The following is a 113,806-nucleotide window of genomic DNA, read 5'->3' on the forward strand; positions in this document are numbered from 1 at the left end:
ACATTGCAAAGCATCCGCAAAGCCGGGGTCAAAGCAGGCCTAGCCCTGAACCCGGGCACAGGCCTTGATGGGCTGGAATGGCTACTTGATGACATCGACCTGATCTGCGTGATGAGCGTGAACCCCGGCTTTGGCGGCCAAAGCTTTATCCCCTCTGCCCTGCCCAAAATCGCGGCCATTCGCAATCTAATCGCAGATCGCCCGATCCATATCGAAGTCGACGGCGGCGTAGTTCCCCAAAACGCTGGCGCGATTGTGGCCGCAGGGGCCGACGTGCTGGTTGCGGGGTCTGCGGTGTTCAAGGGCGGCTCGTTGGCCGCCCCCGATGTTTACGGGCGCAATATCGCCGCGCTGCGCGCCGGGGCAGCGGCGGGTTAAACCAGCCTCTTGATCGGTTTATTGCGCCAGACGAACCAGTAATACAGCGCATTCAGCACCATCATCATGCTGAAGTTTGCCGCATAGGCCCACCAGATCCCCTGAATCCCGATCGCACGCGAGAGGAAGATCGCCAGCGGCACCTCGAGCAGGACGATACAGCCTATCCCGATGATCATCGGCGGCAGAACAGTGCCCGATGCGCGCATGATGCCGCCCAGCACGGCACCCGCGCCGAACAGCAGGCTGGACCACGTGACAATGTTCAGCAACATCTGGCTGAGGGCGACGACCGCGGCATCCGTCACGAACAACCCGACAATCCAATGCGAGGCCAGATAGACGATAAGCACCAGCGAGCCGGTCAGCGCGATATTCATTTGCAGCGCGGTCAGCGCCACTTTGTGCAACCGATCCACCTGCCCCGCGCCAATCGCCTGCGCGCCGAAAATCGACGCGGCGATGGAAATCGAGATCGCCGGAAACTGCACATAGCTGAGAACTTGGTTCACCGCACCGAACGCCGCCGTCGCGTTCGAGCCGAAGGCGTTGACCAGCCCGATAATCACAATGCCCGCAACCGCGCCGGTGATCATCTGCACGCCGGTAGGAATACCCAGCTTCAACGTCAGAAGCAGGATCTTCATGTCAGGCTTCATGTTGCGCAGCAGCGCGGCATCGGGGGCCATCGGGTGACGTTTCCAGCGCAGATAGAACCCCAACGCGATGGTCGAGATGGTGAAGGCGATCAGCGAAGCATAGGCCGCCGCCTCGACCCCCAGCTGCGGCAGGCCGAGCCAACCCTGAATCAGCGCGGGCGTGATGAACGCGCCGATAATCGTCGACAAAACCAAGGAATAAAGCGGCGTCACCGTATCGCCCACCCCGCGCAGCATAGCGGACGAGACGAAGAACAGGAACATCACCGGCATCGACAGGAAGCTGACTCGCGCAAAGCGTACCGCGTCATCCAGGATGTTCGCGGGCGTGCCTAGCAGCATCATCAGGTTGCGTGAGTAGATGCCGGTCGAAATACCGATCACCACGCCGCCGATCAGAACGACAGTCAAAATGGTGCCAGTAATCGCTTTGACCTTGGCATGGTCGCGCGCGCCAAAGGCCTGTCCGATCAACACCGAGCCGCCCGCCGACATGCCGATCAGGAAGGCGATGAACAGGAACATAATCGGAAAGAACACCGACGCGGCGGCCAAAGCATCGGTGCCCAGCAAGCGCCCGATAAAGATGTTGTTAATCGTGCCTTGCAACGATTGCAGCATGTTCGCCGCCATCATCGGCAATACGAACAGCAGGAAAGTCTGCCAGAACGGCTTTTCAGCTTTTGTCATCTCGGTGGTGTCCCGCAAAAGGTGGGGCTCTGCCGATCAGAATACCTAACCCACAGCAAGGGCAGCAGCCACCAACGGGCGGGTCCGATAACACAGAGGTGCCATCCGAATATACGTCATTCCCCGATGACGCCAGTGTGAATGTAACCGTTCACACCCCGTCGCTGGGACGCCAATCGCCAAAGCCGAAGGCCATGTAATCACGCGCGTAGGCCTCGCGCGCCTGCGCCTCAAGGCTGGGCGAGTAGATCCGCACCAGACGTGCTGCGTGGGGGTCGGTGGGAAAGGGTAACTCGGGCAAATCATCGCGGCCAACTTGCGCAGCAAGCAAGGCAAGCCCCTCGGGCAGCTCATCCTCGCGCAGGACAGCGTCTGGCGTCGCGAATTGGGCGAAACCCTGCAGCGTGGCGACCTGCGATGCCCAGCAACCGTCAACCCGCAGCGCCGTCTGACTGGACAGGTTCGCCTTAACGAAGGTCAGAAAGGACGAAAAGGCCGCGGCATGCAGGATATCGTCGGTATGGGGGCCTTCGCCGCCCTCGGGCATCGGCATGGCGAAGTGGCGCGCCAAGTGGTTGCGGATTTGGCGGAACCCCTTGCCGTCGGCGCACAAGATATTGTCGCAAAAGGCCGCATGCGCGCGCGCCAGCGGGTGGCGCAACACGGTGAAGCTGCGGTGACCGGGCCGATCGGCTTTCCACTGGCGCAACGTGCCCAAGTTGAATTTCTGCTCCGGCGCCGCACCATCCAGCGCGGCCAGCCAGTCTGTCACCGCCTGCACGGGGCCTGACGCAACTGGCAGAAACAAAAGGTTGCTGCGCGCCGCCGCGACAAACCCCGGCACGCCAGGGCCTCGGCGCGGTTCGAAATTCGGCGTGCGCGACAGGTTGAACCGGTCCAGACGCGCCAAGGCCTCTTCCATTTCGGGGAAGTTTTCAACCTTGTCGGCCACCGCCTCGGGGTTTTGCTTTTTCACCTTCTGGTCCAACGCCTCTAGGCGCCCTTCGACCCCCAAGAACACGGCCAGACCATTCAGCACAGCCAGATCGTGCAGGTCGTCGTAATCGATATAGAACGCGGTCTGCCCCGTGGTCTGCAGGCCGTGCATCAGCGTCACTTGAAAGGCCTGATGGGCTTGCAGATGCTCCTCAAACTCGGCGGCGTCGAAGCCGATCACCTCGCGCTTGGCGTTGGTGATATTGGTGACCTTCCACTGCCCCGTCGCCGATGCGATCTTGCGGCTGATATAGCTGTCGATCGGGTTGCGGGTCAGGATAACCTTGGCCACTTTGGGATCGGGCAGGATTTTATCCAGCACGCGCGCGTCGTGGTTGCTGAAAAAGCGAAAGCCCTGCAACACCCCCCCCCGCGCGTTGCGGATCTTTTTCAGCAGCGCCATCGGGTCGGCCACGCGGTCGGCATAGGTCACGCCCAGCAAATCCTCGCGCGCGGGGTAGCCGATGAACTGCGGGTTAAACGCCTCGCCCAAGCACGCAACGCCGGGAATGGTGTTCAGGTTCGTTTCAAGGAAATTCGAGCCCGTGCGCATTTCGGCAAAGACGACGAAGCTGTCAAATTTTGTCATGGATTACCTAGGCACATAAGGCTTGGGGGAGCCTTGGTTTTTCTTGCGGTTGGTGGGCAGCAGGTCACCCATCAAATAGGGGTGCATCCCCGAATTCTTCAGCTCTTGCAGGAATTCGGCAAGGCCCGCCAGGTCAACAAGCGGCGGCAACGATGTCAGCGCGGCATGACCTGCCCCGATATTGATCATCGCTTCCTGCATCGCCCCGCGATAATCGCTGAGGAATTCGGCCAACGTCCACACCCTCACGCGAGTTTTAGACCAGTCCGACCGCAGCGCCTCAATATGTTCGGCCTCGATCTTTTGCAGCTCGGCGGCTTGGGTGCGCACACGCTCGGCGTTGGCACCTGCGCGGAACATCGGAATGATCCACGCCCCCGAAACGACACAGATGCTGGCGTTGCGGTCTTTCGCGATGGGCCATGTGATGGCCTGATTATCGGCAGGGCCGAACTGAAAGATCTGACGCTCGCCCCGTGTATTCCAGATCAGGTTGGTCAGGAACATAGAAGGGTTGTAGTCGCGTAGGCTGGCGCTATCGGATAGGCTGCCTGCAAAGATCTTCTCGTGCCCCGCGAATTCGGCGCGGTTCGGGCCAAAGATATGGCCATGGACACGGCCCCCGACCGTGTCTTGCAGCCAGCTTTCAAACCCGTCAATCACATCGGCGAACCCCTCGAACACCGCATAGGGTGCGGCGGTCAGAATGTCGCGGCGCGACGAGACGGGGAACCGGCTTTGCATATAAAGCCCGACCCGCCCCCGCCCACGCCGGTCGGATGCGTTGGCGAATAACCGGTCGATCTTGCCGGGGTCAGGCAGGCCGCGTTCAAGGTCGGCGGGGCGTGGGGCCAGAAATGTCTTGTATAGCAGATCCGCGCGCGGCCATGCCTTGCGCGCGATAAAGCAGTTCGACCGCCGCAGCAGTTGCAGGTGGTCGTCGTAGAAGATCGCGGGTCGCCCCTGCCGGTCGAACTTCGCCAGCGTCAGCGACGCGCTGTGAATCTGCTTGGCATGGCGGCGGGCCAAGGTCTGGAAGTAGCTTTCATCGGGAATCCAGACCAAGCGGAAATACTGGTCGAATTCCTTGCGGCGCGGGTCGGTCAGGATCGCATCTAAGGTGGCGCGCGTCAGGCACCACCATTGCGCGCCCAAATGCGGCACGACGCCGGACGGCACCTTGCGCTGCATCCGCAGCAAACGCTGCGCCCCCACGGCGATGTCGAACAGCCGCCGCTGGTTGCGCCACGAAAACGGGAACGCCAGCGAGAAACGCTCCTCGGACAACCCGCCGACGATCCACGGCACCTCGGCGGTTGTAGCGCTTTCGATGAAATCGACGCCGGGCCGCTCGTCCAGAAACGCCTGCAACTCGGCCACAGGCCTTAGCGGCAGACACGAGCCCGAGCTCAGCAGCACGCGTTCGACCTCGGGGAAACTGTCGAGCATTAGTTCCGAGGCCACCAGCGTCGCATCGACGATGCCCCACTGGCCCCATTCACACTTGCGGCGCGATGCAAAACGGACACGGCCTTTCAGGTCGGAAAGCGCGCTGACGAAGGCTTCGTATTCATGCAGCGGCACCCGTTTGTCGACATGCACCACTACGGGGCAGCCGCCACGCACCCAGAACCGCACCAATGCGGCGGCCCTGTCGAAATCGCGGTGGGTCAGCATCACAACGCCGAGGCTCATGCCCAGTTTCCTTTGGACATCAGGCCCAGCACTTCCAGCTGGCGCCAATTCAAATACCTTACGCTTTTATCGCACCACAGGGTAGTGTCGTCGCCCAAGCCCTCGGCATAAACCTGATATTCGGCGGCGCCGCCGTAGTGTTCGGCTCGGCCTGCCTCCTCGGCGGCGCGGGGCAGCAGCGCCCCGATGAATTTCGTATGGATCAGCACGCCCGAGGCCTTCTCCCCGCCCCAGCTATCGTAAACCAGATTCAAGCCGCGCGGCAGCAGCATATGGGTCGAGCTGACATACACCATATTGGCCGACCACTTCACCAGCGGGATCTTGTTCAACGCAGGCGCCGAGACTGGTTTTTTGTCAAAGAACGCCCGCGCCCGCACACCGCCCTGAATCCACAGGTTTTTCAGACGCGGGTTGCGAGTGATCATGTAATTGCCACTGTCGAACCAGGGCGCAACCTCCAACGGGTCTTGCCCCTCGCGGTAGATCGCCTCCGCGATGCGACCCTCGGGGTAGGTGTCCAGCAGCATCGCGGAAAACGACCGCAGCTCCAACGAATCCAGCCAGTCGGTCAGCGCGCGAAGGGGGCGCGTGTCGCAATGGGGGTAAACCAGCAATTCGTCGGCATCGACCGTCATCACCCAATGGCCGGTGCCATAGCGGCGCGACAGGTCATTCATCCAATCGATGCCGTAGTGCGCGCGCGCATAACTGGCCTTGGTTTCCCACAGCGACAGGTCGGGCTGTTCTTTCAGATATTCGACCGTCCCGTCCTGCGAGCCGTTGTCGATCACCAGAAAATGCCCGACCCCCATCTTACGGTAATAGTCCAGAAAATAAGGCATCCGGATGCGTTCGTTGCGCAGCGTGGTGACCAGCAAAATCATCCCCGGCAAAATATCCGAGGTGCGGTCAAGGCTCGCTTTCAGGTCCCGCCCGCGGACACGTGCCCGCAGCAGGCCCAAAAGCCGCTGGTTTCGCAAGCGCCACTTATCAAGGACAGGCAAGGTTACACGTTCCGGAGGTCATGACATTCTTAATTTATCTGCTACTATTGTGGCTTGGTTTTACCTTAAAGGCGAGGCCTCAAATCCAGCCACCGCGCGATAAAAGACCCAGTGCCTCTAGCTGACGCCATCCTTGCAGACGGACGGACGCCTCGCACCATAATGTGGGATTTTGCGCCAAGGCCGTATGATAATCACGGTATTGTGTGGGACGCGCGAAATGTTGCCCACGGGCCAGCTCTTCTTGCGATTTTGCGACGATCGTATCGAGGAATTTGGTGTGCATCAGCAGCCCCGAAGGCATCTCGCCGCCATCAGGCGCGTAAAAATGGTTCAGCCGTGCGGGCAGCGCGGAGTGGGTGGAATTGACGTAAACATAATCGCGCCGCCAGCGGATCAGCGGAACCTTGGTCAGGGTCGGGCCCTTGCGCGGATCGTCGGCAAAAAACACGCGGCTGCGTACGCCGCCCTGAATCCACAGGTTTTTCATACGATCTTGGATGGTGATCGTGTAATTTCCGGCGTCGAACCACTGCAAATGTGCGAGCGGGTCGCCCCCTGCAGGCGCTGCGCCGACGGGGCCACGGGGGTAAAGATCCAGCATCATTGCCGGCAGCCTGTCCAGTCCCTGTCCATCCAACCACTGGGTCAGCGCATACAAATCGCGCGTTTCGTGATAGGGGTAAATCAGCAGTTCATCGACATCGAGGGTCAAGCACCATCGGTCATGCCCAAACCGCGCCAGCAAGCACGTCGCCCAATCCAACCCGAAGCGCGCCGCGCGATAGGCCGCCTGCGTCGTCCATACTGACACATCCGGCTGCGCCGCCAGATACGCGGCAGAGCCGTCATCAGACCCGTTATCGACACATAGAAAATGGGTGACGCCCAAACTGCGGTAGTGCTGCAGGAAATAAGGCAGCCGCGCCATCTCGTTGCGCAGCACCACCACCGCCAGTATCGCATCGGCGCCGATATCTGCCGTGCGGTCGACAACCGGCGTCAGCGCGCCTTTAGATGCAAAAGATCTGCGCAGCAGTCGCCTGCGGCGCAGATCCAAACGCACCTTTTGGTCGGCTGCGGCGTAGCGCGCGCGCAGCCGCTGCCATGGGCCCGCCTTAGCGCGTGCCACCCAATTCATCCGCCACGACATGGCGCAGATAGTCGCCCAACTCGTCACGCAGCTCGGGGTGAGACAGGCCGAAGTGGACGGTCGCCTGCAGGAAGCCCGCCTTCGAGCCGCAGTCGAAACGCTGCCCGTCAAAGCGGTAACCGAAGACCTTGCCGCCTTTTTCGAATTCAGCTGCGATGGCGTCGGTCAACTGCAACTCGCCACCCGCGCCGGGTTTGATGTCGGCGATGTTGCGCATCACGCGCGGCGACAGGATGTAGCGGCCGATCACAGCCAGGTTCGACGGCTGCGTGCCAAGCTTGGGCTTTTCAACCATACCCTGTGCTTCAACCAGACGCCCTTCGCCGGCCTTCACATCAAGCACCCCGTACGAGGAAATCATCGTGTCCGGCACTTCCATCGTCGCAACCATCGAGCCTTCGTTGCCAACTTCGGCATAGGCCTCGACCATCTGGGCAAGGCACGAGGGCTGTGCGGCAATCACATCATCGGGCAGGATAACGGCGAACGGCTCGTCCCCGATCAGCTTGGACGCGCAAGACACCGCATGACCCAAGCCCAATGCCTTGTGCTGGCGCACATAGGCAATCGCGCCGCTGTCCATGTTGCTGGGGGCCAGCGCGTCAAGCAGCTTGGTTTTGCCTGCATCACGCAGGGTCTGTTCCAGCTCGGGATTGTGGTCGAAGTAATTTTCGAGCGCGGATTTGCCGCGTGCGGTCACGAAGATGAAGTCGGTAATCCCAGCCTCGCGCGCCTCGTCGATCGCGTATTGGATCAGCGGGCGGTCAACCAGCGTCAGAACCTCTTTCGGGACAGCCTTGGTGGCAGGCAGAAAACGCGTACCCAAACCCGCAACAGGGAAAACCGCCTTACGTACTTTCCGCATAGGAAAATCTCTCTCTCATTCGCAATCTTTGACGCCTGCATCAGGTGTCGGGGTTAAAAGATCAGCTGTTCGGTGCGGGCCGCACCGCGGAACAAGCGGGGTTTAGTTAACACCCATCTGAAACAGCATTGTTTCAATCCGCGGCACGTCCTCGGGGTTGTTCAACTCCCAAAACGCGCGCCCGCGGGCCTCTACCTCGACGCAGAGCACAGGGGCCCCGATGTCGAGAAAACGCAGTTGCTCCAGCCCCTCCAACTCCTCGAGGATCGAGGGCTGAGCCGCGACATAGCGTGCGAGCGCGGCCGGACGGTAAGCATAGACACCGACATGGTGGAAAACCGGTGTTTCGTCATCGTCGCCGTAGGTTTTGCCCCGATAGGGGATAACCTCTTTCGAGAAATAGAGCGCGCGCTTGTCGGCGGCGAAAACGGCAGTAGTGCCGCCCACACGGCCCGCGCGGCGATCTTCCAGAAAGCCGTTCAGCGCTGCGCCATGCGTCCGCAGAACGGGGGTTGCTACATCGAATTGCGGCGCGGCGCGCAGGCCCGCAACCAACTCCTCGACAAACCATGCGGGCGTCAGCGGTGCGTCGCCCTGCAGGTTCACGACGATATCGTAATTGTCCCCCAGCGCGGCCAAAGCCTCGGCGCAGCGCTCGGTCCCATTCCGGCAGTCTGAGGAAGTCATTACCACTTCGGCCCCGAAGCCCTGTGCAACATCACGGATGCGTGTATCATCGGTGGCCACGACGACGCGGTCAACACCGCCAGCCGCCTTTGCCGCCAACCAAGACCGCTCAATCAGCGTCTTTTGGCTGCCGTCGGCGCCTTTCAGCGCAACAAGCGGCTTTCCGGGGTAGCGGGTGGATGCAAAGCGGGCGGGAATAACCACCAAAACAGACATGTAAAATCAGGCTTTCAAATCGACGCTGGGTGCGGTCGCAATAAAGAAGGGGTTTTCGAAGCCCGCTTTGCCGTAGCGCAGCGGTTGGTGATCATCAAAACGCACCGTCACACCGCCGGCCCCGCGCAGTACGGCATCGCCCGCCGCGGTATCCCATTCCATCGTCCGTCCCAGACGCGGGTAGAGGTCGGCCTCGCCGGTGGCGACCAGACAGAACTTCAGCGACGATCCGGCGCTTGTCATGTCACGCACGGCGTATTTCGAAATGTAGTCGTCGGTTGCCTGATCGCGATGCGATTTCGAGGCAACGACCATCAGTCCCGCATTATCGGCAGACGACACCTGCAACACCTGCGTCGGGCCCGCGGCCTCGCCGAAGGGGCCGATTTCCTCGACCGACACGCCGTCGGCGCGGGTGTAGAACAAACGGCCCTTGGCGGGGGCGTAGACAACACCGCGCACCGGTTCGCCATCGACGACATAGGCTATGTTCACCGTGAAATCGCCACGGCGCTGGATAAATTCCTTCGTGCCGTCCAGCGGGTCGACGATCAGGAACGTGTTGACGGCCTGCGCGTGGCTATCGGCCTGCTCCTCGGTCACCAGAGCAACATCGGGGAATGCGGCCCGCAGACCCGCCGAAATCAGCTTGTCCGCAGCCTCGTCGGCCAGTGTTACGGGGCTTTCATCTGCTTTTTGGGTGACACCCAGATCGTCGCCCTCGTAAATGCGTAAAATCTCGGCACCAGCCTCAAGGGCAAGGCTGCGCATCGTTTGCGTCAGCAGATCAAAGTTCACGTCGTGCCCCCAGTGTTGCCTGAATGTATTTGAACAATTATGCTGGTTTATACATCGCTCGGCAAGGAATAGACACGTATCCGCACTAAATTGCGGCAAAACACGCCGATGCGCCATCCCCCCAAGGAGGAGGATACAACAGATGCAAAACAGAGCAGGTCGCGGCGCGACGACACACACGGTCTGGAGCATGCTGCTGCTGACCTATCACCAGACGGTGAACAACGTCCGCAAAACCCACCGCAACCCCGTCATCGCCCTGCTGCTGAACATCGCCCAAACGCTGATGATGCTGGCGGGATTCTACGTGATGATGTCGGTCCTGAACATGAAAAGCGGCTGGCTGCCGGGCGATTTTATTCTGTATCTGCTGTCGGGAATTTTCATCTTCTTTACACATGTCAAGGCGATGGGAGCCGTCAGTGGAGCAATGGGACCGACATCTCCAATGGCGCTCCACCGCCCACTGAACACGCTGATCGTCATAGCGGCGGCCGCTATTTCGGCGCTGTATCTGCAAGTGCTCTCACTGGCTGTGGTATTGTTCATGTATCACGCCATCGTCACACCGGTGACCATCGACAACCCCGTCGGGGCCGTAGCAATGCTGCTGCTGGCTTGGTTCACGGGCGTTGGGGTCGGCATGGTGTTTTATGCGCTGAAAGTATGGTTTCCCAATTTCAGCACCATGGCGACGAATGCCTATTCGCGCGTGAACATGATCGCCAGCGGCAAGATGTTCCTTGGCAACTCGCTGCCGGCTTTTGCGCTGCCGCTGTTTTTGTGGAACCCGCTTTTCCACATCATCGACCAGTGTCGCGGGTTCGTCTTCGTGAACTACGTGCCGCGCAATTCAAACTGGGAATACCCGCTGTGGGTTGGGGTTGCTCTGCTGATGATCGGTTTCATGGGCGAGTCCTACGCCCGCCGAAATGCCTCCCTCAGCTGGGGGGCAACGCGCTAACAAAAAGCCCGGACACCGTTGGTGCCCGGGCTTTTGATTTTACCGCGCTGCGCGGTTGAACTTAATAGAGGCCCAGAGCGCCGTGCCGATAAACGCCGCGCCCAAAAGGCCCGTGACCACCTCGGGCACCTCGACGTGCAGGGTCTGCACGAACATGATGACCGCCAACGTCAGGATCGAATAGAACGCCCCGTGTTCAAGGTAGCGGAACTGGGTCAGCGTCTGACGCTCGACCAGCATGATCGTCATCGAACGCACGTACATGGCACCGATCCCCAGACCGATGGCGATCAGGAACAGGTTTTGCGTCAGCGCAAAGGCCCCGATAACACCATCGAAGCTGAAGCTGGCGTCTAGCACTTCAAGGTACAGAAACGCGCCGAAGCCGCCCTTGGCAGCAGTGCTCATGGCGGCCTGCTTTTCGTCCAGCCCATGGCCGATCAGCTCGACCACAAGGAAGGTCACCAGACCCGACACGGCGGCGGTCAGGAAGGTCTCTTTCTCGGTTGCCGGAACGAAGTTGCTGAACACCAAGATCAACACCAGCACGACAGCCACTTCGATACCGCGCACGCCCGCCATGCGGTGCAGCCAAGCCTCGAAACCTGGCACCCAATGCACGTCTTTTTCTTCGTTCAGAAAGAACTTCAGCGCGACCATCATCAAGAAAGCGCCACCAAAAGCGGCAATCGACACATGCGCGTCGTTGATGATGGCGGCATAGCGCGCCTCGTCGGTGGCGGCCAAGCGGATCGCCTCGATCGGGCCGATGCGCGCCGCGATCACTACGATCAGCAGCGGGAACACCACGCGCATCCCAAAGACGGCGATCAGAATGCCCCACGTCAGGAAGCGGCGCTGCCATTCAGGCGTCATGTCCTTCAGCTTGTTCGCGTTCACGATCGCATTGTCGAACGACAGCGAAATCTCGAGGATGGCCAGCACGAACCCGACGAACAGGAAGCTCATCGCATGGGGAAAACCGCCCGCGCCCGAATTCCACCCCAACCAGAACGACAGGGCGAGGCCCAATGCCGTAACGATGAAGGGCCATTTAAAATACCGTAAGGCGACGTCCATTTCACTCATATCCACGCTGACACTTTGGTCGCGAGATAGGTTCTGGGCAGCGGTGCCACAAGGCGAGCGATCAGCTTTTCGTGATAATTAACCCAATCTTCACGATTTCTGATGAAAACTTAAGACATGACGGGATTTCAGGACTCGCTCTTCCGCTTTGCCCCTGCAGCCGCAGCCGACACATCACCGGCTGAGGACGAGGCCACGCCGCCGCCAGATACCGGCAAAGCCCCCAGCTATATCCGCGACCACCGCGCGCGCCTGCGCGACCGCTTTATGGGTGGCGGGGCCGACGCACTTCCCGACTATGAACTGCTGGAACTGGTCTTGTTCCGCGCCATTCCCCGCCAAGATGTGAAACCGCTGGCCCGCCGCCTGCTGGACCAGTTCGGCGATTTCAACGCCGTCCTTTCCGCCCCTGCCCCGCGTCTGGCGCAGGTCGAAGGCGTCGGCCCCGCCGTCGTTACCGAACTGAAGGTGGTCGAGGCGGCCGCCCACCGGCTGGCGCGCGCCCGCGTTTTACAGCGGCCCGTGCTGTCGGGCTGGGATGCGCTGCTGGATTACTGCCACACCGTCATGGCGCACCGCGAGGTCGAGCAGTTCCGCATTCTCTTCCTCGACCGCAAAAACATCCTCATCGCCGACGAGGCGCAAGCGCGCGGCACGGTCGACCATGTGCCCGTCTACCCGCGCGAGGTCGTCAAGCGCGCGCTGGAATTGAACGCCTCGGCGCTGATTTTGGTGCACAACCACCCCTCGGGCGACCCGACACCATCGCCGCAAGATATTGCGGTGACGCGGCAGATCGACGAGGGGTTGAAAGTGTTGGGGTTGGTCCTGCACGACCACCTGATCATCGGGCGCCAGCGCGAGATCAGCTTCAGATCCGAAGGTCTGCTTTAGTCGCCAAGTATCAGCGTCGCCAGCAATGGGCCGGGCACCGGACACGCGGGCAGCGCAAGGTCCAGCGGCAGGACGCGGCTGTGCAGTGCACTATCAACGCTGATCACCGTGGCCGTCAGGGTCTTGCCGCAATCGGCGGGGTCAAGCTGCACGGTCAGCGTGCGCTGGCCCGCCCAGAACATGGCATCAGGCCCCAGCTGCGTCGCATCATCCACCTTCACCATCGCAGGCGTCATGGTGTCACCGATCAAGATCGTGCGGGCAGGCCCCGCTGCGACAGGCGCGACAGCGGCGGCGCTGGTGCCATCGGCCAGGCTGGCCATCAGCAAGGCCTCGGGCGATAGGGCGGGTAGCAGGGCGGTTAAGTGCCCTACGTCGTCCAGCTTCGCCTGAAAGGTCAGCGCATCGTGAAAAAGGGTGACCGTGGTTCCGGCTGCGCAAGGTGCATCCAGCACCGCGCGCACCAGACCCGCATCGGCGTCTTCGGCGGTGAAGGAAACGGCGCAGCTATCCGCCGCCGTTTGCGCGGCGGCGAAGGGTGCGGGCAACGCCACAAGCGCTGCAAGGGCGATGCCCGCTGGGCGCATTAATGCGCCCCGTGGCAGTTTTTGAACCGCTTGCCCGACCCGCAAGGGCACGGGTCGTTGCGCGAGGGGTTGCCCCACGTGCTGCGGTCATTCTCGTCAAACCCCGGACGCGGGCCAGTGGGTTCGGCGGGCGGTGCAGCGGGGGCTGCGGGTGCGGCAACGGGGGTCGACCCACCCGGCAAGCCGACAGGCCGCACCGATACTTGCGGTGCCGCGGGCGACGGCGACGGGGTGGGCGCTTGCGGGGCGCGTGCGGCAGCTTCGGCGGCCATACGCTGGCGCTGTTGCTCCAGCATCTGGTTCATCAACGCTTCTTGCTGCTCGCGCGAGATCGGGCGGATTTGCGCCAGCTTGGTCGATACCTCGGCCCGCAGCGATTCCAGCAGTTCTTCGAACAGTTGGAAGCTTTCGTTCTTGTATTCGTTCAGCGGGTCGCGTTGCGCATAGCCACGGAAGCCGACGACCGAACGCAGGTGCTCCAGCCGCAGCAGGTGCTCGCGCCACTTCGCGTCGATGACCTGCAGCAGCATCTGCTTTTCGACCGACCGCCACGTATCGGCGCCGAAGGCCTCGACCTGCGCGGCAGCGCGCTTGGCCGCCGATTCGATCAGACGGTCGCGGACAATCTCGGGGTCGATGTTTTCCTCGGCCAGCCATGCATCCAGCGGCTCTTCCAAAACCAACTGCTCGGCGACGGCGGCTTTCAGCCCCTCGACGTCCCACTGGTCAGAATAGGTGCCGTAGGGCATGTACTGCCCGACCAGATCCTCGATCGCCTGTTCGCGCATATCGCCGACAATCGCCGACAGATCCTGCGCTTCCATGATCTCGCGGCGCTGGCTGAAGATCACCTTACGCTGATCGTTCATCACGTCGTCAAACTTCAGCAGCTGCTTGCGCACGTCGAAGTTGCGGCCCTCGACCTTGGCTTGCGCGCGCTCCAGCGACTTGTTCACCCACGGGTGAACGATAGCCTCGCCTTCCTTCATGCCCAGCTTGGACAGAACGGAATCCAGACGCTCGGACCCGAAAATCCGCATCAGGTCGTCTTCCAGCGACAGGAAGAAGCTGGACCGGCCCGGGTCGCCCTGACGGCCCGAACGGCCGCGCAACTGGTTGTCGATCCGGCGCGATTCATGGCGTTCTGTGGCCAGAACGAACAGGCCGCCCGCCTCTTTCACCTTCTGCTTTTCTTCGGCGTGCTCGGCCTCGATCTGGGCACGCAGCGCGTCGGGGTCGGCGTTCGGATCGGCCGCAACCGCCTCGAGCACCTTCATATCGACGTTGCCGCCCAGCTGAATGTCGGTCCCGCGACCGGCCATGTTGGTGGCGATGGTGACCGCGCCCAGTCGGCCCGCGTCGGCGATGATATGGGCTTCTTGCTCGTGTTGGCGGGCGTTCAGCACATTATGCGCGATACCGGCCTTGTTCAGCAGGTTCGACAGCATCTCGGACTTTTCGATCGAGGTCGTGCCGACCAGAATCGGCTGGCCCTTGGCATGGGCGGCCTCGATCTCTTTGACAACACCTTCGAATTTCTCGCGCGTGGTGCGGTAGACTTGGTCGTGTTCATCCTTGCGTGCGATCGGCCGGTTCGTGGGAACCTCGACAACGCCAAGGCCGTAAATCTCGGCGAATTCTTCAGCCTCGGTCAACGCTGTACCAGTCATACCGGCCAGCTTTTTGTAAAGGCGGAAGTAGTTCTGGAACGTTACCTGCGCCAGCGTCACGTTCTCGGGCTGGATTTTGACGCCTTCTTTGGCTTCGATAGCTTGGTGCAGCCCTTCGGACAGGCGGCGGCCAACCATCATACGGCCGGTGAATTCGTCGATCAGCACGATTTCGTCGTTGCGGACGATATAATCCTTGTCGCGCTGATACAGAATGTGCGCGCGCAGGGCTTGGTTCACGTGGTGGACGATTGTCGTGCTGGCCGGGTCGTACAGCGACTGCTCGGCCGGCAGAATTTCCAGCGCGTGCAGGCGCTGTTCAAGGTATTCGTTCCCCTCGTCGGTCAGCGTGACGTTGCGCGCCTTTTCATCGACGGTGTAATGCTCGGGGACAAGCTCGGGGATGACCTTGTCGATGGCGATATACAGCTCGGACCGGTCTTGCGCGGGCCCCGAGATGATCAGCGGCGTGCGCGCTTCATCGATCAGGATCGAGTCCACTTCGTCGACAATCGCGTAGAAATGCGGGCGCTGGTTCATCTGTGCCAGATCGCCCTTCATGTTGTCGCGCAGGTAATCGAAGCCCAGCTCGTTATTGGTGGCGTAGGTGATGTCGGCTGCGTAGGCGGCTTTCTTCTCGTCCTCGGGCTGCTGGGGGTAGACGACCGATGTGGTCATCCCTAGTGCGCTGTAGACGCGCGCCATGATGCCCGCGTCGCGCTTGGCCAGATAGTCGTTCACCGTCACAACGTGGACGCCCTTGGCGGGGATCGCGTTCAGATACGCGGGGAAAGTCGCCATCAGCGTCTTGCCCTCGCCCGTTTTCATTTCGGCGATGTTGCCCTGGTGCAAGAACACACCAGCCATCAGTTGCACGTCAAAGGCGCGCAGGCCCAACGTGCGGCGCGCAGCCTCGCGGCAGTTCGCGAAGGCCTCGGGCAACAAATCGTCCAAGGTCTCGCCACCGGCGTAGCGCGTGCGGAATTCTTCCGTTTTTGCCTTCAGTCCAGCATCGTCAAGCGATTGGAACTGCGGCTCGAGTGCGTTGATCTTGGCGATCAGGCTACGGGTAGCCTTGACCTTCCTGTCATTTGCCGACCCGAAAATCTTTCGTGTCAGCGTTTCAAATCCCAGCATATTCCGTCGTCCCCGACTGCTTGTCCGCGCCTACGTGTTCATCCGACTGTGAGGGCCGCGATGCTTGTCGTGTCCGCGCCCAAGGCGTAATAAGGCGCCGGAAGGCCTGAAATAGGCGGTCCAACGGCCACCAAAGCCCGCTGGGGATGTAAGGGGCTGGTGTCTTAGTGTCAACGTCGCCGCAGATTGGCGACCGAACAAGGAAGATTTTAATGGCCAGACGTAACCTGCTTGCCGCTAGCCGCGGCGTAGCCTTGGGGCTCTCGCTCTCTTTGCTCGCCCTTGCGCCCGCGTTGGCACAAGATGCCCCGACGCGCGACACGGTTATCGCCAGCGTGAACGGCAGTGACATCACTTTGGGCGAACTGCTGCTGGCCTATTCGGGCCTGCCCCAGCAATATCGCCAACTGCCCGCCGACGTACTGCTTCCCAGCCTGATCGACCAGATGGTGCAGCAACAACTGCTGGCCGAACAAGTGACCGACGTGCCCGCCCGCGTTGAAATGGCCCTGTCCAACGAACGCCGCGAGATGCTGTCGTACGAGGCCGTCCAAGGCCTGCTGGCCGATGCTGTCACCGACGAATCCCTGCAAGCCGCCTATGACAAGGCCTTCGAGGGCGTCACTCCCGGCAACGAATACAGCGCCGCCCACATCTTGGTCGCCACCAAGGACGAGGCCGACGCCGTCATCGCCCGTCTGAACGCCGGCGAAGCGTTTGCCGATGTCGCCAAGGAAGTGTCACTGGACACCGGTTCGGGCGCCAATGGCGGCGAGCTGGGCTGGTTCGCCCCCGACATGATGGTCGAGCCCTTTGCCAACGGCGTGGTCGCGCTGGGTGAAGAAGGCAAGTTCGACGTCGTATCCGAGCCTGTCGAATCGCAATTCGGCTTCCACGTGATCGAAGTGCACGAACAGCGCCCGCAATCGCTGCCGAAAATCGACGAAATCCGCGCCGATCTGGAAAATACCGTTCGCCAAGATAAGCTGATGGAAATATTGACGGATCTTGAAGCCAAAGGCACGGTCACCCGCACCGACCTGTCGACTTACGACCCGACTGCACTTTTGAACCTTGATCTGCTGAATCAGGAATAACACCGATGGCCGTCTCGCCCCTCGCCCCTGCCGCCTTCCCCAGCCTTCCCGCGATTGCGGGGGTGCGTTTTGCCACGGCCGAGGCCGGCGTGCGCTACAAGGGGCGCACCGATGTCATGCTGGCCGTGCTGGACGCGGGCAGTGTGGTTGCGGGCGTCTTCACCCGCTCGGCGACGCGTTCGGCGGCGGTGTTGGATTGTCAGGCCAAAAACGGCCTGCCTGCAACGGGCGCGGCGGCCATCCTTGTAAACTCGGGCAACTCGAACGCCTTTACCGGCAAAATCGGGGCCACATCGGTTGCCGCCATCTCGGCGGCAACCGCCGAAATTCTGGGGATCGCCCCCGAGCGCGTCTTTACGTCATCAACCGGCGTGATTGGCGAGCCGCTGCCGCACGAGCGGATCTTGGCCGCGCTGGCCGATCTGAAAGACGGGCTGCGCGCCGATGCAATTGATACCGCCGCCCGCGCCATCATGACGACCGACACCTTCCCCAAAGGCGCCAGCGCCACGGTGAATGTCGGCGGCAAAACCGTGACCATCGCAGGCATCGCCAAGGGGTCGGGCATGATCGCCCCCGATATGGCGACCATGCTGGTCTATATCTTTACCGACGCCCTGATCGACCACGCCAGCCTGCAGGCCATGGTTTCAGGCTCGGCCGATGGCACGTTCAACTGCATCACAGTTGATAGCGACACATCGACATCCGACACCGTTTTGGTTGCAGCGACTGGTGCCAGCGGCGTGCAGGTGGCCGGAAACGACGCCTTTGCCACCGCCCTGACCGACGTGATGCGCGATCTGGCACTGCAAGTGGTGCGCGACGGCGAAGGCGCGACGAAATTTATCGAAGTGCAGGTCAGCGGGGCTGCCGATGCCGCCGATGCGCGGAAAGTCGCCATGTCGATTGCTAACTCGCCCCTCGTGAAAACCGCCGTCGCGGGCGAGGATGCGAACTGGGGCCGCGTTGTGATGGCTGTCGGCAAATCGGGCGCTGCGGCCGACCGCGACCGGCTTGCAATCCGCTTTGGCGACATCTGGGTCGCCCGCGAAGGATACCGCGACCCCGCCTATTCCGAGGACGAAACCTCGGCTTACATGAAAAACCCCGAGCTGGTGATCGGCGTCGATCTGGGCCTTGGCGAGGGCACCGCAACGGTGTGGACCTGCGATCTGACGCACGGCTATATCGACATCAACGCGGACTACCGCTCGTGAAGCTTGTTCTGGTGGCCGCCGTCGCGCTTATCCGCGACCAGCGTGTTCTACTCGCGCAGCGCCCCGCCGGCAAATCGCTGGCAGGCCTGTGGGAATTCCCCGGTGGCAAGCTGGAGGCTGGCGAGTCGCCCGAACAAGCGCTGATTCGCGAGATGGAGGAGGAGCTGGGCATCCGCGCCACCCCCGATGCCCTGACACCGCTGGCCTTCGCCAGCCATTCTTATCCCGACTTCCACCTACTGATGCCCCTTTACGCTTGCCGCAAATGGGATGGCACCCCGCAGGGCCGCGAGGGGCAGGCGATAGAATGGGCCGGCATCAATGACTTGGACAATTACCCGATGCCGCCTGCCGATCTGCCGCTTATAACTCCCTTGCGTCAAGAGTTGTCGGGAAATTTTATTTCCTAATTGTTTACTTTTTGATTGCAAAATAACCCTTCAACCCGCAAAGTGCTTAAACGCACGGCATTTGGGAGGGTGTCATGTTTCGTACGATAAAAGTGACCGCTAGCTTGTTTGTTCAAGGACAGCTGGTTCGGGCGTTGGAGGATGGACGCCTTGTGATTCGTGTTGGTGACAGATTGGTGTCCGGCAGCGCCGTTTAAGACGCGCCACACCAATTCACCTGACGGCTCTGTTGGAAGACTTGGAACCTGCTGCGCATCACGCAGCAGGTTTTTTTCATGCCGGTCTGGCGCGTTGTCAGGGGTGTGCGGAATAGGGCAACCAATCGGTATAGCCGCGCACATCCCCGCCATACAGCGTAGCGCGATCACTGGGTGTCAGCGGCCAACCGTGGCGGAAGCGCTCGACCAGATCGGGGTTCGACGTCAGCGGCACGCCAAACGCGGCGATGTCGATCAGGCCCGCCTGCAAAAGCGCGTCGGCTTTTCGCAAATCAAGTCCACCCGCAAGGATCAAGGCCCCCGTCCAGCCTGCACGCACCTGCGCCAAGAACCCTTCGGGCATGACGCGCGCACCGCCGACTAGCTGGTCCATCAGGTGCAGATAGGCCAGTTTACGGGCCTCTAGCGCCTCGACCAACGCCAAGTACGTTTCTGCTTCACCGTCAAACGGCGTCAGCGCATTCACCCGCCCGAACGGCGACAGCCGAATGGCGACCTTGTCGGCCCCCACCCGCGCAACGCAGGCATCCACAACCGCAATCGCGAAACGCAGGCGGTTTTCAATGGTCTGCGCGCCGTAATCGTCAGTCCGGTCGTTGACGTTGGCGTTCAGGAACTGCTCGATCAAGTACCCGTTGGCACCGTGAATCTCGACACCGTCGAACCCGGCCTTGATCGCGTTTTCAGCCGCATCGGCATAGGCCTCAACCACAACGGGAATTTCGTCGGTCGTCAACGCTTGCGGCTGCGACATCGGCACGAAACCCTGCGTCCCGTCGGGGTTCTGCACGAAGGTGCGCGCCCCTTCGGCTGTCTGGCTGGTCGCGCTTTGGGGCGGCTTGCCGCCGGGTTGCAGCGATGTGTGACTGGCGCGGCCGACGTGCCAGATCTGGGCGAAGATCGCGGCACCTTGGTCGTGCACCGCCTGCACAACCGGGGCCCACGCCGTGACTTGCGCGTCCGACCAGATGCCGGGGCTATCGAACCAGCCGCAGCCTTCAGGGCTGATGATGGTGCCTTCGGTAACAATCAGGCCGACGCCTGCGCGCTGCGCGTAGTAGCGCACCATTTCAGGGGTGGGCACAGCGCCGGTCGCGCGCGACCGCGTCATAGGGGCCATCGCCGCGCGGTTCTTAAGCGTCAGCTTGCCCAGTTGGTACGATGAAAAAAGATCTGTCATTTTGTGACTTTCCGACATGCGATGCCGCAAGTGTGAGGCCGCAAAATGACAGTGTAAAGACGCCAGCCCGCATTAACGCAGGCTGGCCCCCATCACATAATCGGGCAGCGCTGTCGCAATCGCGGGGAAGATCGACAAAATCACCACCCCAACCACCATCGCCAACCAGAACGGCACGATGCCGCGATAGATCTCGATCTGCGGCACTTTGGGCACGATGGAATGCACAATGAACACGTTCATCCCTACCGGCGGCGACAGCAAGCCCATCTCTAGCACGACCATCACGATGACGCCGAACCAGATCGGATCGAACCCCAGCGCGGTGATGACCGGGAAGAAGATCGGCAGCGTCAGCACCAGCATGGCAAAGCCGTCCATGAACATGCCCAGCACGACATAGCACAGCAAAATCAGGCCCATCACAAGCCACGGCGACAACCCCGACCCCGTCAGGAACCCGCCAATCGCCTGCGGAATATGGCTGAGGGCCATGAACGGGTTGAACAGGTGTGCGCCGATCAAAATCAGCATGACAGTTGCGGATGTCAGGGCCGAATCCATGCCTGCATCCCACAAATCGCGCAGCTTGATCTCGCGCCGCGCCAGCCCGATGACCGCCATCAGGCCCGCACCCACCGCCGCCGATTCAACCGGCGAGAAAAGCCCCGTATATAGCCCGCCGATCGTCACTGCGATAATCGCAACGCCCGGCAGCGCGGCCAGCATCGCACGCAGCGTGGCATCGCAGGGCACCGCCTCGCCCGCTGGGCCAGCCTCGGGGCGCAGCCAGCAAATGATGGCAACCGTCGCCATGAACAGCGCCAGCAGCAACAAGCCAGGCAAGAAGCCGGCCAAGAAAAGCCGCCCGATGGATTGCTCGGTCAGGATCGCGTAAATCACGAAACCAGTCGATGGCGGGATTAGGATGCCCAGCGTGCCGCCCGCCGCAACCGTCGCGGTCGACAGGCGCGGCGAATAGCGGTAGCGCTCCATCTCGCCCAAGGCGACTTTGCCCATCGTCAGCGCCGACGCGATGGACGACCCGCTGAGGGCCGAAAACGCGCCGCAGCCGATCAGCGTGGCATGCGCCAGCCCCCCGCGCAGCCGCCCCACAGCGGCATAGGCCGCCGCATAAAGGCTGCGGCTGATGCTGGTGCGCGTCGCCAAATTCCCCATCAGAATGAACAGCGGAATCACCACAAGTTCAAACTTGCTAGCCAAGGTAAAGCTTTCAGATGCCAGCAACCCCATCGCGACGGGTAGGCCCGAAAGCAGCGTGATGCCGACAAAACCCACGACAAACATGGCAATCGCCACGGGGATGCGCAGCATAATCAGCGCCAGCAGGATGATAACGCCCGCCAGTCCCGCAAGTGTATCAATCATTTGCGGATGCCCCTGTCACAGGTTTCTTCGCTACAAGGCGCAGCAGCGCGCCCACAGCGCCGATGGCCGCAAAGGCAGCCAGCGCGTATTGGAAGGGCGCTTTGGGCACCCCCAGAATGTTCGATTTCAGCCCGAACATCTGCGAAAGCTGCGCCGCTTGAATCGTCGCCCATGCCAAAGTCGCCCACAGGGCCAAGGCCAGAAAAGCAGCCAATCGGTCGGCCAACGCCGCCACCGCAGGTGACATGGCACCCGCGAACAGGTCGACGCGGATCTGCCCGCCACGATGGTCCAGCAACGCGACCGAGCCGAAGATCACGACGACCATGACCATCTCGGTCACCTCTTGCGCGCCAAACAGCGGACGCCCGATGGCGCGCCCGACAACATCGACCAGCAAAAGGGCTGCGATTAGCAGCAGGCCCGCGCCTGCAATGCGGGCGCAAAGGGTTGCCAAAAGGCCGAAAGCGCGCGTCATTGCGCCCCCTGCATGGCGGCCAGCGCATCTGCGGCGCCTTCAGCCTCAACCGCGGCGGCGGTCAAAGGCAGCAAGATGCCGTCGAATGCGGCGATTTCATCGGGTGTCAGGTCGATCACAGTGCCATTGCCCCGCGCACGCAGCGCATCGACGGCGGCTTCGCCCTTGGCGTTCCAGAGTTGTTCGGCGTGGTTCGACAACACGCGCCCCGACACCGATTCCAGCGCGGCGCGTTGGTCGGCGGGCAAGCGCGCCAGACGCGCCGCATTGGCCACAACAAAGAACGATTGGTTGCCCAGCGGAATACCCGTGGTCACATGACCCAGCACTTCGTCATACCGGAAATCGCTGATGCCGCTGGAGCCAATAACGACGCCATCGACCAGGCCGGTCTGCAACGCATTATAGACATCGCCCGCGGGCATCTGCACCGGAATCGCCCCAAGGGCCTGTACGATTTGTCCCGACACCGCGCTAGAGACGCGAATTTTCAGGCCCGCCAGATCTGCGGGTGTGTGCACGGGCTTGCTACGTGTGACCAGAACGGCGGGCTCGGCCGTCCACAGCGCCAGCGGAACGGTGGCGGGGTATTCGCCCTGCAAAACGCCCGCGTCCCAGCCGTTCCACAAAAAGTCGGCGCCCGACATGCCATCGGGCAGCGCGCCCGGCCATTCGGTCAGCATCGACAGCGGAAACTGCGACGAGGTGTAGCCCGGCAAACCCCAAACAATATCGGCCACGCCCTGAACCGCGCGGATATACTGCTCGGCGGGGCCGGCGCCCAGTTCACCGGCAGGATAAGTGCGGATTTCCAGCCCCGTCGGGGCAACGCCCTCGGTCAGCGGGGTGACGATCGCCTCGGTCAGGGTGTGGGTCGGGGCGACGAAATGGGCAAAGCGCAGGCTGTCGGCCATGGCCGAGCTGGCAAAAACCGGGGCAGCAACAATCAGCGCGGCGGCGTAAGCCAGCCGGGAAAACCTGGTCATGGTCATATCCTTTGGGGTGGGGTTGGGGTGGCGCCCCCAATTGCGGGGGCGCCGAGGGGCTTAGTTTTCGCCCCAGATGGCTTCGGCGGTGTTAACCACCAGCTCCAGCTTGCGCTTTTGGTCGTCTTCGGTGATCGCGTTGCCATGCTCGGTCGAGGCAAAGCCGCATTGCGGGGCGATACCCATTTGATCAAGATCGACATATTTCGACGCTTCGTCGAACTTGCGCTTCAGCCAATCGGGATCTTCCAGCGTGCCGGTTTTGGTGGTGATGAACCCAGCCATGACGCGCTTGTCGCCCTTGGGCAGCAGCTTCAGCGGCTCGAGGCCACCGGCGCGTTCAGTATCGTACTCCATGAAATACGCATCGACCGAGGTGTGGTTGAAGATCGCATCGGCTGCCGCGTCATAGCCGCCTTCGGCGACGTGCGACGAGCGGAAGTTACCGCGGCACATGTGCATGCCGATGACCATGTCGGCGGGACGGTCCTTGATCGACTCCTCCAGCATCCACGCATAGCTTTCGATCAGCTTGTCGGGGTCTTGGCCCATGGCGCGACGCTCCTCGCGCTGCTTGGCATCGCCAAGGTAGGCAAAGAAAATGTCGTCCAGCTGCAGGTAACGGCAACCCGCATCGTAGAACGCCTGAACCGCCTTTTTGTAGGTCGCGGCGATATCGTGGAACAGCTTATCCTGATCCAGATAGGGGGCGTATTCGATGTTTTCGGTCGGCGTGCGGAAGTGCAGTGCCGACGGGCCGGGGATCGAGATCTTGGCAACACCCTCGCCCGGGCCCACCAAATCACGCACGAAGGTGAAATGCTGGATCATCGGGTGATCAGCCGGGAAATCCAGCTCCGCCGTCAGGTGCGGCTCGATCGGGGGGGTCTTGTGTTCGGTCTTGAACGGCAGGCTGCGCGAGGACTGCTTCATGTCGAGGCCGGTCAGCATACCCATGAAGTCATAGTGCCAGAACGCACGGCGAGCCTCACCATCGGTGAAGACCTTGAGGCCAGCGGCTTTTTGCAGGTCGACCAGACCGCGAATGCCTTCGTCCTCGATCGCGTGCAGATCTGCAGCCGAGGTGCCGTCATGGCGTGCGGCCTGCACCTTGGCCGGGCGCAGCAGCGACCCGACGTGGTCGGCGCGGTGCGGCGCGCGGCGGCTGATTTTGGTGTCTGTCTGTGTCATCGCGACTTATCCTTTTACGGCACCACACTGGGCGCCGCCCTAAATACATCTACCACGGGCCGTCGCCCGCAGATCATTGGCCCACCTGCCCGAATTTGGCCGGCCACGGGCAGGTAACCGAACTTGGTGGAAAATCAACTCTGCCGCCCCTCAAGTCAATAAGAAGCGGGGCTCATAATATTCATCAATATGATGAATGAATCCGCAAGTTGAACGAAAAGGGCGGCCACTGGGGCCGCCCTTTGTCACATCTTGGTGCCGAAATCCTTACAGGCTGCGTTCAACGATATCGCGTTCAAAGATCTCGATAACGTCGCCAACGCGGATGTCATCGTAATTCTCGAACGCCATGCCGCATTCCTGGCCCGAGGGCACTTCGGACACTTCGTCCTTGTAACGCTTCAGCGTCTTCAACGTGCCTTCGTGGACAACCACGTTGTCGCGCAGCAGACGCACGCCTGCCGAGCGGCGTGCAACGCCTTCGGTGATCAGGCAGCCAGCAACCTTGCCAACGCCCGAAACCTTGAAGACTTCGCGGATCGACGCGTAACCGATAAAGCGCTCGCGCACTTCAGCTTTCAGCAGACCCGAAGCAGCGGCCTTAATGTCGTCGACCAGATCGTAGATGATCGAGTAATAGCGGATCTCGACACCCTTCTGGTTGGCCACCGCGCGCGCAGCCGCATTGGCCCGCACGTTGAAGCCGATGACCGGCGCGCCCGATGCTTCGGCAAGGCCGATGTCGCTTTCGGTCACAGCACCCACGCCCGAATGCAGAACGCGCACGCGGACTTCGTCGTTGCCGATCTTTTCCAGCGCCTGAACAATCGCCTCGGCCGAACCCTGCACGTCCGCCTTCACAACGACAGCCAATTCGGCCACGTTCTTGTCGGCTTTGGCGCGGGCCATCAGCTGTTCCAGCGTTGCGGAACCGGCTGCGACGCGCTTGTCCTTGGCCACTTGGGCACGGTAGTCGGCGATTTCGCGCGCTTGCTGCTCGGTCTCGACCACGTTCAGCACGTCGCCTGCGGCGGGGGTGCTGTTCAGGCCCAGAACCTCGACCGGAACCGAAGGTCCGGCTTCGCTGACACGCTCGCCCTGGTCGTTGACCAGCGCACGCACCTTGCCCCACGTCTGACCGACGACAAAGATGTCGCCCTGACGCAGCGTACCGTTTTGAACCAGAACCGTCGCAACAGGGCCGCGACCCACATCCAGCTTCGCCTCGATCACGGCGCCAAGGGCGGCGCGGTTCGGGTTGGCTTTCAGTTCCAGAATCTCGGCCTGCAGGGCAATCGCCTCCAGCAGGTTGTCGATCCCGAGGCCGGTTTTGGCCGACAGTTCAACCGTCTGCACATCACCGCCCATCTCTTCGACGACGATTTCGTGCTGCAGCAGATCGGTGCGGACCTTTTGCGGGTTCGCCTCGTATTTGTCGATCTTGTTGATCGCCACGATCATCGGCACACCGGCCGCTTTCGCATGGCTGATCGCCTCGACCGTCTGGGGCATGACGGCATCATCTGCCGCGACCACCAGAACAACGATGTCAGTCACTTGGGCACCGCGGGCACGCATGGACGTAAACGCCGCGTGGCCGGGGGTATCAAGGAACGTCAGCACAGCGCCGGTTTCGGTCGTGACCTGATAGGCCCCGATATGCTGCGTAATACCGCCCGCTTCGGCCGACACAACGTTCGCCTTGCGGATCGCATCCAGCAGCGAGGTCTTGCCGTGGTCAACGTGGCCCATAATGGTCACAATCGGCGGACGCGGCTGCAGATCATCAGCCTTGTCGACGACGGTATCGATCACTTGTTCAACGTCAGCATCCGACACGCGCACAACGCGGTGGCCGAATTCTTCGACAACAAGCTGCGCCGTATCGGCATCGATCGACTGGTTCTGCGTTGCCATAATGCCGTTGCGCATCAGGAACTTGACCACGTCGGCCACACGTTCGGCCATACGGTTGGCCAGCTCGCCAACAGCGATGGCTTCGGGCAGTTGCACGTCGCGAATGATCTTCTCGCGCTCTTGCGCGCCGCCCATGGCTTTTTGACGCGCACGCTCTTGCTTGCGCTTCATGGCCGCCATCGAGCGTTGACGCCCTTCGCTGTCCATGGCTTGGCTGACGGTCAGCTTGCCGGCGCGACGACCTTCGTCCTCGCGGCCCGGTTTGGCCTTGGTCACCTTCTCGCCGCGGTTGTCTGCGCGCACGTCCGTGCGGTCGCGGTCGACCTTGCGGTTGACGGCGGTTGTCGCGGGGATCTCGTCCGGCGATGTCACGGTCGCAGCAGTGGCCGGGGCCGCAGCGTTGCGGGCCGGGCGACGCTCGGGCGCAGCTTTCTTTTCAGCAGCTTTCTCGGCGGCTTCGGCAGCCTTGCGGGCGGCCTCTTCCTCTTCGCGCTTGCGCTTTTCTTCTGCAGCGGCAGCCATTTCGCGCTCTTCACGCTCTTTGGCTTCCAGCTCGGCGCGGCGGCGGCCACGCTCTTCGGCGCGGGCCTGTTCCTCGGCTTCGCGGCGTGCGGCATCATCTGCCTCACGCGCACGGGCCAGGGCCAGCGCCTTCATGCGGCGTTCCAGCTCGGCGTCGGTGATCCCGGCCGGGCGGCGGGTGGGGTCGCCACCTGCAACAGCACCAGCAGTCCCAGCGGCGGCACCGGGCTTCGGCACCACAACGCGCTTGCGTTTGGTTTCAACGACCACGTTCTTCGTGCGGCCGTGGCTGAAGCTCTGTTTTACATTGCCGGGCGCCGAACCGGGCCCGCGCAGCCCCAGGGGCTTCTTGCCGTCGTTATCACTCATCTGGCTTCAATATCCTTCCCGGCAGTCCCCTGACTGCCGTCATCCTCGCGCATGCCACGCAGCTTCGAGGCTTCCTCTACAACATGGTCACTCAATGCACCAGCCGAGAGCGCGCCATGTATTACACTTTGTCGGCCAAAAGCGAACCCCAATTCTTCGCTGGACAGGCAGCTGAAGTAGCGCGCGCCCGTCGGGGTCCAAAGTTTCGCCTTGCCGCGCTCGGACCCGTCGTCGGCTTGCAACAGCACGCGCACCGCGCGGCTGTCGAACTGCGCCTTGTCCAACTGCGCCTTCACCTTCTCGAACCCGCAGATCGCAAGGCCCGCTTTACGCGCCAATGCAATCAGGTCGATCACGCGGCGAACCAGCATACGCTCAACCTCGTCCGCAAGATCGGCGGGTACGGTGACCTGCGCCTTTGCGGCACGGGCGAATTCCTTGCGCCCGGCTGCATCAATAGCCGCCCGCGTGGCCGAGACATACATGCCCCGGCCCGGCAGGCGTTCCAAGATATCGGGCACGACCGTGTTGTCCGGCCCGACGACAAAGCGCACAAGCCCCGCCTTGGGCTGCACTTCGCCCGTAACGATGCAACGGCGTTCGGCCGTCTCGCGCTCTTTAATACGTCCGCCTCTGGTCATGCCTTTTGTCCTTTCCGAGGGCCGATCAGTCCTCGGCCTCCTCTTCTTCCTCGTCCGCCACGTCCAGTTCTGCCGCATCGACCCAACCCAAGGCGACGCGCGCGGTCATGATCATGGCCTGCGCTTCTTCTAGGCTCAGATCGAAAGGCTCCAGCACGCCGTCGTCTTTGACGCGCTTGCCCTCGACCGTAGTCCAGCCACCGGCCAGTTCCCAGTCGGCGCAGGTCGCGAAATCTTCCAGCGTTTTCACGCCGTCCTTGGCCAGCGCCTCGACCATCTGCGGGGTCAGCCCCGGGAAGCTGATCAGGCTGTCTTCGGCGCCCAGTGCACGGGCATCTTCCAAAGCCTTGCGGTTCTGGCTTTCGATATGGTCACGCGCGCGGGCTTGCAGCTCGCCTGCCGTGGCTTCATCGACGCCTTCGATCGCGGTCAGCTCGTCCAGATCGACGTAGGCAACTTCCTCGAGGTTGGTGAACCCTTCGGATACCAGCAACTGGGCAAAGAATTCGTCCAGATCCAGCGTTTCCATGAACAGCTTGGTGCGGGCTTCGAATTCGGCCTGACGGCGCTTCGATTCTTCCGACTCGGTCATGATGTCGATGTCGAGGCTGGTCAGCTGGCTGGCCAGACGCACGTTTTGGCCACGGCGGCCGATCGCCAACGACAATTGGTCATCGGGAACGACAACTTCAATACGCTCGGCATCTTCGTCCAGCACAACTTTGGTGACTTCGGCCGGTTGCAGCGCGTTCACCAAGAAGGTCGGGACGTCTTCGTTCCACGGAATGATGTCGATCTTTTCGCCCTGCAACTCGCCCACAACGGCTTGCACACGGCTACCGCGCATACCAACGCAGGCCCCGACGGGGTCGATGGCGCTGTCATGGCTAAGCACGGCGATCTTTGCGCGCGAACCCGGGTCACGGGCAACGGCCTTGATCTCGATGACGCCCTCGTAAATCTCGGGCACTTCCATCTTGAACAGCTCGCGCATGAATTCGGGCGCGGTGCGTGACAGGAAGATCTGCGGGCCACGCACTTCGCGGCGCACATCCTTGACATAGCAGCGGATGCGGTCGTTCGGGCGATAGCTTTCGCGGCCAATCTTTTCGTTGCGGCGCAAAATAGCTTCACCAGCGCCGACATCGACGATGAGGTTGCCGTATTCTTCGCGCTTGACGGTACCGTTGATGATCGTGCCCATACGGTGCTTGAATTCTTCGTACTGGCGGTCACGCTCGGCTTCGCGGATCTTTTGCAAGATCACCTGCTTGGCGCTTTGCGCGGCAATACGGCCCAAATCGACCGGCGGGATTTCTTCTTCGAAGATATCGCCAACTTCGGGGTTCGACAGGTACTGCTTGGCCTGCTCGACCGTCATTTCGGCGTGGTAATTCTCGACCGCATCATCCTCGACGACGGTACGCACGCGGCTGAAATGCGCGCGGCCGGTCTTGCGGTCGATATTGACACGGATGTCCATATCGGCGCCGTAACGGCTTTTGGCCGCACGGGCGAGCGACTCTTCCATCGCCTCAACCACAAGGCTGGGGTCGATCAGCTTTTCGCGTGCAACAGCTTCGGCGGTTTGCAGCAGTTCCAGCTGGTTGGCAGAGGTGATTGCCATCAGTGTTTCTCCTCAGGGGCGACGGGTGTCGCATCATCACTGTCTTCGTCGGCGTCGATGATGGTTTCCACCTCATCGAATTGCTCTTGGTTGATCAGGCCTGCGTCCTTGCGGCCGCGCAGAACATCACGGATCAGCTCGTCCGTCAGCACCAGCTTGGCGTCGGACAGCCATTCGAATTTCAGACCAATGGTGATCGGCTCGGCGGTATCGTCCAGCTCGATCAGCACTTCGTCGCCGTCGGTGCCACGCAGCTCGCCTTTAAAACGGCGGCGGCCGTCGATCAGCTCTTCGGTCTCGATCTTGGCGGTGTAGCCATCCCACAGATCAAAGTCCTTCAGACGCGTCAGCGGGCGGTCGATCCCCGGCGAGGATACTTCCAGCGTGTAGTTTTCAACGATGGGATCCTCGACATCGAGGATGGCCGAAACGGCGGTCGAAATCGCGGCGCAATCATCCACCTCGATGGTGCCATCAGGCTTTTGCGCCATAATCTGCATGGTGGTTTCCTTGCCACCCATCACACGGATGCGGACAAGTTCAAAGCCCATATCCTCGATGACGGGCTGGACGATCTCGGCGATACGACGGTCGATGGCCGCGCGGGCGATCAGGTCTGACATTTCTTGACCTCATAAAACGAAAAAACGGGCGCGCGGCCCGTTGAAAATCATCGGTGGAGCCATGACCCTTTCGGGTCACAGCGCCGCTGTTGAAAGGGTATCTAGCGTCATTGCGCCCAAAGGTCAAGCCTCAGGCAAAAGACCAGCGCTCGGCAATGCGGGCGCTATCCAGCGGGGCAAGCGTGCCCAGCGCATCGGGGTGCGACAGGCGGCGCGTGTGCGCATCGATGCTGGGCAGCGCCACAGGCCACAGCGCAGCCCCGCGCGTTTCAGCCAAAGCCTGCAATTGCGCCGTCATATCGGCCCGCGCGGCCGAGCCGCCTTCGGCTCGCAGCGCGGCCAACAGCGCGTTGAACTGCGCGTCTTGGCCCAACCCTTGCAGGGGCGCACCGGCCTGCGCGGCGGCGGAAAACGCCCAATCCTCGGTCAGGCCGCCAGCGAACCGTTGCTGCGGCAGGGCCGACAGATCAAAACCATGGCGCGCAAGGAAAGTGGCGGCATCTGGGTCGTAGGCCAAGGTTGCAGGCAGCGGCACCTGCGCTGGCCCCAGCGGGTGATCGCCCGACACCAACCCCAGCGCGCCGGCAAGCCCCGTGCGGTCAATGGCCCGCGCAGCCAGCCCCCGCAGCGCCGCATCTTGGGCCAAAGCGGGCGGCAAGGGCACGACCATCTTCTGCCCACCGCGTGTCACCGCCAGATCAAGGCGGTGGTCGGCGGCCAAATCTGTGGCAACCCGTTCGGGCACATCGCCCAGCGCATCCAGTTGCCCCGCCCGCAGCGCGGCGACATCGGCGTGTGCCGTCAGTTCCACCGCGTCGAACCAGCCTGCCTGACCATCTTTGTAGTGCCCCTGCACCCGCGCCAACAGCGCGCTGCGCCCTGGGGTGAAATGTTCAACCCGGTACAGCCCCGTGCCAATAGCCACCACAAAGTCGCCTGCAGGCGCGATGGTCAGTTGCGGCGCGGCCAGAAGGAACGGAAAGTCCAGATTGGGCGCATGCAGCGTGATATCGACCACATGGGCCGAAGCCGCCTGCAGATCGGCGATTTGGCCGACCACAAACGCCGCAAGCGACCCCTTCCCATGAATCGCCAGCGAGGCGACCACATCCGCGGCTGTCAGCGGCTGCCCATCATGAAACGCAACATCGCGGCGCAACTGGAAACGCCAGCGGGTGCCGCTGCGGTCACTCTCCCAGCTTTCAGCCAGTTCGCCGCGCAACTCGCCGCTGGCCGCAACCTCGGTTAGGCAATCATAAACAGCGCCTTGGGCCGCAACCTGCATGAACAGTCCACTGTGGCCGCGCGGATCCCAGCTATCTGTGGGCGACCCGTCCGGCAGCCCCAGCCGCAAGACCCCGCCGGTGCTGGCCGCCACCGGTTTGCCCGCAGCCGCGAAAAGCCCCGCAAACATCCCCGAGGCAATCAAACCACGGCGGCTGATGCGTTGAATGGGGCGCAGACCGGATTCTACCATGGCTCCATCTCCGACAGGAAGGTCATGGTGTGCAGCAGGGCGGCGGTGATCCCGCCTTCGGACAGGGCGTGGCCTGCGCGGGTCACCATCCGCAGGCGGCTGGCGGGCCAAGCCTGATGCAGCTTCCACGCAGACACCGGCGGGCAAATCATATCGTAGCGCCCCTGCACGATGACGGCAGGGATGTCAGCGATCCGATCCATCCGCGCCAAAATCTGGGTACTGTCGTCCAGAAAGCCGTCATGGGCGAAGTAATGACATTCCAGCCGCGCAAAGGCGTGGGCGTAATCGGCGGGCGGATCGATAAAGGTGCCATCGCTATCCAGCGAGGCCAGCGCGTTTTCCCACCCCGCCCAGAGGCGCGCGAACTTCACCTCGGTCGCGTAGTCGCCGCAGAACAGCCGCTTGTGGTAAGCCGCGATCAGGTCGCCCCGTTCGTCTTGCGGGATCGCGTGGCTGAACCGTTCCCATTGCGCCGGCCAGAACAGCCCAGCGCCGCCGCCGTAGAACCAGTCCAGCTCGGGGCGGGTCATCAAAAAGACGCCGCGTAGCGCCAGCGCCCTGACGGGTTCGGGGTGACTTTGCGCATAGATCAGCGCCAGCGTCGCCCCCCAGCTGCCGCCGAACACAATCCAGCTCTCAATGCCCAGCGCGGCGCGGATCGCCTCGATATCGGCGACCAGATGCCATGTCGTATTGTTTTCAACGCTGGCATGGGGGCGCGAACGGCCACAGCCGCGCTGGTCGAACAGGACGATGCGGTAAACCTGCGGGTCGAAATAACGGCGCATCGCGGGGCTGCACCCGCCCCCCGGCCCGCCGTGCAATACCACCACAGGAATGCCGTAAGGGTTTCCAGCTTGCTCGACATAGAGCGCATGCCCATCGCCCACGTCCAGCATCCGCTGATCGTAGGGGGCCAGCGGCGGGTGCAGCTGGGGGGGCGATTGCAAAGCCAGTTCCTTGTCCATGGCATCCTTGGGCCAAGCGCATTACATTGCGGTAAAGATGCCTTCTTAGCGCCCCACTTGCCAGAGCGGAAATTCAAATGTCCGAGACCAATTCCACCATCGACCCCGCAGAAGTCGCCAAATTCGAGGCGATGGCCGCCGAATGGTGGGATCCGAGCGGTAAATTCAAACCGCTGCACATGCTGAACCCCTGCCGGCTGGATTACATCACGCGCCAGATCGCCGCCCATTTCGGGCGCGACCTGACCACTGACCGCCCGTTTGATGGGCTGCGCCTGCTGGATATCGGCTGCGGCGGGGGCTTGCTATCCGAACCGATGGCCCGCTTGGGCGCGACTGTGGTGGGGGTTGATGCCGCCCCGCGCAACATTCCCGTGGCGCGTGTGCACGCCGAGCAAATGGGGCTGCAGATCGACTATCGCCTTGGCACCGCCGAGGCGCTGGCCGCTGCGGGTGAGGCCTTCGATGTCGTGCTGAACATGGAGGTGATCGAGCATGTCGCCGACCCGCAAGCCTTCCTGATCGCCTGCCACGATCTGCTGGTGCCGGGTGGGCTGCACATATGCTCGACGCTAAACCGCAACCCCAAAAGCTTCGCCATGGCGATTGTCGGGGCCGAACATATCATGCGCTGGCTGCCCAAGGGCACGCACGACTGGTCGCGTTTCATCACCCCGAACGAGCTTTACGACCTGCTGGCCGGTGCCCGCCTGCGGGCGATCGACCGCACCGGCATGGTCTTCAACCCAATCACATGGGGGTGGAGCCTGTCTGCCCGCGACCTATCGGTGAACTACGTCACCGCCTCAGTGCGCCCTCAGGCCTGATCGGCCGTATCGGCCTGCGCCAGCTTTTGGCGCAGCGCGCGCAGCACCGGCAGCGTGGCGCGCACCTGCGCCCCCCCGACCGAGGCTGCCGCATCGGCCACCAGCGGGCCCAGCGCCGCTACCGCAGCATCGCGGGCGGCGCGCCCTGCGGGACTGATCGCCACCAGCTTGCGCCGCGCATCGTCCCAATCGGGGCGGATGTGTACCCAGCCTGCCCATTCCAATTTGCGCAGTGTGTTCGTCATCGCGCCTTTGGTCAGGTGAAAAATCCGCGCCAGTTGGGCGGGCGTTTTCTCGCCCCCTGTGTTGGCCAAATGGTTCAGGACGGAAAAATGCGACAATTCCATCCCGCGCGGCAGGGCCCTGCCCAGCGCGGTCGAGACCAGCTGCTCCAACATCAAGATCTCGGAAAACAGCACGATGCCGAGGTCGTCGCTTTCGCCGCTCATCCCTGCAGCAGCGGGTCGAGCTTGCCTGCGCTATCCAGCGCGTATAGATCGTCGCAACCGCCAACATGTTGACCACCGATAAAAATCTGCGGCACTGTGCGGCTGCCGCCTGCCCGCTGCACCATAGCGGCGCGCAGATCGGGGTTCCCGGAAACGTCGACCTCGGCATAGCTGACGCCTTTGCGTTGCAACAGGCTTTTGGCCGCTGCGCAGTAGCCGCAGGTGGGGGTGGTGTAGATTTCGACCGGTTTCATGCTGGCCTCCACAATAGATATTGCCGCTAGTTTACCCCAATTTTGCAACGCGGGCCAGAGCCAGCACCGACACCCGCGCGGCACCCGCCAGCAGGGCGGCCTGCGTTGCGGCCGCAAAGGTTGCGCCGCTGGTCATCACGTCATCGACCAACACAACGTGGCGCCCCTGCATCACCCCACCGCGGCGCGGATGAGGGCAGATCGCCCCCTCCATCGCGGCAAAGCGCTGCGCGCGGCTGTGCCCTTCCAGCGGGCGGGTGCGGTGCGGGCGGATCAACGCATCCACCGCGACATCGGCCCCAGTTTCACGTGCAACGCCCTGCGCCAGCAAAGCGGCCTGATTGTAGCGCCGCCGGATCAGGCGCGTCCAATGCAGCGGCACGGGCACAAGTAACGCCCCCTGCACCAGCGGGCCCGCCTTGCGTGCCATCCAAATCGCCATCCCGCGCGCCAGATCGGTGCGGTCGGCATGCTTCATTTGCAGCACCAACTGCTTGGCCAGATCGCGATACCCCAGCAGCGCTACACCCTGCCCCCATGGCGGCGGCGCGTGCAAACAATCATCGCATAGCAAGCGCTGATCGCCCGCGCCCTGCCCCGGCAAGGCCAGACCACAGCAATCGCAGGCCGCCCCTGTGATAAAATGTGCGCGCGCCCAGCATGGGCCGCACAACGCAAAATCGGCCTGCACGCGCGCACCGCAGCCCAAGCACGTCGGCGGATAAACAACCGCGCGCAACTGCATCATCGCCTTTTGCATCGCCTGCCCCCTTTGGCTAAGCTGCCCCCATGGAACGATTGACCGACCAAGCCGCCTTGCACCTGCACCACGCCCGCGCCCGCCGCCGCCCCGCGCTATTCCTGCGCGAGGTGATCCGCGACGAGGTGCAGGAGAGGCTATTGATGGTTAACAGAACCTTTACGGCGCCGCTGGTCGTGACCGCATTTCCAGACCTGTGGCCCGACATGCCCCACGCCGCCCCCAGCGATACGCTTGCCCTGCCCGAACATGGCTACGACCTGATCGTCCTTGATATGGTGCTGCACTGGGCGAACGATCCGGTCGGGATGCTGGTGCAGGCCCAGCGTGCCCTGCGCCCCGACGGGCTGCTGCTGGCGCCGCTGTTCGGCGGCCAAACTCTGGCCGAACTGCGCGCCGCGCTGGCCGAGGCCGAGGTGGCCATATCGGGCGGGTTGTCGCCGCGCGTCCTGCCGATGGGCGAGATCCGCGATTTAGGCGCACTGCTGCAGCGCGCGGGCTTTGCCCTGCCCGTTGCCGACAGCATTCCTTTTACCGTGTCGCACCCGCATCTTTTCGCACTGGCTGCCGATCTGCGCGGCATGGGGGAACAAAACGCCCTTGCCGCCCGCTTGCGCCGCCCCACCCCGCGCGCCATGTTCTTGCAGGCTGCGGCTATTATGGACGATCGCTTCAGCGTGGATGGAAAGATCCAATCGACCTTTGATGTCGTATTCCTGACCGGTTGGGCACCAGCGCCCAGCCAACCCAAACCGCTGCGCCCGGGCAGCGCCACCCATCACCTTTCCGCGGTTCTGCCCACGCCGCCCCAGCCCGAGGTTGACGTTGCCCCCAAAATGGCTGACTGAACCCCCATTGCAAGAGACATGAGATGAGATGCAGACCATGACCGAAGGCGATAGCAAAATCGGCGTGTTGATCGCCAATCTTGGAACACCCGACGCGACCGATTACTGGTCGGTACGCCGCTATCTGAACGAATTCCTGTCGGACAAGCGCGTCATCGACTATCCGGCATGGCTGTGGCAGCCGCTTTTGCAGCTGATCATCCTGTCGCGCCGCCCCTATGCCACGGGCGCCAACTACAAGTTGATCTGGGACAAGGAACGCGACGAAAGCCCGCTGCGCACCATCACGCGCGACCAGACCGACGCCATCCGCGCGTTGATTCAGGAACAGTTCGGCGACCGTGTTCTGGTTGATTTCTGCATGCGCTATGGCAACCCGTCGACCCCCGACAAGCTGAAGGAAATGGTCGACGCCGGCTGCGACCGCATCGTGTTCTTCCCGCTGTATCCGCAGTTTTCAACCGCGACGACCGCGACCGCCAACGACAAGCTGTTCGAAGCGGCGCAAAAGATGTTCAAGCAGCCCGCCATCCGCACGGTCGAGCCCTATTTCCACCAGCCCGACTATATCGCCAGCTTGGCCAATTCCATCCGCGAAGGCATAGCAGCATCGGGGACCGAACCTGACCTGCTGGTCTGCACCTATCACGGTATGCCCGAACGCTACATCCGCATGGGCGACCCCTACCGCAGCCAATGCATGGAAACATCGCGCCTGCTGCTGGCCGAACTGGGCTGGGAAGAAGACCGCCTGATCACCACGTTCCAGTCGCGGTTCGGCCCCGAGGAATGGCTGAAGCCCTATACCGTGGAACATGTCGCCGAGCTGGCGAAAGCGGGCAAGAAGAACATCGCCATATGCTCGCCCGCGTTTTCGGCCGACTGCATCGAGACGCTGGAAGAAATCAACGGCGAGATCTGCGAGGCGTTCGAACATGCCGGCGGCGAGGTTTTCACCTACATCCCCTGCCTGAACGCGCGGCCCGACCATGTCGCTGTGCTGACGCGGATGATCAAGAACAGCTTGGAAGGCTGGGCCTAACCCCACCCACATGTAAAAAAACGCCGGCCTTCGGGGCCGGCGTTTTCGTTTTTAAAGCACGTAAACCTGTGTGCCGTTCTTGGCGTAGTTATACAGCTCGATGATGTGTTCATTATAAAGACCAACGCATCCGTTCGACGACGGGCGGCCGATCTTGCGCGTGTCATGCGTGCCGTGGATGCGGTAATACTGCCACGACAGGTAAAGCGCACGAATCCCCAAGGGGTTCATCGGGTCACCACCGGGCACGACTTCGGGCCATTCGGGGTTGCGCTGGCGCATCGAGGGGGTCGGACGCCATGTCGGGTTTTCACGTTTTTCAATAACTTGCGTTCGGCCACGGCGGGTCAGTTCTTCATCCAGCGGCACGGACGACGGATAGAGGCGATAGATGCTCTCGTCCTCGGACCAGAAATGCACGGCGCGCGAGTCGAGATCGCACAGGATGGCGCCGTTGCGCAGGTCGGTGAAATACGGGCGCCAGTCACGCATGTGGAACGCCGAGATATTGCGCTGCACCGATTGCGAAATCTGCGATTCCATTTGGGTGGTGCCCACCATCTGCGCCAGCGCGGGCGATGCCAGACCAGCCCCCACCAGTGTTGCACCCGCAGCGATAAAGCCGCGACGGTTCAGCCTGCTCGTGTCTTCCGACATCGTTATGCCCCCTTCAAGGATGACGCGTTTGCCTTGCAAATAAAGCCCAGATCGCTTTCCCGCAATTCACACAAATGTCAAATCTAGCGATCGCGTTTGAAGCGCAACACCGAAACAGCTATGAGGGGGGCAACACATCCAAGGGGATAGACAATGCTGCGCCGCGCCGTTCTTTCTGCGATCCTACTTTCGACCGTGGCTGCCTGTGCGACAGGTAACACGCGCGCGCGGATCGGGCCCGACGGCCTGCCCCTGCCGACCGTCTATCGAATCAACAGCCAAGACGCTGCTGCCATCCCGTTCCGCATGTTGGATGGTGTGAATACCCTGCGCGCCGCGCGCGGTGTGCCCGCCGTGCAACTGGATGCGCAGCTGAACGCCGCCGCCGCGACCCATTCGCGCGACATGGCGATCCAGAACCGCCCGTGGCACTTCGGCTCGGACGGCTCGTCGCCGCTCGACCGGTTGCGTCGCGTGGGCTACAGCGGCCAGCTGATCGGCGAAGCTATTTCGGAATCCTACGAGAACGAAATGCAGACCCTGTCCGTGTGGATGGAAGACCCCGACATCCGCGACGTGATCTTGGACCCCAGCGCGACCCGCATGGGCGTGGCATGGCTGCAAGAGGATGCCGGCAAGATCTGGTGGACGATGGTGATTGCCCGCTAATCGCGGGCAATTCCTTTTATTTTAAGCGAAAATATGGATCCGCGCCCCCATGGGGACAAGGCGGTAGATCTCTTCGATCTCGGCGTTTGATACGGCGAAGCAACCGACGGTCCAGTCGCCTTTGCCGACGAATTCCTGCGGCGTGCCGTGGATAAAGATGTCGCCGCCGGGGCTGCGGCCATGTTCGGCGGCATACAGGCGGTCATTCGGGTTGGGGTAAGAAATGCCGACCGACAGGTGGTAGGCGCTACGCGGATTGCGGCGGTCCATCACATAGGTGCCTTCTGGCGTTTTACCGTCGCCTTCAAATTGCTTGTGGCCGACCGGCTGGAATCCCAATCCGACATTATAGCTGCGCACGACCGTATCGTTGCGCATCAAATACAAGCTACGGCTACTCTTATAAGCCAGCAAGTGCGTTACCGGCGTATTGGGGTCGGGGGCAACAACGGTTGCCTGCGGCCGACCACAGCCCGCCACAGCAGCTGCCATCGATAGAGCTGCGCCGCCTAGCAGCGCACGTCGGGTAAAATCTGTCACTGTCCTGCTCGTCACTGCCAGGTGGCGTTTGCCACGTTTTTTCTCTCAATAGCGCAGGGCAAAGCAGCTGCAAAGTGGGACGATTTCACCGGCGTGCATTTCACGCCCTTGTGAAACGGGTCACCAGCTCGACATGGGCAGACCAGCGGAATTGATCGACCACCCAGATGGGTGCCATGACATAGCCTGCATCCAGCAAAATACGCGCATCACGGGCAAAGGTAACGGGGTTGCACGATACCATCGCGATTACCGGAATGTCCGACTGTGCTAGCTGGCGAATCTGCGCCTCGGCCCCCGCGCGGGGCGGGTCGATAATGGCAGCATCGAACCCTTTCAAATCAATCGGCAACAAGGGGTTACGAAATAGATCGCGAACTTCGCCCGTCACTTTGCGCAGGCCGCCCGCGGCACGCCAGCCGCGCATCAGCGCCTCGATCATCGGGGCGACACCCTCAACCGCGTGAACCTCGGTCGTGGCGGACAGGGGCAGGGTAAAGGTGCCCGATCCTGCGAACAGGTCGACCACGCGGCGGGCATCCCCCACGGCGGCGCGCACCTGCGCCAGCAGGTCAGCCTCGCCCTGCGGGGTTGCCTGCAAAAAGGCACCGGGCGGCGGCACGACGGGGGCAGGGCCCATCATCTGAATGGGCGGCGCACGCAGCACGGCGGTTTCGTCCCCCCAAGTGATTCGCGCAAAACCCGCGCGTTCTGCAATCTGTGCCAGCTCGCCCACCAACTGCGGGGTCAGATCGCGCTCGCTCTCGACCTGCAGATCCGCACCGGCTTGCGATGTAGTGACCAGCAAGCCCGCCTCGGCCTTGCGCGAGGCGGCAAGGTTCGCAACATCGGCCAGCGCAGGGATCAGCGCCGCCAGTTCGGGCGCGATCAACTGGCAGTCGGGCACCTCGACCAGAATGTCCGACCCGCGCGCCTTGAAGCCGACCTGCCCACCGGATTTGCCGCGACGCCCCGTGAACTTGGCGCGGCGTCGGCTGCGGGCGGGCGAGGTCAGGATGCCTGCGATTTCGCCAGTCAGACCTTGGCCGGAAAGGGCGCGGGCCACGATATCCATCTTCCACGCGGCAACGAAATTATCATCGGCGTGCTGCATGGCGCAGCCACCGCAGGTTTTGAAATGGCGACACACCGGCGCGACGCGGCGGGGCGAGGGAGTGATGATCCGCGCCGAGCCGTCGGCCGTCACCTCGACCTCCTCACCCGGCAGAACGCGCGGCACCAGCGTGCCGTCATCCAAGCGCCCCATCGCGTGATGTGTCAGTGCCTCGACTACAGCCATGATCAGCCCTTCAATGCGTCTTTTGTCAGTGTAAAGCCGGAAGCGATCCAGCGGCGTTCGGCGGCTTTTAGCGCCGCGCCCAAGTCTGGGCCTGATAGCGGCAAATCCGCTGCGCGCAACGGGAAAACCTGTGTGCTGGCCCATGCCGCACGCGCGGACAGCCCATCGGGCGGCGTTTGCGACAAGGTGGCATAGGCCAAAGCCGCCGCATCCAGCGCCAAATCGGCCCCGTGCCGATAGGCGGCCTCGTCCAGTGACAGGCCGTCGGTCAGGTGTGCAAGGCGACGCTGTTCGGCTTTGGACAGGCGCAGTTGGGTGACGGCATCTTCGCCGCCCAAAGCGGCAAGGCGGCGCATCGGGTCGGGGCCAAGGCCCATCAACCCCTCGACATGCACCAGCGCGGTCAGCACACCCAAACCCGCGCCCGGCAAGATGCGCCACAGCACGCCCGCCTGCGCCATCGCCGCCACGGCGGGGGCGGGGTCGGGGGCAGACAACAGCTTGCGCATCTCCGCCCCGATCCGCTCGCGCGAGAGGCCCTCGATCCCGTCGGCCAGTTCAGCGCAGGCCGATAGGCCATCCAGATCAATCGCGCCCGCCTCGCCATACCACGCGTGAAACCGGAAGAAGCGCAGGATACGCAGGTAATCTTCGCGGATGCGGGCAGGGGCGTCGCCAATAAAGCGCACATGGTGCACCTGCGCATCGGCCACGCCGCCCACCAGATCGGTCACGGTGCCATCCAAGTCAGCGTAAAGGGCATTCATGGTAAAATCACGCCGCGCGGCATCATCTGCCAGCGATGTGCCAAAGGCGACCACTGCGTGGCGGCCATCGGTTTCCACATCGCGGCGCAGGGTCGTGACCTCGATCGGGCCGGCATCCGTCAGCACGGTAATGGTGCCGTGGTCGATGCCGGTGTCGATGGTGCGAAAAGCCGACAGCGCGGCCTTGGCCGCCAGCGGCGAGGCATCTGTGGCCATGTCGACATCGGTCGGGCCGCCGCCAATCAGCGCATTTCGCACGCAGCCGCCCACAAACCATGCCCGAAAGCCAGCATCGGCCAGCGCCTGCATCAGCGCGGCAAGGGCAGGGTGACCCAGCCAGTCAGCCTCGATCCGCATCTATCAAACCTATGGAAAAGCCCCGCGCGATAGGTTTCGCGCGGGGCTAGGGTTTCAGAAACCTGGCGGTTTGTCACCTTTGAACCCGACCGTTTCGGGGTCGAGGACATAGTGCGCACCACAGAACTGGCAGTCCGCCGTGACCGTGCCTTCGGGCGTGATCATATGGGCGATGTCTTTCTGCGAATAGATCGACAGCGACTGACGCACCTTGTCTTCCGAGCACGAGCAGCCGAACACCACGTTTTGGGTGTCGAAGATGCGCGGCTCTTCCTCGTGGAACAAACGCGCCAGCAGGCTGGTCGAGGTCACGTTCGGCCCGATCAGCTCCATATCCTCGACGGTATCGAGCAAGATGTTCGCCCGCGCCCAGTTCTCGCCATCTTCCAGCACGTCGACGTTGATCGGCGTGACCTTGAACTCGCCCTCGGCGGGTTTGCGCAGGGGCGATGCCTTGGGCATGTGCTGCAGCATGATGCCACCCGCACGCCACCGCTCGCCGCGGCCCGGCTCGTTCGAGCGACCATAGGACAGCGCGAAACGTGTCGGCAGCTGTTCGGACTGCGCAAAATACGCCTCGGCACAGGCCGCCAGCGACCCACCGGTCAGGCTGGTGATGCCCGAATACGGTTGCGTGCCCTCGCCCTGATCGATCAGGATCGCGAAATAACCCTTTTCGCCGATCTGGGTGAAGGGGTCGGCCTCCATGTCCAGACGGTCAGGGTCGAAGCTGGCGTAGCCGCGAATACGCGCGGGTTGGCCGTCTTCGGTCGGGCCGTAATAATCGGTCGCGATGATCCGCGCAGGGCCATCGCCCCGCACTTGGATCGACAGCTTCCAACGCAGGTCAATGGTTTGACCGATCAGCGCCGTCAGAACGACAGCCTCGGCCACCAGCGCCTCGATCGGGGCGGGGTAATTGTGCTGGCGCAGCACATCTTGCAGGACGCCGTCAAGCCGAGCCACCCGACCACGCACATCGGCAAGGTCAAGCTGGAACGGCAAAACCGTATCGTCCCAGGCGGTTTGGGTGCCTTGGGTCATTTCAAATCCTCAACTGGACGGATTGCATTGCTGCGATCATATAGGACGTGAAAGCAGGTTCTTAAAGAGGTATGCGATGATCCCCCGTTATGGCGAAACCCCGCGCCCCGATATTCGCTACCGTTTGCGCCCCGGGGCCTATGCCGTGATTTTGCAGGGCGACAGCATCCTGACCACGTTCCAAGCCGACCCCGAGCCTGAATTTCAACTGCCCGGCGGCGGGATCGAGGCGGGCGAAAGCCCGACGCAGGGCCTGCTGCGCGAAGTGCGCGAGGAAACGGGGTGGCTGGTCACCGGCGCGCGGCGGCTGGGGGCTTATCGGCGCTTTTGCTACATGCCCGAATATGACCTGTGGGCCGAAAAGCTGTGCACGCTTTACCTGGCGCGCCCCGTCCGCCAAGTGGCCCCGCCCAGCGAGCCGGGCCATTCCGCCGTCTGGATGCATCTGTCGAACGCCGTCGAGATGCTGGACAACAGCGGCGAGCGCGCCTTGCTGCGCCGCCTGCTGTAATCAGTCGCGGGGCAGCTCGCGCCCCTCGATCATGACGCCATAAAGGGTGGTGGGCAGGCACAGGCCCAGCATCATCATGAACCATGCTGTGCACAGGCTGATGACCAGGCTGAAAATGGCGAAGCCTGCAAACAGCGACAGCACCAGTTCCAGCGCAATGTTGATCGCCATGAACATGGCCGAGATCACCAAGACCTGCTCGGCCAGCGGCTTGGTGATGCGCCAGCTTTCCAGCATGCTCATCTTTTGGCCGACCGCTGCGGCGGGCAACACAAGGCCGATGCGCAGCCAAACCCACGTAAAGATCAGCCCCAGAACAAACCCGCCCAGGCTGCCGACCAAAAGTCCCGGCAGGAATGTCGCCAAACCCGCCATGATCAACCCGACAAACAGGTTGGCGACAAAGATCACCAGAACTAGCACCAGCGACATCACCATCGTGCGCAGCACATAGCTGCCGAGCAGCTTGCCCTGCACGCTGGGTAGCAGGCCGGGGTATTCCTCGCGCAGGATAAAGCGGTGCCACGCCACCGCGATCCATGCCGATATGGCGACAACCACCGCCAAAGCTGCCAGCAGTGCCAGCGACGCCAGCGCCGGAACAGCGGCCGCATCCGCATTGCCGCGCGACAGCTGCGCCAAGGTCCCAATATCCAGCCCCGACGCGTACATCAGCGCGAAAACGGCCACGACACCGATCACAATGGGCCCGACCGAAACGGCCAAGGCCTGTTTCCAGTTGCGGGTCATCAGACCGATGCTCTGTTTCATAATCTGGCGGCTAAAGCCCGCATCCATCGCCATGGTGTCCCTCTACAGCAGGAAGCTGGTCAGCATTTCGTTTTCGGTTATGTCCTGATAGCCAAAGCCGCCTTCGGTCATCCGCTTGAGCAAGATATCGAAATTCTCGCGCTTGGTGGTTTCCAGGCCCAGCAGGATCGTCCCGAAGTTGCGGGCATTCTTTTTCAGGTATTCGAACCGCGACACATCATCGTCAGGGCCCAGCATCATCAGGAAGTCGCGCAATGCGCCCGGGCGTTGGGGTAGCCGCAGGATGAAGTATTTCTTCAACCCGCGATAGCGCTGCGCCCGTTCCTTGACCTCGGGCAGACGTTCGAAATCGAAGTTTCCGCCCGAAATAACGCAGACGACGGTCTTGCCGCGAATCTGGTCGGCCACATCCTGCAAGGCGTCGATCGACAGGGCACCCGCAGGTTCCAGCACGATACCTTCGATGTTCAGCACCTCGACCATGGTCGCGCAAAGGCGGTCTTCGGGGACGCGCAAGACGGAACCCGCGCTGACCCAATCAAGCGCATCAAAATTGTGCCGCCCGATACGCGCCACCGCCGCGCCGTCGACAAAGCCGTCCACCTTGTTCAGCGTGACGGGCCCATGTTCGGCAACGGCTGCGGTGAGACTGGCAGCGCCGGTCGGCTCGACAAAGCGGAAGCTGGTGTCGGCTTTCATCGCACGCATATAGCTGGTGGTTCCAGCCGCCAAACCGCCGCCACCAACGGGCACCAACATGACATCAGGCGCGCGGCCCAGTTGATCCACCACCTCGGCCGCGACGGTTGATTGGCCCAAGATCACGTCAATATCGTCATAAGGGGCCAGAAAATAGGCATCCTCATCGGCACAGAACTTTTGGGCAGCAGCAAGCGACTGGTCGAAATAATCGCCGATCAGCCGGATTTGAACATTATCGCCCCCAAAGGCACGGGTCTTTTCAATTTTTTGCTGCGGCGTGGTCACTGGCATGAAAATCGTGCCTTTGACGCCAAAATGCTTGCACGCAAAGGCTAGCCCCTGCGCGTGGTTGCCCGCGCTGGCGCAGACGAAATGCGATTGCTCGGGCGTGCGGGCCAGCACCATGCGCATGGCGGTGAAAGCGCCACGAATCTTGTAGCTGCGCACCGGCGTCAGGTCTTCGCGCTTCAGCCAAATATCGGCATCGTAACGCTGGGACAGAAAATCATTCCGCTGCAGCGGCGTCTCGGGGAAGAGATCGCGCAGGGCAGCCGTGGCGGCGCGGGCGTTTTCAACAAAGGTGCTCATGCGTCACCCAATATCCGGCCCGTAGGCCCCAGTCCATAGGACTGCCCTTGTGGCCTTGCAAAAAACGCCCTAGACCCGTCAGCAAAACGTAAATCCGACGGAGCCCGCAATGTCCGCACCCAAGCCCGCACCCAAGAAGGTCGTGCTCGCCTATTCCGGCGGCCTCGATACTTCGATCATCCTCAAGTGGCTGCAAACCGAATATGGTTGTGAGGTTGTCACCTTCACCGCCGACCTCGGCCAAGGCGAAGAGCTGGAGCCCGCACGCCAAAAGGCGCTGCTGTTGGGCATCAAGGAAGAAAACATCCACATCGTCGATCTGCGCGAAGAATTCGTGCGCGACTTCGTGTTCCCGATGTTCCGCGCCAATGCGGTTTACGAAGGGTTGTACCTACTGGGCACGTCGATCGCGCGTCCGCTGATCTCGCAAAAGCTGGTTGAAATCGCCCAAGCCACCGGCGCCGATGCCGTGGCCCACGGCGCGACCGGCAAGGGTAACGACCAAGTTCGTTTCGAACTGGGTGTTGCCGCCCTTGACCCGTCGATCCGCGTGATCGCGCCGTGGCGCGAGTGGGACCTGCTGTCGCGTACGCAACTGCTGGCCTTTGCCGAGGAAAACCAAATCCCGATCGCCAAGGACAAGCGCGGCGAAGCGCCGTTCTCGGTTGATGCGAACCTGCTGCACACGTCGTCCGAAGGCAAAATCCTCGAGAACCCCGCCGAGGAAGCACCCGATTACGTCGCACAGCGCATTGTCGCCGTGGAAGATGCCCCCAACACGCCCGAATTCATCGAAGTGACCTTCGAAAAGGGCGATGCCGTAGCGATCAATGGCGAAGCCATGTCGCCCGCGACCATCCTGACCAAGCTCAACGAATACGGCGCCAAGCATGGCATCGGCCTGCTGGACTTCGTTGAAAACCGCTTCGTCGGTATGAAGTCGCGCGGCGTTTACGAAACCCCCGGCGGCACCATCTTGCTGGAAGCCCACCGCGGTATTGAACAGATCACGCTGGATTCGGGTGCAGGCCACCTGAAAGACAGCATCATGCCCCGCTACGCCGAGCTGATCTACAACGGTTTCTGGTTCAGCCCCGAGCGTGAGGCCCTGCAGGCGCTGATCGACCACACCCAAGAATATGTGTCGGGCACTGTCCGCCTGAAACTATATAAGGGTTCGGCCCGTACGATTGCCCGCTGGTCGGATTATTCGCTGTATAGCGAAAAGCACGTCACCTTCGAAGAAGACGCCGGTGCTTACGACCAAAAAGACGCGGCAGGTTTCATTCACCTGAACGCCCTGCGCCTGAAGCTGGTTGCGAACCGCAACGCGCGCGTCAAGAAGTAAAAACACAGAAGGCCGGGGCTTCCCCCGGCCTTTATTCTTACGGGCTGCACCATCGCAGCCAGCGCTTATGCAGCTTTAGGCCGCGCGCGAAAAATAGCCGTACATTTGAGCCAATGCTTTTTCAGCCGCATCGCAGTCATCCTTGGCCGATTGGGCCTTGGGGGCGGTGTTTGCGGGTTGTTTGGCGTCAGGTTTCATCGATTTGGGGGCGTCCGTCATGGTGCATCTCCTTCGTCCGTCCGTAGTCCCCGTATACGGTATGCATTTGCACACAACGACAGACAGTTTTGCATAAGAGGCATGCCCCAGCTGCAAGGCCTAAGGTTTCAAGCGCAGTGCCGCTAACCGCTGGTAATAGGGCAGGGCGCGATCGGCCAAGGCCTGATAGCCGTCCGATAGGGCAGGCAGCGGCCCCTCGGGCGCCTCGAATCCGGTCGAGCGGTGCACAGCCCCGTACCAATGCGGCGCCCATACCCCGTCGGACGCATGCCCGCCCGCGGGCCAGCGTAGCATATTGGGGGTAAAGGGAATATCGATCGCCGCGCATAGCGCCCGCAGCATCCCTTCGGGATTGGCGCGGATGTCGTCGCTGTCGATCACAACGGGCAAGGTGCCCATCCAACCCGAGACTTCATCAAACAATTGTTCTTGCTGCACAAAACCGATGTCGTCCAGCGTCGGCCCTTCGCGCTTTTTGGCATAGCTGGCGACGACGCGGGCAGGGTGGCGGATCAGGAAGACATTGGTGCAATCGCGCATAAAGCTGCGGTCGAACCCGTCGATCATATGCAGCGTCATGTGTTTTTGGTAGAAAATAGGCTGCCCATCTGGGGTCGCCCCGCGACATGCCACGGCGACACTACCCGGGTCGGCATCATGTGCGGCGATGATTTCATCGCGCATCGGATGGTCGATGCCGGTCGCTTTCAGATAGGCGGCATAGAACGGTTCGTCCCAGACAGCGCAGTCACCGCGCGCACCAAAGGAATACATCATCGCGGTCGACAGGTTGCGCGGCCCCGACCACATGGCAATGCGTTTGGTCATGCGCGGGCCACCAGTTCTTTGTAGAGCGCGCGGATACGCAGTGTGACGGGGCCCATCTCGCCCGCGCCGATTTGGCGGCCGTCGATGGTGCCGATGGGTGTCTGTGCGCCAAAGGTTCCGGTCAAAAACGCCTCGTCCGCGACATAGGTGTCGACCAGCGAGAAATTGCGTTCGTGCACGGGGATGCCGGCCGCGCGGCACACGTCGATCACCTTGCGGCGCGTGATGCCGTTCATGCAGTAATCGCCTGTGCTGGTCCAAACCTCGCCTTTTTTGACGATGAAGAAATTGCAGGAATTCGTCGTATTTACAAAGCCATGGATGTCCAGCATCAGCGCTTCGTCCGCGCCCGCCTTGTCGGCTGCGATGCAGGCCAAAATGCAGTTCAGCTTGGAATGCGAATTCAGCTTGGGGTCTTGCGTCATCGGCAGGCCGCGCAAATGGGGCACTGTCGCCAGACGGATCGGGCGCGGGATCGAGGGCTTCGAATGCTCCATAATGATCGCGACGGTCGGGCCTTGTTGCGACAGGCGCGGGTTTTGGAAGGGGCGGGTTTTCACCCCGCGCGTGACCATCAGGCGGCAATGCACATCGGTCGTCATGTCATTGGCGGCTTGCGTGTCGAATACAGCCTGCTTGACCTGATCGCGCGTCATGCCGATGTCCATATCGATGGCTTTTGCGGCCTCGAACAGACGCTCCATATGCTCGTCGATAAAGGCCCATTTACCGTCGTAAAGGCGCATCCCCTCCCATACGCCGTCGCCCAGCATGAAGCCGGAATCATAAATGGATACAACGGCTTCGCTGCGTGGCACGATACGGCCGTTCACATAATACAGCAGCGTTTCGTTTCGGGGGTCTTCCTCGGCCTTATGGGTCGAAACGTATGGCTTTTTCTCGGGTAGATCGGGCATAGGCTCACCTGTTGTTTTCCTCATCAGGCGCCGATTTTACCCGATCTGCAAGGGATCAGGGCTGAAATGCCTGAACTTCGCCCAGTTGCGGGATGACATCTGCCGTGCCGTGGCGCGTCACCATCAACGCGCCCGCCTTCATGGCAAGGGTGATCGCCTCGGGCATCGAGAGGCCATTATCCAAGCCTGCCAGAATATACCCTGTCACTGTATCGCCCGCGCCGGTGGTGTCGACGGGGGTCACTTTAACCGCCGGGAAGACGTGCTTTTGGGCGTTCGCGCCGTCATACCACGCGGCACCATCGCCCCCCAAGGTCACCACAACATCGCGCACGCCCAGCTGGTCGGGCGCTTTGCCGGTCGCGTCCTGCAGTTGCGCAGCCTCGATCTCGTTCAAGATCAGGAAGTCGATGTAAGGCAAAACGGCGGCGACGCTTTCGGCGCTGAAGGGCGCGGCGGCATAGGCGACCCACAGGCCGGCCTCGTGCGCAAGGCGGGCGGTTTCGGCTTGCAGGTTGGTTTCGTTCTGCATCACCAACTTATCGCCCGGGCGCGCCTCGCCCAAGGCGGCCTTCACCGCCTCGATCGGGACGACAACATTAGCGCCGGGGTAGACGATAATGGCGTTTTCGCCCGCGCGGTCGACTGTGATGATCGCATGTCCCGTGGCCACATCGCTGGATGCAATAAAGCCGGTATCAACGCCATATTCAGCCAACCGCGCGACGGGCCAGTCCAAATCACGCCCCACGGCGCCAATATGGGCGACTTTTGCCCCAGCGCGCACCATGGCGACCGACATGTTCGCGCCTTTGCCACCAAGGCCCGTCAGCAGCTCGGTCGCGGCCAGCGTTTCGCCCGGGGCAACGATGTGGTGCATGGCATAGGTGTTGTCGATGTTGATCGACCCCAGATTCCAGATCGTCATTGTGCTAAACCCCTCCGGTGCGTTGCGTCCTCTCTAGTGCGAAGGGGGGGCGTTGGGCAAGGTGGCGCGATACGTCTGGCAGCCCGCCCCAAAATCCCGCATAACTGCGCCCTGACTGGCAGCGGAGCATGAAATGAGCGAGAACGCGGCACCCGATGGCGCAACCCCGATGATGGCCCAATACCTGACCATCAAGGCGGAAAACCCCGAAGCGCTGCTGTTCTACCGCATGGGCGACTTTTACGAGATGTTCTTTGACGACGCTTTGGCCGCCGCCAGCGCGTTGGACATCGCGCTGACCAAACGCGGCAAGCACGCGGGCGAAGACATCCCGATGTGCGGCGTGCCGGTTCACGCGGCCGAAGGTTACCTGCTGACGCTGATCCGCAAGGGGTTCCGCGTTGCCGTGGCCGAACAGATGGAAGACCCCGCCGAGGCGAAAAAGCGCGGGTCGAAATCGGTCGTGCACCGCGCCGTCGTGCGCCTTGTCACCCCCGGCACCCTGACAGAGGACAGCTTATTAGAGGCGCGCCGTCACAACTATCTGGCTGCCTACAGCGAAGTGCGCGGCGAGGGGGCCTTGGCCTGGGTCGATATCTCGACCGGTGCCCTTAGCGTGATGGAATGCCCGCCTGTGCGTTTGGGGCCGGAACTGGCCCGCCTTTCCCCCCGCGAAGTGCTACTGCCCGAGGGGCAGGATGACGGTGTCGTGCAGGCCTCGGGTGTCACTGTGACCACACTGGGGCGCGCATCGTTTGATAGCACGAATGCCGCCAAGCGTCTGTGCGATCTATATAATGTTGCGGCGCTGGACGCGTTCGGCGCATTCAGCCGTGTTGAAATATCGGCCATGGGCGCGATCGCCGACTACATCGCCATCACGCAAAAGGGCAAGCTGCCGCTGATCCGCCCGCCCGTGCGCGAGGGGTTGAACACCCTGATGCAGATCGACGCAACCACGCGCAAATCGTTAGAGCTGACCCAAGCCAGCGGCGGTGGGCGGGCAGGGTCCTTGCTGGATGCGATTGACCGCACACAAACGGCCGCCGGCGCGCGTCTGCTGGAACGGCGCTTGTCCGCCCCTTCGCGCCATTTGCCGACCATTCAGGGGCGACTCGACACAATTGGCTATCTGCTAGCCAACCGCGCCTTGGCTGACACGCTGCGCCGCCACCTGTCCAGCGTGCACGACATGGACCGCGCGCTGTCGCGTCTTGCGCTGGAACGGGGCGGACCGCGCGATATGACCGCCATTCGCAACACGATTGCCACCGCGGCAACGCTGGCTGAGCTTGCCCCCGATGACCTGCCGTCCAGCCTTGCGGCGGCATTTTCGGGGCTGCAGGGGCTGGACGATCTTTTGGCGCTGCTGGATGCAGGTTTGGTGGCCGAGCCGCCCCTGTTGGCCCGCGACGGTGGCTTTGTCGCCCAAGGCTATGACAGTGAATTGGACGAGACGCGCCGCCTGCGCGACGAGGGGCGCGGCGTCGTGGCCACCTTGCAGGCCCGATACGTGGACATGACCGGCGTCAGCAGCCTGCGCATCAAGCATAATAACGTGTTGGGATATTTCATCGAGACCACCTCGACCCACGCCGAAAAGATGCTGGCGCCGCCGCTGTCGGAAAGCTTCATCCACCGCCAGACCACCGCCAACCAGATCCGCTTCACCACGCTAGAGCTATCCGAGCTGGAAACCCGCATCTTGAACGCAGGCGGCCACGCACTGGCGCTGGAAAAGCGCTTTTTCGACAGCTTCCGCGCCGCAATTCTGGCGGAATCCGGCCCCATCGGCGCAATGGCTGCCGCGCTGGCCGAAATTGACCTTGCCTGTGCCTTGGCCGATCTGGCGCTGGCCCACGACTGGACTGCCCCGCAAGTGGACGACACCCGCGCCTTTACAATCGCGGGCGGGCGGCATCCCGTTGTCGAACAAGCGCTGCGTAAGGCAGGGCAGCCGTTCATCGCAAACGACTGCGACCTAAGCCAAGATTCCATCTGGCTGCTGACCGGCCCCAACATGGCGGGTAAATCAACCTTCCTGCGCCAAAACGCGCTGATTGCCATATTGGCCCAGATGGGCAGCTATGTTCCCGCACAATCGGCGCATATCGGCGTGGTCAGCCAGATCTTCAGTCGCGTCGGCGCATCCGATGATTTGGCGCGTGGGCGATCGACATTTATGGTGGAAATGGTTGAAACTGCTGCCATTTTGAACCAAGCTGACGACCGCGCGCTGGTGGTGCTGGATGAAATCGGGCGCGGAACGGCAACCTACGACGGCCTGTCGATTGCGTGGGCCACACTGGAACACCTGCACCAAGCCAACCGCTGCCGCGCGATTTTTGCCACCCATTACCACGAAATGGCCCAGCTGGCGCAGCGGCTGGATGGCGTCGCAAACGCTACCGTCGCCGTCCGCGAGTGGGAAGGCGATGTGATTTTCCTGCACGAGGTGCGCATGGGCACCGCCGACCGCAGCTATGGCGTGCAAGTGGCGCGATTGGCCGGCCTTCCGGCGTCGGTCGTCGCGCGCGCCCGTGCGGTGCTGGAAACGCTAGAGGCGGGCGAGAGGGAATCGGGGAAACCCAAGGCGCTGATCGACGACCTACCACTCTTCGCTGCTGCGCCGCCTACACCGGTTGCCAAAGCCGCACCATCGCAGATCGAGGAGCGGTTAAAGACAATCAGCGCGGATGAGCTGACACCCCGCGCGGCGCTGGATATAATCTATGAACTGCAGGCAATGCTGCGCTAAACGAGCAGCGGGCGTTCCACGTGAAACACGGGGGGCGTCCGCATAAACGATAAGTATATGATATAAATCAACTAATATCGCATACAGCCGCCGCGTCGCGACTGTTGTTGCAGATCAACCCCGACAGGTCTAGCGTCCGCCATCATCCGCAGCATGCCACTTAGGCGCGCGGAAACTGACAAGCTAGGACCCCATGGCCGACCCCAAAAAATCCGCAATCATTCTGGTTGATGTCGCCCGCGACTTCATCGAACCCGGCGGCACCATCGCCGATAGCGGCGGCCCCGAATACATCGCCCGCGCCAAGGCGATCGTGCCCCACCTGAAAGCCCTGATCGAGGGCGCCCGCGCCAAAGGCGCGACTGTGCTCTATTCCTCGGATGAGCACACCGACGACGATCTGGAGCTGCGCAAATGGCCGCCCCACGCGATGAAGGGCACCAAATGGGCCGAGATCGTCGATGATCTTGCCGTGCAGCCGGGGGATTTGAACTTCCCGAAGACAACCTACAGCGGGTTCCAGTGCACGAATATGGAAAGCGTTCTGCGCGCGCGGGGGATTGATACACTGTATATCACGGGGCTGCACACCGATTGCTGCTGCCGCCACACATCGGGCGACGCGTTTCAACGCGGGTTCAATCTGGTCTGGGTGACCGATTGCCTTGATGCGCTGACGCCTGCCGCACACCAAGCCGGTCTGGACTACTTCCGCGCCTATTACGCGACCGAAGGCGACACGCAGTTCCAAACTGCGCAAGACGTGCTGGATAGCTGGTCCTGAAGCAAAAAGGCCCGCCAGTGCGGCGGGCCTTTCGTATTTACGCCGGGGTCGAGGACACCCCAACCTTCGCCGCGCGCAGCAAACGGTCGTGCAGCATGAAGCCGACCTGCATCACCTGAATGATGTCGCCTGCCTTGGTGCCGGGGACAGGGGCTTCGAACATCGCCTCGTGCTGCTGCGGGTCGAACTTGTCACCGGCTTGCGGGGCAATCTGCTGAATGCCATGACGCGCAAAAACGGCGACCAGTTCGCGCATCGTCAGATCAATCCCTTCGATCAACGCGGCATGGGCCTCGCGTTGTTCCTCGGTGATCGCTTCCAGCGCGCGGGTCAGGTTGTCGTAGACGGGCAACATGTCGCGGGCCAGCTTCGATCCACCGTAGTTTTCGGCCTCGCGGCGGTCGCGGTCGGCGCGCTTGCGCATGTTTTCACTGTCGGCGAACGCGCGCAGCAAGCGATCCTTCAGCTCGTCCCGCTCGGCGCGGGTGGCTTCCAAGACGGTGGCCAGATCCTCGGCGTCCTGTTCGGCCGCTTCGGCTTCTTCCAGCATTTCGTCCAGTGACTGGAGGTCCTTGTTGTCGTCCTGCATTTTCAATCCTCAGCTACGCTCGGCAATCAGCTTGCCAATTAGTTGCGCGGTATAGTCGACGATCGGAATGATCCGACCATAGTTTAAACGGGTAGGGCCGATGACGCCGATGGCGCCAACAATCTTACGGTCAGCGTTCATATAGGGAGACAGCACCAAAGAGGAACCCGTCAAAGAGAAAAGCTTGTTCTCGGAGCCAATGAAAATGCGCACACCTTCGCCAGTTCGCGCCAAATCGAGGAATTCCGCGATGTCACTTTTACGCTCGAGGTCGTCGAACAGGGTGCGGATCCGTTCCAGATCGACCGCAGCATCGGAATCAGCCAGCAGGTTTCCGGCGCCGCGCACAATCAGGCGGCCGGTTTTCTCGCCCGGCTCCTGCACCCAAGCCGCCAGCCCCGCCTGCACCAGCGTGCTGGCCAGGGTATCAATCTCGCGTCGGCGCGCGTCGATTTCGGTTGCAACGCCGGCGGCCAGATCGGCCAACGTTTTCCCCCCGACGGTGGCGTTTAGCATATTGGCCGCCTCGCGCATGGCCGAAGGCGTCAGCCCCGCGGGCGGGGTGAACAGGCGGTTTTCGACATGCCCATCGGTAAACACCAGCACCACCAGCGCGCGTTCGGGCGACAGCGAGACGAAGTCAATCTGGCGGATCGCGGCCGTTTCGGTCTTGGGCGTCAAGACCACGCTGGCCCCGCGTGTCACCCCCGATAGCGCCGCCGAGACCCGATCAAGCGCCGAGGTTACATCGCCGTCGCCAGTCAAGGTGGCGTCCAGCTTTTGCCGGTCATCGCCCGTCAGGTCCGAGACTTCCATCAACCCGTCGACGAACAGCCGCAGCCCAGCCTGCGTCGGCACGCGCCCCGCGCTGATATGGGGCGAACCGAGCAGGCCCATATATTCCAGATCCTGCATGACATTGCGCACAGTCGCGGCGCTGACCTTCTCGGACATGGCGCGGGTCAGGGTGCGCGAGCCCACCGGCGCGCCCGTATCCAGATAGGATTCGACGACAAGGCGGAACACCTCGCGCGAGCGGGTGTTCATTTCTTCCAGCGGCAGCGGTTTATCGTTCATTTCGGGCCTCTGACCGCAATATGGGAAAGCGCGGGAGAAAACTCAATCGCGCTTTGCGCTGTTCGTACTTGGCGTCAGGGCATCGCGGGGGTATGTCCCCCCTTAATAACCAGCGAAATGAGGTTCCCCATGCGTCCCAGCGGCCGCAAGCCCGATGAAATGCGTAAAGTCATTATCGAAACCGGCGTCAGCCGCCACGCCGAAGGGTCTTGCCTGATCAAGATCGGCGATACGCATGTGCTGTGCACCGCATCGCTGGATGAACGCGTGCCGCCGTTTTTGAAAAATTCGGGGCTGGGCTGGGTGACGGCCGAATACGGCATGCTGCCGCGCGCAACCCATTCGCGCATGAAGCGCGAGGCCAAAAACGGCCAATCGGGCCGCACGCAGGAAATTCAGCGTCTGGTGGGGCGTGCGCTGCGCGCGGGTGTCGACCGCGTCGCCTTGGGCGAGCGTCAGATCACCATCGACTGCGACGTGATCCAAGCCGATGGCGGCACCCGCTGCGCGGCTATCACCGGCGGTTGGGTCGCGCTGCGGCTGGCCGTCAACAACCTGATGAAGGCGGGGCAGATCATTACCGACCCGCTGTCGGCCCCCGTGTCGGCAATCAGCTGCGGCATCTATGCCGGCCAACCCGTGCTGGACTTGGACTACCCCGAAGACAGCGAAGCAGGCGTTGACGGCAACTTCATCATGACCGGTGACCGCTTGGTCGAGATCCAAATGTCGGCCGAGGGTTCCACCTTCTCGCGCGATCAGATGAACGTGCTGCTGGATTTGGCGACCCAAGGCAACGCCGCATTGGCCGCCGCGCAGCTAGAGGCGCTGAAATGACCCGCAAGCTCGCGCGCGCCAAACTGCTGATTGCCACGCATAACCGTGGCAAACTGGACGAAATCCGCGCTTTGCTGGATGTGTTCGGGATGGATGTCGTCTCGAACGCGGATTTTGGCCTGCCCGAGCCTGCGGAAACTGAAACGACCTTCGTCGGCAATGCGCGCATCAAGGCGCTTGCCGGCGTCAAAGCCACGGGTCTGCCGACGCTGGCTGACGACTCTGGCCTCGCGGTCGAGGCACTGGGCGGCGCGCCCGGCGTCTACACCGCCGATTGGGCCGAAACGCCAAACGGGCGCGATTTTGCCATGGCGATGGCCCGCGTGTATGAGGAATTGCTGGCCAGCGGTGCCCCGCAGCCGTGGCGCGCTAAATTCTGCTGCACGCTTGTTTTGGCATGGGACGACGGCCACGAGGAAGTATTCGAGGGCGAAGTGCACGGCCAGATCGTTTGGCCGCCGCGCGGCCCCAACGGGCACGGTTACGACCCGATCTTCCAAGCCGACGGTATGACCGAAACTTTTGGCGAGATGGACCCGATCGAAAAGAACTTCGTCAGCCATCGCGCCAATGCGTTTGAAAAGCTGGTAAAGGGCTGTTTTGTCTGAACATTCCCAATACGATGATTGGCGCGACGGGGGGTTTGGCCTGTATATTCATTGGCCATTCTGCATGGCCAAATGCCCCTATTGCGACTTCAATAGCCACGTCGCGCAGCACATAGACCAAAACCGCTGGGCTGCGGCATACGAGGTCGAGATCGACCGCATCGCAGCCGAAACCGACGGACGTGTTTTGAATTCAGTCTTTTTTGGCGGCGGCACCCCCAGCTTGATGCAGCCCGAAATCGTTGATCGCATTTTGAACCGCGTCCGCGCGCGTTGGTCGCTGGCGAATGATGTCGAAATCACGCTGGAGGCGAACCCCACCTCGGTCGAGGCAGGGCGCTTTCGCGGCTATCGCGATGCAGGCGTGAACCGCGTGTCGATGGGCGTTCAGGCGATGAACGATACCGATTTGCGAGCCTTGGGCCGGATGCATTCGGTCGCCGAGGCGCGACAGGCTTTTGATACCGCCCGCGCCGTATTTGACCGCGTCAGTTTTGATCTGATCTATGCGCGACAGAACCAAACTGCCGCAAACTGGCGCGACGAACTGCACGAAGCGCTGTCGATGGCTGTCGATCACCTGTCGCTATATCAACTGACCATTGAGCCAAATACCGCCTTTGGCGCGCGCTATGATCGCGGCCTGCTGCGCGGCCTTCCCGATGAAGATCACGCCGACGAGATGTGGGACATCACACAAGAGGTCACGGATAAGCTGGGCTTCCCCGCCTACGAGATTTCAAACCACGCGCGGGCGGGCGCCGAAAGCCGGCATAACTCGCTTTATTGGCGGTATGGCGATTATGCAGGCATCGGCCCTGGCGCGCACGGTCGGCTGACGTTTAACGGGCAGCGGTTTGCGACCGAAACGCCCTTGGCGCCTGGAAAGTGGCTGGAAGATGTTGAAAAGACGGGTAAATCGGAAACCGTCCGCGACTCGCTAAGCGCCACGGATCAGTTGGAAGAATATGTGATGATGGGCCTGCGCCTATCCGAGGGGCTGGATTTACAGCGTCTTCAGCGGTTAAGCGCGGGGCGACTGGACAACAATATCGCCCGCATGATCGACATTGGCATGCTGCAACGCACAGCGACCCATCTGCGCACCACCGCCGAAGGTCGCCCCGTGCTGAACGCAATTCTGCGTGAAGTTCTGGCGGATTAGCCGCCGGACAGAACGCGCAGCAGATCGTCCAACTGCTCCAAATCGTTGTATTTCAGGGTTATCGCGCCGCTTTCCTGACCGGGAAGGTGGTCAATCGACACCTCCATCCGCAGCGTGGCGGAAAGTTCTTTTTCCAGTGCAATGGTATCAGCATCCTTGGCGAGCGAAGATTTCGTCGCACGCGGGCGCGGCTTCGACGCGGGCGATTTAGGATCACGGGTCAGCCGTTCCGCTTCGCGCACCGAAAGATTGCGCGTCACAATGTGCTGCGCAAGCTCCTCGGCTTTGGGATGGCCGATCAGTGTCCGCGCATGGCCAGCCGAGAGCGTTCCCGTAATGACCTTTTCCTGAACATTTTCAGGCAGTTGCAAAAGACGTATCAGGTTCGCGATATGGCTGCGGCTTTTCCCCAGCGCCGTCGCCATCTGTTCCTGCGTATGACCAAACCGATCCATCAACTGGCGATATCCGGCTGCCTCATCAATTGCATTCAGGTCTGAACGCTGGATATTTTCTATAATCGCTATTTCTAGCACTTCGGTATCGGAATAGCTGCGCTGGACGACCGGGACCTCGTGCAAACGGGCACGCTGCGCAGCGCGCCAGCGCCGTTCACCGGCGACGATCTGGTATTCACCCGGATGGTTGGGGTCCAACCGGACAATCAGGGGCTGAATGATACCCTTTTCGCGGATCGAGGCGGTCAGCTCCTCCAGCGCTTGTTCGTCAAAATGACGGCGTGGCTGGTCGGGGTTGGGGTGTACGTTTTCGATAGGCACACGCAAATCAGGACGACGCGGGCGGTCTTCGTTCGAATCCGCATTCACATCCGACATCAAAGCCGACAAGCCGCGGCCAAGGGCACGGGGTCGAACGGGTTTCTCGGCCATGTCAGCTCCTTCAATGTTCGTGCGCAATCAACTCATCGGCAAGGCGGCGGTAGGCTTCCGCCCCTGTCGATGCCGGATCATATGATAAAACCGGCATCGCGTAAGAGGGCGCCTCTGACAAGCGGACATTACGCGGAATGACGGTACGGAACACCAATTCGCCCAAATTCTCGCGCGCGTCCGCCTCGACTTGCAGCGAAAGGTTATTGCGGCGGTCGTACATCGTCAACGCCACGCCCTCGATGCGCAGGTCGGGGTTAGCCACGGCGCGCACCTCGCGCACGGTCAGCATCAGCTGTGACAGACCTTCAAGAGCGAAAAATTCGCTCTGCAGTGGCACCAAAACCGAATGCGCGGCGACCATTGCATTGATTGTCAAAATGTTCAGCGACGGCGGGCAATCGATCAATACGTAATCAAAGCCCTGCAAATTGCCGCGCAGCCGGTCGCGCAGCAGGAAGGAACGCCGCGGGTTTTCAACGACAGCGATGTCGGCGGAAGACAAATCCGTCGTCGCGGGCACCAGCCAGATGTTCGCGAAGGCGGTGTTACATGTGGCGGCCGCCAAACTTGCGTCGCCGATCAGTAGATCGTAGGTCGTCGTGTCGCGATCCTCGGGCTGGATTCCCAACCCGGTCGAGGCATTGCCTTGCGGGTCAAGGTCGACCAACAAAACCCGTTTTCCCAATGCGGCCAGCGCGGCCGCCAGATTGATCGCCGTGGTCGTCTTGCCGACCCCGCCCTTTTGGTTGGCGATGGCGATAATCTTAGCCATGGGTCAGCCCCTCCAACCGCAGAATGGTTCCATCCCCAGACTGGCTTGGAATCTCGTGCAGGTCAAAGGTCCAAGACGCGCGGGCAGCGACTATTTCCTCGGGCGCGCGGCGGCCCTTGGGGAAAAGGCAGATGCCGCCATCGGCCAAGTGCGGCGCAGCAAAGGCACACAGCATATCCAACGCTGCCAATGCGCGCGCAGAAATAACATCAGCATTCAGCGGGGCCAGATCCTCGATCCGGCGCGATTCAACGCGTACGTTGGTTAACCCCAACGTACGGATGGCTGTCCGAAGGAAGGTAGATTTGCGCTGATCGCTTTCGACCAAAATAATATTTTTATCGGTTTCGGAGGCTAAAATCGCAATGACAATGCCCGGAAAACCACCGCCGCTGCCGAAATCGGCCCATGTATTCCAGCTAAAGCCAGCCGGAATCGCGGCATAAACTTGTGCCGAATCCAAAATATGGCGTTGCCAAATTTCTTCTTCCGAGGCGGAAGAGATCAGGTTGATTTTCTGCGTCCACTTTAGGACAAGCGCAGAAAAATCACGAAGTTGACCTAGCGTTTCACGTGAAACTGATACGCCTTCCAGCAAGGGGGTTTGGTCGCTCATGCCGACTGCCTCGACGTGTTATGACGGCGCGCAGCTATTGAAATCAACAACATAGCCGAGGGTGTCATCCCTTCGATTTTAGCGACTTGCGCCATGTTTGACGGCTTCGCGCGGCCCAATTTCAGCGTCAGCTCGTTCGACAAGCCTGCCAGATTGGCGAAATCCATGTCGGCCGGAATGGTCAGGTTTTCATCGCGCTGCAGTGCGGCGATGTCGCGGCTTTGCCGATCCATATAGCTGGAGTAAAGCGCGTCGCATTTAACCTGAATACGTACATCCGCCGGCACGTCCGCGAACGAAGGGTCTAACGCCAACACGGTGTCAAAATCGGTGTCCGACAGCGCTAGAACACCCAAGCCATCGCGGCTTTCTTTATCGGGGTTAATGTTTACCCCCTGCGCAGCCAAAGCGCGGGCGGTGAACGTCACACCCGACAGCCGCGCACGAACGGCATCCAAGCCATCGCGTTTGGCAGAAAACTGCGCCCAACGTTCGTCGCCGATCACGCCATTATCACGCCCCCAAGCGGTGAGGCGTTGGTCGGCATTGTCAGCGCGCAGCGACAAGCGGAACTCGGCGCGCGACGTGAACATGCGATAGGGTTCGGTCACACCGCGTGTAATCAGATCGTCGATCATGACGCCGATGTAGGAATTGGCGCGGCTGAAAACCATCGCGGCCTGATCCAGCGCTTTGGCCGCCGCATTCAGACCAGCGGCCAGCCCCTGCGCGGCAGCTTCCTCATATCCAGTTGTGCCGTTGATCTGCCCCGCAAGGAACAGACCGGGCAGGGCCTTCACCTCTAGTGTGGGGTGCAACGCGCGCGGGTCGACGTAGTCATACTCGATCGCATAGCCGGGCTGGGTAATGACCGCGTTTTCTAACCCTTTGATAGAATGGACATAATCAGCCTGCACATCCTGGGGCAGGGACGTCGATATACCATTGGGATAGACGGTGTGATCGTCCAGCCCCTCGGGTTCCAGAAAAATCTGGTGTGATTCTTTGTCGGCAAAGCGCACGATTTTATCTTCAATCGACGGGCAATAGCGCGGGCCGATCCCCTCAATATGACCACCGTACATGGCCGAGCGCGACAGGTTTTCGCGGATGATATCGTGGGTTTTTGCGTTGGTATGCGTGATCCCGCACGAGATTTGCCGCGCCGAAGGCGTCTTGTTCAGGAACGAGAACATGACCGGCACGTCATCGCCCGGCTGCATTTCTAGTCCCGACCAGTCAATCGTACGCCCGTCTAACCGCGGGGGGGTGCCGGTTTTCAGCCGCCCCAAAGGCAGGCCAAGCCCGCGAATACGGTCAGCCAAACGGACCGAGGGCTGCTCGCCCATGCGGCCACCGGCGTGCGACTTGTCGCCAATATGAATAACGCCGCGCAGGAAGGTTCCGGTCGTCATCACGACAGCGCGCGTTGAAATTTGGCTGCCATCAGCCAGCTGCGCACCAACAACTTCATCGTTTTTAATAATTAGATCAACAACTTCGCCCTGAACAATCGTCAGGTTAGGCGTCGCCGCCATTTCTTGCTGCATGCGGCTGCGGTAGCGCGCGCGGTCGGCCTGCGCACGCGGGCCTTGGACGGCGGGGCCTTTTTTAAGGTTAAGCATGCGGAACTGGATACCGGCGTAATCTGCAATGCGGCCCATCACACCATCCAGCGCGTCAACCTCGCGCACAAGGTGACCTTTTCCCAATCCGCCAATAGCGGGGTTGCAGGACATCGTCCCGATTCCCGCCTGCGACAGCGTGACTAGGGCGGTCTTTGCGCCTTTGCGGGCTGCGGCTGCGGCTGCCTCGGCACCCGCGTGGCCACCGCCAACGACGATCACATCGAAGTCCAGATGTTCCACGTGAAACACTCCTTATTTGCCGATGCAGAAACTGGCAAAAATCTCGCCCAATATATCTTCGACATCGATCCGCCCGACAAGGGAATCGATTGCGCGGATGGCAAGTCGCAGATCTTCGGCAACCAAGTCGGCCTTTTCTACCGCCTCTGGTAAAAGGTCAATGACTTCGGCCATCATCGTGATGGCCTGCACCATAGCCAAACGGTGCCGCTCGCGCATAGCAACGCCGACCGAGGCAACCCGCGCTGCCAAAACTTGGCCGATATGGGCTGTCAGCCTGTCGACGCCATACCCCGTCAGGCCCGAAATTCCCATCGGGTCGCGCGTTTCGTCCCCACGCGGGTGCAACACTATATCGCCGCGCTGGACAGCAACTTCCGGCGCTTCGCCCGGTGCCACGATATGCACGCGAATGTCAGCCTTCTCCGCGCGGGCGCGGGCGCGGGCAATCCCGATGCGCTCAACCTCGTCTGCTGTGTCGCGCAAACCAGCGGTGTCCAGCAGCGTGACGGGCAGTCCTGCGATGTCCATTCGCACTTCGATAACGTCGCGCGTCGTGCCGGCCACATGGGATGTAATCGCAGCCTCTCGACCAGCCAAGTAGTTCAAAAGGGTGGATTTTCCGACGTTTGGCCGCCCGACGATGGCAACCTCGAACCCGTCTCGCAGGCGCTCGGCCACAGCCACACCGGCAACTTCAGCCTCTAGATCGGTCAGTACGTTTATCAACAAATCCGCAACCTCGGGGCGCACATCGACGGGGACTTCCTCGTCCGCGAAGTCGATCGTCGCCTCGACAAGGGCAGCCGCGCGCAGCAGCTGCGCCCGCCATTTGGTAGCCTTCGCCCCCATAGCCCCTTGGAAAATACGCATCGCTTGGCGACGCTGCATCTCCGTCTCGGCGTCGATCAGATCGGCGAGGCCTTCGACCTGTGCCAGATCAAGCTGCCCGTTTTCCAATGCGCGGCGCGTGAACTCACCTGCCTCGGCCAAACGCAGGGCACTGTCGTCACCCAGCAGCCGCAAGATGGTCTGCACAATCGCTGGGCTGCCATGCAGTTGCAGTTCGACGGTCGGCTCGCCCGTAAAGCTACGCCCCGCAGCGAAGGTCAGGACGAGGGCCTCGTCCACAACATCACCCGCGCCGTCGACCAGGCGGCGCAAAGTCCGCCCGTGCGTAGGCAAAGGGCCCGCCAGCTTTTCGGCGGCGGGCAGGGCCGCGGGGCCCGAAATTCGAACGACGGCAACCCCCGCACGGCCGCGGGCTGTGGCCAGTGCGAAGATCGTATCCATCGTTCTGGCCTTACGAATTCATCGATTCGAAGAAATCGGCGTTGCTCTTGGTCTGCTTCAGCTTCGAGATCAGGAAGTCCATCGCGTCCGTCGTGCCCATCGGGTTCAGGATGCGGCGCAGGACATAGGTCTTCTGCAGATCTTTGGCATCGACCAGCAGGTCTTCCTTACGGGTGCCCGACTTCAGAATATCTACGGCAGGGAAGACGCGCTTGTCGGCAACCTTGCGGTCTAGCACGATCTCGCTGTTGCCGGTGCCCTTGAATTCTTCAAAGATCACCTCGTCCATCCGGCTGCCGGTATCAATCAGCGCGGTGGCGATAATGGTCAGGCTGCCGCCTTCTTCGATGTTGCGCGCAGCACCAAAGAACCGCTTGGGGCGCTGCAGGGCGTTCGCATCGACACCGCCCGTCAGCACCTTGCCCGAGGACGGTACGACCGTGTTATACGCACGACCCAGACGTGTGATCGAATCCAGCAAAATCACTACGTCGCGCTTGTGTTCGACCAGGCGCTTGGCCTTTTCAATCACCATCTCGGCCACGGCGACGTGGCGCGTCGCGGGTTCGTCGAAGGTGGACGAGACGACCTCGCCTTTGACCGAGCGCTGCATGTCGGTCACTTCTTCGGGCCGCTCATCGATCAGCAGCACGATCAAATAGCACTCGGGGTGGTTTACTTCGATCGAATGGGCGATGTTTTGCAGCAGCACCGTCTTACCGGTGCGCGGCGGTGCCACGATCAGCGCGCGCTGGCCTTTGCCGATGGGCGCGACCAGATCGATGATACGGGCCGAACGATCTTTGATCGTCGGATCCTCGATTTCCATTTTCAGGCGTTGATCGGGGTAAAGCGGGGTCAGGTTGTCGAAGGCCACCTTGTGACGGGCGCGCTCGGGCTCTTCAAAGTTGATCTTCTCGACCGTGATCAGGGCGAAATAGCGTTCGGTCTCGGACGGCTCTTGCATGACGCCCGAAACGGTGTCGCCGGTACGCAGGCTGTACTGCCGGATCATGTCGGGACTTACATAGATATCGTCGGGGCCAGGCAGGTAGTTTGCCTCGGGGCTGCGCAAGAAACCAAAGCCGTCTTGCAGCACTTCCAGAACGCCGTCGCCGCCGATCGTCCAATCTTCCTCGGCCCGCTCTTTCAAAATGGCGAACATCATGTCGCCTTTGCGCATGGTCGAGGCGTTCTCGATTTCCAGCTCTTCAGCCAGCGCCAGCAGGTCCTTGGGGCTACGCGCCTTCAGGTCGGAAAGATTCAAACGGAATTCTTCGCTCATGGAAATAGCCTGTATCGGGCGGTGACCGGCAATAGCGTGTCAATGCAATGTATAAGGGGGACCTTCACCCGAACGGGGAAGCTTGATTGACCTCTATCGCTTTCGGGCCCTGTCGTCAAGCAACCGCGCCTTTCAGAAAGGCGATCGGGCATACCTTCAAACTAAATAAAATAAAGAAAAGAAGAAGGATTTGGATAGATTTAGGGCGGTGGATAACTGCCCTTTCATTAGTTATACACAGAGTTCTTCGATGTGTGCAGTTTTGTTGATAACTTGAATGACAGTTTAAAATCAGTAACTTGACTGTGTTTAATTACCCATAATTGGCTTATACACAGCCCCGTACTTATCCTTTTCCAGCGTGGAGGAATCATCTGCGAATCGCGGGGCGACTCATCGTCTTGTCCACGCCCTGTCGAGGTATCAATTTTTGTGATAGTTCTCGACAGAGTCCCGCGCAGGGTTATCCAAGGAATTATACACAGATGGTCATGGCTACAGATATCGTTTTAGCGTCCGGTTCCGCGATCCGCGCACAACTGTTGCAACAATCGCGCGTGCCGTTTCGCGTGGTCAGCGCCCGCATAGACGAGGAAACGATCACCGAGTCGCTGATCGGCGAGGGGGCGAAGCCACGCGATATTGCCGATGCATTGGCCGAGATGAAGGCTATTCGCGGCGCTGCGCGCGCGCCCGGTGCGCTGGTGATCGGTTGTGACCAGGTGTTGGACCTAGGCGGCTCGCTGCTGAGCAAGCCTATGTCGCCCGAAGAAGCCCTGTCGCAACTGCAATCCATGCGGGGAAAGGTGCACAAGTTGCTGTCGGCCGCCGTGATCTACCACGACAACGCACCGCAGTGGCGCCACGTAGGCGAGGTGCGGTTGGCGATGCGCGACGTATCAGACGCGTATTTACAGGATTATGTCGCCCGAAACTGGCCCGCTATCGGCGATTGCGTCGGTGCCTATCAGTTAGAGGGCGAGGGCGTGCGGCTATTCACCCGCATCGATGGCGACTACTTCAATGTCTTGGGTATGCCGCTGCTCGAGATACTTTCCTATTTGGCGCTGCGTGGTATCATTGCGTCATGACTGACCACCGCATTCCTCTTGCTGGCGTAATTGGCAATCCCGTCGCGCATTCGCGTTCGCCGGATGTGCATGGCCATTGGCTGAAACGCTATGATCTGCCGGGGCATTATATCCCGCTGCACGTCGAAGATATTGATCTGGAACAGGTGCTGCGCAGCCTGCCGCAAATGGGGTTTGCGGGTGTGAACGTGACAATCCCGCACAAGGTCCGCGCGATGGAGCTGGCGGACTTTATCAGTGACCGCGTGACGTTGATCGGCGCGGCCAACACGTTGACATTTCGCGACGGTAAAATTTACGCAGATAATACAGATGCTTATGGGTTTCTTGCTAGCTTGCGGCAGGGGGCGCCAGATTGGAATGCCGCGGCAGGGCCGGCTTTGGTTCTGGGGGCAGGTGGGGCATCGCGGGCGATTGTCTCGGCGCTACTGGAGGCTGGAGCCCCCGAAGTGGTGGTCGCGAACCGCACCAGATCCAAGGCCGAAGGGCTGCGAGCCGATTTCGGGGCGCGCTTGCGTGTCGTCGAATGGGTTACATCTGGCGACCAAATTGCCGATATGGCGACTGTCGTAAATACAACATCGCTGGGGATGCAGGGGCAGCCGGCCCTGAAGCTGGACCTGAGTGGATTTAAGCGCGGGCAGGTTGTAACGGACATCGTTTACACCCCCTTGATGACCCCCTTCTTGTCCGAGGCGAAATCGCGCGGGGCAACCGTTGTTGATGGTCTGGGGATGCTGTTGCATCAGGCTGTGCCGGGGTTCGAACGCTGGTTCGGGCAGCGCCCCGAGGTTGACGATGATCTGCGCCGGGCCATCCTCGGATGAGCTTTCTGCTGGGGCTGACAGGCTCGATCGGGATGGGAAAGTCGACGACAGCGGGGCTGTTCGCGGCGCAATCGGTACCGGTGTGGGACGCGGACGCGGCTGTGCACCACCTGTATGGGGCAGGCGGCGCGGCTGTGAAACCCGTCGCCGCTGCTTTTCCCGATGCGTTGGTCGATGGGGCAATCGATAGGGCGCGTTTGCGCGCGGCATTGGCCTGCGCCCCTGAACGGCTTGGCGAACTCGAGGCGATAGTTCACCCGCTGACGGCCGAGGATAGGGCGCAATTCATCGCGCACCACAAGGCCGCGCCGGTCTTGCTATTCGACATTCCGTTGCTGTTTGAGACAGGCGCACAAGACTGGCTGGATGCCGTCGTCGTGGTTACGGCCCCCGCTGATGTGCAAAAGGCTCGTGTTTTACAACGCCCCGGTATGGACGACGCGACCCTCGCACGGATTTTACAGCGTCAAATGCCCGACAGCCAAAAACGCCAGCTGGCGGATTACATCATTGAAACGACCAGCCTGCCGCAAGCGGCGGCCCACGTTCAGCAGGTTCTGAACGCGCTACCAAAAGGAAAGCCCGATGCGTGAAATCGTGATGGATACCGAAACCACCGGTTTCGAACCCGAAACGGGCGACCGCATTGTCGAAATCGGCTGTGTCGAGCTGCTGAACCACCTGCCGACGGGGCGCACCTACCACCAATACATCAACCCGCAACGCGACATGCCGGAAGATGCGTTCAAGGTACACGGCCTCAGCGCCGAATTCTTGTCCGACAAACCACTGTTTGCCCATATCGCGCAGGATTTTCTGGACTTTATCGGTGATGCCAAGCTGGTCATTCACAACGCGGCCTTCGATGTGAAGTTCCTCAACGCCGAGCTGTCGTGGGTGAAAATGCCGCAAATCGCCCCAAGCCGCGCGATCGATACGCTGCTGATTGCGCGGCGGCGTTTTCCGGGGGCGCAGAACTCGCTTGATGCGCTGTGCCGCAGGTTCGGCATCGACAACGCCAAGCGAACCCTGCACGGCGCGCTACTGGATAGTGAAATTCTGGCCGAGGTGTATCTGGAGTTGATCGGCGGCAGGCAGCCCGATTTTGGCTTGTCTGCAGCAGCGACGCAGACCGCATCGGGCCCAGCGACGCGCAACACATGGCGCCCACAACCGCGCCCCCACGCATTGCCATCGCGGCTAACCCCCGAGGAGGCCGAGGCCCACGCCGCCTTTGTCGAAGCCCTCGGCCCCGAAGCGGCGTGGAAAACCCAGTAATTACTGGATGACGGGTTGGGGCGCTGCGGCGCCTTCGCCGTTTTCTTTGGCAGCCTGAACGCGGCGGGCCAGTTCGTTCCGGTAAAGACCGAAGAAGTCGATCATATCGATATTCACCGACGGGAAGCCGCCATCACGTGCGACATCGGACACGATGCGGCGCACGAACGGGAAGGTGATGCGCGGGCATTCGACCAGCAGGTAGGGGTGCAGCTGGTCGGCCGGAATACCTTCGATATGGAAGATGCCGGCATATTCCAGTTCGATCACGAACAGCACATCATTGGTGCCAGCCGACTTCGATGTCAGGTTCAGCTTGGTTATGACTTCATACTGCGTCTCGGACCGCTTGCGCGCGTCCAGCGAGACCTGAACCTGCATTTCCGGCTGCGGGTTGCCGGTCACACCCTTGCGAGCAACGACGTTTTCAAACGACAGGTCGCGGACGTATTGGGTCAGAATCCGCGTATTGACGCGCATGGGTTCTGCAGCGGCGCCAGCTTGCGGGTTTACTTCGGGACTATCGGACATTGTCTCTCTCGGGGATGATAAACTGTCGCACCAGTCCTAACGGCTAGGGGGGGCAGCTTCAATGCTATTTGTCCCTAGGGTCTTCGGGCTGGTGCCAGACCGAATTTGCGTTGGCTGCGCCGCCGATGCGGGTGGCATCGGGGTCAACCTCGGTAAAATCGCCATCGATCACATCGTTCGGCGAGTAGGTGGCGGTGCGAATGTTCACCTTGTTCGCAACACGCGACCACAGGAAGTTTTGCACCTGCGGGATCAGCAGAACCAGACCCAACGCAGATGTGACCAGCCCGGGCACAATCAGCAACCCGCTGGCCAGCGCCTTCAGCGTGCCCGCACCAATCTGCTGCGCGGGTGCGCCCATGCGGCCACCGGCAGCATAGCCGAGGCCGCCTTGCAGCGCGCCCAGTGCCTGTTGACCCAACCGGCGTAGGGTGAAAACGCCCAGTGCGGTCGACCCCAGCACCAACAACAGTGTCAGCCCAACCCCGATTTCCCCGCCAATCACGATGAAGGCGACAATCTCGATCAGAACAAGGGCAGGAAAGACCCAATAAAGCGGCATTTAACTCTCCGATGCGGGGCTAAATTCCCGCGTGGCAAAAGGTGGACTTGCGTCATTACCATGCATAGATAGGGGCGAAGGTTATGTTTTACCACATGAGGCCCGTGTTTGGGCCCACAAGCGGGAAGGGATCAAAATGAATTCTCCGATCATCCAGATACTGGTCCTGGCTGCGATCGCCATTTTTCTGATCCTGCGTTTGCGTTCGGTTTTGGGCACGCGCGATGGTTTTGAAAAGCCCATCGCCCAAGTCCCGCCCGAGGAAGCGAAAAAGCGCCCCGATCTGGAAGTGATCGAAGGCGGCCCCGATCGCGATATTACCGACCACGTTGCCGAAGGCAGCGCGACGGCGCTGATTTTGGGTGAGATCAAAAAAGCCGAGCCCAGCTTTAACCTGCGCGAATTCCTGACCGGCGCGCGTGGCGCCTATGAGATGATCCTGATGGCGTTCGAGCGGGGCGACATCGAATCTGTGCGCGCCTTCATCGCGCCCCAAGTGTATGACGCCTTCCACGCCGTGATCGAGGAACGCAAGGCCAAGGGCCTGAAGATCGAAGCGAACTTCATCGGTATCCGCGATATCGGCCTGCAGGACGCGGCGTTCGACAGCCAAACCCGCGAGGCAGAGCTGGACGTGCGTTTCGTGGCCGAGTTGACCTCGGTGGTGCGTGATGCCGGCGGCAAGGTGATCGAGGGGGCCGATGGGGCCGCCAAGCGCCAGAAAGACGTTTGGACCTTTGCCCGCAAGGTGGGTTCGGACGATCCGAACTGGGTGCTGGTCGCCACTGGCGGCTAATCGCTATGGCACGCCGGGGTCGCAAACTCAGCGCCGAGGAGCGCAGCCTTTGGGATCTCGTCATCCGGCGTGATACGCCTATGAAACGGTCGAAATCGGGTTTTGTACCGCTGGCTACACCCACCCCGCCACCGGCGCTGGTCGAACGACCCGCGCCGGTTTTGCCTACCGCGCCCCTGGCCCCGTTCAAGCTGGGGCAGAAGGCGGGCACCACCCGCAAGGCGCACGATCTGGCCCCGCCAGTGCATGAGGCGGTGAAGCAAGCGCCCCTTAAAATGGATTCCAAAACCCACGGCCGGATGGTGCGCGGCAAGCTGAAGCCCGAGGGCCGCATTGACCTACACGGAATGACGTTGGACGAGGCGCACCCCGCGCTTTTGTCGTTCATCGCCCATTCGCATATGATGGGGCGGCGGCTGGTGCTGGTGATTACCGGCAAGGGCAAGCTGCGTGATGACATGGCCCCCATGCCCGCGCGTGTCGGCATATTACGCCACGCGGTGCCGCAGTGGCTGAACATGATGCCGCTGCGTGCGATGATTTTGGATATTCGCCCGGCCCATATCAGCCATGGCGGAATAGGGGCGTATTACGTCTACCTCAGCCGTCGTCGGTGACGCGACGCGGTGATCCGGTTTTCGTTACACCCTGATCCCGCATTGCGGGTTTTTTGTTGCGCGCCCCCGTGCTCACATGGGGGCTGTCCAATCGCCAACCCGTTGATAACGCGGCGCATCGGCGGTTTGCACAGATCACAATAAAAAACCATACCAACGGAGGTCATCATGGACCGCAGAAGTTTCGGAGCCACAATGCTGGGCCTAGGCGCGGCAGGCGCAAGTCTGTTGCACGCCACATCCGCATCGGCGTCTGGCGAATTGCCCCCCTTGCTCGAGGGCTGCATTACCGATGTTCCCGGCATCAAGCTGGGCCACCACGTGATGGAAGGGCGCCCGACCGGTTGTTCCGTCATCTTGTGCGAGGAAGGTGCCCGTGCTGGCGTCGACGTGCGCGGGTCTGCGCCCGGCACGCGCGAAACCGATTTGCTGAACCCCATCAACATGGTGAACACGGTCAACGCCATCTTGCTGTCCGGCGGGTCGGCCTATGGGCTTGATGCGGCGGGTGGTGTCATGCGCTGGCTAGAGGAGCGCGGCATGGGCCACGATGTCGGGCGCGGCGTTGTGCCGATCGTGCCCGCTGCGATCCTGTTCGATCTGGGCGTCGGCGATTTCTCGATCCGGCCCGATGCGGCGGCGGGGTATGCGGCCTGCGATGCCGCCACCGATCAGCCGTCGGCACTGGGGAATGTGGGCGCAGGTGCTGGCGCGACCATCGGCAAGATGTTCCGCGGATCGTCCATGAAGGGGGGCCTTGGCACAGCCAGCTACACCGTGCCCGGCACCAATATCGTCGTGGCCGCGATTGTTGCGGTGAATGCTGTGGGCGACGTGATCGACCCCCGCACGGGCCAGATTGTTGCGGGCGCGCTGAACGAAGACCGCACGGCCTTCCGCGACACCCAAGCCCAGATCATGAACGGCCATACAGTCATCAGATCCGCCGCGCAGAACACAACGATTGGTGCGGTTGTCACCAACGCCCCCTTCACCAAGACCGAGATGAACAAGGTCGCCCAAATGGCGCATGACGGCTACGCGCGCGCGATCAGCCCCGTGCATACCATGTCGGACGGCGACACGATTTTCGCCCTCTCGACCGGAAAGTCCGACGGGGTGACGGCCAGCGTGAATGCGATTGGTACGATTGGTGCGGTTGTGATGGCCCATGCCATCGTGCGGGCCGTCATGGCGGCGGAAAGCCTCAGCGACCCCGATATTCCGGCCTACAAAGACATCGCCTTCAGCACCGCGCTGTAAGGGTGTGGCGGCGCCCCCGCATGGGGGCGCCGCTGTCGTTTAGCCAAGCGTCGCCTTGGCGCATTTCAGCGCTTCCTCGTAGACCGACAGGTCCGATGTCGGCAGCAATGCGTCGCCCGATGGGCGCAGCACTTGGCCGCCGCGCGCGAAGATACCGCCGTCCAGCATCAGGTTATCGGCAAAGCCGTGCGCTTCGACCGATTGGCCATCGGTATTGGCGCGCAGTTTGCCCGCCTCGTCTTGCGACACATCACCCTTGTACCATTCAGCCGCCGTGCGCGGCCCGAAGTCGCGCGGGTCGTTCGTATAGGCGAAAACGGGCTTCTCCAGCGCGCAGAAAAAGCCGATCTCGAAGGCGGTGCCGACGTCGGTGCTGATCCCGCGAAACGGGGTCATATTGGCGATCATCACATCGGCGCGCTGCATCACTTCCTCGTTGATGCGCGCGATGGCAATGCCCGCGGCGTGTTTGTCGTCGGGCAAGGTACCAAATCCGAGGCCCGGGCCAATCACGTCAAAGCCGTAATCGGCGGCCATCTCGCGCTTGCGCGCCAGCACGGTTTTGGCATCGGGGTAGAAGACTTCGGGGCCGGCGATATAAAGCGTTTTGGTCATAGGGGCCTGTCGTTAAAGCACATAGCGGCTCAGGTCGCTTTGGCGGGCCAACTGGCCCAGATGCCGTTCGACGTAAGCCGCGTCGATCTGAACCGCTTGCCCCGATTGTTCGGGCGCGTCAAACGACAGATCCTCGAACACGCGCTCGATCACGGTGTAAAGGCGGCGGGCGCCGATGTTTTCAACGGTTTTGTTCACTTCGGCCGCAATGCGCGCAATGGCGGCAATCCCGTCGGGGGTAAAGGTCACATCAACCCCCTCGGTCGCCATCAGGGCGGTGTACTGGCGGGTCAGCGCGTTGTCGGTGTCGGTCAGGATGCGGATGAAGTCATCCTCGCTCAGCGCCGACAGTTCGACGCGGATGGGAAGGCGGCCTTGCAATTCGGGCAGCAGGTCCGACGGCTTCGCCACATGGAACGCACCCGAGGCGATGAACAGGATGTGGTCGGTTTTGACAGGGCCGTGCTTGGTCGAAACGGTCGTCCCCTCGATCAGGGGCAGCAGGTCGCGCTGCACGCCTTCGCGGCTGACATCGGCACCGCGCGCTTCGGCGCGGGCGGCGACTTTGTCGATCTCGTCAATAAAGACGATGCCGGATTCCTGCACGGCTTTCAGGGCGGCGGCTTTCACCACCTCGTCGTCCAGCAGCTTGTCGGCTTCGTCATTCACCAGCAGATCGTGGCTGGCGGCGACGGTCATCCGCTTTTTCACGCGGCGCTGGCCAAAGGCTTTGCCGAACAAATCGCCGATATTCATCATGCCGCCGCCCATACCAGGCTGACCGGGGATTTCAAACTGCGGGGCGGCGCTGGTGTCGGGCACTTCGATCTCGATCTCGGTGGCATCCAATTCGCCCGCCCGCAGCTTTTGGCGAAACATTTCGCGGGTTTGCTCGCGCGCATTTTCACCCGCAACCGCGCTGAGGACGCGATCCTCGGCAGCAGCAATCGCGCGTTGGCGCACGTCGGCGCGCATGTATTCGCGGGTCTCAATAATGGCGGCATCGACCAGATCGCGGATGATCTGCTCGACATCGCGGCCCACATAGCCGACCTCGGTGAATTTGGTGGCCTCGACCTTGATGAAGGGCGCACGGGCCAGCTTGGCCAAACGGCGCGAAATCTCGGTCTTGCCGACGCCGGTCGGGCCGATCATCAGAATGTTTTTGGGGTAAACTTCGGCGCGCATCGCATCGTCCAGATGGTTGCGGCGCCAGCGGTTGCGCAGCGCGACGGCGACGGCGCGTTTGGCGTCGTGTTGGCCCACAATGTGGCGATCAAGCGCGGTGACGATGTCGCGGGGGGTCAGATCGGTCATCTTCGGGGCCTTTATGCAGTCAGCAGATCGGTGTTTTTCGGGGCGGACAACTGGTCCAGCGTGATATTGCCGTTGGTGTAGACGCAGATGTCGGCAGCAATCGCCATGGCACGGCGGGCGATGTCCTCGGCGTCCAGATCGGTCGGGATCAGCGCACGGGCTGCGGCCAAGGCGTAGTTGCCACCCGACCCGATGGCGGCGACATCGTGTTCAGGCTCCAGCACGTCACCGGCACCGGTGACAACCAGCAGCGCATCGCCATCGGTCACAATCAGCATCGCTTCCAGCTTTTGCAGGTATTTATCAGTCCGCCAGTCTTTCGCCAGTTCGACACAGGCGCGGGCCAATTGGCCGGGGGCGGCTTCCAGCTTGCGCTCTAGCCGCTCAAGCAGGGTAAAAGCATCGGCGGTCGATCCGGCAAAGCCGACCAGCACGGGCTTGCCGCCCGGGTTCAGGCGGCGCACCTTGCGGGCGGTACCCTTGATGACGGTCTGGCCAAGGCTGACCTGCCCGTCGCCCGCGACAACAACCTTGCCGCCTTTGCGCACGCCGATAATGGTCGTGCCATGCCAGCCTGGAAAATCACTCTGGGACATCGGGCTCTCCTTCTAAACGCGTGGGTCACATATGCGCATGAATGACCGAAAGAAAAGGGGCCGCCCCCTTGCAGTTGGCGCTGTAGTGGGTGGAAATGGCGCAAAGTTGTAACAGGATTGACCATGGCCCAAGATCGTCACGCAATTATCATTGATACCGACCCGTCCCCCGATGATGCCGTCACTTTCTTGATGGCGCTGGGGTCGCCCGATGAAATCGACCTGCTGGCGATTACCACCGTTGGGGGGAATGTGCCGCTGCATTACACCACCCGTAACGCATTGATGGCGTTGGAATTGGTCAACCGCACCGATGTGCCCGTCTACAAGGGCGCCGCAGGCCCGCTGATGGTGCCGCTGGAAACGGCCGAGCATGTCCACGGTCGCACCGGCTTTGACGGCTACGACCTGCCCGAGCCGAAGGCGACGGCTGCCGTAGGCTTTGCCCCCGAAAAGATTGTCGAACTTGTGATGGCCCGCCCCGCCGGGACTGTCACGCTGGCCTGCCTTGCGCCGCTGACCAACATCGCGCTGGCCATGCTGCTGGAACCGAAGCTGGCGGCCCACCTGAAGGGTATCGTCATGATGGGCGGGGCGCGCACTGAAGGCGGCAACATCACGCCCGCTGCCGAATACAACATCTACGCCGACCCCGAGGCCGCATGGCGCGTGCTGCATAGCGGCACGCCCATCGCGATGATCCCGCTGGATTGCACCCACAAGGCGCTGACGACCAAAGCCCGCATGGATGCCCTGCGCGCCTATCCGCAGCCGCATATCGAGCCGTTCTACCACCTGCTGATCGCGAACAAGGCCTATAATTCCAAGCAAGACGGGACCGATGGCGGCCCGCTGCACGACCCGACCGTTGTGGCCTACATCTTGCGCCCCGAGATTTTCGCGGGTCGTCATGTGAATGTAGAAATTGCGCTGCAGGCCCCGACGCGCGGTATGACCGTTGTCGACTGGCGCAGCGTGACCGGCAAACCCGCAAACGTCACATACCTGCCCGATATTGATGCTGACGCCTATTACGCGCTGGTCTGGGAACGTTTGGCCACAGCCTATCGTCCTGCCTAAAGCAAAGGGCCGCCCCATCGGGCGGCCCTTTTGGTCTTAGACCGACTGGTCGATCCACGCTTTCAGCGCGGCCTTGGGGGCTGCGCCGGCGCGGTTCGATACAACCTTGCCGTCTTTGAAGATGAACAGCGCAGGGATGCCCCGCACCCCAAGGGCCGCAGCGACGGCTTGGTTTTCATCAACGTTGATTTTGGCGACTTTGACGTTGCCGCCGTATTCGGCCGCCAGTTCTTCCAGCGATGGGCCGATCATGCGGCAGGGGCCACACCATTCCGCCCAAAAGTCGACGACGACGGGCACGTCCGAATTGACGACGTCTTGTTCAAAGCTGGCGTCGGTGACGGCTAGGGTATTTTGCGACATGTTTTTCCCTCCTTGGGATGGGGAATGAATTCTGGGTTAGAGGTAGGGACCCACCCCCGCAGCGTCAAGGGCGCGGCCAAGGGCGGCTTGGGCCACATCGGGGGGAACATCCATCAGTTCGCCCGTCGCTGTCCAGAGGATCATGACCCTTATCACGCGTTCGGGATAGATCGTCCGCAGCATCGCATAATAGGCGCCCATTTGGCGCAAGACGCCTTCGGGGGTGGCGCTGGCGGCCGTGGGGGCAACGCGGTTCGTTTTGAAATCGATTGCTGTGATGGTGTCACCCGTCACAATCAACCTGTCGATGATCCCGTGAAAGCGGCGTCCCGCAATATCGGCGGTCAGGGCGACTTCTGGCAGGCCATCGGGTTGGAATAGGGCGGCGTTCGCGGGGTTATCCAAAATGGCGATGGCATCGCGCACCAGCGCCTCGGGCGGGCCGGCAAGGGCGTAATCCTCGACCAGACCCACCAGTTGTGCACCGCGTGCATGGCGCATTGCGGGCGCGATTTGCGGCAGATGTTCCAATAGCAGGTGCACAATCGTGCCGCGCAGCAAGGCGATGTCATGCAGATCGGCGTCCACCTCGCCCGCCATCACCTTGGCACCGCCCAAGTCGGATGGGCTGAGCACCTGCGCGCTGCTGATGGGTGGCATCGCGGGGGCCAGGCCCGCTGCGATGTCGGGGCTGATCGGGTGCATAAGGGTTATGGCGGTGGCCACATCGGGGGCGGGGTGCAGGTCCATCCAGTCCAAATGCGCCAGCCGCAGACCTTCGCCGCCGGGCATCAGGGCGGGCAGCGCACCTGTGGCCTGCAGGCCGGTTTCGACCAAACTATACCAGCTATCATCCGCCGCGCCGGTGTCGCCCGCCGCGCACACGATCAGCCAACATTCGGCGCGGGTCAGGGCGACATACAACAGGCGCAGGCGTTCGTCGTTGCGGGCTTGCCGCGCAGCGTCGCGCAGGGCGCCGACAGCATCAGGCGCGGGGCTGCTGGGCCAAAGTGCGGTGCCATCGGGGTGGATCGCAAAGGCATCGTCGCGCGCGGGACGGCGCTTTTCGGTTTCCGGCATGATGACGATCGGCGATTCCAACCCCTTCGAGCCATGCACAGTCATCACGCGGATCTGGTTGGCCCCGCTGCCCTGCTGGCGCTTGATCTCTAGCGCGTCGGCTTCCATCCACTCGATAAAACCCGTCAGGCTGGGGATGTTGCCTTCCTCGTACGCCAGCGCCTGCGAGAGGAGCGCGTCGATCCCGTCCTCGGCCTCTTGGCCCAGACGGGCCAGCAAGCGCAGGCGGCCGTTGTGGCGCAGCAGCAGGCGGTTGATCAGGTCGTAGGGGCGCAGAAAGTCGGCATGGTCGCGCAGATCGTTCAAGATCGCCAAAACCTCGGGGGCGTCGGCGGCCCGCAGCGCCTGCCACAGCGGCGCGCCTTTAGGGCGAGCGTGGGCCAGCGTGAACAGATCTTGTTCGGTAAAGCCTAGCAAGGGCGATTTAAGTGCGGCGGCCAGCGACAAATCATCCTCGGCAAGGCTGAGGAACTTCAGCAGTGCCATCACATCGCGCACGGCCAGCTCCGCACCAATGCGCAGGCGGTCGGCCCCCGCAACGCGCAGCCCGCGGGCCTTCAGCGCCGCAATAATATGGCCAAAGATGGCAGATCGGCGCTGCACCAAAATCAGAATGTCGCCTTCGCTGACACGGCGACGCGTGGTGCCATCGCCGCTGGGCAGCCAGTGGTGCGCGACCATATCGGCACAGGCATCGGCCACGCGTTCGGCCAGTATACGGCTGGGGTGCATCGGGCTTTGCAGATCGACAGGGTCGAACCACTCGCCCAGATCGGGCGCGTCGCCGGATGCGACCACGGGCGGCCACAGGTCTACACGGCCTGGCAGGTTTTCCTTGAATGCGATATGGGTGGATTTGTCGCCCAACCCCGCTTGATGGTTCGTGAATACCGCGTCGACCAGCCGCAGGATTGCCCAAGACGACCGGAAGGAATGCTCTAGCGCCAGCGTATTCAGCCCGTCGCCCGCATCGCGCAGGCGTGCGGCAAAATCGTCGCGCATCCGCTGGAATTCGGTCGGATCGGCCCCTTGGAACGAATAGATCGACTGCTTCATATCGCCGACCACGAATATGGTGCGCGGCCGGTCGGTGCGCTGCCCGTCGCCTGCGGCAAATTCCTGCGCCAGCGCCGCGATCACCTGCCACTGGCGGGGGGATGTGTCTTGTGCCTCGTCCACCAGAATATGGTCGATGCCGCCGTCCAGCCGGAACAGCACCCACTGCGCCACAGCCGAATCTTGCAGCAAGGCGCGGGTTTTTTCGATCAGATCGTCAAAGTCCAACTGCCCACGCAGCAGCTTCTGCGTCTCGTAGGCGGGCACGAAGGCGCGGGCGAAACGATCCAGCGCGATAGATTTTTCCAGCGTGTCCAAGGCCTTTAGCCGATCAAGGGCCGCGCCGGTTCGCTCCATCCATTCGAAAACCTCGTCTGCGATAGGGGCCATCGCGGCAATGGCGGCTTTGTGGTTTGATTGGGGAAAGCGGCCGACTTTGGGTTGTCCCGCAAATTCGCCTGATTTGGTGATGAACAGATCGGCGAGGGTCGCCAGATCATCCGCGGTGGGCGCATCGAATGACAGGCCCTGCAGCTGTGCCGCAAAGCTTTCATAGTTTTTGCTGAGGCCTTTGAAGACGCTGGCGACATCTTGCGCCAGTTTGCGGTCGGCGGCGGTGACGGCGATGGCATAGGCGTCGGCGCGCGTTGTGCCGGTGGGCAGGTCCAGCGCGTCGTACAGCGCATCGGTACTGGCCGATTCTGTGAAAGCTGGCCCCATAAAATGCGCGCGCTTTGCGGTGATCGTCGCCAGAAAATCGTCAAAACTGCCGCCGCCCAGATGGCGCATCACGTCGTCGATCAGGCCGCGATCAGCGCCCAAGGCCATGTCCTCGGCCACCTCTTGGCGCAACAGCTCGGCGGCGCGGTCTTCCATTTCGGTGAAGGCGGGGGTGATGCCTGCCTCCAGCGGGAAGCGCCGCAAGACCGAGGCGCAAAAGGCGTGGATGGTCTGGATTTTCAACCCGCCCGGAACCTCCATCGCTTGGGCGAACAGGCGGCGGGCGGTGGCCAATTGGTCGGCATCAACCGCGTTGTCGGCGCCCAGACGCAGCAGCTGCGCTTGCAGCGCGTCGTCATCCATCATCGCCCACAGCCCGAGGCTGCGGAACAGGCGGTTCTGCATCTCGGCGGCGGCGGCTTTGGTGTAGGTCAGGCACAGAATATTCTGCGGATCGACTCCGTCCAGCAGCAACCGTGCCACGCGGTCTGTCAGAACGCGCGTTTTGCCCGACCCCGCGTTGGCCGAAAGCCAAGTCGAGGCGCGCGGGCGTGCCGCCTGCACCTGCCGTTGGGTTGCAAGATCGGTCATGCCAAATCCTCGGGCTGGGGGGTGTCGCTGTCGCCCCATTCGCCAAAGCGGGACAGGTGGTCGTAATCGCTGGCGTGCTTCACCGCGAAAGGCGCGATGCGGGCGGTGTACCCGCGATCATATTGCATCCAGGCATCGATCAACTGCTGCAACTGATGCCAGATGACGGGCGGCGGCAGTTTTTCCAGCGGGGCGGGAACTTGTTTCGGGTTCGATCCCAGCCCGATGAATGTCGCATTTACGACATTGCAAGCGCCGATCTTTTCGAATGCGCCGCGGCTGACCATAGCGGCCTCGATCAGCAACTGCTTGTCGAAGAATTCCTGTGCCTTCACCGAGGGCGGATCGCCGGTTTTGTAGTCGTAAATCAGGGCCTCGCCCGCGTCGTTCAGGTCGATCCGGTCGGCTTTTCCGGACAAAGTGAACTCGTGCACGCCAAGGGGAACCTCGCCGCGGCTTTCCATCAGTGTCGGGGTGCCGATGTTTTGGCGCTCGACCTCGGTCGTCAGAAAATAGGGGGCGGTGCGACGGATCTGCGCCAGCCATTGCCGCGCGGTGATGGGCCAAGGGCAGGTGTCGTCGATGACTTGCGCTGCGATGGTGTCCAGTACCGCAGCGGCATCGGGCGCATCGGGCGCGGTGCCGGTATTGATGAACCCTTCGAACACGCTGTGGATGACAGTGCCGCGCAACCGCGCATCCGCGCTTTGGTTCAGCGGCCCCAGTGCGTTCAACCGCAAGATGGTACGGGCATAGATCGCGTATGGGTCGCGCAGCAGTGTTTCGATTGCGGTGACCGACAGCTTCTGCGGCCGCGCCGAAATTGGCGGGCGAGGGGAGGGGCGCTGTGCGGCGGGGGTGGGTGCCTTGGGTATCGATAGGTCGTTTGCGGCGGCAAGCCATGCAGCGCCGCGCGCGCGCATATCCGCCAGTGCGGCAGGGCCGCTTTGCGCGGGCAGCCCATCCAGCAAATTGGTCAGGCGATTGACCCAGCGCGCGGCGACCGTTTCGGCATCAGCCGAGCGGACGGCGCGTGAAATCCAGACCTCGGGCGCTGCGGCGGCTTGTTGATAGTCGTGTGCCGCCAGCCCGATGCGCCGTTCGGGCAGCAAAAGGCCCGCCCGCGCACGCAGAGCGCGGTTCAGCCACGGGTCGGCGCTGCTGGTGCCCGGCCAGACGCCTTCGTTCAACCCCGCCAAAATGACCAAATCAGCCCCTTGCACGCGCGCCTCTAGTGTGCCCCAAACCAGAATTTGTGGGTGTCCGGCATCGGGGTTGCGCACCTCGGCCCCGCGCAGGACCCCATCCAGAATGGCGGTAAAATCGCGCGGCGGTATCGTGCCGGCGTGGGGCGCGTGCAGCTGTAAATCGGTGATGACCGCCAGCGCTTTGCGGCCCGCGGCTTCCTCCCAAAGGGCGGGGCCGCGGGTGATATTGGCTGCGCGATCCAGCAGCAGATCCAAATGGTTCGTCAGGGGCTGCGCGCCGACGCTAGCCAGCCCGCTGGTAAAGCTGATGATCCATTCAACCCACGCGCGCCGGTGGGCGGGGGCGCTTTTATGGCCAGCCCATTCCAACAGAGCGGTGGCATCGGGAAACGGCATGCCTTCGCCGCGGATGAACAGTTCCAACGCGTGGCTGTTCAGCAAGTGTTGGCCGCGTTCGGCATCGGCGTGGGCCAGCGGGTGCTTTAGCAGCGCCAGCAGGCTTTCGGCATCCAGCTTTTGGCCGAACAGCCGTGCGACTTGCCGCAGAAGGCGACCGGGGGGCGATAGGGGCAGCGGCTGCCCCGCGCTGTCATCGGGCAGCACCGACCAGCGGTCCAGCGCGGCGGCGACTTGTCGTGTCAGCATCCGGTCGGGGGTAATCAGCGCGGCGGTGCGCCCTTCGTCCAACGCGGCGCGCAGGCGCAGGGCGATGGTTTCCGCCTCTAGTCGCGGGGATGGCGCCTCTAGCAGCGTCATATGCTGCGTTGCGGTCAGCAGATCGCCCAGATCTTTACCCTCGTGCCGCCACTGGTCGGTGACGGGCGCGGGGCGAAGCGACAGCGAAATCAGACGGTTGCGCGCGGCGTCGGGCGGGTTGTCGTTGGCCCACCGCTGGATGTCGGCAGGGGCCATGCCAAGTCCGTCAGCTATCTTTCGAAAGCGGAACTGGGGGTGGTCTTCGGCGGCCATGGCATCGCCGATCGCATCCCACGCGGCGGGGGGCATGTCGAAATCAAACCCCGGCAGAACGATGGCACCCTGCGGCAGGCGGGCAACGGCGCGCATCAGCATTTGCGTCGCCCCGCGCGACCCAGTCGAGCCTGCGATGATGATTGGGTCTTGCGGCGGATGGTCCTGCCAATGGGCGGCCAGCCGTTCGATGACCATCCGCTGACGGGCTTCGCGGTCGGGCGGGGCCGATGCGTCAAAATAGGCGCTGATGATTTTCAGAAATTCCAGCGTGCGCTGCCAATGCCCCGATTGGTCGGTCACATCCAGCGCGGCGATGACATCGGGGCTGACGCCTTCGCCCTGCATTTCGTCCATCAGACCGGCAAGGCTTTCAGCCAGATCGTACAGCGCCGAACGCGGGGCAAGGTCGGGCGCGGCATCCAGCAACTGCGCGATCAGCCGCGTCAGTTCCAGCCGGCGCTGCAGTGCGGGAACGGGCAGCGGCAAATCAGCGGCCACCGGGTCCAGTGCCAGATCGGTCACCAGCCGGATGCGCGGCAGTATTTGCGCGCCGCCCGCGTCGAACAGGCTGCGCAGGCGCCGCTGCATGCGCGATGTGTTGACGTAAACCGTGACGCGGGCCCAATCCTCGGGGGGGCGGCAAGCCATGCGGGTGCGTAGGCCCGCGATCAGGGCAGCGGGGAAATCAACCCCCGGCGGCAGGCCGAATAGGCGCGGTGCGGGCATGTCATCAAACAGCAAGGCGGGCCTCCCATGTTGCATCGCCGCTGATTGCCACGCGGTGGGTGCCATCGGGCAGCGCAGCAAAAGACAGCGTCAGGGCGTGGGCGGGGGTCAGGCTGCCCAAACGGTCGGGCCATTCGATCAGGCAGATCGCGTCGGCGAAAGCATCCGTCAAGCCCAGCTCGATCACCTCGTCTGGGTGGGTCAGGCGGTAGAGGTCGCTGTGCCAGATTTGCACATCCGCATCATAGGTTTGCACCAGCGTGAAGGTGGGCGAGGGCACATCCTCGTGCGGATTTTGCAGACGCGCGCGGATCAGGGCGCGGGCGAAAAATGACTTTCCGGCCCCAATCTGTCCCTCCAGCAGCAGAACGTCGCCGGCGTGCAAAAGCGCGGCAAAATGGGCGGCTAAGGCGGCGGTATCGGTTTCGGTGCGCAGCGCGATGTTCTGTTCCATGGCCCTAGATGTGGCAGGCCCGATGCCGCCCCGCAAGCGCGAAGCAGCCTTACGCGATGTGGCGTACGGTCATTTCCGGTTCCAACAACCGCCGTGCCTCGAGCGAGCGGAAGCCGATCATGATCCGCCCCCCGCCGATGCTGCTGAGCCGTAGCTCGGTGCTAGGATCTAGCCTGCTCCACACGTGGGGCGTGCGGTCATTTTCGGGCTGGCGCAGCCCAGCGGTGGCCGCGCCAAGCGCGCTGGCCGAGAATTGCTTGTGCCACCTGTCGAACTCCGTCTCGAGCGAGAGCGGCGCCACACCGTCGGGCGGCAGCGACCACATCTGGTAATAGGCCGCGTTTGCAACGACCAGATTGCCCGAATGCGCAAAGACGGCAATGGCTTCCTCCAGCGCGCCGATCACGCCGTGCAGGGTGTCGATTTCGGCGCGGAATGCGCGGGTCACGCGAATTTCCGGGGATATATCCTCGAACAGCACGGCCATGGCATTGTCGGGGTAGGGTTGGGCAGTGACGCGAAACGTGCGGCCGTCGCCCAGGTGCCATGTCTCGGACAGGCTGCTGTGCAGCACGCCGTCGGCTTCCAAGGATGTCAGTTTTGCGCGCCAATCCAGATAGTTGCGCGGCTCGGGCAGCACGTGCGAGGCACGCAACCTGTCAAAGAAACCGGCAAGGCTGGGGCGTTGCAGTAAGAAGCTTGTCGATAGGTCGGTCAGGTCGGTTAGCGCGGGGTTAAACTGCATCAGGCGGCGCTGGCGGTCGAAAAGGGCGATCCCCATCGGCAGCCCGGCATAGATCTGCGCGATGCCGTTCAAAAACTGCTTGCGGGCAGCCTCGGCTGCCGTTTGCGCGGTCACGTCCAATGCGAAACACATGGTTTGCGCCCCGCGGCTGATCTGCGAGATATGGTAGTCGCGGGGTTTGCCCTCGTGGGTCGCGAGGCTGGCCGTGTTGGCTTTGGCGGGAAACAGGCTGGGCAGCGGCCAGCCGAGATTGACCTGCGGCGGCAGCAAATCCAAATAGCTTTGGTTTGCCCAAACGACGCAGCCCTGATCATCCTCGACCCAGATGACCTGCGGGCTAGCGGCGGCCAGTGCCCCCAGAATTCCGTCGTCGCGGGTGGGCAGGGCGCCCTCGCCGGGCAGGCCCACCAGATCGACGCGGGTTAACCCGCCGCGCCGCAGCACCGTTAGCCTTTGCTGCGCATCCGGTGCGTCCAATGACAGCACGCCGTAATGCCCCAGCGCGGCCAGCTTGCGCGGCAGGTCGGCGAAGCGCAGCGACAGATGTGCGACTGCCTGCGCCTTGTTGGGGGGCAGCGCCCCTGCGACTACAGCGTCGACGTCACCCTTGGAATCGATCAGAACGCCATCTTCAAAAATCAGGGTCGCGATGCTGTGCGGCGCATTGGCTTTACGCTGAGCGCTGCGTTTGCGGCCCCAAACCCACAGCATTCCTGCCGTGGCGCTAGCTGCTATGGTCGCCGAAATGGTTGTCGCCAGCCACGGGGGTAGCGAAAGAAAGCCAGACAGTTCGATTGTGCCAAATGGCGATTCCATACAACAGCCCCGGCGCTTTACTGCCGGAAGCCTCGGGTTCAATGCCTTAATAATTGGTTAATTCGTGATGGTGAATCTTTACCAAAATGCACTCATAGGTTGTGTTGTGGCGCCAAGGCAACGCTTTTGGCTGAAAACAAGGCGCGCCGTGTTTTCAGGCGCCAGTCCAGAAAGGACGGTTTTCACCAAAGCCGTCGATTGCGTCCAGCGGGGGGGCCTCTAGCAGGGCGCGGGGCCAGCTGACGGTCACAACCGCACCGTGATCGGGGTCATCCACATCCGGAACCGCATTCGAGAAGCTGGGTCGCCCGCCCGAGCGTTCCAGAAGGGTTTTGGCGATGAACAGGCCCAGCCCCATCCCTTCGTAACCGGGGCGGCGCGCGGCGTTTTCGGTCGGGCGGCGGCGATGGACAAAGGGGTCGCCGATACGGCCGATCACCGACGGGGGGAAGCCCTCGCCGTCATCGCAAATCCGCACGCGCAGGGTCGTCGGGTCCCAGTAATATTCAACCCGCACGGTGGTTTGTGCAAAATCGACCGCATTCTGGATCAGGTTGCGCAGGCCATGGATGACTTCGGGGCGGCGCAGGACGGTGGGTTGAGGGCCTGCGCTGGCTTCGACATCGTCGGCAACCAGAAAGACAACTTCTTTCCCGCGGGCCAGATGTGGCTCGGCGGCTTCGTGCAGCAGCGCCTCTAGCGGGGCGCGCAGCAGCAGGCGGTCTTCTTTGCCGGCACGGCCCATCGAATGCAGGATGTCGCGGCAGCGGTTGGCCTGATCCAGCAGCAGCGCCGCATCGTCGCGCAGATCGGGCTGGCCATCCAGATCACGCACCAGTTCCGCTGCGACTAGTTTGATCGTCGCAAGCGGGGTGCCCAGTTCATGCGCAGCCGCCGCCACGACCCCGCCCAGGTCGGTCAGCTTCTGCTCGCGCGCTAGGGCCATTTGCGTCGCCAGCAGCGCTTCGTTGATCTTTTGCAGTTCCAACGTGATCTGGCGGGCATAGACCGACAGGAAAATCACCCCGACGATCAGCGCCAGCCAGAACCCGAACAGGAAGATGTCCGGCATCTCGAGGGTCGAGCCATCGGCCAGCACCATCGGCACGTAAAACACCCGCAGCAGCGAGATGACGACAATCGCCAGACCCGCCAGCAGCAAGGTGCCGCGGCGCGTCAAGACCGCCGCGCCGATTGTGACCGGCGCCATGATCAGCAGCGCAAAGGGGTTGTTCAGCCCCCCGACCAGATACAGCAGCATGCCCAGCTGCACGATATCCAGCATCAGGAACGACATCGCCTGGCGCGCCGACAGCCGCGTGCTTTGCGGGAACAAGACGGTCGACAGCACGTTCACCGCCAGCGACAGGCCAATCGCGATGGCCACCGGCCCCACTGCAATGCGCAGGTGGAACAGCCCGACCGCAACGCAAACTGCCCCAGCCTGACCTATGATGGCCATCCAGCGCACCAAGACCAGCGTGCGCAGCCGCACCAGATTGGAATCCCGTGTCGTGGTGAAAAGCTGGCTTTCGCTGCCAACATCGGGGAACAGGTCGGCTATGCCGGGCGCATCGGCGAGGATCGGTTTGGCAGCCATGGCATGTCCTTGCGTCGTCATGAAAGTTCGCCGCCATTGTCTGCCGTGGCGCGCAAATGTTCAATCGCGCGCTTCTATTTGGTTAAACCCGCTCGCCCGCTGCGACAGCCGCGCAAAATGTCGCATTTGATGCGACCGATTGACGCTTAAACACATGCGCATTAGGGTATCTGGCGCATTGAGCGAGCATGATTGCCCGTGACATGCCCAGAATGGCGCGACAGAAGGTATCGTCCGATGGATCACGAGGATTTGGATCTTGGCCCCGACAGAAGTTTGCTTCTGGTTGATGACGATGACGCGTTTCTGAAGCGTCTGGGTAAAGCCATGGAAAAACGGGGCTTTGCCGTGCAGTTGGCCGAAGGCGTTGCCGAGGGCAAGGCCGAGGTGGCCCAAAACCCACCCGCCTATGCCGTGGTCGATTTACGGCTGGAAGACGGCAACGGGCTGGATGTGGTCGAGGCCCTGCGCGAGAGTCGCCCCGATTGCCGCATTGTCGTGCTGACCGGTTATGGGGCCATCGCGACGGCGGTTGCTGCGGTGAAAATTGGTGCAATTGACTATCTGTCGAAGCCCGCCGATGCGACCGATGTGACGAATGCGCTGTTGGCCCGCCGGTCTGACCACCCCGCGCCGCCCGAAAACCCCATGAGCGCCGACCGCGTGCGCTGGGAACACATCCAGCGTGTCTACGAATTGTGCGACCGCAACGTATCCGAAACAGCGCGCCGCCTGAATATGCACCGCCGCACGTTGCAACGCATCTTGGCCAAGCGCAGCCCCAAATAGATTAGCCAGACGTTAGCTGGCGGAAGCGCGCAATAAAATCTGCGCGCACCGCTGGGGCAGGGCGCAGGGTGATTGCCAGTCCCGCGCGCAGGCCAGCGGGGCAGCGACCGATCAGCTTGTCGGCCTCGGGCGGGGTGAAGCCTGCGATTTCGACGGCCTCCAGCCATGCCGATATTTTATCGGCAGCCTTGATCTTGCGCTTGATCGCTGCGGGTATCTGCGCGGGCAGCCCAAAACGCGTGTGGATCGCGGCGGTTAGGCGCGCATCCAGCGTGGCATAGCCCGCCCCGACAGCGGCCTTTACCGGCGATATCATGTCGCCAATCACATATTCAGGGGCGTCATGCAGCAAGGCGGCTAATCGCCATTGTGGCAGGTCGGGGTTGTCGCGGGTGAAGATTTGTTCAACCAGCAGCGAATGTTCCGCGACAGAATAGGCGTGATCGCCGCGCGTCTGCCCATTCCAGCGCGCTACGAACGACAGGCCGTGGGCAATATCCTCGATCTCGATATCCAGCGGCGATGGGTCCAGCAGGTCCAGCCGCCGCCCCGATAGCATGCGTTGCCAGGCGCGTTGTGCTTTTGCGGCAGTCACTTTGGTTGTTCCTTTACATATCCGGTGCTAAACCAGCCCCAACTCACCAGATCAGATCAAGGAGCCGCCGCAATGGCGCAGGATTACGTCGTCAAAGATATTGCACTGGCAGATTTCGGCCGCAAGGAGCTGGACATCGCCGAGACCGAAATGCCCGGCCTGATGGCCCTGCGCGACGAATTCGGCGCATCCAAGCCGCTGGCGGGTGCGCGCATCGCGGGCAGCCTGCACATGACGATCCAAACCGCGGTTCTGATCGAAACGCTGAAGGCGCTGGGCGCGGATGTGCGCTGGGCCAGCTGCAACATCTTCTCGACCCAAGATCACGCGGCCGCCGCCATTGCGGCCACTGGCACGCCGGTATTCGCGATCAAGGGTGAAAGCCTCGAGGAATACTGGACCTACACCGACAAGATCTTCCAGTTCGCCGAAGGCACCTGCAACATGATCCTGGACGATGGCGGTGATGCGACGCTGTACATCCTGCTGGGCGCGCGGGTCGAGGCGGGCGAGACCGATCTGATCGAGGTGCCCACCAGCGAGGAAGAAGTCTGCCTGTTCAACCAGATCAAAAAGCGTCTGGCTGAAACCCCCGGCTGGTTCACCAAACAGCGCGACGCCATCAAGGGCGTGTCGGAAGAAACCACGACGGGCGTGCACCGCCTGTACGACCTGCACAAAAAGGGCCTGCTGCCGTTCCCCGCGATCAACGTGAACGACAGCGTGACAAAGTCGAAGTTCGACAACAAATACGGCTGCAAGGAATCGCTGGTGGACGGCATTCGCCGCGCGACCGACGTGATGATGGCGGGCAAAGTGGCTGTGGTCTGCGGCTATGGCGATGTGGGCAAGGGATCGGCTGCCTCGCTGGCTGGGGCTGGCGCCCGTGTGATCGTGACCGAAATCGACCCGATCTGTGCCCTGCAGGCGGCGATGGATGGCTTCCAAGTCACCACGCTGGAAGACGTGGTCGAAACCGCCGATATCTTCATCACCACGACCGGCAACCGCGACATCATCCGCATCGAACACATGCGCCGCATGAAGGACATGGCGATCGTCGGCAATATCGGCCACTTCGACAATGAAATTCAGGTCGCCGCGCTGAAGAACCACAAGTGGACGAACATCAAAGAACAGGTTGATATGATCGCCATGCCCTCGGGCAACCGCATCATCCTGCTGTCCGAGGGGCGCTTGTTGAACCTTGGTAACGCCACCGGCCACCCCAGCTTTGTGATGTCTGCCAGCTTTACCAACCAAGTTCTGGCGCAGATCGAACTGTGGACCAAGGGCAGCGAATACGCCCCCGGCGTCTACATCTTGCCGAAGCATCTGGATGAGAAAGTCGCCCGTCTGCATTTGGCCAAGATCGGCGTGAAATTGACCGAGCTGTCGCCCGCGCAAGCCGACTATATCGGCGTCACCGTTGCAGGCCCGTTCAAGCCCGAGCACTACCGCTACTAACACGAATTCCGCCCCGCGCAGCCAGCCTGCGCGGGGCGATGACCCGCGCGGCCAAGGGCCTTGTAACGCGGATATGATGGCGCTTGTGCATCACACATTAGACTTTACAATTTAATTGTTGATCTTTTTTGTCGGGTCTGGCAACGCGAATTTCAGGTCGCTAGCCAGAGCTTTCGGACATCCCATTTGCGGAAACGATAAGCTTCAGCGCGCTATGTCTGGGCGGGCTTTCCGCTTTGCATACCTTCCATTCATATTTGCCTGCCGCGGCGCAGGTTTTTGCATAGGGAAGTTCGCGATGAACAACCGCATTCGTTTGATCAATTCGACCGCCGTGGCGCTGGGCATCGCGCTGATGGCCGCCCCGGCCGTCGCCCAAGACGCAGGCCTTGTCCTTGGCCGCATCGTGATCGGCTACACCGCGGACGGCACCCCCGTTTACGCAGGCGAAAACACCTCGATCCTGGAAGGTAGCGCCGTGACCGCACAAGGTGGCACCGCCCGTATCGACGACGTGCTGCGCCAAGCGCCCGGCGTTCTGACCACCAACAACGAAGCCGGTCAGCCGGGTATCGCCGTTTCCGTACGCGGCCTGTCGGGCAGCGGCCGTGTCGCCATGGAAGTCGAGGGCGTGCCCCAGAACTACCGCTTCAATCCTGCAAGCGGCGACAGCGAAAGCTATGCCTATGTTGAATCGGCCTTCGTCTACGGGATCGACGTGACCCGCGGCGCGGCTGTGACGGCGGGCGGTTCGGGTCTGGCAGGTGCGGTGAACTTCCGCCTGCTGCGCGCCGAAGACGTGGTCTCGGGCGAGGGCTTCGGGGGTATTGCACGTCTCAGCTACGGCACCGAAGATTCCGACTTCCAGCGCACCGTTGCCGCTGGCTACATCAACGGCCCGTATTCGATGATGGCCGGTGTGACCAAGCGCACAGCTGATGAGTCCAAAGACGGCGAAGGCACCACGATCAGCAATTCGGATCGCGACACTTCGGGTTATATGGCCCGTGCGGGTTATGATATTGCTGCGAACCAAAGCCTCGACTTCTTGGTTACACACACGGAAGCTGAATTCGGCGCAAACTCGTACCGTCAGGAAATGAAATCGGATCTGGCCAAGCTGTCGTATGGCTTCCAGTCGGGCAACATGGTCAACCTGACCGCCGACATCTATTATAGCTTCACCGGCACCGAAAACCTTGCGGGTCTGACCGGCACTGGTTCCTTTGTCGGCCGCGAATACAACGTCACGACGACCGGCCTGAACATCCAGAACATCAGCGAGCTGTCGTTCGGCGCGTTTGACCTGACCTCGACCAACGGCCTGACCTACAACCACGACGAAGTCGGCGGCAACAACGGTGGCCTGACCCCGGTTGACGGCACGGGCGCGCGCCTGTCGCTGTTCACCGAAAACGTCTTCACCAACGGGCCGTGGGAATTCACCGGCGCGCTGCGCCTTTCGCAATACAAACTTGACGGCACCTATGTCGGCGGTGCCAATTCGCCCGTCGCCACCGGCGATGTCGCCTTGGACGACTTCGTTGCCGATCCCAAGCTGACACTGGCGTATCGCAGCAACGACTGGCTGCAAAGCTACGTCTCGCTCTATCAGACTTCGCGCGCGCCGACCGTGCAAGAAACCCTAATGGACACCGTGCGTGACTACAGCATGTACGGTCTGGGCGTGTACTACTGGATCGCCAACCCCGATCTGAAGACCGAACGTTCGACCGGGGGCGAGCTGGGCTTTAACATCGACAAGTCTGACGTATTCACCGCTGGCGACAGCCTGACCGCACGTATCGACTACTTCGTGATGGATATCGAAGATTACATCGCCATCACCACCGATCCGGCCGGCCACATCTACAGCTACGAAAACATCGCGGGCACCACGCGCAGCGAAGGTCTGGAAATCGAGGCGACCTACGAGAACGAATTCGTCTCGGCCGTCCTGTCGTACACGAATTCCAAATCGGAAATTGCAGACGGTTCGAACTATGACCTGCAACCCAGCAGCACCTATTCGGCGACGGTCGCCGGTCACTTCCTGGACGGTAACTTGACGGCTGGCGCGACCTACAGCTACACGGCTGGCGGCACGTCGTACACCACCAAGGACACGACGGAATCCTACGGCCTGTGGGACGTCTTCGCCAGCTACATGGTCACCGACAACCTTGCCGTTACGGCCAAGGTTTCGAATGCCGGCGACGAGGTCTATGTGCCGTGGGGTATTGATAACGGCAGCAACGGTGCAGGTCGCAACGTTTATGTCGGCGCACAAGTGCGCTTCTAGGATCCTCGGTTAGTTGCATTCCCGAGGGCGAAGGGCCGGGTGGTATCCACCCGGCCCTTCCTTTTGCATTCATGCTTGCCTTGCTGTCCATCTGGGGTGAACATGCACCATCTATTTGAAGGAGTAGACCATGGGCAAACGAGACGATCTTATCGCGAAGTATGCAGCAGATCTCAGTGACAAATGCGGTGTTCAGCCGGATCTGGCGCTGCTGACCAAGGTGACGATCGGGGTGGGGCCGGCGATCTATAACGCCGATTCCGAAACCGTGGCTGCCAGCGACCCGACCGAGCTTGAAACCGTCAAAAAGAACTTTCTGATGAAAAAGCTGGGTCTGCCCGACAGCCCCGAGCTGGATGCCGCCATCGCGACCGTCATCGAGACCTACGGCAAATCCGAGCGCAACAAGTATCGTGCCGTTGTTTACTACCTTCTGACCAAGCATTTCGGCAAAGAATCCGTCTACGCTTGACGCTGGGGGCTGTCGCCGCGGCCACAGGTGTCGCGGCGCGCCCTAATCGGGCTTTTCATTCCGTGCCGGTTCGGGCACAGGGGCGTTAGGTTCCCAATCCAAAAGCCGCTCAAATGTCCCCGCTTCATGGCATCGCGCTGAAGGTCTTGTCCGTCCTTCTTTTTCTGGTCATGCAATCCATGATCAAATACGTCTCTGACGATATCCCACCGGGGCAAGCGGTATTCTTCCGATCCGTCTTCGCGACGCCGGTCATCTTCGCATGGCTGCTGGCGCGGGGCGAGCTGCGGACAGGCCTGCGCACGTCGAACCCACTGGGCCACCTGATGCGGGGCGTTATCGGCACCAGCAGCATGCTCTTTGGGTTTGCTGCCGTCGCCTACCTGACCCTGCCCGAGGCAACGGCCATCGGCTACACATCCCCGCTGCTGGTCGTAATCTTTGCCGCCGTCCTGCTGCACGAGAAGGTGCGTGCCTTTCGCATGACCAGCGTAGCGTTGGGGCTGGTCGGGGTGTTGATCGTGCTGTGGCCCAATCTGGTGGGCGGGCAGGGCACCAGCAGTGCGCTGGGTGTGGTGATGGCGTTGGCAGCGGCGTTTTTTGCCGCACTGGTGCAAATCATCGTTCGCAGGTTGGTCGATTCCGAAAGTACGGCCTCGATCGTTTTCTGGTTTTCGGTATCGGCTTCGCTGATGTCGCTGCTGACAATCCCGTTTGGCTGGGTGGTGCCGACACCGCTGCAGGCCGTGCTGCTGATCTCGGCAGGGTTACTGGGCGGGCTGGCGCAGATATTTATGACATCGGCCTACCGCTATGCCGACGCATCGCTGGTCGCGCCATTCGACTATATGTCGATGTTGTTTGCGTTGGTGATTGGCTATGTGGTGTTTGGCGATGTGCCGACGGTGAACATGTTGGTCGGCGGGGCCATCATCATTGCGGCGGGCATCGTGATTATCCTGCGTGAGCAATACCTGGGCAAGCAGCGCGCGCGCCAGCGCAAGGTAACTCCACCTGCGTGAAAAAGGGCGGCCCGACAGGCCGCCCTTTTCAATTCTGCCCAGCGGCTTAGCTGCGGACGTACTTTTCGTAGGTCTCGGCGATGTCCAGCGTCAGGGCACCGATTTCGTAGTTATAAGTGTCGGCGATCGAGGACACCGGCGTCACTTCAGCGGCAGTGCCGGTCAGCCAGCACTGCTCGAACGTTTCCAGCTCTGATGGCTCGATGTGGCGTTCGTGGACGGTGATGCCCTTCTCGCGCAGCAGTTGGATGACGGTCTGACGGGTGATGCCGTTCAGGAATGCATCGGCCAGCGGGGTGTGTACTTCGCCGTCTTTCACGAAGAAGATGTTCGCACCGGTCGCCTCGGCCACATAGCCGCGGTAATCCATGAACAGCGCATCGGAATAACCCTGCGCATGCGCGGCGTGCTTGGACATGGTACAGATCATGTAAAGGCCGGCAGCCTTGGCGGCCACGGGGATGGTTTCGGGCGAGGGGCGCTTCCACTTCGAGATGCCGATACGGGCCCCCTTGGTTTTCGCGTCGCCGTAATAGGCACCCCATTCCCAGCCAGCAATCGCCAGACGCACGGGGTTACCTTCGGAGGAGACACCCATTTCGGGGCCAGCGCCGCGGAACGCGATGGCGCGGACGTAGGCGTCGGTCCAGCCGTTGGCTTTCAGCATCTCGTATTTGGCGGCTTCGATTTCTTCGACCGAATAGGGGATTTCCATATCCAACAAGTTTGCCGACGCGCGCAGGCGCTTCGAGTGCTCGACACCCTTGAAGATTTTGCCATTGTAGCACCGCTCTCCCTCGAACACCGAGGAGGCGTAGTGCAACGCGTGGGTCAGAATGTGGACGTTGGCGTCGCGCCATTCGACCAGCTTGCCATCCATCCAGATTTTGCCGTCACGATCATCATAGTTCCCGGCCATCGCCGTATCCTCCAAATTCCACTTGTTTCGCGTAAACAGGTAATTATGGATATAATGTTGCGCGAAATTGTGGCTTTCGTAATGCTTCGAACTTGGAATGTCAACGACGCTGACATATTGTGCGTCAAAAGAATGAGAGGATGACGTCATGTCCGATAGCGCCGGATTTCAGGGGGGGCAGGCCCTGCTGTTCCTGACGGATGAACAGCTGCGCAAGGGAATCGTGGCGATGTATTTCGCCTATCGCGGCTTCACCAGCGAGCCTGACCGGATCCTGGTCGACTATGGTTATGGCCGCGCGCATCACCGTGTGCTGCACTTTGTTAACCGCCGCCCGGGTATGACGGTGAACGGGCTGCTGACCATTTTGGGCATTACCAAGCAAAGCCTGAACCGCGTTTTGCGTGTATTGATCGAAGACCAAATGATCGATTCCCGTGTCGGCCCCGAGGATAAGCGCGAGCGGCACCTCTATCTGACCGAGAACGGCGCAAAGCTGGAACAGGCGCTGGCCGACGTGCAGACTGACCGCATGCGGCGCGCCTATCGCGCCGCTGGCCCCGAAGCAGTGGCTGGTTTTCGCACCGTGCTTGAGGCAATGATGGATTTGGACGAGCGGCGCATCTATGAAAGCCTGACGATGAAATCCTGACCGGCCCCGTAACCGGCGGGCGCTAGTCAAAGACCAAGGGAGAGCCACCATGGATCAGCCGCATCTGTTGATCGTCGATGACGATGCGCGCATTCGGGCGCTGCTGCAGAAATTCTTGCAGCGCAACGGCTTTCTGGTGACGGCTGCGCGCGATGCGGCCCATGCGCGGCGTTTGCTGGCGGGGCTGGAATTCGATCTGGTGGTGCTGGATGTGATGATGCCGGGTGAAAACGGCATTACGTTCTGCCGCGACATCCGCAGCACCCTCGGGGTGCCGGTGTTGCTGCTGACCGCGCGGGGCGAGACATCGGACCGGATCTCGGGGCTGGAGGCTGGGGCCGACGACTACCTGTCGAAACCGTTCGAGCCGAAGGAGCTGCTGCTGCGCATCAATGCCGTGCTGCGCCGCACGCCGACCACGGAATTGCGGGCGAACCAACCCAAGGTGCTACAGATGGGCGCGGCCCGCTATGATGCCGAACGCGGCGAGTTGTGGCTGCACGGCACCTTGCAGCGCCTAACCGCGACCGAGGCGCAGTTGATGCGCGTGCTGGCCGCGCGCGCGGGCGCCGTGGTCACCCGCACAGAGTTGGTCGAGGAAATGAGCCGTGGCCCCGAGCCGCTGCAGGAACGCGCGGTCGATGTGCAAATTACGCGGCTGCGCCGCAAGCTGGAACCTGACAGCCGCCAGCCGCGCTACCTGCAAACGGTGCGGGGGTCGGGCTATATGCTGGCGGTTGACGGCGTCGGGCCGTGAACTTTTCCAACGGCTATGACCCCGACAAAGCGCCGCCCTATCGCATTGTCATGCGCGAGCCTGCGGTCAAGCGCTTTGCCCTGCGCCACGGTTTAGCCTTGCCCGAGGCTGCGGCGCTGCTGCTTGCCCACATGGCCGATCGGGCAGGCGCGGCCAACGACCTGCACCGCGGCGTTCTGCGCCGCCGCCCGCTGCCGCCAGATGATCTGGATGCGCTGGCGGCCGAGGTTTTTACCCCATCAACGTAGGCAGGCCGTTCAGGCTAGGGCTGATACCCGCCGCCTCGCGCATCATGGCGCGGCGCAAGGGCGGCAGCGCGTTGATCGCCCCGAGGCCGATGTCGCGTGCCGCCCGCAGCATGCTGTTGTCGTTCGAAAACAGTTTCGTCGTGCCGTCGGTCACCAGCGCCAGCGCCAGAATTTCGGGGCGGCGCCATGTTTGGTAACGGGCCAGCACATCAATCGCGCCAATATCCTCGCCGCGTTGGCGCGCGGCGGTGATTACATCGGTCAGCGCGGCGACGTCACGCAGGCCCGCATTCAGCCCTTGGCCAGCCACAGGGTGCAGCCCATGCGCAGCATCCCCCACCAAAGCGACGCGCGGCGCGACAAAGCGTTCCGCCAGCGACAGGCTAAGGGGAAAGGCGCTGCGGGGCGTTGCCAGTGTGATCTCGCCCAGAAAGCTGCCGAAGGCGGGGCGTAGCGCGGCCAGAAAGCCTGCGTCATCCATCGCCATCAGCGCGCGGGCACGGGTTTCGTCCTCGCTCCAAACGATCGAGCTGCGGTTGTCGGGCAGGGGCAGAATGGCCAGCGGGCCGCCGGGCATAAAGAATTGGTGGGCGATGCCGTGATGCGGCAGAGTGTGGGCAATAGCGCAGGTTACAGCCATTTGCCCATAGGGGCGGGGGCTGCGGTCGATGCCAGCGCGGCTGGCCGTACCGCTGGATTTGCCATCGGCACCGATCAATAGTTTCCCGTGCAACACCCGCCCGTCGTGCAGTGTGACACGCGCGCCGCTGGTGGTGACGGCCTGCGCGATGACCTTGGCCGGGGCGATGTGGTCGATCCGCGGCTGCGCGGCCAGCGCCGACAGCAGCGCGCGGCGCAGGTAGCGGTCTTCGATCATCTGGCCCATGGGGCCGTCGTCACCCTCGGCCGCGTTGAAATGCAGCATGAAGGGGGCAGGGCCTTCGCCCGCACGGCCATCGGTCACCTTGATCTGGCGGATCGGGGTGGCGTGATCTGCGGGCCATGCGCCAAGGCGGCCCAGCATGCGCACCGTTCCGGCCGAAAGGGCATAGCTGCGCCCATCGAACTGGTCGGCGCTGCGCGTTTCGACCGGCATCGCGTCAATGACAGCGCAGCGCAGCCCCCCGCGCGCCAGCGCCAGCGCTTGCGCAGGCCCGTTCAGCCCGCCCCCGATGATCAGAACGTCGTATTCCATGGCCAAAGTGCTAGGGCGCGCGCGGGCGATTGTCCATGCGCGATTGCGTGCTAGGGTAGCAGCAACAAGCAGGGGGTGGATCATGGAAAACTGGCTGTTTGCCACAGCGGCAGATCTGGGGCGTGCGATCGGGACAGGGCGGATCGACCCTGTCGCGCTGGCCGAGTGTTATCTGGACGCCATCGCCGCGCACCCCAAGGCCGCGCATATCTACGCCCGCACCCATCCAGCCCGCACCAAAGCCGAGGCCGAAGCCGCCCGTACCCGTGCGCGGGCAGGCAACCGCCGCAGCCTGCTGGATGGCGTACCCGTCAGCTGGAAGGATCTGATCGACAGCAAAGATATCGCGACCGAGGCGGGAACCGCCCTGATGGAGGGGCGCATCCCCACCGAAGACGCGGCCATTCTGCGCGACGGCACAAAGGCGGGCCTTGTGTTTTTGGGCAAAACCCACCTCAGCGAGATCGCGTTTTCCGGCCTTGGCTATAATCCGGTGACGGCAACCGCCCCGAATGTGCATGGCGATGATCTTGCGCCGGGGGGGTCGTCGTCAGGGGCGGCAGCGTCGCTGGCGTTTGGCCTTGCGGCGGGGGCCATCGGGTCGGACACGGGCGGCTCGATCCGATTGCCGTCGGCTTGGCAGGGACTGGTTGGCTTCAAGCCCGCGCACGGCGCGCATTCGCTGGACGGTGTGGTGCCGCTGTGCCGCCGTTTCGATACGATCGGCCCGCTGGCCCGCTCGGTCGAGGATGCGATGTTGCTGGATGCCGCTTTGGGCGGGGCGCAGGTCGATCTGGCGGATGCCAGCCTGCAGGGGGTGCGCTTGGCGGTGCTCGATACCGTGGTGGGCGATGATCTGGACCCCGCCGTTGCCGATGCAACCGACCGCGCCATTGCGCGGCTGGGGCAGGCGGGGGCCAGCATCACGCGGCTGTCACTGCCTGCTGTGGCATCGGCCTACCCCCTAGCCGCCCTGCTGTACGCCCCCGAGGCGTGGGCCTTTTGGCGCGACTACATTACCCCCGCGCCCGAAAAGATGTTCGCCCAAATTTACGAACGCGTCGCAGCGGGGCAGCAGGTTCCCGCGCCCGATTACATCGCCGCGTGGGATGATCTGCACGCGCTGCGCCGCACCTATGCGGCTGAAACCGCTGGGTTCGATGCAATATTGTGCCCGGCCGCGCCCATCGTGGCGCCCAGTGTCAGCCGCCTGATTGCGGATGATGACTATTATAAAAAGGTTAATCTGATGGCGCTGCGTAACACGCGGCTGGCCAATTTGTTCGGCCTCGCCTCGGTCAATTTGCCGTTGGACACGCCGATGACGGGCCTGCTGTTGAACGCGCTGCCGCAAGATCAGGGCAAGGTGCTGCGGATCGCCGCCGCAGCCGAGCGGGCTTTGGCCTGAAAAAGGGGGGCGAATCTGCCACATTTTCGCGGCAGCCCCCTTTGACTGCCGCGTTTTTCTGGACATGCCGCCGGTCTTTCCGATAGTTTTCAATGAAAAGGGGCACCAAACGACCCCGACCTGAGGCAGCCATGAACGAACCCGAGCGGTTTTCCGGCCTTCCGGAATACGCATTCCCGCGCCTGCGCACGTTGATCGACCACCTGCCTGCAGGTGGCGCGCCCATTTCTATGACCATTGGCGAGCCTCGCCATGCCTTTCCGGCCTTCGTGCCCGAGGTTCTGGCCGCGCATGTCGGCGAATTCAGCAAATACCCCCCGAACGACGGCACGCCCGAGCTGTTGGGCGCCATTTCGGGGTGGCTGCAGCGCCGCTACGGCATTGCGGTGCCGCCCGCGCAGATCGTCACGCTGAACGGCACGCGCGAGGGGCTGTATAACGCCGCCATGGCGCTGTCGCCCGAAACCAAAAACGGCCAGCGTCCCGTGGTGCTGATGCCGAACCCGTTTTATCAGGTCTATGCCATCGCCAGCATTTCTGTCGGGGCCGAGGCTGTCTATGTGCCCGCCACCGCGGACACGGGGCATCTGCCCGATTTCGCGTCGCTGCCCGCCGATGTTCTGGACCGCACGACGATCGCCTATATCTGCTCGCCTGCGAATCCGCAGGGCGCGGTGGCCAGTACGGAATACTGGCAGCAGCTGATCGCGCTGGCCGAGAAACACGATTTCCGGATTTTTGCGGACGAATGCTATTCCGAGATCTGGCGCGACGCCCCCCCCACTGGCGCGCTGCAAGTCGCCCATGCGATGGGGGCCGACCCCGAACGCGTGGTGATCTTCCATTCGCTGTCCAAACGGTCGAACCTGCCGGGGCTGCGGTCGGGCTTTGCCGCTGGCGGGCCGCGCTCGGTCGCGCTGATGCGGCAGTTGCGGGCCTATAACGGGGCGCCCATTCCGCTGCCGCTGCAGCGCGTGTCCGAGCGCGCTTGGGCGGACGAGGCGCATGTCGATGAAAGTCGCGCCCTTTATCAGCAGAAATACGCAATTGCCGACCGTATTTTCGGGAACGTGCCGGGCTATATGCCCCCGCAGGGCGGCTTTTTCCTGTGGCTGCCCGTCCCCGATGGCGAGGAAGCGGCCATCAAGCTTTGGACGCAAACCGGCGTGCGGGTTCTGCCCGGCGCCTATCTGTCGCGCGAGATTGACGGCTTCAACCCCGGCAAGGGGTATATCCGTGTCGCGCTGGTGGAAGATCTGGAAACGACCGAGCGCGGCTTGCATCTGATCCGCAGCTGTCTTTACGGCAACGAAGGGGGTTAAGCGATGGCCTATCCAACACGCGACCGCGACCCATTGCTGGGCGGTGACCTACAGGCGCTGATCGAGCGTCGCGGCAAAGAGGTGATCGGCGGCATCGTCGCCTTTGCCGGTTTGCTGGCATGGGTCATGCTGGCCACACATTCCCCCGAAGATCCCAACTGGCTGAACGCCACCGATGCGCCGGTTCGCAACTGGCTGGGGCCGTTGGGCGCATCCTTGTCGCACCCGATGTTCATGGTGGTGGGCAAGGCTGCTTGGATCGTGCCGCTGGGTATGGTCGCGTGGGGCCTGCGTTTCGTGTTCCACCGTGGTGACGACCGCGCCATGGCGCGCGCCACGTTCATCCCCGTTGCGATTGTCGTCACATCGCTGTTTCTGGCGACATTGGCCCCCGAAGGCCAAGGCAGCTATAATTACCGTGCGGGCGGCATGCTGGGCTATACAGTGCTGTCCATGCTGCTGACGGTTGCGCCGATCGGCAATTCCTTTGCCACGGGCCTGCTGTCGGGGCTGTTGTTCGTCGGCGGGGCTGGCATGACCCTCTATGCCTTGGGCGTAACCCTGCGTGAGGTGCGCACTTTGGGCGCTGCAGTCTTTGGCGGGTCGCTGGCGGGCGCTTTGGCCGGGGCCAGTTTCCTCAAGGGCGCGGCGGATCGGGGTGCGGCGCTGTCGCGCAGCGCCTCGGCGTTGTCGCGGGGGGCATCGGCGGGCATGGCGCAGCATTTGGCGGGCCGTTTGGAAAGCCGCCAAGCCGCGCGCAGCCAGACCTATAACGATGACCAAGGCTTTGACGATTTCGTGGTCGAGGATGACGATCTGGGCTATGATGTCCCCGTTTACGATACACCCGCCTACGACCCGGCCGAGGCACAGCGCCCGCGTGGCAACATGTTCGCCCGCGACGCGGCGCGTGATGGCGCTCGCGCGGCTGTGAATGCCCCGCCGCTAGATGACTTCACCCCAGAAGTTGCACATCGCAAAGCGGCAGTCATTCGCCCCGCAGCCGGAGCGTCGATCCCGCCAGCGCCGCCTGCATTGGATGCCGTGCAGGATGCCCCCATGCCGCCCCGTGCGCGTCTGGATGAAGACGACATGCCGCGCCCATTTGGTGATGGCCCCGCGCCCTATCCGCCGGCGTGGGATGAAGTGGCCTCGCATATCCACCGCTTTGACGATGTGACCGAACCGCCTGCGCGCGAGCCTGCCGGTTTCCTCTCGCGCGCTTCGGGGATCTTCCGACGCGCCGCCGGGATCGAGCCTGCCCGTGAATTCCCGCGCAACGACCTGCCGACACCCGAATTGGTTGCGCGTCAGCCGCGCACCGATGCGGTGGGCATGCCCGACGGCGACCGCATTCGCAGCAAGATTTCCGAGGCGATTGCCGCGCGCAAAGACGACGAAGGGGTGATCAACCCGCTTGTCGCCCCCCAACCCGTGCCGCGCCCGCGCCGCGCCGCGCTGCCCGATACCGGCCTGCGGGTCGAGCCGCCCTTGACCGCAACCATGGCGCCGCTGGTGGCCCAAATGGCCGCGCCGCTGGTGCCCCCAGTTGCATCCTATGCTGCGCCCGCCGCCGTGCACCACGACATGGGGCATGATGGCGAAGGCTGGGCTGTGCTGCCCCCAAAACCCGCACGTCCGGCGCATTTCCACACGCCCACTGCGCCGCAGGTTCACGCCGCGCCTGTGCAGGCCGATGGGGTTACCGGCCACCATGTTCTGCCGCCGATGCCGCATCGTCCGGTCGCCCCTGCGGCCGTGCGGGCTGAGCAGGCTGGCCGCGTGCTGCCGCCCGTTCCGCCGCGCCCGACGATGCCGTCTGCGCCTGCCGGTATGGTGCCGCACATGCCCGCGCCGTCTGTGCGCGCCCCTGCGGTTGACGCACCTGCGACCAGCCATACCCACATCGAAGAGGCGCGCTTTGATGCGCCCCGTTTTGATGCACCCCGTTTTGAAACACCGCGCCCCCCCTCCCCTACTGCGGGGCAGGGCATCGATTTCACGCAAAACAGCCCCTTGGTTGCCGCAAACACCGCCGAGGAGCCGCCGCTGAACATCTTTGACCCCGACATGGCTGACTTGGGCGAAGATCTGTTGTTGGATGCGGGCCAAAGCTGGGAAAGCACGGGCACTGCCCAAATCCACCCGCAGGCCCGCGTCACGCGCGCCGTCGGCATGGGCGCGCTAGAGCGTTCGGGCCAAGCAGCGGGCCGCGCGCAGATCGAGAAAAGCCGCTTTGCCGATTACGAACTGCCGCCCATCGCCCTGCTGAGCGACCCGTCCGAGATCGAGCGGCACGACCTGTCCGACGACCAGTTGGAGGAAAACGCGCGTCTCCTCGAGACTGTGCTGGAGGATTACGGCATCAAGGGCGAGATCGTCTCGGTTCGCCCGGGCCCCGTCGTGACGATGTACGAGCTGGAGCCAGCGCCCGGCCTGAAAGCCAGCCGCGTCATCGGCTTGGCCGACGACATCGCCCGTTCGATGTCGGCGCTGTCGGCGCGCGTTTCGACCGTTCCGGGGCGCACCGTCATCGGGATCGAGCTGCCCAACGCCCGCCGCGAAAAAGTGGTTCTGCGCGAGATTCTGGAAGCCAGTGAATACGGCAACGAACAGATGCGCCTGCCGCTGGCTTTGGGCAAAGACATCGGCGGCGAGGCGATCGTCGCCAATCTGGCCAAGATGCCCCACTTGCTGATCGCGGGTACGACGGGTTCGGGGAAGTCGGTGGCGATCAACACGATGATCCTGTCGCTGCTGTACAAGCTGTCGCCGGACGAATGCCGCCTCATCATGATCGACCCAAAAATGCTGGAACTGTCGGTTTACGACGGCATCCCGCATCTGCTGTCGCCCGTGGTGACCGACCCCAAAAAGGCCGTCGTCGCCCTGAAGTGGGTCGTGGCGGAAATGGAAGAGCGCTACCGCAAGATGTCGCGCATGGGTGTGCGCAACATCGAGGGCTACAATGGCCGCGTGCGCGACGCCTTGTCGCGCGGCGAGATGTTCAGCCGCACCGTCCAGACCGGTTTTGACGAAGAAACCGGCGATCCCATCTTCGAGACCGAGGAAACACAACCGCAGCTGCTGCCCTTCATCGTGGTGATCGTCGACGAGATGGCCGACCTGATGATGGTCGCTGGCAAGGAAATCGAGGCCTGCATTCAGCGGCTGGCGCAGATGGCCCGCGCATCGGGGATCCACCTGATTATGGCAACGCAGCGGCCTTCGGTCGATGTGATCACCGGCACGATCAAGGCGAACTTCCCCACACGGATCAGCTTCCAAGTGACGTCGAAAATCGACAGCCGCACCATTTTGGGCGAGCAGGGTGCCGAGCAGCTGCTGGGCATGGGCGATATGCTTTATATGGCTGGCGGCGGTCGCGTCACGCGCGTGCACGGCCCGTTCGTGTCGGACGAGGAAGTCGAAGAAATCGTCAACTACCTAAAAACCTATGGCCCGCCGGATTACCAGTCGGGTGTGGTCGAGGGGCCCGATGACGACACCGAAAGCGACATCGACGCTGTGCTGGGCCTGAACACCGGCGGCAACAGCACGGGCGATGACGCGCTGTACGATCAGGCCGTTGCTATCGTTGCGCGGGATCGCAAGTGTTCGACCAGCTACATCCAGCGCAAGCTGGGCATCGGCTATAACAAGGCCGCGCGTCTGGTTGAGCAGATGGAAGAGCAGGGCGTCGTTACCCCCGCAAACCACGTGGGCAAGCGCGACATTCTGCTGCCCGAGCCGTAGGGCAGGGCGAAATCCCGCCGGTTTGGGGCTGCCGCACGCCTCTGTTATCGGCTGACTGCAGGGCCGTCATTGACGGCCCTGCTTTGCGCCCCGACATTAAGGGAAACAAGCCCTTGGGGAAAAACATGATCCTGAACAGACGTAACATGATTGCCGGTCTGGCCGCAGCCGCCCCCGTCTTGGCGGCAAGCAGCCTGCCCGCGCTGGCGCAACAGCAAGTATCGCTGGATCAGATTTCGGCTTATTTGAACGGGCTGCAAACGGTCGAAGGGCAGTTCACACAAGCCAATTCAGACGGCAGCCGGTCCAGCGGGACCATCTATATCAAACGGCCGGGCCGCCTGCGGTTCGAATATGCGGGGGATGATACGCTGATGCTGGCCTCGGGCGGGCAGCTGGCGATCTTTGATCCGCGATCCAACCTGCCGCCCGACCGATACCCGCTGAACCAGACACCGCTGAACATCATCTTGGAACGCAATGTCGACCTGTCGCGGCGCAATATGGTGCGCGGTCTGCAAGTGCAGGGCGATCGGGCCACCGTAACCGCGCAAGACCCCGACCACCCCGAATACGGATCGATCGAGCTGGTATTCGCCACCAACCCGATGACGCTGTGGCAGTGGACGGTGATTGACCAAGCGGGCGGGCGCACGACGGTCAGTCTCTCGCAGATCAGGCTGGGCGGGCAGCTATCGGATTCGATCTTCAACATCGAATCCGAAATGCGCCGCTGGGAACGCCGCTAACAAAAAGCCCCGCCAGTTACGCTGGCGGGGCTTTTACATTCAGATCCGCCTAAACTCAGATGCGTCCGCACGCCCGCAGCTGTGCGTCATACATGATCGCACGGCCTTCCAATTCGGATGCGATGCGCATCAGCCATGCTTTGGAATTGTGGCTGCCACGGCGGTAGCCGTTCCGGCCCTCGTGATACGCCAGATACTGGTTGCGCGTATCGTTCATGGGGATGTTCAGCTCGTTGCGGGTGCCGCTCATATACCAGCCCATAAAGTCGGTGGCATCGCGGATTTCGTGGCGCTGCGCGCTGCGGCGGCCGGTGATCTGGACATATTCGTCCCACGTGCCATCCAGCGCCTGGCTGTAACCATAGGCCGAGGATTGCCGCCCGATTGGCAAAACACCCAGCGTATACTGGTGCGGGGGGCGGGCGTTGCCGATGAATTTGCTTTCTTGGTAGATGATCGCCATCTGCACAGAGACGGGCACGCCCCATTTGTGTTCTGTCGCCGTAAAGGCGCGCAGATACTGCGGGCGCTGTGCCACAATGCTGCAGGCATCGTCCAGATTGCGGGGGGCGCTGAATTCACGGCTGCCACAGCCCGCGACAAGAATCGCAAGCAACAGGGCTCGAATAGTTCTGCTCATCTGCCTCGGGCCATATTTTATTTTATTGCGTCAAGTTTACCCCAAGGTGGATGGTTTGGGAACCTTTGTATTTATCCGCGCGCGCCTTCCCGCCGGTACCCTCACGCAGACGTGTGGCGCGGGGGTAAATCGGGCCGCTGCATGGACATATCGCCCCCGATCCGGCAAGATCACCCCAAGATGCAAGGAGCGGCCATGTTCACGACACGCGCTAAATTCCACTTGGGGCAGATCGTCCGTCACCGCGTGCATCATTTTCGCGGTGTGGTTTTCGACGTCGATCCCGAATTTGCAAATTCCGAAGGGTGGTACCAGTCGATCCCCGAAGATATCCGCCCGCGCAAGGATCAACCCTTCTACCACCTGCTGGCCGAGAGCGAGGAGTCGTATTACGTCGCCTATGTCTCGGAACAGAATCTGGTGCTGGATCAATCGGGCGATCCTGTGGGCCATCCCGATGTGCCGACCATGTTCGGCCCGTTTTCCGGCGGCGTCTATGCGCTGCAAGTTCAGATGAATTAGGCTGAAAGCACTCCGATGACTGTCGATTATACCGAACTGTCGAAAACCGTCGCCGCGCTGGTGGCAGGCGAAGATGATGCCGTGGCCCTGATGGCGACCGTCGCGGCCGAGGTTCACCACGCTGACGAACGCTTTGATTGGACGGGGTTCTACCGCGTGACAGCGCCCCAAATGCTGAAGATCGGCCCCTATCAGGGCGGCCACGGCTGTTTGCAGATCCCGTTTTCGCGCGGTGTTTGTGGTGCGGCGGCGCGCACCGGCACCGTGCAACTGGTGCCCGATGTCGAGGCCTTCCCGGGTCACATCGCCTGTTCATCCTCGACCCGCAGCGAGATTGTCCTGCCCGTGCGCAACGGCGCGGGCGATCTGATCGCGGTGTTCGACATCGACAGCAACCAGCCCGCCGCCTTCACCGAGGCCGATGCCGTCGCCCTGCAAGACCTGCTCGACCGCACGTTTGCGGCGGTATGACGATGCGGCTGCTGTCACTGGGGCATGGCTATGTGGCCGAGGCGCTGGTGCGGGCGCTGCCAGCGGGCACCGAGGTGCGCGCCACAACCCGCCGCCCCGAACGCATGGCGCAGATGCAGGGTGTCACCCCGCTGCTGCTGCCCGATACCGATCTGGCCCCGCACGTCGCATGGGCCACGCATGTGTTGGTGTCTGCCGCACCAGAAGGCGGGATTGACCCGTTCTGGCTGGCCATCGCCGAAGACATCATCGACCACCAACCCGCGTGGCTCGGCTATTTATCCAGCACCGGCGTTTATGGCGACCGGCAGGGCGCATGGGTGGATGAAACCGCCAGCGTGTCGCCCATTGGCAACCGCGCGGGCGATCGCATCAAGGCCGAGCGGTCATGGGTCGATGTTGTCCGCGCAACGCATATCTTCCGGATTTCGGGTATTTACGGGCCGGGTCGCGCGCCTTTTGCGGGCCTGCGTGCAGGCACACAGCGGCGCATCATTCGCGAAGGGCAAGTGTTCTCGCGCATCCACGTCGACGATATTGCCCAAGTGCTGCGCGCATCGATGCTGGCACCCGCACCCGGCGTCTATAACCTGGCCGATGATCTGCCTGCGCCGAATGCCGATGTCGTGGCCTACGCCGCCGAAATCGCTGGCCTGCCGCTGCCCCCCGCCGAGGATTTTGAAACCGCCGCCCTGTCGCCTATGGCGCGCGGGTTTTTCATGGAAAGCCGCCGCGTCTGCAACCGCAAGATCAAGGAAGACCTTGGCATCACGTTGCGCTACCCCAACTACCGCGTGGGGCTGCAGGCCATATTGGCCGCTGGCGCATAATGGTGACCCCGGGTGGATTCGAACCACCGACCTACCGCTTAGGAGGCGGTCGCTCTATCCCCTGAGCTACGGGGCCCCAGCGCCCCTTGTCCCTATTTTGGTGCAAAGGTCAATCTTTGGCCTTTGGCAGGCTAGGAAATCTTGCGCCTGCAGGCTAGTGTTGTGGGAAAATTGATCCTCGGGGACGACCGTGACACGACCGCGCCAGCGCCTTTTGACCCTTCGTGATGTTTCTGAAGCCTCGGGCGTCAGCGAAATGACAGTCAGCCGTGTGCTGCGCGGCAAGGGCGATGTGTCCGAGGCGACGCGCCTGAAGGTGCAAGAGGCGGCGCGCAGCCTTGGCTATGTGCCCAATAAAATCGCCGGGTCGCTGGCGTCGCAGCGGGTCAATCTGGTGGCGGTTGTCATCCCGTCGCTGGGCAACATGGTTTTCCCCGAGGTTCTTTCGGGGATTTCGGCGACGCTGGACGGGACGGGGTTGCAGCCCGTGGTCGGGGTGACCGATTACTCGCCTGAAAAAGAAGAAAAAGTTCTGTTCGAAATGCTGTCGTGGCGCCCGTCGGGGGTAATCATTGCAGGGCTTGAACACACCGAAGCCAGTGTTGCGATGATGAAGCGCGCAGGCATCCCCGTGGTCGAGGTTCTGGACGTCGACGGCGAGCCGGTTGACGCCATGGTCGGCATTTCGCAGCGCCGTGCGGGCCAGCAGATGGGCGAGGCGATCGCCGCCGCAGGGTACCGCCGGATCGGTTTTGTCGGCACGGGGATGGAACACGACCTGCGCGCCCGCAAGCGGCTGGAGGGGTTCGAAAGCGCATTGGCTGCCCACGGGATCGAGATTGCCGTGCGCGTTCGCTACGAGGGTTCGTCCGCCTTGCAAAAAGGGCGCGAGGAAACAGCAAATCTGCTGGACCAGGTCCCCGGCCTCGACTTCATTTACTACGCAAACGACATGGTCGGGGCAGGCGGCTTGCTGGAATTGCTGGCCCGCGGCCGCAACATCCCGGCCGATATCGGCTTGGCGGGCTTCAACAATATCGAATTGCTGGATGGCTTGCCGCTGCGATTGGCGACGATGGACGCCTGCCGCCGCGAAGCCGGCCAGAAGGCCGCCGAGATTATCGCCGCGCGTCACAACGACCCCAAAATGGAAGGGGGCCAGCGCATCACGCTGACCCCCATTTTGCAAAAAGGGCAGACCCTGCGGTCCGCTCCTTAGTTTTACTTCGCCAGCTCGGCATCCAGAATGGACGCGATGTTCTCATAGCTCATGTTGGAATATTGCTGGCCGTTGATGAACAGGGTCGGCGTTGCGTTGACCTTGTCGTCTTCGGCGTTTTGCGTGAACCAAGCCACCAGCGACTGGGCCAAGTCTTGGTTGTTCATGCATGCGTCGATGGTGGCGTCGTTCATGCCAGCCTCGCGGCCAATGGCGCGCAAGTTGTTGGCAATCTCGGCCGGGTCGCCGCTGCCGATCCAGCTTTGCTGGTTTTCGAACAGAATATCGCTGATCCCAAAGAATCGGGTGCTGTTGTCGCCGCAACGGGCGATCATCGACGCCCACAGGCCAAAGCGGTCGAAATACACTTCGCGGAAAATGAAACGCACCTTGCCGGTGTCAATGTAGTTTTCTTTCAGCTGTTGAAACTGGTTGTCGTGGAAGTTCGCGCAGTGCGGGCAGGTGAACGACGCGTATTCGATAAAGGTAATAGGTGCATCTTCGGCACCGATCGCCATTTCGGTGATCGTGCTGGGCGCAACCTCGGTCACAGCGGTGTCTTGGGCCATTGCGCCCCCAGCATAAAAACCGCCTGCGATAGCGAATGCAGCGGCAGTCGCCATGTTGCGAATGATGGTCATTGGGCCCCCTTGGGTTTTCCATTCGATTTGACGAGAACATTGGCTGCCAACGCTTCCAACGCAAGTCGCAAACCCGTGTCCTGAACGGAATGTGTAATCGATTCCGCCTTTTGCTGAATTTCCGGTGGGTTGGCGGCTGCTTTTGCGGGCGGCGCAGGGGAAAATTGCGCCTGCCCTTCGGCGAAACCGACCGCAGCTGTTTGGGTGATTTGGATGCGCGCAATCGCATTATAGCCGTAGACGGCATTCACTTTTTGCCGAATTTCGTCGCGCTGCATCTCCAACATGGGGGCCTGCGCACCTGTTGTCAGCAAAACCAGTGTCGCACCCACGCCCGCGCGCCCATAGGTAATTTTAACGGGGCGGCAGGTGGCGGCCAAAGCGGTGCCGACTGTTTCAGGCCAGTGTGTCAGCAGGCGCGCGGCAGCAAAGCCGCGCTGCTCGCCCACAGCGCGAATCTGCGCGGCGACCAAAGTGCTTGTCAGGGTGAATTTCTTGCCGTGTCTGGGTGCCATAGCCCATCATACGCTGCGGGCTGGCGTTTGGCCAAGGGATCTGTCAAAGAAACAGCCTAAATTCCAACCGATCCGATAACAGGCAGGCGACGATTGTCCGTCGAATCCGACCTTCTTTTGCACTGGTACGACCAGAACGCGCGGCAGATGCCGTGGCGGATTCCGCCTGCGCTGAGCAAGGCCGGCCAGCGGCCCGACCCCTACCACATCTGGCTGTCCGAGGTGATGCTGCAGCAGACCACGGTAGCGGCCGTCAAGGCGTATTTCCTGAAGTTCACCGCGCTTTGGCCGACCGTCGAGGCCCTTGCCGCGGCGCCCGACTCCGCCGTGATGGAGGCTTGGGCCGGCCTTGGCTATTATGCACGCGCGCGCAATCTCCTCAAATGTGCGCGCACGGTGGTTGCCGATCACGGCGGGCGCTTTCCGGCCAGTCTTGAGGGGCTCCTCGCGCTGCCGGGGGTTGGGCCTTATACGGCCGCCGCCATTGCCGCCATCGCGTTCGATTTGCCCGCGACCGTGGTTGACGGGAATGTCGAACGTGTCATGGCGCGGTTGTTTGACGAGGAAACCCCGCTGCCACCGGCCAAGCCGATTCTGACGGCCCATGCCGCCCGCCTGACGCCCCAGCAGCGGCCCGGCGATTATGCGCAGGCCGTGATGGATTTGGGCGCGACGATCTGCACCCCCAAAAGCCCCGCCTGCGTGATTTGTCCGCTAACTGCGGGCTGCCTTGCGCGCGCGGCGGGCACGGCGCACTTGCTGCCGCGCAAACTGCCTAAAAAACCACAGCCGACGCGGTTCGGGTTAGCGTATGTCGTGCAGCGCGCCGACGGGGCGTTCTTGCTGGAACGCCGCCCTGACAAGGGGCTGCTGGGCGGTATGCTAGGCTGGCCGGGCTCGGGCTGGGCGGAAACGCCGCCTATACCCACGCCGCCGCTGCAGGCCGATTGGCAGGCCGCGCCCGATATTGCGCGCCACACCTTCACCCACTTTCATCTGGAACTGACGGTGATGGTCGCCCGCGCGCCCCTTGGGGCGAACCCCGAGGTAGGTAGTTTCATCCCCCTCGACCCCACCGCGTTGCCCACCGTGATGCGCAAGGTGCATGCCGTGGCAGCGGCAGCGCTGCAGGGGTAGTCCCTTGTCCTTTGACGGCAAAGATGGTCTGCACGGGGCCATGCAAATACTGCCTGACATGACATATGAAACAGCCGCCCGCGCTGGTGGTTTTGCCCACATCGCGGGCGTAGACGAGGTTGGCCGTGGCCCCTTGGCCGGCCCTGTAACGGCTGCGGCGGTGATTCTGGACCCAGCCGCAATACCCGTAGGATTGAACGATTCCAAGAAGTTGTCCGAAAAGCGGCGGCTGGTGTTGTTCGAGCAGATCATGGCGGTGGCACAGGTTTCGATAGCCCATGCCAGCGTCGCCGAGATCGATGAACTCAACATCTTGCAGGCGTCGCATCTGGCGATGTGTCGGGCGGTTGCGGGACTGCGGGCAGATTATGTGCTGGTGGATGGCAACCTGCTGCCCAAGGCGTTGAATTTGCCCGCGCAGGCAATCATCGGCGGTGACGCAAAGTCGCTGTCGATCGCGGCGGCCTCGATTGTCGCCAAGACGGTGCGCGACCGCATTATGGTGGACTTGGCGCAACAGTTTCCGGGCTACGGCTGGGAACGCAACGCGGGCTACCCCAGCGCGGCCCACCGCGCGGCTTTGCTTACCCATGGGGTAACACCGCATCATCGGCGATCATTCAAGCCTGTGCACAACATCTTGTATCAAGGCATAAAGCCAACGCTTTGATACAATAAACATTTTGACTTGGCTGCAGTCCTCGCCCAAAACTAGCCCCACACGAGAGCGGAAAAATCCGCCGAGATGAGGCAGTAAAATGGCAAAAACCAGTGCAGGGGGCGCGCAAGCGTTGCCCCTCGATAGTATAATTGCGGGCGATTGTATCGAAGCGATGCGGGCTTTGCCCGATGCGTCGATTGACCTGATTTTCGCAGACCCCCCCTATAACCTGCAGCTGAAGGGCGAATTGCATCGCCCCGACAACAGCCGCGTGGATGCGGTGGATGATGCTTGGGACCAGTTCGACAGTTTCGCCGTCTACGATGCATTCACCCGCGCATGGCTGGCCGAAGCCCGCCGCCTTTTGAAGCCCAATGGCGCGATTTGGGTGATCGGCTCGTATCACAATGTGTTCCGCCTTGGGGCCGAATTGCAAAATCAGGGCTATTGGATCCTGAATGACGTGATCTGGCGTAAAACCAACCCGATGCCGAATTTCCGCGGCAAACGGCTGACGAATGCGCATGAAACGCTGATCTGGGCCTCGAAATCCGAAAGCGCGAAGCCGACCTTTAATTACGAGGCGCTGAAGGCCCTGAACGAGGGTGTCCAGATGCGGTCGGATTGGGTTTTGCCGATTTGCACCGGCCACGAGCGCCTGAAGGGCGAAGACGGCATGAAAGCGCATCCGACCCAAAAGCCCGAAAGCCTGCTGCACCGCGTGCTGATTGGCACCACGAACCCCGGCGATGTTGTGCTGGACCCGTTCTTTGGTACCGGCACCACCGGCGCTGTCGCCAAAATGCTGGGCCGCCGTTTCATCGGGATCGAGCGCGAGGAAAGCTACCGCAAGGTCGCGCAGCGCCGTCTGGACAAGGTTCGGCCCCTGTCGCTCGAGGCGCTGGCCGTCTCGACCTCGAAGCGGGCCGAGCCGCGTGTGGCCTTTGGTTTGCTGGTGGAACGCGGCATGCTGCGCCCCGGCGAGGAACTACAAAGCCTGAATGGCCGCCACAGCGCCAAGGTGCGCGCCGACGGCACGCTGACCGCCCCCGATGTGACCGGTTCGATCCATCAGGTCGGCGCACGTCTGGAAGGCGCCCCCAGCTGTAATGGTTGGACCTACTGGCACTTCAAGCGCGACGGGCAGAACGTTCCGATCGACGCGCTGCGCCAGCAGATCCGTGACGAGATGGGCGAATAGCCCGAACGCTTACCGCCAGCGCTTTGCGGTATTTGCGTCCTGCGAAGCGCGCATGCCTCCCCGCCTTGGCCCGATTGGGGCCTCGGCGGGGCTTTTTGTCTAAAGACTCAGCTTGTCCAGCGCCGCGATCAGCGGGCTTTCGTCGCGAATGTGCAAGCGCACGGGCAGCACAAGAACCTCGGCCCGCCAGTGGTCAGGCAGGCGTATCGCGTCTTTTTCCGTGGTCACCAGCCGCGCGTTCAGCGCCCGCGCTTGTGCCGCAAGCCGCGTCATAAGGGCGTCTGACAGGGGCTGATGGTCGTCCAAACCCTCGCGCCCGACGATGGTAGCCCCGAGGCTTTCCAAGCTGGTGAAGAATTTCGCCGGATTGCCGATCCCAGCAAAGGCGAAGGTGCGCAGACCCTGCCATGGCATGCCGGTTTCTAGCGGGACCAGTTGCCCCTGCAGGCGCGGGCAAGGTAGCGGCGTGGCGAAGCGCGTTTGTGCCACATCCGGGCCGATTGTCAGCACCAGATCGGCACGGGCGAGGCCAGCGGACAAGGTCTCGCGCAGCGGGCCTGCGGGCAGGGGGCGGGCATTGCCGAACCCCGCAGCCGCATCCACAACAACCAGCGACAAATCCTTGTGCACGGCGGGGTTTTGAAAGCCGTCATCCAGAATGATCACGCTAGCACCGGCGGCGGCAGCGGCGTTTGCGCCCGCCGCACGGTCACGGGCAACCCATGTCGGGGCTTGCAGCGCAAGCAAGATGGGCTCGTCCCCGACCTCGGCCGCCGTGTGGTGCGCGGGGTTGACCTGCACCGGCCCCAGCAGCGTGCCGCCATACCCGCGCGAGACAACGTGCACCACGGCCCCCCGCGCTTGCAGCAGTGCAATCAGCGCCAGCGCCGTGGGGGTTTTTCCGGTTCCGCCCACATTGATGTTGCCCACACAAATGATCGGCACCGGCAGCTTCAACCCATCGCGCCGCAACCGTTTTGCTGTCGCGCGCGCGTAAAGGCAGCCCAATGGTGCCAGCGCGTGGGCCTGCCAGCCGGGCGCATCCGGCGGGTTTTTCCAAAATACCGGCGGCCTCATTGCGCGCTCAGCTGTTCAAGCGTGTGGTGGATCAGGTCGACCACACGATTGGTGCCATCGGCCCCTGTTGTCGTGACCTGCCATGCCGCCAGCGCCATTGCGGCGGCCTTGTCGGGGGCCAAAAGCTGGTCGATGGCACGGGCCAGTTCCTCGCCGGTGCGCAGCAGGCGGGCGGCGCCCGCGCGTTCCAGCCGCAGATAGGCCCCGCCATAGGGTTGCACATTCGGCCCCGCCAGCACGGCAGACCCCAGTGCGGCAGGCTCGAACGGGTGGCGGCTTTGGCCGTCAGGGCGCAGCGTGCCGCCCATGAAGCTGATGCTGGCCAGACGATACCACAGGCCCAACTCGACCGCAGAATCGGCCAGAAGCACGCTGGTGTTTTCGTCGATGTGGTCGCTTTCGGCGCGCAGCGTGTGGCAGAGCCCGGCGGCAGCCAGCGCGGCGGCGAAAGTCGCCTCGTCATCGGGATCGGCGGGCAGCAGCACCAGCAGCAGGCGGTGCGCACTACGCAGGGCGCTGCGCTGCGCCAGAATAACCTCGGGCAACTCGGCCAGTGTGACACCGGCGGCCAGCCAGACGGGGCGGGTGCCCAGTTCCTCGGCCAAATCGCCGCGTTCGGCGGCGTTGAACGGTAGCGCCACGGGCAGCGAATCCAGCAGGTCGTTCACCTCTACCCGCGCGGCGGGCAGGCCATCGCGGATCAGGCGCCGCGCGGTTGTGCCGTCATTGGCCAAGGCGCGGTCGAACAGCGCGGTGGGGGCCGGTTGCAGTCGCAGCGGCCAGTTCGTCCGTGGGTTGGGCAGCCGGTCGGCATTCGCATCGATCAACAGCGCAGGCATGGCGCGCGCCTTGGCCGCTTTCAGCAGGGGAACATGCAAGTCCCCTTCCATCCACAGAAGCAGATCGGGGCGCCAATGGTTCAAAAAAGCGGTGATGTCACCTGCGTCAGTGGGCATTCGTGCGACATACAGCCCCGCTGGCGCAGGAATATCGCCCTGCGGCAGCGTGACCAGCACGGCGGGCGGGTCGCCCTCGGCGCGCAGGCTGGTCGCCAATGTCTCGGCCACCGGCAGGCGTGCGGGGTCTGGGCAGTGAATCCACACGACCTGCCCGCTCGGGCGCGGCCCGTAGGCGGCCCGTTCTGCATCGGCGCGGCGCTTGGGCAGCGTGCCAAAAAACGCCATTATTCGCCTGCGATAGTCATGCCTTCGACCAGCAACGACGGGATCACGCGGCTCAGGTCCTCGCGGCCATCATTTGCAGGGGTCAGGTGCAGCAGCATGTCGCGTAGATTGCCCGCGACAGTGACCTCGTGAACGGGGTGGGTGACGACACCGTTTTCCACCCAAAACCCCGAGGCCCCGCGCGAATAATCGCCCGTATTGGGATTGATGGTCGCCCCGATGAACGATGTGACCAGCAGACCCGTGCCCATTTGGGCGATCAGGTCGGCGCGGCTGGCGGTGCCGGCTGTCAGACGCAAGTTCCCCGCCGACGGGCTGGGCGGCCCCGACGTGCCGCGGCTGGCGTTCGCCGTGCTTTGCAGCCCCAGCTGGCGGGCCGAGGCCAGATCCAGTGTCCAAGATTGCAGGACACCGTCTTCGATAATCGCGCGGGTGCGGGTTTGCAGCCCCTCGGCGTCGAACAGGCGCGAGCCGCCGATACGCTTGCGGTGCGGCTCCTCGGTCAGGGAAAGTCCGGTTGGCAGCACCTGCGTGCCCATCGCGTCGCGCAGGAACGAGCTGCCCCGTGCGATCGACAATCCATTCAATGCATTCATCAAATTGGCAATCAGGCTCGACGAGATCCGCTCGTCGAACAAGATCGGGTAGCTGCCCGAACGGATGCGCCGTGCGCCTTGCAAGGCAATTGCCCGCTCGCCCGCGATGCGGCCGATGTCGGCGGCGCCCCGCAGGTCGGCCTGAAAGACGCGGCCGTCTGCATCCCAGTCGCGCTGCATATTAGTGCCGGTGCCCGAAATTGCGATGCAGGAAATGTTGCGTCCGGTGCGCGCATAGCCGGCATCAAACCCGTTGGTGGCTGCCATATGGATGCGGTGGTGCGAATACGCCCCCGAGGCACTTTGCACCTGCGTCACGCCCGCAACGGCCAGTGCCGCAGCCTCGGCTTCGCGCGCGTCGTGTTCCAACTGGGCGGGGTCGGGCTCATTGCTGGGGTCGTACAGTTCCAGCGCGGTCATGTCGGTGTCGGTGGCCAGCTGGTCGGGGTGGGCTAGGCCGAGGAAGCGATCCTCGGGGGCCTCGCGGGCCATGGCGACGGCGCGTTCGGCCATGCGGGTGATGGTGATGTCGCGCACATCGGATGCAGCCACCGCAGCCTGACGCTGCCCGACCATGACGCGCAGCCCGATATCAACCCCTTCGGACCGTTCGGCTTGTTCCAGCTTGCCTGCGCGTACATCAATCGCAACCGAAGTGCCCGCGACCGCAAGGGCATCTGCATCAGTTGCACCGGCTTTGCGGGCCGCATCCAGCAGGGCCGCCGTGATCCGGGCAAGGTCGTGGCGGTCGGACATCCGATCCAAAGGCATTGCGGTCTTCCTCTTGTCAGCTTTGGGGCAATGTAATCACCCCAAAGCGCAAGAGCCAGCCCAGTGCCCGCAAATGCCGCCAATAAATACGGGCGGCGGGGCGAGTCACCGAATTCTAGAACGGCAGGGCCTGCCCGTTCAGCGTGATCGTTCCGTTGGCAATGCCCACAGTGGTGGTGCGGGTATTGGCATCAACCTGCGTGGTGTAGCCTTGCAGGCCGAACATCACCATCGCGCCGACGTCGGGCGGCATTAGGCCGATGTTCCCCAGCGCAGTCAGTAGGGTATCGATGTTCGTCATGGTCAGGTCAATGCTGCCCTCGGGCAGCGCCCCCAGCGCATCCAACGGTGGCAGCGTGAAGGCGCCGTTCCCGCTGAGGGCTGCGCCCATAGCTGTCAGGGACAGCGGGTCGATTTTCACCGACTTCACCGCGATACCGGCATCGCCCGACAACAGCGCGTCTTCGTCGGTCAGATCGCCGGTTACGACCATATCGCCCGACAGGCCCAGCGACAGGCTGGC

General features: G+C 62.3%; 109 protein-coding genes and 1 tRNA gene (2 of these 110 cut by a window edge). 44 read left to right on the forward strand and 66 right to left on the reverse strand.

Going from position 1 to position 113,806, the window contains the following annotated elements; all coding sequences use genetic code 11:
* Positions 1-378: the 3' portion of a ribulose-phosphate 3-epimerase gene (gene rpe, locus BVG79_RS11385; RefSeq protein ID WP_085787005.1), read on the forward strand. The gene continues 309 nt to the left of window position 1, outside the view; only the last 378 of its 687 coding nucleotides appear in the window; its start codon lies beyond the left edge, outside the window; its stop codon occupies positions 376-378.
* Here rpe and BVG79_RS11390 read toward each other — a convergent pair.
* From BVG79_RS11390 to cysQ, 8 genes are all read right to left on the reverse strand, one after another.
* The gene (locus BVG79_RS11390; protein ID WP_085787006.1) at positions 375-1,727 is read right to left on the reverse strand and encodes an MATE family efflux transporter; all 1,353 of its coding nucleotides are present in this window, start codon (positions 1,725-1,727) and stop codon (positions 375-377) included. The two genes, rpe and BVG79_RS11390, sit on opposite strands and share 4 nt — an antisense overlap.
* Positions 1,728-1,878: 151 nt before the next feature.
* A complete protein-coding gene (locus BVG79_RS11395; RefSeq protein WP_085787007.1) occupies positions 1,879-3,312 on the reverse strand; it encodes a nodulation protein NodH in 1,434 nt (477 codons plus the stop codon).
* Between the two features lie 3 nt (positions 3,313-3,315).
* Positions 3,316-5,007 (reverse strand): DUF5927 domain-containing protein, encoded by a 1,692-nt coding sequence (locus BVG79_RS11400; protein WP_085787008.1) that lies wholly within the window; start codon positions 5,005-5,007, stop codon positions 3,316-3,318.
* A complete protein-coding gene (locus BVG79_RS11405; RefSeq protein ID WP_085787009.1) occupies positions 5,004-6,014 on the reverse strand; it encodes a glycosyltransferase family 2 protein in 1,011 nt (336 codons plus the stop codon). Before BVG79_RS11405 ends, BVG79_RS11400 begins: the two co-directional genes overlap by 4 nt.
* A 79-nt stretch (positions 6,015-6,093) precedes the next feature.
* Positions 6,094-7,146 (reverse strand): glycosyltransferase family 2 protein, encoded by a 1,053-nt coding sequence (locus BVG79_RS11410; protein ID WP_236951361.1) that lies wholly within the window; start codon positions 7,144-7,146, stop codon positions 6,094-6,096.
* The gene (locus tag BVG79_RS11415) at positions 7,133-8,032 is read right to left on the reverse strand and encodes a UTP--glucose-1-phosphate uridylyltransferase (RefSeq protein ID WP_085787011.1); all 900 of its coding nucleotides are present in this window, start codon (positions 8,030-8,032) and stop codon (positions 7,133-7,135) included. Before BVG79_RS11415 ends, BVG79_RS11410 begins: the two co-directional genes overlap by 14 nt.
* Positions 8,033-8,134: 102 nt before the next feature.
* Entirely contained in the window at positions 8,135-8,935 is an 801-nt protein-coding gene (gene kdsB, locus BVG79_RS11420) for a 3-deoxy-manno-octulosonate cytidylyltransferase (RefSeq protein ID WP_085787012.1), read from the reverse strand.
* Positions 8,936-8,941: 6 nt separating this feature from the next.
* Positions 8,942-9,733: a 3'(2'),5'-bisphosphate nucleotidase CysQ gene (gene cysQ / locus BVG79_RS11425; RefSeq protein WP_085787013.1), complete on the reverse strand. Its 792-nt coding sequence runs from the start codon at positions 9,731-9,733 to the stop codon at positions 8,942-8,944.
* Between the two features lie 142 nt (positions 9,734-9,875).
* Between cysQ and BVG79_RS11430 the strand changes: the two genes are divergently transcribed.
* Entirely contained in the window at positions 9,876-10,697 is an 822-nt protein-coding gene (locus BVG79_RS11430; protein WP_085787014.1) for an ABC transporter permease, read from the forward strand.
* A gap of 39 nt (positions 10,698-10,736) precedes the next feature.
* Here BVG79_RS11430 and BVG79_RS11435 read toward each other — a convergent pair whose 3' ends face one another.
* Complete coding sequence (locus tag BVG79_RS11435) at positions 10,737-11,777, reverse strand: DUF475 domain-containing protein (RefSeq protein WP_085787015.1); 1,041 nt, start codon at positions 11,775-11,777, stop codon at positions 10,737-10,739.
* 126 nt (positions 11,778-11,903) lie between these two features.
* On the opposite strand from BVG79_RS11435, the gene radC reads away from it, so the two are divergent.
* Entirely contained in the window at positions 11,904-12,680 is a 777-nt protein-coding gene (gene radC / locus BVG79_RS11440) for a RadC family protein (RefSeq protein WP_085787016.1), read from the forward strand.
* On the opposite strand, the gene BVG79_RS11445 is transcribed toward radC, so the two are convergent.
* Complete coding sequence (locus BVG79_RS11445) at positions 12,677-13,267, reverse strand: hypothetical protein (RefSeq protein ID WP_085787017.1); 591 nt, start codon at positions 13,265-13,267, stop codon at positions 12,677-12,679. The two genes, radC and BVG79_RS11445, sit on opposite strands and share 4 nt — an antisense overlap.
* Positions 13,267-16,074 (reverse strand): preprotein translocase subunit SecA, encoded by a 2,808-nt coding sequence (secA, locus tag BVG79_RS11450; RefSeq protein ID WP_085787018.1) that lies wholly within the window; start codon positions 16,072-16,074, stop codon positions 13,267-13,269. Before secA ends, BVG79_RS11445 begins: the two co-directional genes overlap by 1 nt.
* Positions 16,075-16,286: 212 nt before the next feature.
* Here secA and BVG79_RS11455 point away from each other — a divergent pair, with 212 nt between their 5' ends.
* Genes BVG79_RS11455 through mutT form a run of 3 tightly spaced genes read left to right on the forward strand, consistent with a single transcriptional unit; the run spans position 16,287 to position 18,801 of the window.
* Positions 16,287-17,171 carry a peptidylprolyl isomerase gene (locus BVG79_RS11455; protein WP_085787019.1) on the forward strand — a complete coding sequence of 295 codons (885 nt, stop codon included), beginning with the start codon at positions 16,287-16,289 and terminating at the stop codon, positions 17,169-17,171.
* 5 nt (positions 17,172-17,176) lie between these two features.
* The gene (gene argJ, locus BVG79_RS11460; protein ID WP_085787020.1) at positions 17,177-18,391 is read left to right on the forward strand and encodes a bifunctional glutamate N-acetyltransferase/amino-acid acetyltransferase ArgJ; all 1,215 of its coding nucleotides are present in this window, start codon (positions 17,177-17,179) and stop codon (positions 18,389-18,391) included.
* Positions 18,388-18,801, forward strand: coding sequence for an 8-oxo-dGTP diphosphatase MutT (gene mutT, locus BVG79_RS11465; RefSeq protein WP_085787021.1), 414 nt, complete (start codon positions 18,388-18,390; stop codon positions 18,799-18,801). Before argJ ends, mutT begins: the two co-directional genes overlap by 4 nt.
* Before the next feature lie 294 nt (positions 18,802-19,095).
* Here the strand turns inward: mutT and BVG79_RS11470 are convergent, their stop codons facing one another.
* From BVG79_RS11470 to pip, 11 genes are all read right to left on the reverse strand, one after another.
* Entirely contained in the window at positions 19,096-20,199 is a 1,104-nt protein-coding gene (locus BVG79_RS11470) for an alkene reductase (protein ID WP_085787377.1), read from the reverse strand.
* 72 nt (positions 20,200-20,271) lie between these two features.
* Positions 20,272-21,588 carry a TRAP transporter large permease gene (locus tag BVG79_RS11475; RefSeq protein WP_085787022.1) on the reverse strand — a complete coding sequence of 439 codons (1,317 nt, stop codon included), beginning with the start codon at positions 21,586-21,588 and terminating at the stop codon, positions 20,272-20,274.
* A complete protein-coding gene (locus BVG79_RS11480; protein ID WP_085787023.1) occupies positions 21,581-22,066 on the reverse strand; it encodes a TRAP transporter small permease subunit in 486 nt (161 codons plus the stop codon). The genes BVG79_RS11475 and BVG79_RS11480 overlap by 8 nt, the downstream gene beginning before the upstream one ends.
* Entirely contained in the window at positions 22,063-23,052 is a 990-nt protein-coding gene (locus tag BVG79_RS11485; protein WP_085787378.1) for a TRAP transporter substrate-binding protein, read from the reverse strand. Before BVG79_RS11485 ends, BVG79_RS11480 begins: the two co-directional genes overlap by 4 nt.
* Before the next feature lie 60 nt (positions 23,053-23,112).
* Entirely contained in the window at positions 23,113-24,243 is a 1,131-nt protein-coding gene (locus BVG79_RS11490) for a 5-methyltetrahydropteroyltriglutamate--homocysteine S-methyltransferase (protein ID WP_085787024.1), read from the reverse strand.
* Between the two features lie 267 nt (positions 24,244-24,510).
* Positions 24,511-27,051 (reverse strand): translation initiation factor IF-2, encoded by a 2,541-nt coding sequence (gene infB / locus BVG79_RS11495; RefSeq protein WP_085787025.1) that lies wholly within the window; start codon positions 27,049-27,051, stop codon positions 24,511-24,513.
* Positions 27,048-27,692: an RNA-binding protein gene (locus tag BVG79_RS11500; RefSeq protein ID WP_085787026.1), complete on the reverse strand. Its 645-nt coding sequence runs from the start codon at positions 27,690-27,692 to the stop codon at positions 27,048-27,050. Before BVG79_RS11500 ends, infB begins: the two co-directional genes overlap by 4 nt.
* A gap of 25 nt (positions 27,693-27,717) precedes the next feature.
* A complete protein-coding gene (gene nusA / locus BVG79_RS11505) occupies positions 27,718-29,319 on the reverse strand; it encodes a transcription termination factor NusA (protein ID WP_085787027.1) in 1,602 nt (533 codons plus the stop codon).
* Positions 29,319-29,942, reverse strand: a complete 624-nt coding sequence (gene rimP / locus BVG79_RS11510; protein WP_085787028.1) for a ribosome maturation factor RimP — start codon at positions 29,940-29,942, stop codon at positions 29,319-29,321. The genes nusA and rimP overlap by 1 nt, the downstream gene beginning before the upstream one ends.
* A 130-nt stretch (positions 29,943-30,072) precedes the next feature.
* Entirely contained in the window at positions 30,073-31,419 is a 1,347-nt protein-coding gene (locus BVG79_RS11515; RefSeq protein WP_236951362.1) for an ABC transporter substrate-binding protein, read from the reverse strand.
* Entirely contained in the window at positions 31,413-32,390 is a 978-nt protein-coding gene (gene pip / locus BVG79_RS11520; RefSeq protein ID WP_085787029.1) for a prolyl aminopeptidase, read from the reverse strand. The genes BVG79_RS11515 and pip overlap by 7 nt, the downstream gene beginning before the upstream one ends.
* A 77-nt stretch (positions 32,391-32,467) precedes the next feature.
* On the opposite strand from pip, the gene ubiG reads away from it, so the two are divergent.
* Positions 32,468-33,217: a bifunctional 2-polyprenyl-6-hydroxyphenol methylase/3-demethylubiquinol 3-O-methyltransferase UbiG gene (gene ubiG / locus BVG79_RS11525; protein WP_085787030.1), complete on the forward strand. Its 750-nt coding sequence runs from the start codon at positions 32,468-32,470 to the stop codon at positions 33,215-33,217.
* Here the strand turns inward: ubiG and BVG79_RS11530 are convergent.
* From BVG79_RS11530 to BVG79_RS11540, 3 genes are read right to left on the reverse strand one after another with little or no spacing between them, the layout of a single operon-like run.
* On the reverse strand, positions 33,208-33,666 hold the full coding sequence (locus tag BVG79_RS11530; RefSeq protein WP_085787031.1) for a MarR family winged helix-turn-helix transcriptional regulator: 459 nt from the start codon (positions 33,664-33,666) through the stop codon (positions 33,208-33,210). The genes ubiG and BVG79_RS11530 overlap by 10 nt on opposite strands.
* Positions 33,663-33,920 carry a glutaredoxin 3 gene (gene grxC, locus BVG79_RS11535; RefSeq protein ID WP_085787032.1) on the reverse strand — a complete coding sequence of 86 codons (258 nt, stop codon included), beginning with the start codon at positions 33,918-33,920 and terminating at the stop codon, positions 33,663-33,665. Before grxC ends, BVG79_RS11530 begins: the two co-directional genes overlap by 4 nt.
* A gap of 31 nt (positions 33,921-33,951) precedes the next feature.
* Positions 33,952-34,680, reverse strand: a complete 729-nt coding sequence (locus BVG79_RS11540; protein ID WP_085787033.1) for a ComF family protein — start codon at positions 34,678-34,680, stop codon at positions 33,952-33,954.
* Between the two features lie 29 nt (positions 34,681-34,709).
* Here BVG79_RS11540 and BVG79_RS11545 point away from each other — a divergent pair, with 29 nt between their 5' ends.
* On the forward strand, positions 34,710-35,528 hold the full coding sequence (locus tag BVG79_RS11545) for a methyltransferase domain-containing protein (protein WP_085787034.1): 819 nt from the start codon (positions 34,710-34,712) through the stop codon (positions 35,526-35,528).
* Between the two features lie 28 nt (positions 35,529-35,556).
* Positions 35,557-36,570, forward strand: a complete 1,014-nt coding sequence (gene hemH / locus BVG79_RS11550) for a ferrochelatase (protein WP_085787035.1) — start codon at positions 35,557-35,559, stop codon at positions 36,568-36,570.
* 51 nt (positions 36,571-36,621) lie between these two features.
* Here hemH and BVG79_RS11555 read toward each other — a convergent pair whose 3' ends face one another.
* The gene (locus tag BVG79_RS11555; protein ID WP_085787380.1) at positions 36,622-37,227 is read right to left on the reverse strand and encodes a L,D-transpeptidase; all 606 of its coding nucleotides are present in this window, start codon (positions 37,225-37,227) and stop codon (positions 36,622-36,624) included.
* 153 nt (positions 37,228-37,380) lie between these two features.
* Between BVG79_RS11555 and dalA the strand changes: the two genes are divergently transcribed.
* Entirely contained in the window at positions 37,381-37,896 is a 516-nt protein-coding gene (gene dalA, locus BVG79_RS11560; protein ID WP_085787036.1) for a divisome-associated lipoprotein DalA, read from the forward strand.
* A 21-nt stretch (positions 37,897-37,917) separates the two neighbouring features.
* Here the strand turns inward: dalA and BVG79_RS11565 are convergent, their stop codons facing one another.
* From BVG79_RS11565 to hslO, 4 genes are all read right to left on the reverse strand, one after another.
* Entirely contained in the window at positions 37,918-38,388 is a 471-nt protein-coding gene (locus BVG79_RS11565) for a L,D-transpeptidase family protein (RefSeq protein ID WP_085787037.1), read from the reverse strand.
* A 148-nt stretch (positions 38,389-38,536) separates the two neighbouring features.
* A complete protein-coding gene (locus tag BVG79_RS11570; protein ID WP_085787038.1) occupies positions 38,537-39,736 on the reverse strand; it encodes a class I SAM-dependent RNA methyltransferase in 1,200 nt (399 codons plus the stop codon).
* Between the two features lie 2 nt (positions 39,737-39,738).
* Entirely contained in the window at positions 39,739-40,860 is a 1,122-nt protein-coding gene (locus tag BVG79_RS11575; protein ID WP_085787039.1) for a CCA tRNA nucleotidyltransferase, read from the reverse strand.
* Between the two features lie 54 nt (positions 40,861-40,914).
* Positions 40,915-41,904, reverse strand: coding sequence for an Hsp33 family molecular chaperone HslO (gene hslO / locus BVG79_RS11580; protein ID WP_085787040.1), 990 nt, complete (start codon positions 41,902-41,904; stop codon positions 40,915-40,917).
* Between the two features lie 76 nt (positions 41,905-41,980).
* Here hslO and BVG79_RS11585 point away from each other — a divergent pair, with 76 nt between their 5' ends.
* A complete protein-coding gene (locus BVG79_RS11585; RefSeq protein WP_085787041.1) occupies positions 41,981-42,415 on the forward strand; it encodes an NUDIX domain-containing protein in 435 nt (144 codons plus the stop codon).
* Here BVG79_RS11585 and BVG79_RS11590 read toward each other — a convergent pair whose 3' ends face one another.
* Positions 42,416-43,186, reverse strand: coding sequence for a hypothetical protein (locus tag BVG79_RS11590; protein WP_217622878.1), 771 nt, complete (start codon positions 43,184-43,186; stop codon positions 42,416-42,418).
* 42 nt (positions 43,187-43,228) lie between these two features.
* Positions 43,229-44,476, reverse strand: a complete 1,248-nt coding sequence (gene ilvA, locus BVG79_RS11595) for a threonine ammonia-lyase IlvA (protein WP_085787043.1) — start codon at positions 44,474-44,476, stop codon at positions 43,229-43,231.
* Between the two features lie 109 nt (positions 44,477-44,585).
* Between ilvA and BVG79_RS11600 the strand changes: the two genes are divergently transcribed.
* A complete protein-coding gene (locus BVG79_RS11600; RefSeq protein WP_085787044.1) occupies positions 44,586-45,824 on the forward strand; it encodes an argininosuccinate synthase in 1,239 nt (412 codons plus the stop codon).
* A gap of 75 nt (positions 45,825-45,899) precedes the next feature.
* Here BVG79_RS11600 and BVG79_RS13680 read toward each other — a convergent pair whose 3' ends face one another.
* From BVG79_RS13680 to BVG79_RS11615, 4 genes are all read right to left on the reverse strand, one after another.
* On the reverse strand, positions 45,900-46,043 hold the full coding sequence (locus BVG79_RS13680; RefSeq protein ID WP_198167852.1) for a hypothetical protein: 144 nt from the start codon (positions 46,041-46,043) through the stop codon (positions 45,900-45,902).
* A gap of 99 nt (positions 46,044-46,142) precedes the next feature.
* On the reverse strand, positions 46,143-46,871 hold the full coding sequence (locus tag BVG79_RS11605; RefSeq protein WP_472382586.1) for a sulfotransferase-like domain-containing protein: 729 nt from the start codon (positions 46,869-46,871) through the stop codon (positions 46,143-46,145).
* Positions 46,868-47,788, reverse strand: coding sequence for a D-amino acid aminotransferase (locus BVG79_RS11610; protein ID WP_085787045.1), 921 nt, complete (start codon positions 47,786-47,788; stop codon positions 46,868-46,870). Before BVG79_RS11610 ends, BVG79_RS11605 begins: the two co-directional genes overlap by 4 nt.
* A 55-nt stretch (positions 47,789-47,843) precedes the next feature.
* Positions 47,844-48,716 carry a ribokinase gene (locus BVG79_RS11615; RefSeq protein ID WP_085787046.1) on the reverse strand — a complete coding sequence of 291 codons (873 nt, stop codon included), beginning with the start codon at positions 48,714-48,716 and terminating at the stop codon, positions 47,844-47,846.
* A gap of 133 nt (positions 48,717-48,849) precedes the next feature.
* Here BVG79_RS11615 and mutS point away from each other — a divergent pair, with 133 nt between their 5' ends.
* Both mutS and BVG79_RS11625 read left to right on the forward strand, forming a co-directional pair.
* Positions 48,850-51,474 carry a DNA mismatch repair protein MutS gene (gene mutS / locus BVG79_RS11620; protein WP_085787047.1) on the forward strand — a complete coding sequence of 875 codons (2,625 nt, stop codon included), beginning with the start codon at positions 48,850-48,852 and terminating at the stop codon, positions 51,472-51,474.
* A 193-nt stretch (positions 51,475-51,667) separates the two neighbouring features.
* Positions 51,668-52,258 (forward strand): cysteine hydrolase family protein, encoded by a 591-nt coding sequence (locus tag BVG79_RS11625; RefSeq protein ID WP_085787048.1) that lies wholly within the window; start codon positions 51,668-51,670, stop codon positions 52,256-52,258.
* Positions 52,259-52,295: 37 nt separating this feature from the next.
* On the opposite strand, the gene BVG79_RS11630 is transcribed toward BVG79_RS11625, so the two are convergent.
* Positions 52,296-52,847, reverse strand: a complete 552-nt coding sequence (locus BVG79_RS11630; RefSeq protein WP_085787049.1) for a nucleotide exchange factor GrpE — start codon at positions 52,845-52,847, stop codon at positions 52,296-52,298.
* 9 nt (positions 52,848-52,856) lie between these two features.
* Positions 52,857-53,924 carry a heat-inducible transcriptional repressor HrcA gene (gene hrcA, locus BVG79_RS11635; protein WP_085787050.1) on the reverse strand — a complete coding sequence of 356 codons (1,068 nt, stop codon included), beginning with the start codon at positions 53,922-53,924 and terminating at the stop codon, positions 52,857-52,859.
* A gap of 129 nt (positions 53,925-54,053) precedes the next feature.
* On the opposite strand from hrcA, the gene rph reads away from it, so the two are divergent.
* From rph to hemW, 3 genes are read left to right on the forward strand one after another with little or no spacing between them, the layout of a single operon-like run.
* Positions 54,054-54,761 (forward strand): ribonuclease PH, encoded by a 708-nt coding sequence (rph, locus tag BVG79_RS11640; RefSeq protein WP_085787051.1) that lies wholly within the window; start codon positions 54,054-54,056, stop codon positions 54,759-54,761.
* Positions 54,758-55,369 (forward strand): RdgB/HAM1 family non-canonical purine NTP pyrophosphatase, encoded by a 612-nt coding sequence (gene rdgB / locus BVG79_RS11645; RefSeq protein ID WP_085787052.1) that lies wholly within the window; start codon positions 54,758-54,760, stop codon positions 55,367-55,369. The genes rph and rdgB overlap by 4 nt, the downstream gene beginning before the upstream one ends.
* Positions 55,362-56,534: a radical SAM family heme chaperone HemW gene (hemW, locus tag BVG79_RS11650; protein WP_085787053.1), complete on the forward strand. Its 1,173-nt coding sequence runs from the start codon at positions 55,362-55,364 to the stop codon at positions 56,532-56,534. Before rdgB ends, hemW begins: the two co-directional genes overlap by 8 nt.
* Here the strand turns inward: hemW and BVG79_RS11655 are convergent.
* The 6 genes from BVG79_RS11655 to rho are packed head-to-tail and all read right to left on the reverse strand — an operon-like array spanning position 56,531 to position 63,261.
* Positions 56,531-57,424 (reverse strand): ParB/RepB/Spo0J family partition protein, encoded by an 894-nt coding sequence (locus BVG79_RS11655; RefSeq protein ID WP_085787054.1) that lies wholly within the window; start codon positions 57,422-57,424, stop codon positions 56,531-56,533. The genes hemW and BVG79_RS11655 overlap by 4 nt on opposite strands.
* A 10-nt stretch (positions 57,425-57,434) precedes the next feature.
* Positions 57,435-58,199, reverse strand: a complete 765-nt coding sequence (locus BVG79_RS11660) for a ParA family protein (RefSeq protein ID WP_085787055.1) — start codon at positions 58,197-58,199, stop codon at positions 57,435-57,437.
* Positions 58,192-58,815, reverse strand: coding sequence for a 16S rRNA (guanine(527)-N(7))-methyltransferase RsmG (rsmG, locus tag BVG79_RS11665; RefSeq protein WP_085787056.1), 624 nt, complete (start codon positions 58,813-58,815; stop codon positions 58,192-58,194). Before rsmG ends, BVG79_RS11660 begins: the two co-directional genes overlap by 8 nt.
* The gene (mnmG, locus tag BVG79_RS11670) at positions 58,812-60,683 is read right to left on the reverse strand and encodes a tRNA uridine-5-carboxymethylaminomethyl(34) synthesis enzyme MnmG (protein WP_085787382.1); all 1,872 of its coding nucleotides are present in this window, start codon (positions 60,681-60,683) and stop codon (positions 58,812-58,814) included. Before mnmG ends, rsmG begins: the two co-directional genes overlap by 4 nt.
* Before the next feature lie 12 nt (positions 60,684-60,695).
* Positions 60,696-61,976: a tRNA uridine-5-carboxymethylaminomethyl(34) synthesis GTPase MnmE gene (gene mnmE / locus BVG79_RS11675; RefSeq protein ID WP_085787057.1), complete on the reverse strand. Its 1,281-nt coding sequence runs from the start codon at positions 61,974-61,976 to the stop codon at positions 60,696-60,698.
* 10 nt (positions 61,977-61,986) lie between these two features.
* The gene (gene rho / locus BVG79_RS11680) at positions 61,987-63,261 is read right to left on the reverse strand and encodes a transcription termination factor Rho (protein WP_085787058.1); all 1,275 of its coding nucleotides are present in this window, start codon (positions 63,259-63,261) and stop codon (positions 61,987-61,989) included.
* A gap of 491 nt (positions 63,262-63,752) precedes the next feature.
* Here rho and BVG79_RS11685 point away from each other — a divergent pair, with 491 nt between their 5' ends.
* Genes BVG79_RS11685 through dnaQ form a run of 4 tightly spaced genes read left to right on the forward strand, consistent with a single transcriptional unit; the run spans position 63,753 to position 66,457 of the window.
* Positions 63,753-64,352 (forward strand): Maf family protein, encoded by a 600-nt coding sequence (locus BVG79_RS11685; protein ID WP_085787383.1) that lies wholly within the window; start codon positions 63,753-63,755, stop codon positions 64,350-64,352.
* On the forward strand, positions 64,349-65,179 hold the full coding sequence (locus BVG79_RS11690) for a shikimate dehydrogenase (RefSeq protein WP_085787059.1): 831 nt from the start codon (positions 64,349-64,351) through the stop codon (positions 65,177-65,179). Before BVG79_RS11685 ends, BVG79_RS11690 begins: the two co-directional genes overlap by 4 nt.
* Positions 65,176-65,772, forward strand: a complete 597-nt coding sequence (gene coaE / locus BVG79_RS11695; protein ID WP_085787060.1) for a dephospho-CoA kinase — start codon at positions 65,176-65,178, stop codon at positions 65,770-65,772. The genes BVG79_RS11690 and coaE overlap by 4 nt, the downstream gene beginning before the upstream one ends.
* Positions 65,765-66,457 (forward strand): DNA polymerase III subunit epsilon, encoded by a 693-nt coding sequence (dnaQ, locus tag BVG79_RS11700; RefSeq protein ID WP_085787061.1) that lies wholly within the window; start codon positions 65,765-65,767, stop codon positions 66,455-66,457. The genes coaE and dnaQ overlap by 8 nt, the downstream gene beginning before the upstream one ends.
* On the opposite strand, the gene secB is transcribed toward dnaQ, so the two are convergent.
* Together secB and BVG79_RS11710 are read right to left on the reverse strand one after the other, a co-directional pair.
* Positions 66,458-66,988, reverse strand: a complete 531-nt coding sequence (secB, locus tag BVG79_RS11705; RefSeq protein ID WP_085787062.1) for a protein-export chaperone SecB — start codon at positions 66,986-66,988, stop codon at positions 66,458-66,460.
* Between the two features lie 64 nt (positions 66,989-67,052).
* Complete coding sequence (locus BVG79_RS11710; RefSeq protein ID WP_085787063.1) at positions 67,053-67,550, reverse strand: FxsA family protein; 498 nt, start codon at positions 67,548-67,550, stop codon at positions 67,053-67,055.
* Positions 67,551-67,686: 136 nt separating this feature from the next.
* Between BVG79_RS11710 and BVG79_RS11715 the strand changes: the two genes are divergently transcribed.
* The 3 genes from BVG79_RS11715 (at position 67,687) to BVG79_RS11725 (ending at position 70,226) form a co-directional block, all read left to right on the forward strand.
* A complete protein-coding gene (locus BVG79_RS11715; protein WP_085787064.1) occupies positions 67,687-68,346 on the forward strand; it encodes a Tim44/TimA family putative adaptor protein in 660 nt (219 codons plus the stop codon).
* Positions 68,347-68,426: 80 nt separating this feature from the next.
* Positions 68,427-68,963, forward strand: coding sequence for a Smr/MutS family protein (locus BVG79_RS11720; RefSeq protein WP_418268916.1), 537 nt, complete (start codon positions 68,427-68,429; stop codon positions 68,961-68,963).
* A 168-nt stretch (positions 68,964-69,131) separates the two neighbouring features.
* Entirely contained in the window at positions 69,132-70,226 is a 1,095-nt protein-coding gene (locus tag BVG79_RS11725; RefSeq protein ID WP_085787066.1) for a P1 family peptidase, read from the forward strand.
* A 39-nt stretch (positions 70,227-70,265) separates the two neighbouring features.
* On the opposite strand, the gene BVG79_RS11730 is transcribed toward BVG79_RS11725, so the two are convergent.
* The 3 genes from BVG79_RS11730 to hslV are packed head-to-tail and all read right to left on the reverse strand — an operon-like array spanning position 70,266 to position 72,754.
* Positions 70,266-70,841 carry a nucleoside 2-deoxyribosyltransferase gene (locus tag BVG79_RS11730; protein WP_085787067.1) on the reverse strand — a complete coding sequence of 192 codons (576 nt, stop codon included), beginning with the start codon at positions 70,839-70,841 and terminating at the stop codon, positions 70,266-70,268.
* A 12-nt stretch (positions 70,842-70,853) separates the two neighbouring features.
* Positions 70,854-72,158 (reverse strand): ATP-dependent protease ATPase subunit HslU, encoded by a 1,305-nt coding sequence (gene hslU / locus BVG79_RS11735; RefSeq protein WP_085787068.1) that lies wholly within the window; start codon positions 72,156-72,158, stop codon positions 70,854-70,856.
* 11 nt (positions 72,159-72,169) lie between these two features.
* Positions 72,170-72,754, reverse strand: a complete 585-nt coding sequence (gene hslV / locus BVG79_RS11740) for an ATP-dependent protease subunit HslV (protein WP_085787069.1) — start codon at positions 72,752-72,754, stop codon at positions 72,170-72,172.
* 123 nt (positions 72,755-72,877) lie between these two features.
* On the opposite strand from hslV, the gene BVG79_RS11745 reads away from it, so the two are divergent.
* Positions 72,878-73,834, forward strand: a complete 957-nt coding sequence (locus BVG79_RS11745; RefSeq protein ID WP_085787070.1) for a nucleoside hydrolase — start codon at positions 72,878-72,880, stop codon at positions 73,832-73,834.
* A 36-nt stretch (positions 73,835-73,870) separates the two neighbouring features.
* Here the strand turns inward: BVG79_RS11745 and trxA are convergent, their stop codons facing one another.
* The 6 genes from trxA to regB all read right to left on the reverse strand — a co-directional run bounded on the left by trxA (position 73,871) and on the right by regB (position 84,165).
* Entirely contained in the window at positions 73,871-74,197 is a 327-nt protein-coding gene (gene trxA / locus BVG79_RS11750; protein ID WP_085787071.1) for a thioredoxin, read from the reverse strand.
* Positions 74,198-74,233: 36 nt separating this feature from the next.
* Positions 74,234-77,644 (reverse strand): double-strand break repair helicase AddA, encoded by a 3,411-nt coding sequence (addA, locus tag BVG79_RS11755; protein WP_085787072.1) that lies wholly within the window; start codon positions 77,642-77,644, stop codon positions 74,234-74,236.
* Positions 77,641-80,562, reverse strand: a complete 2,922-nt coding sequence (addB, locus tag BVG79_RS11760; protein WP_418268953.1) for a double-strand break repair protein AddB — start codon at positions 80,560-80,562, stop codon at positions 77,641-77,643. Before addB ends, addA begins: the two co-directional genes overlap by 4 nt.
* Complete coding sequence (gene tsaE, locus BVG79_RS11765; protein WP_085787074.1) at positions 80,555-81,004, reverse strand: tRNA (adenosine(37)-N6)-threonylcarbamoyltransferase complex ATPase subunit type 1 TsaE; 450 nt, start codon at positions 81,002-81,004, stop codon at positions 80,555-80,557. Before tsaE ends, addB begins: the two co-directional genes overlap by 8 nt.
* Before the next feature lie 49 nt (positions 81,005-81,053).
* Complete coding sequence (locus tag BVG79_RS11770) at positions 81,054-82,565, reverse strand: PAS-domain containing protein (protein WP_085787075.1); 1,512 nt, start codon at positions 82,563-82,565, stop codon at positions 81,054-81,056.
* A 154-nt stretch (positions 82,566-82,719) separates the two neighbouring features.
* Complete coding sequence (regB, locus tag BVG79_RS11775; protein ID WP_236951364.1) at positions 82,720-84,165, reverse strand: sensor histidine kinase RegB; 1,446 nt, start codon at positions 84,163-84,165, stop codon at positions 82,720-82,722.
* Between the two features lie 237 nt (positions 84,166-84,402).
* Between regB and BVG79_RS11780 the strand changes: the two genes are divergently transcribed.
* A complete protein-coding gene (locus tag BVG79_RS11780) occupies positions 84,403-84,954 on the forward strand; it encodes an ActR/PrrA/RegA family redox response regulator transcription factor (protein ID WP_085787076.1) in 552 nt (183 codons plus the stop codon).
* Between the two features lies 1 nt (position 84,955).
* Here BVG79_RS11780 and BVG79_RS11785 read toward each other — a convergent pair whose 3' ends face one another.
* Positions 84,956-85,513, reverse strand: coding sequence for a YfbR-like 5'-deoxynucleotidase (locus BVG79_RS11785; protein WP_085787384.1), 558 nt, complete (start codon positions 85,511-85,513; stop codon positions 84,956-84,958).
* 108 nt (positions 85,514-85,621) lie between these two features.
* Here BVG79_RS11785 and ahcY point away from each other — a divergent pair, with 108 nt between their 5' ends.
* The 4 genes from ahcY to BVG79_RS11805 all read left to right on the forward strand — a co-directional run bounded on the left by ahcY (position 85,622) and on the right by BVG79_RS11805 (position 90,812).
* Positions 85,622-87,016 (forward strand): adenosylhomocysteinase, encoded by a 1,395-nt coding sequence (gene ahcY, locus BVG79_RS11790; protein ID WP_085787077.1) that lies wholly within the window; start codon positions 85,622-85,624, stop codon positions 87,014-87,016.
* Positions 87,017-87,314: 298 nt separating this feature from the next.
* Entirely contained in the window at positions 87,315-89,318 is a 2,004-nt protein-coding gene (locus BVG79_RS11795) for a TonB-dependent receptor domain-containing protein (RefSeq protein ID WP_085787078.1), read from the forward strand.
* 130 nt (positions 89,319-89,448) lie between these two features.
* Positions 89,449-89,790 (forward strand): DUF2853 family protein, encoded by a 342-nt coding sequence (locus BVG79_RS11800; protein WP_085787079.1) that lies wholly within the window; start codon positions 89,449-89,451, stop codon positions 89,788-89,790.
* A gap of 113 nt (positions 89,791-89,903) precedes the next feature.
* Positions 89,904-90,812, forward strand: coding sequence for a DMT family transporter (locus BVG79_RS11805; protein WP_085787080.1), 909 nt, complete (start codon positions 89,904-89,906; stop codon positions 90,810-90,812).
* Positions 90,813-90,858: 46 nt separating this feature from the next.
* Here BVG79_RS11805 and BVG79_RS11810 read toward each other — a convergent pair whose 3' ends face one another.
* Complete coding sequence (locus tag BVG79_RS11810) at positions 90,859-91,731, reverse strand: branched-chain amino acid aminotransferase (RefSeq protein ID WP_085787081.1); 873 nt, start codon at positions 91,729-91,731, stop codon at positions 90,859-90,861.
* Positions 91,732-91,879: 148 nt separating this feature from the next.
* On the opposite strand from BVG79_RS11810, the gene BVG79_RS11815 reads away from it, so the two are divergent.
* From BVG79_RS11815 to BVG79_RS11825, 3 genes are read left to right on the forward strand one after another with little or no spacing between them, the layout of a single operon-like run.
* Positions 91,880-92,383, forward strand: a complete 504-nt coding sequence (locus tag BVG79_RS11815) for a MarR family winged helix-turn-helix transcriptional regulator (protein WP_085787082.1) — start codon at positions 91,880-91,882, stop codon at positions 92,381-92,383.
* A gap of 49 nt (positions 92,384-92,432) precedes the next feature.
* Positions 92,433-93,140 carry a response regulator gene (locus tag BVG79_RS11820; protein WP_085787083.1) on the forward strand — a complete coding sequence of 236 codons (708 nt, stop codon included), beginning with the start codon at positions 92,433-92,435 and terminating at the stop codon, positions 93,138-93,140.
* Positions 93,137-93,388 carry a hypothetical protein gene (locus tag BVG79_RS11825; RefSeq protein WP_085787084.1) on the forward strand — a complete coding sequence of 84 codons (252 nt, stop codon included), beginning with the start codon at positions 93,137-93,139 and terminating at the stop codon, positions 93,386-93,388. The genes BVG79_RS11820 and BVG79_RS11825 overlap by 4 nt, the downstream gene beginning before the upstream one ends.
* Here BVG79_RS11825 and BVG79_RS11830 read toward each other — a convergent pair.
* Positions 93,372-94,583, reverse strand: a complete 1,212-nt coding sequence (locus BVG79_RS11830; protein ID WP_085787385.1) for a UbiH/UbiF/VisC/COQ6 family ubiquinone biosynthesis hydroxylase — start codon at positions 94,581-94,583, stop codon at positions 93,372-93,374. The two genes, BVG79_RS11825 and BVG79_RS11830, sit on opposite strands and share 17 nt — an antisense overlap.
* A gap of 82 nt (positions 94,584-94,665) precedes the next feature.
* On the opposite strand from BVG79_RS11830, the gene BVG79_RS11835 reads away from it, so the two are divergent.
* From BVG79_RS11835 to BVG79_RS11850, 4 genes are all read left to right on the forward strand, one after another.
* Positions 94,666-95,991: an amidase gene (locus BVG79_RS11835; protein WP_085787085.1), complete on the forward strand. Its 1,326-nt coding sequence runs from the start codon at positions 94,666-94,668 to the stop codon at positions 95,989-95,991.
* 131 nt (positions 95,992-96,122) lie between these two features.
* The gene (locus BVG79_RS11840; RefSeq protein ID WP_085787086.1) at positions 96,123-97,313 is read left to right on the forward strand and encodes an aminotransferase class I/II-fold pyridoxal phosphate-dependent enzyme; all 1,191 of its coding nucleotides are present in this window, start codon (positions 96,123-96,125) and stop codon (positions 97,311-97,313) included.
* A 3-nt stretch (positions 97,314-97,316) separates the two neighbouring features.
* Complete coding sequence (locus BVG79_RS11845) at positions 97,317-101,069, forward strand: DNA translocase FtsK (protein WP_085787087.1); 3,753 nt, start codon at positions 97,317-97,319, stop codon at positions 101,067-101,069.
* A 125-nt stretch (positions 101,070-101,194) separates the two neighbouring features.
* Complete coding sequence (locus BVG79_RS11850; protein ID WP_157115693.1) at positions 101,195-101,818, forward strand: LolA family protein; 624 nt, start codon at positions 101,195-101,197, stop codon at positions 101,816-101,818.
* Between the two features lie 55 nt (positions 101,819-101,873).
* On the opposite strand, the gene BVG79_RS11855 is transcribed toward BVG79_RS11850, so the two are convergent.
* Positions 101,874-102,458, reverse strand: a complete 585-nt coding sequence (locus tag BVG79_RS11855) for a transglycosylase SLT domain-containing protein (RefSeq protein ID WP_085787088.1) — start codon at positions 102,456-102,458, stop codon at positions 101,874-101,876.
* Between the two features lie 195 nt (positions 102,459-102,653).
* On the opposite strand from BVG79_RS11855, the gene hspQ reads away from it, so the two are divergent.
* The 3 genes from hspQ to BVG79_RS11870 are packed head-to-tail and all read left to right on the forward strand — an operon-like array spanning position 102,654 to position 104,281.
* On the forward strand, positions 102,654-102,980 hold the full coding sequence (gene hspQ / locus BVG79_RS11860) for a heat shock protein HspQ (RefSeq protein WP_085787387.1): 327 nt from the start codon (positions 102,654-102,656) through the stop codon (positions 102,978-102,980).
* A gap of 15 nt (positions 102,981-102,995) precedes the next feature.
* Positions 102,996-103,451 carry a GAF domain-containing protein gene (locus BVG79_RS11865; RefSeq protein ID WP_085787089.1) on the forward strand — a complete coding sequence of 152 codons (456 nt, stop codon included), beginning with the start codon at positions 102,996-102,998 and terminating at the stop codon, positions 103,449-103,451.
* Positions 103,452-103,453: 2 nt separating this feature from the next.
* Entirely contained in the window at positions 103,454-104,281 is an 828-nt protein-coding gene (locus tag BVG79_RS11870; protein WP_085787090.1) for an SDR family oxidoreductase, read from the forward strand.
* Here the strand turns inward: BVG79_RS11870 and BVG79_RS11875 are convergent.
* Positions 104,282-104,357 (reverse strand) — tRNA-Arg (locus BVG79_RS11875).
* 114 nt (positions 104,358-104,471) lie between these two features.
* Between BVG79_RS11875 and BVG79_RS11880 the strand changes: the two genes are divergently transcribed.
* Entirely contained in the window at positions 104,472-105,500 is a 1,029-nt protein-coding gene (locus BVG79_RS11880; RefSeq protein WP_085787091.1) for a LacI family DNA-binding transcriptional regulator, read from the forward strand.
* A 2-nt stretch (positions 105,501-105,502) separates the two neighbouring features.
* Here BVG79_RS11880 and BVG79_RS11885 read toward each other — a convergent pair whose 3' ends face one another.
* Together BVG79_RS11885 and BVG79_RS11890 are read right to left on the reverse strand one after the other, a co-directional pair.
* Positions 105,503-106,141, reverse strand: a complete 639-nt coding sequence (locus tag BVG79_RS11885; protein WP_085787092.1) for a DsbA family protein — start codon at positions 106,139-106,141, stop codon at positions 105,503-105,505.
* Positions 106,138-106,656 carry a DUF721 domain-containing protein gene (locus BVG79_RS11890; protein ID WP_085787093.1) on the reverse strand — a complete coding sequence of 173 codons (519 nt, stop codon included), beginning with the start codon at positions 106,654-106,656 and terminating at the stop codon, positions 106,138-106,140. The genes BVG79_RS11885 and BVG79_RS11890 overlap by 4 nt, the downstream gene beginning before the upstream one ends.
* A 93-nt stretch (positions 106,657-106,749) precedes the next feature.
* Here BVG79_RS11890 and mutY point away from each other — a divergent pair, with 93 nt between their 5' ends.
* The 3 genes from mutY to BVG79_RS11905 all read left to right on the forward strand — a co-directional run bounded on the left by mutY (position 106,750) and on the right by BVG79_RS11905 (position 109,655).
* Positions 106,750-107,793, forward strand: a complete 1,044-nt coding sequence (mutY, locus tag BVG79_RS11895) for an A/G-specific adenine glycosylase (RefSeq protein ID WP_257789403.1) — start codon at positions 106,750-106,752, stop codon at positions 107,791-107,793.
* Between the two features lie 40 nt (positions 107,794-107,833).
* A complete protein-coding gene (locus tag BVG79_RS11900) occupies positions 107,834-108,463 on the forward strand; it encodes a ribonuclease HII (RefSeq protein ID WP_085787095.1) in 630 nt (209 codons plus the stop codon).
* Between the two features lie 88 nt (positions 108,464-108,551).
* Complete coding sequence (locus BVG79_RS11905) at positions 108,552-109,655, forward strand: site-specific DNA-methyltransferase (protein WP_085787096.1); 1,104 nt, start codon at positions 108,552-108,554, stop codon at positions 109,653-109,655.
* Positions 109,656-109,754: 99 nt separating this feature from the next.
* Here BVG79_RS11905 and lpxK read toward each other — a convergent pair whose 3' ends face one another.
* From lpxK to BVG79_RS11925, 4 genes are all read right to left on the reverse strand, one after another.
* Positions 109,755-110,732: a tetraacyldisaccharide 4'-kinase gene (gene lpxK, locus BVG79_RS11910; protein WP_085787097.1), complete on the reverse strand. Its 978-nt coding sequence runs from the start codon at positions 110,730-110,732 to the stop codon at positions 109,755-109,757.
* Positions 110,729-111,916: a 3-deoxy-D-manno-octulosonic acid transferase gene (locus BVG79_RS11915; protein ID WP_085787098.1), complete on the reverse strand. Its 1,188-nt coding sequence runs from the start codon at positions 111,914-111,916 to the stop codon at positions 110,729-110,731. Before BVG79_RS11915 ends, lpxK begins: the two co-directional genes overlap by 4 nt.
* Positions 111,916-113,283 (reverse strand): TldD/PmbA family protein, encoded by a 1,368-nt coding sequence (locus tag BVG79_RS11920; RefSeq protein WP_085787099.1) that lies wholly within the window; start codon positions 113,281-113,283, stop codon positions 111,916-111,918. Before BVG79_RS11920 ends, BVG79_RS11915 begins: the two co-directional genes overlap by 1 nt.
* 115 nt (positions 113,284-113,398) lie before the next feature.
* Positions 113,399-113,806 carry the 3' end of a DUF2125 domain-containing protein gene (locus tag BVG79_RS11925; RefSeq protein ID WP_085787100.1) on the reverse strand. 1,128 nt of this gene lie beyond the right edge of the window, so the window shows 408 of its 1,536 coding nt (coding positions 1,129-1,536); its start codon lies off the right edge, out of view; it ends in the stop codon at positions 113,399-113,401.

The sequence above is a fragment of the Ketogulonicigenium robustum genome (assembly GCF_002117445.1).
Lineage (GTDB): Bacteria > Pseudomonadota > Alphaproteobacteria > Rhodobacterales > Rhodobacteraceae > Ketogulonicigenium > Ketogulonicigenium robustum.

Coding starts and splice junctions, on each gene's coding strand:
- BVG79_RS11390 (WP_085787006.1), bottom strand. CDS start 1,727: ATGACAAAAGCTGAAAAGCCGTTCTGGCAGACTTTCCTGCTGTTCGTA.
- BVG79_RS11395 (WP_085787007.1), bottom strand. CDS start 3,312: ATGACAAAATTTGACAGCTTCGTCGTCTTTGCCGAAATGCGCACGGGC.
- BVG79_RS11400 (WP_085787008.1), bottom strand. CDS start 5,007: ATGAGCCTCGGCGTTGTGATGCTGACCCACCGCGATTTCGACAGGGCC.
- BVG79_RS11415 (WP_085787011.1), bottom strand. CDS start 8,032: ATGCGGAAAGTACGTAAGGCGGTTTTCCCTGTTGCGGGTTTGGGTACG.
- kdsB (WP_085787012.1), bottom strand. CDS start 8,935: ATGTCTGTTTTGGTGGTTATTCCCGCCCGCTTTGCATCCACCCGCTAC.
- BVG79_RS11430 (WP_085787014.1), top strand. CDS start 9,876: ATGCAAAACAGAGCAGGTCGCGGCGCGACGACACACACGGTCTGGAGC.
- BVG79_RS11435 (WP_085787015.1), bottom strand. CDS start 11,777: ATGGACGTCGCCTTACGGTATTTTAAATGGCCCTTCATCGTTACGGCA.
- radC (WP_085787016.1), top strand. CDS start 11,904: ATGACGGGATTTCAGGACTCGCTCTTCCGCTTTGCCCCTGCAGCCGCA.
- BVG79_RS11445 (WP_085787017.1), bottom strand. CDS start 13,267: ATGCGCCCAGCGGGCATCGCCCTTGCAGCGCTTGTGGCGTTGCCCGCA.
- secA (WP_085787018.1), bottom strand. CDS start 16,074: ATGCTGGGATTTGAAACGCTGACACGAAAGATTTTCGGGTCGGCAAAT.
- BVG79_RS11455 (WP_085787019.1), top strand. CDS start 16,287: ATGGCCAGACGTAACCTGCTTGCCGCTAGCCGCGGCGTAGCCTTGGGG.
- argJ (WP_085787020.1), top strand. CDS start 17,177: ATGGCCGTCTCGCCCCTCGCCCCTGCCGCCTTCCCCAGCCTTCCCGCG.
- BVG79_RS11470 (WP_085787377.1), bottom strand. CDS start 20,199: ATGACAGATCTTTTTTCATCGTACCAACTGGGCAAGCTGACGCTTAAG.
- BVG79_RS11475 (WP_085787022.1), bottom strand. CDS start 21,588: ATGATTGATACACTTGCGGGACTGGCGGGCGTTATCATCCTGCTGGCG.
- BVG79_RS11480 (WP_085787023.1), bottom strand. CDS start 22,066: ATGACGCGCGCTTTCGGCCTTTTGGCAACCCTTTGCGCCCGCATTGCA.
- BVG79_RS11485 (WP_085787378.1), bottom strand. CDS start 23,052: ATGACCAGGTTTTCCCGGCTGGCTTACGCCGCCGCGCTGATTGTTGCT.
- BVG79_RS11490 (WP_085787024.1), bottom strand. CDS start 24,243: ATGACACAGACAGACACCAAAATCAGCCGCCGCGCGCCGCACCGCGCC.
- infB (WP_085787025.1), bottom strand. CDS start 27,051: ATGAGTGATAACGACGGCAAGAAGCCCCTGGGGCTGCGCGGGCCCGGT.
- BVG79_RS11500 (WP_085787026.1), bottom strand. CDS start 27,692: ATGACCAGAGGCGGACGTATTAAAGAGCGCGAGACGGCCGAACGCCGT.
- nusA (WP_085787027.1), bottom strand. CDS start 29,319: ATGGCAATCACCTCTGCCAACCAGCTGGAACTGCTGCAAACCGCCGAA.
- rimP (WP_085787028.1), bottom strand. CDS start 29,942: ATGTCAGACCTGATCGCCCGCGCGGCCATCGACCGTCGTATCGCCGAG.
- BVG79_RS11515 (WP_236951362.1), bottom strand. CDS start 31,419: ATGGTAGAATCCGGTCTGCGCCCCATTCAACGCATCAGCCGCCGTGGT.
- pip (WP_085787029.1), bottom strand. CDS start 32,390: ATGGACAAGGAACTGGCTTTGCAATCGCCCCCCCAGCTGCACCCGCCG.
- ubiG (WP_085787030.1), top strand. CDS start 32,468: ATGTCCGAGACCAATTCCACCATCGACCCCGCAGAAGTCGCCAAATTC.
- BVG79_RS11530 (WP_085787031.1), bottom strand. CDS start 33,666: ATGAGCGGCGAAAGCGACGACCTCGGCATCGTGCTGTTTTCCGAGATC.
- grxC (WP_085787032.1), bottom strand. CDS start 33,920: ATGAAACCGGTCGAAATCTACACCACCCCCACCTGCGGCTACTGCGCA.
- BVG79_RS11540 (WP_085787033.1), bottom strand. CDS start 34,680: ATGCAAAAGGCGATGATGCAGTTGCGCGCGGTTGTTTATCCGCCGACG.
- BVG79_RS11545 (WP_085787034.1), top strand. CDS start 34,710: ATGGAACGATTGACCGACCAAGCCGCCTTGCACCTGCACCACGCCCGC.
- hemH (WP_085787035.1), top strand. CDS start 35,557: ATGCAGACCATGACCGAAGGCGATAGCAAAATCGGCGTGTTGATCGCC.
- BVG79_RS11555 (WP_085787380.1), bottom strand. CDS start 37,227: ATGTCGGAAGACACGAGCAGGCTGAACCGTCGCGGCTTTATCGCTGCG.
- dalA (WP_085787036.1), top strand. CDS start 37,381: ATGCTGCGCCGCGCCGTTCTTTCTGCGATCCTACTTTCGACCGTGGCT.
- BVG79_RS11565 (WP_085787037.1), bottom strand. CDS start 38,388: ATGGCAGCTGCTGTGGCGGGCTGTGGTCGGCCGCAGGCAACCGTTGTT.
- BVG79_RS11570 (WP_085787038.1), bottom strand. CDS start 39,736: ATGGCTGTAGTCGAGGCACTGACACATCACGCGATGGGGCGCTTGGAT.
- BVG79_RS11575 (WP_085787039.1), bottom strand. CDS start 40,860: ATGCGGATCGAGGCTGACTGGCTGGGTCACCCTGCCCTTGCCGCGCTG.
- hslO (WP_085787040.1), bottom strand. CDS start 41,904: ATGACCCAAGGCACCCAAACCGCCTGGGACGATACGGTTTTGCCGTTC.
- BVG79_RS11585 (WP_085787041.1), top strand. CDS start 41,981: ATGATCCCCCGTTATGGCGAAACCCCGCGCCCCGATATTCGCTACCGT.
- BVG79_RS11590 (WP_217622878.1), bottom strand. CDS start 43,186: ATGAAACAGAGCATCGGTCTGATGACCCGCAACTGGAAACAGGCCTTG.
- ilvA (WP_085787043.1), bottom strand. CDS start 44,476: ATGAGCACCTTTGTTGAAAACGCCCGCGCCGCCACGGCTGCCCTGCGC.
- BVG79_RS11600 (WP_085787044.1), top strand. CDS start 44,586: ATGTCCGCACCCAAGCCCGCACCCAAGAAGGTCGTGCTCGCCTATTCC.
- BVG79_RS13680 (WP_198167852.1), bottom strand. CDS start 46,043: ATGACGGACGCCCCCAAATCGATGAAACCTGACGCCAAACAACCCGCA.
- BVG79_RS11605 (WP_472382586.1), bottom strand. CDS start 46,871: ATGACCAAACGCATTGCCATGTGGTCGGGGCCGCGCAACCTGTCGACC.
- BVG79_RS11610 (WP_085787045.1), bottom strand. CDS start 47,788: ATGCCCGATCTACCCGAGAAAAAGCCATACGTTTCGACCCATAAGGCC.
- BVG79_RS11615 (WP_085787046.1), bottom strand. CDS start 48,716: ATGACGATCTGGAATCTGGGGTCGATCAACATCGACAACACCTATGCC.
- mutS (WP_085787047.1), top strand. CDS start 48,850: ATGAGCGAGAACGCGGCACCCGATGGCGCAACCCCGATGATGGCCCAA.
- BVG79_RS11625 (WP_085787048.1), top strand. CDS start 51,668: ATGGCCGACCCCAAAAAATCCGCAATCATTCTGGTTGATGTCGCCCGC.
- BVG79_RS11630 (WP_085787049.1), bottom strand. CDS start 52,847: ATGCAGGACGACAACAAGGACCTCCAGTCACTGGACGAAATGCTGGAA.
- hrcA (WP_085787050.1), bottom strand. CDS start 53,924: ATGAACGATAAACCGCTGCCGCTGGAAGAAATGAACACCCGCTCGCGC.
- rph (WP_085787051.1), top strand. CDS start 54,054: ATGCGTCCCAGCGGCCGCAAGCCCGATGAAATGCGTAAAGTCATTATC.
- rdgB (WP_085787052.1), top strand. CDS start 54,758: ATGACCCGCAAGCTCGCGCGCGCCAAACTGCTGATTGCCACGCATAAC.
- BVG79_RS11655 (WP_085787054.1), bottom strand. CDS start 57,424: ATGGCCGAGAAACCCGTTCGACCCCGTGCCCTTGGCCGCGGCTTGTCG.
- BVG79_RS11660 (WP_085787055.1), bottom strand. CDS start 58,199: ATGGCTAAGATTATCGCCATCGCCAACCAAAAGGGCGGGGTCGGCAAG.
- rsmG (WP_085787056.1), bottom strand. CDS start 58,815: ATGAGCGACCAAACCCCCTTGCTGGAAGGCGTATCAGTTTCACGTGAA.
- mnmE (WP_085787057.1), bottom strand. CDS start 61,976: ATGGATACGATCTTCGCACTGGCCACAGCCCGCGGCCGTGCGGGGGTT.
- rho (WP_085787058.1), bottom strand. CDS start 63,261: ATGAGCGAAGAATTCCGTTTGAATCTTTCCGACCTGAAGGCGCGTAGC.
- BVG79_RS11685 (WP_085787383.1), top strand. CDS start 63,753: ATGGCTACAGATATCGTTTTAGCGTCCGGTTCCGCGATCCGCGCACAA.
- BVG79_RS11690 (WP_085787059.1), top strand. CDS start 64,349: ATGACTGACCACCGCATTCCTCTTGCTGGCGTAATTGGCAATCCCGTC.
- coaE (WP_085787060.1), top strand. CDS start 65,176: ATGAGCTTTCTGCTGGGGCTGACAGGCTCGATCGGGATGGGAAAGTCG.
- dnaQ (WP_085787061.1), top strand. CDS start 65,765: ATGCGTGAAATCGTGATGGATACCGAAACCACCGGTTTCGAACCCGAA.
- secB (WP_085787062.1), bottom strand. CDS start 66,988: ATGTCCGATAGTCCCGAAGTAAACCCGCAAGCTGGCGCCGCTGCAGAA.
- BVG79_RS11710 (WP_085787063.1), bottom strand. CDS start 67,550: ATGCCGCTTTATTGGGTCTTTCCTGCCCTTGTTCTGATCGAGATTGTC.
- BVG79_RS11715 (WP_085787064.1), top strand. CDS start 67,687: ATGAATTCTCCGATCATCCAGATACTGGTCCTGGCTGCGATCGCCATT.
- BVG79_RS11720 (WP_418268916.1), top strand. CDS start 68,427: ATGAAACGGTCGAAATCGGGTTTTGTACCGCTGGCTACACCCACCCCG.
- BVG79_RS11725 (WP_085787066.1), top strand. CDS start 69,132: ATGGACCGCAGAAGTTTCGGAGCCACAATGCTGGGCCTAGGCGCGGCA.
- BVG79_RS11730 (WP_085787067.1), bottom strand. CDS start 70,841: ATGACCAAAACGCTTTATATCGCCGGCCCCGAAGTCTTCTACCCCGAT.
- hslU (WP_085787068.1), bottom strand. CDS start 72,158: ATGACCGATCTGACCCCCCGCGACATCGTCACCGCGCTTGATCGCCAC.
- hslV (WP_085787069.1), bottom strand. CDS start 72,754: ATGTCCCAGAGTGATTTTCCAGGCTGGCATGGCACGACCATTATCGGC.
- BVG79_RS11745 (WP_085787070.1), top strand. CDS start 72,878: ATGGCCCAAGATCGTCACGCAATTATCATTGATACCGACCCGTCCCCC.
- trxA (WP_085787071.1), bottom strand. CDS start 74,197: ATGTCGCAAAATACCCTAGCCGTCACCGACGCCAGCTTTGAACAAGAC.
- addA (WP_085787072.1), bottom strand. CDS start 77,644: ATGACCGATCTTGCAACCCAACGGCAGGTGCAGGCGGCACGCCCGCGC.
- tsaE (WP_085787074.1), bottom strand. CDS start 81,004: ATGGAACAGAACATCGCGCTGCGCACCGAAACCGATACCGCCGCCTTA.
- BVG79_RS11770 (WP_085787075.1), bottom strand. CDS start 82,565: ATGGAATCGCCATTTGGCACAATCGAACTGTCTGGCTTTCTTTCGCTA.
- regB (WP_236951364.1), bottom strand. CDS start 84,165: ATGGCTGCCAAACCGATCCTCGCCGATGCGCCCGGCATAGCCGACCTG.
- BVG79_RS11780 (WP_085787076.1), top strand. CDS start 84,403: ATGGATCACGAGGATTTGGATCTTGGCCCCGACAGAAGTTTGCTTCTG.
- BVG79_RS11785 (WP_085787384.1), bottom strand. CDS start 85,513: ATGCTATCGGGGCGGCGGCTGGACCTGCTGGACCCATCGCCGCTGGAT.
- ahcY (WP_085787077.1), top strand. CDS start 85,622: ATGGCGCAGGATTACGTCGTCAAAGATATTGCACTGGCAGATTTCGGC.
- BVG79_RS11795 (WP_085787078.1), top strand. CDS start 87,315: ATGAACAACCGCATTCGTTTGATCAATTCGACCGCCGTGGCGCTGGGC.
- BVG79_RS11800 (WP_085787079.1), top strand. CDS start 89,449: ATGGGCAAACGAGACGATCTTATCGCGAAGTATGCAGCAGATCTCAGT.
- BVG79_RS11805 (WP_085787080.1), top strand. CDS start 89,904: ATGTCCCCGCTTCATGGCATCGCGCTGAAGGTCTTGTCCGTCCTTCTT.
- BVG79_RS11810 (WP_085787081.1), bottom strand. CDS start 91,731: ATGGCCGGGAACTATGATGATCGTGACGGCAAAATCTGGATGGATGGC.
- BVG79_RS11815 (WP_085787082.1), top strand. CDS start 91,880: ATGTCCGATAGCGCCGGATTTCAGGGGGGGCAGGCCCTGCTGTTCCTG.
- BVG79_RS11820 (WP_085787083.1), top strand. CDS start 92,433: ATGGATCAGCCGCATCTGTTGATCGTCGATGACGATGCGCGCATTCGG.
- BVG79_RS11830 (WP_085787385.1), bottom strand. CDS start 94,583: ATGGAATACGACGTTCTGATCATCGGGGGCGGGCTGAACGGGCCTGCG.
- BVG79_RS11835 (WP_085787085.1), top strand. CDS start 94,666: ATGGAAAACTGGCTGTTTGCCACAGCGGCAGATCTGGGGCGTGCGATC.
- BVG79_RS11840 (WP_085787086.1), top strand. CDS start 96,123: ATGAACGAACCCGAGCGGTTTTCCGGCCTTCCGGAATACGCATTCCCG.
- BVG79_RS11845 (WP_085787087.1), top strand. CDS start 97,317: ATGGCCTATCCAACACGCGACCGCGACCCATTGCTGGGCGGTGACCTA.
- BVG79_RS11850 (WP_157115693.1), top strand. CDS start 101,195: ATGATCCTGAACAGACGTAACATGATTGCCGGTCTGGCCGCAGCCGCC.
- BVG79_RS11855 (WP_085787088.1), bottom strand. CDS start 102,458: ATGAGCAGAACTATTCGAGCCCTGTTGCTTGCGATTCTTGTCGCGGGC.
- hspQ (WP_085787387.1), top strand. CDS start 102,654: ATGTTCACGACACGCGCTAAATTCCACTTGGGGCAGATCGTCCGTCAC.
- BVG79_RS11865 (WP_085787089.1), top strand. CDS start 102,996: ATGACTGTCGATTATACCGAACTGTCGAAAACCGTCGCCGCGCTGGTG.
- BVG79_RS11870 (WP_085787090.1), top strand. CDS start 103,454: ATGCGGCTGCTGTCACTGGGGCATGGCTATGTGGCCGAGGCGCTGGTG.
- BVG79_RS11885 (WP_085787092.1), bottom strand. CDS start 106,141: ATGACCATCATTCGCAACATGGCGACTGCCGCTGCATTCGCTATCGCA.
- BVG79_RS11890 (WP_085787093.1), bottom strand. CDS start 106,656: ATGGCACCCAGACACGGCAAGAAATTCACCCTGACAAGCACTTTGGTC.
- BVG79_RS11900 (WP_085787095.1), top strand. CDS start 107,834: ATGCAAATACTGCCTGACATGACATATGAAACAGCCGCCCGCGCTGGT.
- BVG79_RS11905 (WP_085787096.1), top strand. CDS start 108,552: ATGGCAAAAACCAGTGCAGGGGGCGCGCAAGCGTTGCCCCTCGATAGT.
- lpxK (WP_085787097.1), bottom strand. CDS start 110,732: ATGAGGCCGCCGGTATTTTGGAAAAACCCGCCGGATGCGCCCGGCTGG.
- BVG79_RS11915 (WP_085787098.1), bottom strand. CDS start 111,916: ATGGCGTTTTTTGGCACGCTGCCCAAGCGCCGCGCCGATGCAGAACGG.
- BVG79_RS11920 (WP_085787099.1), bottom strand. CDS start 113,283: ATGCCTTTGGATCGGATGTCCGACCGCCACGACCTTGCCCGGATCACG.